General features: G+C 64.4%; 108 protein-coding genes and 1 pseudogene (2 of these 109 cut by a window edge). 57 read left to right on the top strand and 52 right to left on the bottom strand.

The annotated features are described in order from the left end of the window. From NLM27_RS29195 to NLM27_RS29170, 6 genes are all read left to right on the top strand, one after another. Positions 1-440 carry the 3' portion of a cytochrome c family protein gene (locus NLM27_RS29195; RefSeq protein ID WP_254146561.1) on the top strand. It extends 115 nt beyond the left edge of the window, so the window shows 440 of its 555 coding nt (coding positions 116-555); its start codon lies beyond the left edge, outside the window; its stop codon occupies positions 438-440. A 212-nt stretch (positions 441-652) separates the two neighbouring features. Next, positions 653-2,560, top strand: a complete 1,908-nt coding sequence (locus NLM27_RS29190; protein WP_254146560.1) for an extracellular solute-binding protein — start codon at positions 653-655, stop codon at positions 2,558-2,560. A gap of 14 nt (positions 2,561-2,574) precedes the next feature. Then, the gene (locus tag NLM27_RS29185; protein ID WP_254146559.1) at positions 2,575-4,461 is read left to right on the top strand and encodes an extracellular solute-binding protein; all 1,887 of its coding nucleotides are present in this window, start codon (positions 2,575-2,577) and stop codon (positions 4,459-4,461) included. A 2-nt stretch (positions 4,462-4,463) separates the two neighbouring features. Beyond that, entirely contained in the window at positions 4,464-5,573 is a 1,110-nt protein-coding gene (locus tag NLM27_RS29180; protein WP_254146558.1) for a microcin C ABC transporter permease YejB, read from the top strand. After that, positions 5,573-6,751, top strand: coding sequence for an ABC transporter permease (locus tag NLM27_RS29175; protein WP_254146557.1), 1,179 nt, complete (start codon positions 5,573-5,575; stop codon positions 6,749-6,751). Before NLM27_RS29180 ends, NLM27_RS29175 begins: the two co-directional genes overlap by 1 nt. Positions 6,752-6,755: 4 nt before the next feature. Further along, the gene (locus NLM27_RS29170) at positions 6,756-8,393 is read left to right on the top strand and encodes an ABC transporter ATP-binding protein (protein WP_254146556.1); all 1,638 of its coding nucleotides are present in this window, start codon (positions 6,756-6,758) and stop codon (positions 8,391-8,393) included. Positions 8,394-8,456: 63 nt separating this feature from the next. Here NLM27_RS29170 and NLM27_RS29165 read toward each other — a convergent pair whose 3' ends face one another. Further along, on the bottom strand, positions 8,457-9,485 hold the full coding sequence (locus tag NLM27_RS29165) for an AraC family transcriptional regulator (RefSeq protein WP_254146555.1): 1,029 nt from the start codon (positions 9,483-9,485) through the stop codon (positions 8,457-8,459). Positions 9,486-10,344: 859 nt separating this feature from the next. Here NLM27_RS29165 and NLM27_RS29160 point away from each other — a divergent pair. Continuing rightward, positions 10,345-11,535, top strand: coding sequence for an OpgC family protein (locus NLM27_RS29160; RefSeq protein ID WP_254146554.1), 1,191 nt, complete (start codon positions 10,345-10,347; stop codon positions 11,533-11,535). 104 nt (positions 11,536-11,639) lie between these two features. On the opposite strand, the gene NLM27_RS29155 is transcribed toward NLM27_RS29160, so the two are convergent. Next, positions 11,640-11,870, bottom strand: coding sequence for a hypothetical protein (locus tag NLM27_RS29155; protein ID WP_254146553.1), 231 nt, complete (start codon positions 11,868-11,870; stop codon positions 11,640-11,642). Positions 11,871-11,988: 118 nt separating this feature from the next. Here NLM27_RS29155 and NLM27_RS29150 point away from each other — a divergent pair, with 118 nt between their 5' ends. Beyond that, the gene (locus NLM27_RS29150; RefSeq protein ID WP_254146552.1) at positions 11,989-12,219 is read left to right on the top strand and encodes a hypothetical protein; all 231 of its coding nucleotides are present in this window, start codon (positions 11,989-11,991) and stop codon (positions 12,217-12,219) included. A 217-nt stretch (positions 12,220-12,436) separates the two neighbouring features. Here the strand turns inward: NLM27_RS29150 and NLM27_RS29145 are convergent, their stop codons facing one another. Beyond that, positions 12,437-13,291: a C40 family peptidase gene (locus NLM27_RS29145; protein WP_254146551.1), complete on the bottom strand. Its 855-nt coding sequence runs from the start codon at positions 13,289-13,291 to the stop codon at positions 12,437-12,439. Beyond that, the gene (locus NLM27_RS29140) at positions 13,284-14,657 is read right to left on the bottom strand and encodes a M17 family metallopeptidase (protein WP_254146550.1); all 1,374 of its coding nucleotides are present in this window, start codon (positions 14,655-14,657) and stop codon (positions 13,284-13,286) included. Before NLM27_RS29140 ends, NLM27_RS29145 begins: the two co-directional genes overlap by 8 nt. A 202-nt stretch (positions 14,658-14,859) precedes the next feature. On the opposite strand from NLM27_RS29140, the gene NLM27_RS29135 reads away from it, so the two are divergent. Both NLM27_RS29135 and NLM27_RS29130 read left to right on the top strand, forming a co-directional pair. Continuing rightward, the gene (locus tag NLM27_RS29135; RefSeq protein WP_254146549.1) at positions 14,860-15,063 is read left to right on the top strand and encodes a hypothetical protein; all 204 of its coding nucleotides are present in this window, start codon (positions 14,860-14,862) and stop codon (positions 15,061-15,063) included. A gap of 269 nt (positions 15,064-15,332) precedes the next feature. Then, entirely contained in the window at positions 15,333-16,145 is an 813-nt protein-coding gene (locus NLM27_RS29130) for a tetratricopeptide repeat protein (RefSeq protein ID WP_254146548.1), read from the top strand. A 53-nt stretch (positions 16,146-16,198) separates the two neighbouring features. Here the strand turns inward: NLM27_RS29130 and NLM27_RS29125 are convergent, their stop codons facing one another. The 10 genes from NLM27_RS29125 to NLM27_RS29080 form a co-directional block, all read right to left on the bottom strand. Beyond that, the gene (locus NLM27_RS29125; RefSeq protein WP_254146547.1) at positions 16,199-17,173 is read right to left on the bottom strand and encodes a type II secretion system F family protein; all 975 of its coding nucleotides are present in this window, start codon (positions 17,171-17,173) and stop codon (positions 16,199-16,201) included. Between the two features lie 9 nt (positions 17,174-17,182). Next, the gene (locus NLM27_RS29120) at positions 17,183-18,160 is read right to left on the bottom strand and encodes a type II secretion system F family protein (RefSeq protein ID WP_254146546.1); all 978 of its coding nucleotides are present in this window, start codon (positions 18,158-18,160) and stop codon (positions 17,183-17,185) included. A 10-nt stretch (positions 18,161-18,170) separates the two neighbouring features. Further along, positions 18,171-19,643, bottom strand: a complete 1,473-nt coding sequence (locus tag NLM27_RS29115; RefSeq protein ID WP_254146545.1) for a CpaF family protein — start codon at positions 19,641-19,643, stop codon at positions 18,171-18,173. A 21-nt stretch (positions 19,644-19,664) separates the two neighbouring features. Continuing rightward, complete coding sequence (locus NLM27_RS29110) at positions 19,665-20,930, bottom strand: AAA family ATPase (RefSeq protein ID WP_254146544.1); 1,266 nt, start codon at positions 20,928-20,930, stop codon at positions 19,665-19,667. Continuing rightward, positions 20,927-21,661, bottom strand: a complete 735-nt coding sequence (locus NLM27_RS29105; protein ID WP_254146543.1) for a CpaD family pilus assembly protein — start codon at positions 21,659-21,661, stop codon at positions 20,927-20,929. Before NLM27_RS29105 ends, NLM27_RS29110 begins: the two co-directional genes overlap by 4 nt. A gap of 20 nt (positions 21,662-21,681) precedes the next feature. Then, complete coding sequence (locus NLM27_RS29100; RefSeq protein ID WP_254146542.1) at positions 21,682-23,172, bottom strand: type II and III secretion system protein family protein; 1,491 nt, start codon at positions 23,170-23,172, stop codon at positions 21,682-21,684. Further along, positions 23,169-23,966 (bottom strand): Flp pilus assembly protein CpaB, encoded by a 798-nt coding sequence (gene cpaB / locus NLM27_RS29095; protein WP_254146541.1) that lies wholly within the window; start codon positions 23,964-23,966, stop codon positions 23,169-23,171. Before cpaB ends, NLM27_RS29100 begins: the two co-directional genes overlap by 4 nt. A gap of 128 nt (positions 23,967-24,094) precedes the next feature. Then, entirely contained in the window at positions 24,095-24,619 is a 525-nt protein-coding gene (locus NLM27_RS29090) for a prepilin peptidase (RefSeq protein ID WP_254146540.1), read from the bottom strand. A 119-nt stretch (positions 24,620-24,738) separates the two neighbouring features. Beyond that, positions 24,739-24,885 carry a hypothetical protein gene (locus NLM27_RS29085; protein ID WP_254146539.1) on the bottom strand — a complete coding sequence of 49 codons (147 nt, stop codon included), beginning with the start codon at positions 24,883-24,885 and terminating at the stop codon, positions 24,739-24,741. A gap of 70 nt (positions 24,886-24,955) precedes the next feature. Beyond that, the gene (locus NLM27_RS29080; RefSeq protein ID WP_166813093.1) at positions 24,956-25,120 is read right to left on the bottom strand and encodes a Flp family type IVb pilin; all 165 of its coding nucleotides are present in this window, start codon (positions 25,118-25,120) and stop codon (positions 24,956-24,958) included. Positions 25,121-25,385: 265 nt separating this feature from the next. Here NLM27_RS29080 and NLM27_RS29075 point away from each other — a divergent pair, with 265 nt between their 5' ends. The 3 genes and pseudogenes from NLM27_RS29075 to NLM27_RS44180 all read left to right on the top strand — a co-directional run. Further along, a complete protein-coding gene (locus tag NLM27_RS29075) occupies positions 25,386-26,213 on the top strand; it encodes a sterol desaturase family protein (protein ID WP_254146538.1) in 828 nt (275 codons plus the stop codon). 178 nt (positions 26,214-26,391) lie between these two features. After that, positions 26,392-26,889, top strand: a complete 498-nt coding sequence (locus NLM27_RS29070; protein WP_254146537.1) for a pilus assembly protein N-terminal domain-containing protein — start codon at positions 26,392-26,394, stop codon at positions 26,887-26,889. Positions 26,890-26,937: 48 nt separating this feature from the next. Beyond that, positions 26,938-27,024 (top strand): annotated as a pseudogene (locus NLM27_RS44180) (pilus assembly protein); the annotation flags it as partial. Positions 27,025-27,126: 102 nt separating this feature from the next. On the opposite strand, the gene NLM27_RS29065 reads toward NLM27_RS44180, so the two are convergent. The 3 genes from NLM27_RS29065 to NLM27_RS29055 form a co-directional block, all read right to left on the bottom strand. Further along, the gene (locus NLM27_RS29065; protein WP_014439634.1) at positions 27,127-27,339 is read right to left on the bottom strand and encodes a cold-shock protein; all 213 of its coding nucleotides are present in this window, start codon (positions 27,337-27,339) and stop codon (positions 27,127-27,129) included. A gap of 268 nt (positions 27,340-27,607) precedes the next feature. Further along, a complete protein-coding gene (gene infA / locus NLM27_RS29060) occupies positions 27,608-27,895 on the bottom strand; it encodes a translation initiation factor IF-1 (RefSeq protein WP_024340539.1) in 288 nt (95 codons plus the stop codon). A 23-nt stretch (positions 27,896-27,918) separates the two neighbouring features. Further along, positions 27,919-29,448 carry a DEAD/DEAH box helicase gene (locus tag NLM27_RS29055; RefSeq protein ID WP_254146536.1) on the bottom strand — a complete coding sequence of 510 codons (1,530 nt, stop codon included), beginning with the start codon at positions 29,446-29,448 and terminating at the stop codon, positions 27,919-27,921. Positions 29,449-29,968: 520 nt separating this feature from the next. On the opposite strand from NLM27_RS29055, the gene urtA reads away from it, so the two are divergent. From urtA to NLM27_RS28980, 15 genes are all read left to right on the top strand, one after another. Then, entirely contained in the window at positions 29,969-31,297 is a 1,329-nt protein-coding gene (gene urtA / locus NLM27_RS29050; RefSeq protein WP_254146535.1) for an urea ABC transporter substrate-binding protein, read from the top strand. Between the two features lie 84 nt (positions 31,298-31,381). Further along, positions 31,382-32,989, top strand: coding sequence for an urea ABC transporter permease subunit UrtB (urtB, locus tag NLM27_RS29045; protein ID WP_254146534.1), 1,608 nt, complete (start codon positions 31,382-31,384; stop codon positions 32,987-32,989). Further along, the gene (urtC, locus tag NLM27_RS29040) at positions 32,986-34,152 is read left to right on the top strand and encodes an urea ABC transporter permease subunit UrtC (protein WP_254146533.1); all 1,167 of its coding nucleotides are present in this window, start codon (positions 32,986-32,988) and stop codon (positions 34,150-34,152) included. The genes urtB and urtC overlap by 4 nt, the downstream gene beginning before the upstream one ends. A gap of 5 nt (positions 34,153-34,157) precedes the next feature. Next, positions 34,158-34,919, top strand: a complete 762-nt coding sequence (gene urtD / locus NLM27_RS29035; protein ID WP_254146532.1) for an urea ABC transporter ATP-binding protein UrtD — start codon at positions 34,158-34,160, stop codon at positions 34,917-34,919. 103 nt (positions 34,920-35,022) lie between these two features. Beyond that, positions 35,023-35,718, top strand: a complete 696-nt coding sequence (gene urtE / locus NLM27_RS29030) for an urea ABC transporter ATP-binding subunit UrtE (RefSeq protein WP_254146531.1) — start codon at positions 35,023-35,025, stop codon at positions 35,716-35,718. Positions 35,719-35,749: 31 nt separating this feature from the next. Beyond that, on the top strand, positions 35,750-36,580 hold the full coding sequence (locus tag NLM27_RS29025; protein ID WP_254146530.1) for an urease accessory protein UreD: 831 nt from the start codon (positions 35,750-35,752) through the stop codon (positions 36,578-36,580). A gap of 37 nt (positions 36,581-36,617) precedes the next feature. Beyond that, complete coding sequence (locus NLM27_RS29020) at positions 36,618-36,920, top strand: urease subunit gamma (RefSeq protein WP_007605424.1); 303 nt, start codon at positions 36,618-36,620, stop codon at positions 36,918-36,920. A 103-nt stretch (positions 36,921-37,023) separates the two neighbouring features. Next, positions 37,024-37,329: an urease subunit beta gene (locus NLM27_RS29015; RefSeq protein ID WP_254146529.1), complete on the top strand. Its 306-nt coding sequence runs from the start codon at positions 37,024-37,026 to the stop codon at positions 37,327-37,329. 53 nt (positions 37,330-37,382) lie between these two features. Further along, complete coding sequence (locus NLM27_RS29010) at positions 37,383-37,922, top strand: HD domain-containing protein (RefSeq protein WP_254146528.1); 540 nt, start codon at positions 37,383-37,385, stop codon at positions 37,920-37,922. A gap of 34 nt (positions 37,923-37,956) precedes the next feature. Then, entirely contained in the window at positions 37,957-39,672 is a 1,716-nt protein-coding gene (ureC, locus tag NLM27_RS29005; protein ID WP_254146527.1) for an urease subunit alpha, read from the top strand. 128 nt (positions 39,673-39,800) lie between these two features. Beyond that, a complete protein-coding gene (locus tag NLM27_RS29000) occupies positions 39,801-40,100 on the top strand; it encodes a putative quinol monooxygenase (protein WP_027553941.1) in 300 nt (99 codons plus the stop codon). A gap of 12 nt (positions 40,101-40,112) precedes the next feature. Continuing rightward, positions 40,113-40,760 (top strand): urease accessory protein UreE, encoded by a 648-nt coding sequence (locus NLM27_RS28995; protein ID WP_254146526.1) that lies wholly within the window; start codon positions 40,113-40,115, stop codon positions 40,758-40,760. Next, positions 40,741-41,469, top strand: a complete 729-nt coding sequence (locus NLM27_RS28990) for an urease accessory protein UreF (protein ID WP_254148958.1) — start codon at positions 40,741-40,743, stop codon at positions 41,467-41,469. Before NLM27_RS28995 ends, NLM27_RS28990 begins: the two co-directional genes overlap by 20 nt. 159 nt (positions 41,470-41,628) lie before the next feature. After that, on the top strand, positions 41,629-42,252 hold the full coding sequence (gene ureG, locus NLM27_RS28985) for an urease accessory protein UreG (RefSeq protein WP_254146525.1): 624 nt from the start codon (positions 41,629-41,631) through the stop codon (positions 42,250-42,252). 302 nt (positions 42,253-42,554) lie between these two features. Continuing rightward, positions 42,555-44,204, top strand: a complete 1,650-nt coding sequence (locus NLM27_RS28980) for an HWE histidine kinase domain-containing protein (RefSeq protein ID WP_254146524.1) — start codon at positions 42,555-42,557, stop codon at positions 44,202-44,204. A gap of 8 nt (positions 44,205-44,212) precedes the next feature. Here the strand turns inward: NLM27_RS28980 and NLM27_RS28975 are convergent, their stop codons facing one another. The 5 genes from NLM27_RS28975 to NLM27_RS28955 all read right to left on the bottom strand — a co-directional run bounded on the left by NLM27_RS28975 (position 44,213) and on the right by NLM27_RS28955 (position 48,369). Beyond that, complete coding sequence (locus NLM27_RS28975) at positions 44,213-44,821, bottom strand: TetR/AcrR family transcriptional regulator (protein WP_254148957.1); 609 nt, start codon at positions 44,819-44,821, stop codon at positions 44,213-44,215. Positions 44,822-44,910: 89 nt separating this feature from the next. Continuing rightward, positions 44,911-46,053 (bottom strand): OpgC domain-containing protein, encoded by a 1,143-nt coding sequence (locus tag NLM27_RS28970; protein ID WP_254148956.1) that lies wholly within the window; start codon positions 46,051-46,053, stop codon positions 44,911-44,913. A 202-nt stretch (positions 46,054-46,255) separates the two neighbouring features. Continuing rightward, positions 46,256-46,711: a hypothetical protein gene (locus tag NLM27_RS28965; RefSeq protein WP_254146523.1), complete on the bottom strand. Its 456-nt coding sequence runs from the start codon at positions 46,709-46,711 to the stop codon at positions 46,256-46,258. A gap of 94 nt (positions 46,712-46,805) precedes the next feature. Continuing rightward, positions 46,806-47,177, bottom strand: coding sequence for a YqjD family protein (locus NLM27_RS28960; protein ID WP_254146522.1), 372 nt, complete (start codon positions 47,175-47,177; stop codon positions 46,806-46,808). A gap of 79 nt (positions 47,178-47,256) precedes the next feature. After that, positions 47,257-48,369, bottom strand: coding sequence for an AI-2E family transporter (locus tag NLM27_RS28955; RefSeq protein WP_254146521.1), 1,113 nt, complete (start codon positions 48,367-48,369; stop codon positions 47,257-47,259). Positions 48,370-48,577: 208 nt separating this feature from the next. Here NLM27_RS28955 and NLM27_RS28950 point away from each other — a divergent pair, with 208 nt between their 5' ends. Together NLM27_RS28950 and NLM27_RS28945 are read left to right on the top strand one after the other, a co-directional pair. Continuing rightward, positions 48,578-49,384 carry a L,D-transpeptidase gene (locus NLM27_RS28950; protein ID WP_254146520.1) on the top strand — a complete coding sequence of 269 codons (807 nt, stop codon included), beginning with the start codon at positions 48,578-48,580 and terminating at the stop codon, positions 49,382-49,384. Positions 49,385-49,450: 66 nt separating this feature from the next. Continuing rightward, entirely contained in the window at positions 49,451-50,101 is a 651-nt protein-coding gene (locus tag NLM27_RS28945; protein ID WP_254146519.1) for a DUF2865 domain-containing protein, read from the top strand. 54 nt (positions 50,102-50,155) lie between these two features. Here NLM27_RS28945 and NLM27_RS28940 read toward each other — a convergent pair whose 3' ends face one another. Further along, on the bottom strand, positions 50,156-52,249 hold the full coding sequence (locus tag NLM27_RS28940) for a methyl-accepting chemotaxis protein (protein WP_254146518.1): 2,094 nt from the start codon (positions 52,247-52,249) through the stop codon (positions 50,156-50,158). A 270-nt stretch (positions 52,250-52,519) separates the two neighbouring features. On the opposite strand from NLM27_RS28940, the gene NLM27_RS28935 reads away from it, so the two are divergent. Then, complete coding sequence (locus NLM27_RS28935; RefSeq protein WP_063694217.1) at positions 52,520-52,675, top strand: Thivi_2564 family membrane protein; 156 nt, start codon at positions 52,520-52,522, stop codon at positions 52,673-52,675. Positions 52,676-52,812: 137 nt separating this feature from the next. On the opposite strand, the gene NLM27_RS28930 is transcribed toward NLM27_RS28935, so the two are convergent. The 4 genes from NLM27_RS28930 to cysD all read right to left on the bottom strand — a co-directional run bounded on the left by NLM27_RS28930 (position 52,813) and on the right by cysD (position 58,429). Next, positions 52,813-53,013: a CsbD family protein gene (locus NLM27_RS28930; protein WP_024340516.1), complete on the bottom strand. Its 201-nt coding sequence runs from the start codon at positions 53,011-53,013 to the stop codon at positions 52,813-52,815. A 130-nt stretch (positions 53,014-53,143) separates the two neighbouring features. After that, a complete protein-coding gene (locus tag NLM27_RS28925; protein WP_254146517.1) occupies positions 53,144-55,309 on the bottom strand; it encodes a malate synthase G in 2,166 nt (721 codons plus the stop codon). Between the two features lie 390 nt (positions 55,310-55,699). Beyond that, positions 55,700-57,616 carry an adenylyl-sulfate kinase gene (gene cysC / locus NLM27_RS28920; RefSeq protein WP_254146516.1) on the bottom strand — a complete coding sequence of 639 codons (1,917 nt, stop codon included), beginning with the start codon at positions 57,614-57,616 and terminating at the stop codon, positions 55,700-55,702. Positions 57,617-57,634: 18 nt separating this feature from the next. After that, positions 57,635-58,429 (bottom strand): sulfate adenylyltransferase subunit CysD, encoded by a 795-nt coding sequence (gene cysD, locus NLM27_RS28915; RefSeq protein WP_212431365.1) that lies wholly within the window; start codon positions 58,427-58,429, stop codon positions 57,635-57,637. 244 nt (positions 58,430-58,673) lie between these two features. On the opposite strand from cysD, the gene cysG reads away from it, so the two are divergent. From cysG to NLM27_RS28855, 12 genes are all read left to right on the top strand, one after another. Next, entirely contained in the window at positions 58,674-60,110 is a 1,437-nt protein-coding gene (gene cysG / locus NLM27_RS28910; RefSeq protein WP_254146515.1) for a siroheme synthase CysG, read from the top strand. After that, positions 60,107-60,424, top strand: a complete 318-nt coding sequence (locus NLM27_RS28905) for a DUF2849 domain-containing protein (RefSeq protein ID WP_148755248.1) — start codon at positions 60,107-60,109, stop codon at positions 60,422-60,424. The genes cysG and NLM27_RS28905 overlap by 4 nt, the downstream gene beginning before the upstream one ends. An 11-nt stretch (positions 60,425-60,435) precedes the next feature. Then, complete coding sequence (locus tag NLM27_RS28900; protein ID WP_254146514.1) at positions 60,436-62,091, top strand: nitrite/sulfite reductase; 1,656 nt, start codon at positions 60,436-60,438, stop codon at positions 62,089-62,091. Continuing rightward, positions 62,078-62,593 (top strand): DUF934 domain-containing protein, encoded by a 516-nt coding sequence (locus NLM27_RS28895; protein WP_254146513.1) that lies wholly within the window; start codon positions 62,078-62,080, stop codon positions 62,591-62,593. The genes NLM27_RS28900 and NLM27_RS28895 overlap by 14 nt, the downstream gene beginning before the upstream one ends. After that, positions 62,590-63,315 carry a phosphoadenylyl-sulfate reductase gene (locus NLM27_RS28890; protein ID WP_254146512.1) on the top strand — a complete coding sequence of 242 codons (726 nt, stop codon included), beginning with the start codon at positions 62,590-62,592 and terminating at the stop codon, positions 63,313-63,315. The genes NLM27_RS28895 and NLM27_RS28890 overlap by 4 nt, the downstream gene beginning before the upstream one ends. Positions 63,316-63,427: 112 nt before the next feature. After that, the gene (locus tag NLM27_RS28885) at positions 63,428-64,441 is read left to right on the top strand and encodes a sulfate ABC transporter substrate-binding protein (RefSeq protein WP_305887602.1); all 1,014 of its coding nucleotides are present in this window, start codon (positions 63,428-63,430) and stop codon (positions 64,439-64,441) included. Between the two features lie 36 nt (positions 64,442-64,477). Further along, entirely contained in the window at positions 64,478-65,314 is an 837-nt protein-coding gene (cysT, locus tag NLM27_RS28880) for a sulfate ABC transporter permease subunit CysT (RefSeq protein ID WP_309144769.1), read from the top strand. A 10-nt stretch (positions 65,315-65,324) separates the two neighbouring features. Continuing rightward, on the top strand, positions 65,325-66,236 hold the full coding sequence (gene cysW, locus NLM27_RS28875) for a sulfate ABC transporter permease subunit CysW (protein WP_254146510.1): 912 nt from the start codon (positions 65,325-65,327) through the stop codon (positions 66,234-66,236). Then, positions 66,226-67,260 carry a TOBE-like domain-containing protein gene (locus NLM27_RS28870; protein ID WP_254146509.1) on the top strand — a complete coding sequence of 345 codons (1,035 nt, stop codon included), beginning with the start codon at positions 66,226-66,228 and terminating at the stop codon, positions 67,258-67,260. Before cysW ends, NLM27_RS28870 begins: the two co-directional genes overlap by 11 nt. 123 nt (positions 67,261-67,383) lie before the next feature. Next, positions 67,384-67,887 carry a CAP domain-containing protein gene (locus NLM27_RS28865; protein WP_254146508.1) on the top strand — a complete coding sequence of 168 codons (504 nt, stop codon included), beginning with the start codon at positions 67,384-67,386 and terminating at the stop codon, positions 67,885-67,887. 81 nt (positions 67,888-67,968) lie between these two features. Further along, positions 67,969-69,144: a DUF3734 domain-containing protein gene (locus tag NLM27_RS28860; protein ID WP_254146507.1), complete on the top strand. Its 1,176-nt coding sequence runs from the start codon at positions 67,969-67,971 to the stop codon at positions 69,142-69,144. 1 nt (position 69,145) lies between these two features. Further along, complete coding sequence (locus tag NLM27_RS28855; RefSeq protein WP_254146506.1) at positions 69,146-69,934, top strand: 3-hydroxybutyrate dehydrogenase; 789 nt, start codon at positions 69,146-69,148, stop codon at positions 69,932-69,934. 127 nt (positions 69,935-70,061) lie between these two features. Here NLM27_RS28855 and NLM27_RS28850 read toward each other — a convergent pair whose 3' ends face one another. From NLM27_RS28850 to NLM27_RS28840, 3 genes are all read right to left on the bottom strand, one after another. Continuing rightward, entirely contained in the window at positions 70,062-70,886 is an 825-nt protein-coding gene (locus NLM27_RS28850; protein WP_254146505.1) for a sulfite exporter TauE/SafE family protein, read from the bottom strand. A gap of 196 nt (positions 70,887-71,082) precedes the next feature. Beyond that, the gene (locus NLM27_RS28845) at positions 71,083-72,450 is read right to left on the bottom strand and encodes a flippase (RefSeq protein WP_254148954.1); all 1,368 of its coding nucleotides are present in this window, start codon (positions 72,448-72,450) and stop codon (positions 71,083-71,085) included. A 253-nt stretch (positions 72,451-72,703) separates the two neighbouring features. Further along, positions 72,704-73,543: a protein-disulfide reductase DsbD domain-containing protein gene (locus tag NLM27_RS28840; RefSeq protein ID WP_254146504.1), complete on the bottom strand. Its 840-nt coding sequence runs from the start codon at positions 73,541-73,543 to the stop codon at positions 72,704-72,706. A gap of 141 nt (positions 73,544-73,684) precedes the next feature. Between NLM27_RS28840 and NLM27_RS28835 the strand changes: the two genes are divergently transcribed. Beyond that, entirely contained in the window at positions 73,685-74,329 is a 645-nt protein-coding gene (locus NLM27_RS28835) for a YqgE/AlgH family protein (RefSeq protein WP_254146503.1), read from the top strand. 235 nt (positions 74,330-74,564) lie between these two features. On the opposite strand, the gene NLM27_RS28830 is transcribed toward NLM27_RS28835, so the two are convergent. From NLM27_RS28830 to NLM27_RS28820, 3 genes are all read right to left on the bottom strand, one after another. Further along, the gene (locus NLM27_RS28830; RefSeq protein WP_254146502.1) at positions 74,565-75,452 is read right to left on the bottom strand and encodes a TauD/TfdA family dioxygenase; all 888 of its coding nucleotides are present in this window, start codon (positions 75,450-75,452) and stop codon (positions 74,565-74,567) included. Between the two features lie 200 nt (positions 75,453-75,652). Then, on the bottom strand, positions 75,653-77,263 hold the full coding sequence (locus NLM27_RS28825; protein ID WP_254142551.1) for an IS1182 family transposase: 1,611 nt from the start codon (positions 77,261-77,263) through the stop codon (positions 75,653-75,655). Between the two features lie 79 nt (positions 77,264-77,342). Further along, positions 77,343-78,122 carry an SDR family NAD(P)-dependent oxidoreductase gene (locus tag NLM27_RS28820; RefSeq protein ID WP_254146501.1) on the bottom strand — a complete coding sequence of 260 codons (780 nt, stop codon included), beginning with the start codon at positions 78,120-78,122 and terminating at the stop codon, positions 77,343-77,345. A 98-nt stretch (positions 78,123-78,220) separates the two neighbouring features. Here NLM27_RS28820 and NLM27_RS28815 point away from each other — a divergent pair, with 98 nt between their 5' ends. Then, complete coding sequence (locus NLM27_RS28815) at positions 78,221-78,958, top strand: SDR family NAD(P)-dependent oxidoreductase (protein WP_254146500.1); 738 nt, start codon at positions 78,221-78,223, stop codon at positions 78,956-78,958. 89 nt (positions 78,959-79,047) lie between these two features. Next, a complete protein-coding gene (locus NLM27_RS28810) occupies positions 79,048-79,416 on the top strand; it encodes a CsbD family protein (protein WP_254146499.1) in 369 nt (122 codons plus the stop codon). A gap of 136 nt (positions 79,417-79,552) precedes the next feature. Here NLM27_RS28810 and NLM27_RS28805 read toward each other — a convergent pair whose 3' ends face one another. Beyond that, positions 79,553-81,265, bottom strand: a complete 1,713-nt coding sequence (locus NLM27_RS28805; RefSeq protein WP_254146498.1) for an SGNH family hydrolase — start codon at positions 81,263-81,265, stop codon at positions 79,553-79,555. Between the two features lie 169 nt (positions 81,266-81,434). After that, positions 81,435-82,763 (bottom strand): lytic murein transglycosylase, encoded by a 1,329-nt coding sequence (locus NLM27_RS28800; protein WP_375142283.1) that lies wholly within the window; start codon positions 82,761-82,763, stop codon positions 81,435-81,437. A 256-nt stretch (positions 82,764-83,019) separates the two neighbouring features. Between NLM27_RS28800 and NLM27_RS28795 the strand changes: the two genes are divergently transcribed. Next, positions 83,020-83,895 carry a UTP--glucose-1-phosphate uridylyltransferase gene (locus NLM27_RS28795; protein ID WP_254146497.1) on the top strand — a complete coding sequence of 292 codons (876 nt, stop codon included), beginning with the start codon at positions 83,020-83,022 and terminating at the stop codon, positions 83,893-83,895. Positions 83,896-84,081: 186 nt separating this feature from the next. Here NLM27_RS28795 and NLM27_RS28790 read toward each other — a convergent pair whose 3' ends face one another. Beyond that, positions 84,082-85,578 carry a diguanylate cyclase gene (locus NLM27_RS28790; RefSeq protein ID WP_254146496.1) on the bottom strand — a complete coding sequence of 499 codons (1,497 nt, stop codon included), beginning with the start codon at positions 85,576-85,578 and terminating at the stop codon, positions 84,082-84,084. A gap of 142 nt (positions 85,579-85,720) precedes the next feature. Between NLM27_RS28790 and NLM27_RS28785 the strand changes: the two genes are divergently transcribed. Then, positions 85,721-85,981 (top strand): hypothetical protein, encoded by a 261-nt coding sequence (locus tag NLM27_RS28785; RefSeq protein WP_254146495.1) that lies wholly within the window; start codon positions 85,721-85,723, stop codon positions 85,979-85,981. A gap of 8 nt (positions 85,982-85,989) precedes the next feature. Further along, positions 85,990-86,238 (top strand): hypothetical protein, encoded by a 249-nt coding sequence (locus NLM27_RS28780; protein WP_254146494.1) that lies wholly within the window; start codon positions 85,990-85,992, stop codon positions 86,236-86,238. 67 nt (positions 86,239-86,305) lie between these two features. On the opposite strand, the gene NLM27_RS28775 is transcribed toward NLM27_RS28780, so the two are convergent. From NLM27_RS28775 to NLM27_RS28765, 3 genes are all read right to left on the bottom strand, one after another. Beyond that, a complete protein-coding gene (locus NLM27_RS28775; RefSeq protein ID WP_254146493.1) occupies positions 86,306-86,563 on the bottom strand; it encodes a hypothetical protein in 258 nt (85 codons plus the stop codon). Between the two features lie 223 nt (positions 86,564-86,786). After that, positions 86,787-89,663: an EAL domain-containing protein gene (locus NLM27_RS28770; protein WP_254146492.1), complete on the bottom strand. Its 2,877-nt coding sequence runs from the start codon at positions 89,661-89,663 to the stop codon at positions 86,787-86,789. A 153-nt stretch (positions 89,664-89,816) separates the two neighbouring features. Continuing rightward, positions 89,817-90,815 carry an NAD(P)H-quinone oxidoreductase gene (locus NLM27_RS28765; RefSeq protein WP_254146491.1) on the bottom strand — a complete coding sequence of 333 codons (999 nt, stop codon included), beginning with the start codon at positions 90,813-90,815 and terminating at the stop codon, positions 89,817-89,819. A gap of 114 nt (positions 90,816-90,929) precedes the next feature. On the opposite strand from NLM27_RS28765, the gene NLM27_RS28760 reads away from it, so the two are divergent. From NLM27_RS28760 to NLM27_RS28750, 3 genes are all read left to right on the top strand, one after another. Beyond that, positions 90,930-91,121 (top strand): DUF1192 domain-containing protein, encoded by a 192-nt coding sequence (locus tag NLM27_RS28760; protein WP_254146490.1) that lies wholly within the window; start codon positions 90,930-90,932, stop codon positions 91,119-91,121. Positions 91,122-91,644: 523 nt separating this feature from the next. Then, positions 91,645-92,154 (top strand): DUF1465 family protein, encoded by a 510-nt coding sequence (locus NLM27_RS28755; protein ID WP_254146489.1) that lies wholly within the window; start codon positions 91,645-91,647, stop codon positions 92,152-92,154. Between the two features lie 74 nt (positions 92,155-92,228). Then, positions 92,229-93,194: an integrase core domain-containing protein gene (locus tag NLM27_RS28750; RefSeq protein WP_254142329.1), complete on the top strand. Its 966-nt coding sequence runs from the start codon at positions 92,229-92,231 to the stop codon at positions 93,192-93,194. Between the two features lie 182 nt (positions 93,195-93,376). Here NLM27_RS28750 and rpmE read toward each other — a convergent pair whose 3' ends face one another. Continuing rightward, positions 93,377-93,604: a 50S ribosomal protein L31 gene (gene rpmE, locus NLM27_RS28745; RefSeq protein WP_166813198.1), complete on the bottom strand. Its 228-nt coding sequence runs from the start codon at positions 93,602-93,604 to the stop codon at positions 93,377-93,379. Between the two features lie 197 nt (positions 93,605-93,801). On the opposite strand from rpmE, the gene NLM27_RS28740 reads away from it, so the two are divergent. Continuing rightward, positions 93,802-95,652 carry an ABC transporter ATP-binding protein/permease gene (locus NLM27_RS28740; RefSeq protein WP_254146488.1) on the top strand — a complete coding sequence of 617 codons (1,851 nt, stop codon included), beginning with the start codon at positions 93,802-93,804 and terminating at the stop codon, positions 95,650-95,652. A 6-nt stretch (positions 95,653-95,658) separates the two neighbouring features. On the opposite strand, the gene NLM27_RS28735 is transcribed toward NLM27_RS28740, so the two are convergent. The 3 genes from NLM27_RS28735 to NLM27_RS28725 are packed head-to-tail and all read right to left on the bottom strand — an operon-like array spanning position 95,659 to position 98,182. Next, on the bottom strand, positions 95,659-96,105 hold the full coding sequence (locus NLM27_RS28735) for a GNAT family N-acetyltransferase (protein WP_254146487.1): 447 nt from the start codon (positions 96,103-96,105) through the stop codon (positions 95,659-95,661). Then, on the bottom strand, positions 96,105-97,133 hold the full coding sequence (locus tag NLM27_RS28730) for a peptidoglycan -binding protein (protein WP_254146486.1): 1,029 nt from the start codon (positions 97,131-97,133) through the stop codon (positions 96,105-96,107). The genes NLM27_RS28735 and NLM27_RS28730 overlap by 1 nt, the downstream gene beginning before the upstream one ends. 23 nt (positions 97,134-97,156) lie before the next feature. Then, on the bottom strand, positions 97,157-98,182 hold the full coding sequence (locus NLM27_RS28725) for a flagellar motor protein MotA (RefSeq protein ID WP_254146485.1): 1,026 nt from the start codon (positions 98,180-98,182) through the stop codon (positions 97,157-97,159). A 168-nt stretch (positions 98,183-98,350) separates the two neighbouring features. Here NLM27_RS28725 and NLM27_RS28720 point away from each other — a divergent pair, with 168 nt between their 5' ends. From NLM27_RS28720 to NLM27_RS28705, 4 genes are all read left to right on the top strand, one after another. Continuing rightward, a complete protein-coding gene (locus NLM27_RS28720; RefSeq protein ID WP_254146484.1) occupies positions 98,351-99,373 on the top strand; it encodes a cyclopropane-fatty-acyl-phospholipid synthase family protein in 1,023 nt (340 codons plus the stop codon). A gap of 233 nt (positions 99,374-99,606) precedes the next feature. Continuing rightward, positions 99,607-100,800 carry an efflux RND transporter periplasmic adaptor subunit gene (locus NLM27_RS28715; RefSeq protein ID WP_254146483.1) on the top strand — a complete coding sequence of 398 codons (1,194 nt, stop codon included), beginning with the start codon at positions 99,607-99,609 and terminating at the stop codon, positions 100,798-100,800. 6 nt (positions 100,801-100,806) lie between these two features. After that, positions 100,807-103,962 carry a multidrug efflux RND transporter permease subunit gene (locus NLM27_RS28710; protein WP_254146482.1) on the top strand — a complete coding sequence of 1,052 codons (3,156 nt, stop codon included), beginning with the start codon at positions 100,807-100,809 and terminating at the stop codon, positions 103,960-103,962. 115 nt (positions 103,963-104,077) lie between these two features. Beyond that, the gene (locus tag NLM27_RS28705; RefSeq protein ID WP_254146481.1) at positions 104,078-104,329 is read left to right on the top strand and encodes a hypothetical protein; all 252 of its coding nucleotides are present in this window, start codon (positions 104,078-104,080) and stop codon (positions 104,327-104,329) included. Positions 104,330-104,450: 121 nt separating this feature from the next. On the opposite strand, the gene NLM27_RS28700 is transcribed toward NLM27_RS28705, so the two are convergent. From NLM27_RS28700 to tkt, 9 genes are all read right to left on the bottom strand, one after another. Continuing rightward, positions 104,451-105,236, bottom strand: a complete 786-nt coding sequence (locus NLM27_RS28700) for an inositol monophosphatase family protein (protein ID WP_254146480.1) — start codon at positions 105,234-105,236, stop codon at positions 104,451-104,453. A 99-nt stretch (positions 105,237-105,335) separates the two neighbouring features. Next, entirely contained in the window at positions 105,336-106,418 is a 1,083-nt protein-coding gene (locus tag NLM27_RS28695) for a tetratricopeptide repeat protein (RefSeq protein WP_254146479.1), read from the bottom strand. An 8-nt stretch (positions 106,419-106,426) separates the two neighbouring features. After that, a complete protein-coding gene (locus tag NLM27_RS28690) occupies positions 106,427-107,116 on the bottom strand; it encodes a thiamine phosphate synthase (RefSeq protein ID WP_254146478.1) in 690 nt (229 codons plus the stop codon). A gap of 3 nt (positions 107,117-107,119) precedes the next feature. Continuing rightward, positions 107,120-108,145 (bottom strand): class I fructose-bisphosphate aldolase, encoded by a 1,026-nt coding sequence (locus tag NLM27_RS28685; RefSeq protein ID WP_254146477.1) that lies wholly within the window; start codon positions 108,143-108,145, stop codon positions 107,120-107,122. Between the two features lie 281 nt (positions 108,146-108,426). Then, positions 108,427-109,494 (bottom strand): class II fructose-bisphosphate aldolase, encoded by a 1,068-nt coding sequence (gene fba / locus NLM27_RS28680; protein ID WP_254146476.1) that lies wholly within the window; start codon positions 109,492-109,494, stop codon positions 108,427-108,429. Between the two features lie 56 nt (positions 109,495-109,550). Then, on the bottom strand, positions 109,551-110,744 hold the full coding sequence (locus NLM27_RS28675; protein WP_254146475.1) for a phosphoglycerate kinase: 1,194 nt from the start codon (positions 110,742-110,744) through the stop codon (positions 109,551-109,553). Between the two features lie 27 nt (positions 110,745-110,771). Continuing rightward, a complete protein-coding gene (locus NLM27_RS43665; RefSeq protein WP_256570035.1) occupies positions 110,772-110,900 on the bottom strand; it encodes a hypothetical protein in 129 nt (42 codons plus the stop codon). Positions 110,901-110,910: 10 nt separating this feature from the next. After that, positions 110,911-111,918: a type I glyceraldehyde-3-phosphate dehydrogenase gene (gap, locus tag NLM27_RS28670; protein WP_254146474.1), complete on the bottom strand. Its 1,008-nt coding sequence runs from the start codon at positions 111,916-111,918 to the stop codon at positions 110,911-110,913. A gap of 148 nt (positions 111,919-112,066) precedes the next feature. Continuing rightward, positions 112,067-112,798: the end of a transketolase gene (tkt, locus tag NLM27_RS28665; RefSeq protein WP_254146473.1), read on the bottom strand. The gene runs 1,254 nt beyond the window's last position; only the last 732 of its 1,986 coding nucleotides appear in the window; its start codon lies off the right edge, out of view; it ends in the stop codon at positions 112,067-112,069.

The raw sequence follows: 112,798 nt of genomic DNA, 5'->3' as shown, positions 1-112,798 counted from the left end.
CGGGCTTCGAGATCGCGGTGAAGGAAGATGCCGGTCACGGCAAGGAAGGCGCCGCTGCGGCCGCACCGTCCGAGCCGATCGAGAAGCTGCTCCAGACCGCCTCCGTCGAGAAGGGTGCGGCGGCCGCCAAGAAGTGCGGCGCCTGTCATACCTTCGAGAAGGGCGGCCCGAATCGAGTCGGCCCGAACCTCTATGGCGTCGTCGGCGAGCCGAAGGGCCAAGGCCGTGGTGGCTTCAACTTCTCGGCCGCGATGAAGGGCAAGGGTGGCGACTGGACGTTCGACGACCTCAACAAGTTCATCGCCAATCCGAAGGGCTTCGTTCCCGGCACGGCCATGGGCTTCGCCGGTATTCCCAAGGACTCCGAGCGTGCCGACGTCATCGCCTATCTGAACTCGCTGTCGGAGCATCCTCAGCCGCTACCGACGGCGTCGAAGTAAGGCCTCAATGCCTCCTCTTGGATTGTGCGGCCAGGCTGAAAAGCCTGGCCGTTTCCCTATCCGGGCCTCGCGGTGTCGTTATCGGGGCGTTTGGCCGCATCCGATGGACCACCTGGGCTTCCAAGATGAGGAAAAAGCAACGATGTTCCGCCGAAACCTCGCCTATATTGGGAACTTAAAGGAGTAGCCTCCTTCAAGACAGGGATGTTGATTTGGCCATTACCCGACGCGATCTCCTGCTCACCGGCACTGCGGCCGCAGCGCTTCCCGCCCTCGGTTCCTCCCTTGGTTCCCCAGGCGGCGTTTCCCTCATCGGCGCGGCGCGCGCGCAATCCGCGACCGAGCTGCCCTGGCGCCATGCGCTGTCGCTGTTCGGGGACATCAAGTACCCCGCCGATTTCAAGCGCTTCGACTACGTCAATCCAGAAGCGCCCAAGGGCGGCGTTGCCCGCCTGATCTCGATCGGCACCTTCGACAATTTCAATCTCGCGGTCTCCGGCATCAAGGGCTCCCTCGCTCCGGCCGCGGCGATGATCTACGAAACGCTGATGACGCGGGCGCTGGACGAGGTGGCGACCGAGTACGGCGAGCTAGCCGAGGCTGCACAGCATCCGGATGATTTTTCCTGGGTGATCTATCGCTTGCGCAAGGAAGCCCGCTGGCATGACGGCAAGCCGGTGACGCCCGAGGACGTCATCTTCTCGCTGGAGACGTTCAAACAGCAGAGTCCGATGTACGCGTCCTACTATCGCCACGTGACCAAGGCGGAGAAGGTCGGCGAGCGCGAGGTCAAGTTCAGCTTTGACGGACCGGGCAACCGCGAATTACCGACCATCGTCGGTGAACTGACCGTGCTGCCGAAACATTGGTGGGAAGGCACCGATGCGCAAGGCCGCAAGCGCGACGTCGGCGTGACCACGCTGGAGATCCCGCTCGGTTCAGGGCCGTACCGGATCAAGGAGTTCGTGGCGGGGCGTTCGGTCAAGCTCGAGCGGGTGAAGGATCACTGGGGTGCCAGTCTCCCGAGCCAGATCGGCACCAACAATTTCGACGAGCTGCGCTTCGAGTTCTTCCGCGACAACATCGTGGCGCTGGAAGCCTTCAAGGCCGACCAGGCCGACTGGATCGCGGAAAACTCCGCCAAGCAGTGGGCAACGGCCTACGACTTCCCCGCGGTCGCGGAGAAGCGGGTGATCAAGGAAGAATTTCCAATCAACGATTCAGGCCGCATGCAGGCCTTCGTGGTCAACAACAGGCGTCCCCAGTTCAAGGACGCGCGGGTGCGGCGCGCCTTCAACTATGCTTTCGACTTCGAGGAGATGAACAAGCAGCTCTTCTTCGGTCAGTACAAGCGCATCAACAGCTATTTCGAAGGCACGGAACTCGCCGCGACCGGTCTGCCCGAGGGGGAGGAATTGCAGATCCTCGAAACCGTAAAGGACAAGGTGCCGCCGGAAGTCTTCACCACGCCTTACCAGAATCCAGTCGGCGGCACTTCTGAAGCGGTCCGCGCCAATCTGCGCGAAGCGGCAAAGCTACTGAAAGAGGCTGGTTTCGAAGTGCGTGACCACAAGCTGGTGGACGCCTCGGGCAAGGTCCTGACGGTCGAAATCCTGGTGCAAGATCCCTCGTCCGAGCGCATAGCGCTGTTCTACAAGCCGTCACTGGAGCGGATCGGCGTCAATGCGTCGGTTCGCACGGTCGATGATGCCCAGTACCAAAACCGGCTACGCAGCTTCGACTTCGACATGATCATCGACCAGTGGGGCGAATCGCTGTCGCCGGGCAACGAGCAGCGTGAGTATTGGAGCTCGCAGACGGCCGACGTGCCCGGCGCGCGCAACACCATCGGCATCAAGAACCCTGCCGTGGATGCCTTGATCGAGAAGGTGATCTTCGCGAAGAATCGCGCCGGCCTCGTCGCTGCGACGCGCGCGCTCGATCGCGTGCTGCTCTGGAATTTCTACGTGGTGCCTCAGTTCACCTATTCGTTCTCGCGTTATGCCCGGTGGGACCGCTTCAGTCATGCCGAACCGATGGCGAAATACGGCCGGTCCGGGCTGCCGACGTTGTGGTGGTACGACGCGGAAAAGGCCGCGCGCATCGGAAAACGCTCTTGAGGAAGCGATTGCGCATGGCGCAGCTTTCACGCCGGCATTTGCTGGCTCTGGGTGCCGGCGGCGCGCTCAGCGCCGCCTGGCTGCGTGGCGTCGCGGCGTCCGAGACGCCCACTGAGGCCCACGGCATCTCGGCGTTCGGCGATCTCAAATATCCCGCCGACTTCCACCATTTCGACTACGTCAACCTCGATGCCCCGAAGGGGGGAACATTCTCCCTTATTCCGTCAACGAAGGGCTACAACCAGTCCTTCCAGACCTTCAACTCGCTCAATGCCTTCATCCTCAAGGGTGAGGGCGCGCAAGGCATGGATCTGACCTTCGTCGCGCTGATGGCGCATGCCGCCGACGAGCCCGATGCCATGTATGGCTTCGCCGCGAAGTCGGTGCAGATCTCGTCCGACAAGCTCAGCTATCGCTTCACGATGCGGCCTGAGGCCCGGTTTCATGACGGCTCGAAACTGACCGCGCATGACGTCGCGTTCTCGATCAACGTGCTGAAGCAGAAGGGCCATCCGCTGGTCCAGATCCAGATGCGCGACGTCAAGGGCGCCGAAGCGCTCGACGAGGCCACCGTGGTCGTGACCTTCGCCGAGAAGCGGGCTCGAGACGTGCCGCTCTATGTCGCGGGTCTGCCGATCTTCTCGAAGGCCTATTACGCCAACCGTCCGTTCGACGAAACCACGACCGAGACGCCGCTGGGCTCCGGCCCCTACAAGGTCGGTAGGTTCGAGATCAATCGCTTCATCGAGTTCGAACGGGTCAAGAACTGGTGGGCTGCGGACCTGCCGGTCTGCCGCGGCAGCAACAATTTCGATGTGATCCGCTACGAATTCTACCGCGACCGCGACGTCGCTTTCGAAGGCTTTACCGGGAAGAACTATCTGTATCGAGAGGAGTTCACCGCGCGTATCTGGGCCACGCGTTACGACTTCCCGGCGATCAAGGACGGCCGCGTCAAGCGTGAAGAGGTGCCGGATCAGACGCCGTCGGGCGGCCAGGGCTGGTTCATCAACACGCGGCGCGACAAGTTCAAAAACCCGAAGGTACGCGAGGCGCTGAACTGTGCCTTCGACTTCGAATGGACCAACAAGACCATCATGTACGGCGCCTATGCGCGCACACGATCGCCGTTCCAGAATTCGGACCTCGTCGCAGAGGGCCTGCCTTCGCCCGAGGAGTTGAAGCTGCTGGAGCCCTTCCGCGGCCAAGTGCCCGACGACGTGTTCGGCGAGCCGTTCGTGCCGCCGGTGTCGGACGGTTCCGGTCAGGATCGCGCGCTCTTGCGCAGGGCACAGCAATTGCTGCAGGAGGCGCAGCTTCCAGTCAAGGACGGCAAACGGCTGCTGCCGAGCGGCGAGGTCTTCGCTGTCGAGTTCCTGACCGACGAAGCCTCGTTCCAGCCGCACCACGCCTCGTTCCTCAAGAATTTGAACGTGCTGGGCATCGAGGCGAACCTGCGTCTCATCGACGCCGTGCAATATCGTGCGCGACTTGAGTCCTTCGATTTCGATTTTGCAATACAGCGCCTCACGATGTCGGCGACGCCCGGGGATAGCTTGCGAACCTATTTCACCTCGCATGCTGCGGCGACCAAGGGGTCTTACAATTATGCCGGTGCCGCCAGTCCTGCGCTCGACGCTCTGGTCGAGAAGGCCATGGCAGCGGAAACGCGCAATGAGCTGACGGTCGTGTGCCGCGCTCTCGACCGTGTCTTCCGCGCCGGGCGCTACTGGGTGCCGCAATGGTACAATACCAGCCACCGGCTGGCCTATTGGGACCAGTTCGCGCATCCCGCAAACCTGCCGCGTTACGCGATCTCCGACTATGCGAGCGGCGTGGGCGAACGGACCTTGTGGTGGTACGACCGTGCCAAGGCCGCCAAGCTCGAGCAGGCGAGATAATCATGAGCGCCTATATCGCCCGTCGCATCCTCTTGATGATCCCGACGCTGCTGGGGATCCTCTTCGTGTCATTCGTCGTCGTGCAGTTCGCGCCGGGCGGGCCGGTCGAGCGCGTCATCGCGCAGCTCTCGGGCGCCGACACCGGTGGCAGCTCGCGCATCTCGGGCGGTGGCGACTTTGCGCAGCGTGCGCCGGGGCAGCTTGGGGCCGGCGGCGATGCCATCAACTCGAAATATCGCGGCGCGCAGGGGCTCGATCCTGATTTCATCAAGAAGCTCGAGGTGCAGTTCGGCTTCGACAAGCCGGCGCCGGAACGCTTCGCGCTGATGGTTTGGAATTTTGCCCGCTTCGATTTCGGCAAGAGCTACTTCCGCGACGTCAGCGTCATCCAGCTGATCAAGGAGAAGCTGCCGGTCTCGATTTCGCTCGGAATCTGGCTGACGCTGATCACCTATCTGATCTCGATCCCGCTCGGCATCCGCAAGGCGGTCAAGGACGGCACGCGCTTCGACACCTGGACATCGACCGTTCTCGTGCTTGGCTACGCCATTCCCGGCTTTCTGTTCGCAATCCTCCTCATCATCCTGTTTGCCGGCGGCTCCTTCTTCAACTGGTTCCCGCTGCGCGGGCTGACCTCGGACGGCTGGTCGCAGTTTCCCTGGTACTGGAAGATCATCGATTATTTCTGGCACCTGACGCTGCCGCTGATCGCCATGGGGTTAGGGGCGTTCACCACCATGACGTTCCTGACCAAAAACTCGTTCCTGGACGAGATCCGCAAGCAATACGTCATGACCGCACGTGCCAAGGGCTGCAGCGAGGGCCGGGTGCTTTACGGCCATGTCTTCCGCAATGCGATGTTGATCGTGATCGCCGGTTTTCCCGGTACCTTCATCCACGCCTTCTTCTCGGGCTCGCTGCTGATCGAGACCATCTTCTCGCTGGACGGGCTGGGGCTGCTCAGTTTCGAGAGCGTGCTCAACCGCGACTATCCCGTGGTGTTCGGCACGCTCTACATCTTTTCGTTGGTCGGCCTCGTGATCAACCTGATCTCCGACCTGACCTATATGTGGATCGACCCCCGGATCGATTTCGAGGCGCGGGAGGTCTGATGACGGTTACGGCGCCGACGCCGATCGAGACCACGACCCAATCTCCGCTGGGTGAGGTCGTTCCGATCACGCGCAAGTCGTTCGCCCCTTCGCCGCTCAACAGGCGGCGATGGCAGAACTTCAAGGCGAATCGCCGCGGCTATTGGTCGTTCTGGATATTCATCGCGCTGTTCGTGGTCTCTCTGTTCGCCGAGCTGATCGCCAACGACCGGCCTTTCCTGATCAAATTCGACGGCCGTCTCTATTGGCCCGCCTTCGTGACCTATTCGGAAACCACCTTCGGCGGAGACTTCGAAACCGCGGCCGACTATCGCGACCCCTATTTGCAGAAGCTCATCAAGGACAAGGGCGGCAGCATCGTCTGGCCGCTGATCCGCTACTCCTACGACACCCACAATCTCGACCTGCCGACACCGGCGCCGTCGCCGCCGACGTGGATGCTGACCGAAGCGCAATGCAAGCCGGTGGTGGAGAAGAAGGGGCTGAAGAGCTGCCGCGACCTCGAATATAACTGGCTCGGTACCGACGATCAGGGGCGCGACGTGGTCGCGCGGCTGATCTACGGCTTCCGTATCTCGGTGCTGTTCGGCCTCTGCCTCACCATCGTCTCATCCGTCATCGGCATCGCGGCGGGGGCTGTGCAGGGCTATTTTGGAGGTCGGGTCGATCTCATCTTCCAGCGATTCATCGAGATATGGACAGCGATTCCCTCGCTCTACCTTCTCCTGATCCTGTCCTCGGTCCTCGTGCCCGGATTCTTCGTGCTGCTCGGCATCCTGTTGCTGTTCTCATGGGTCTCGCTGGTCGGACTGGTGCGGGCCGAGTTCCTGCGCGGGCGCAACTTCGAATACATTCAGGCGGCGCGGGCGCTCGGCGTCTCCAATCAGGTCATCATGTTCCGCCACCTGCTGCCGAACGCCATGGTCGCGACCATGACATTCCTGCCCTTCATCGTCTCAAGTTCGGTGATGACGCTGACGGCGCTCGATTTCCTGGGCTTCGGCCTTCCACCGGGATCGCCCTCGCTCGGCGAATTGCTGTCCCAGGCGAAAGCCAACGTGCAAGCGCCCTGGCTCGGTTTCTCCGGCTTCTTCTCGGTCGCGATCATGCTGTCGCTCTTGATCTTCATCGGCGAAGCCGTGCGCGACGCCTTCGATCCGCGCAAGACGTTCAGGTAAGCCGATGGACGCGATTAATCAGCCCCTGCTTGCCGTGCGCGACCTCTCGGTGGCCTTCCACCAGGGCGGCGCCACCACGCTCGCGGTCGACAAGGTCTCGTTCCAGATCAAGCGCGGCGAATGTGTCGCGCTGGTCGGCGAGTCCGGCTCCGGAAAATCGGTCAGCGCGCTCTCGATCCTGAAGCTATTGCCCTATCCGAACGCCTCGCATCCCTCGGGCAGCATCCGCTTCAAGGGGCAGGAGCTGATCGACCAGTCCGAGCAGCAGATGCGGGAGGTTCGCGGCAGCGACATCTCGATCATCTTCCAGGAGCCGATGACCTCGCTCAACCCGCTGCACACGATCGAGGCGCAGATCGGCGAGATCATCCAGCTGCACAACCCGACCAGCAATGCCGAGGCGCGAAGGCGGACGCTGGAATTGCTGTCCCAGGTCGGCATCCCCGAGCCCGAAACGCGGCTGAAGAGCTATCCGCACCAGCTCTCCGGCGGCCAGCGCCAGCGTGTGATGATCGCGATGGCGCTCGCCAACGAGCCGGACCTCTTGATCGCGGACGAGCCGACCACGGCGCTCGACGTCACCGTGCAGGCGCAGATCCTGGCGCTGCTCGCCGAGATCCGTTCGCGGCTCGGCATGAGCCTGCTTTTCATCACCCACGATCTCGGCATCGTGCGCCGCATCGCCGATACCGTCTGCGTCATGAAGGGCGGCGTGATCGTCGAGCAGGGGCCGGTCGAGCAGGTCTTCAAGTCCCCGAGACATCCCTACACGCGCGACCTGCTCGCGGCGGAGCCGAAGCCCGATCCCGCGCCGCCGCAGCCGGATGCGCCTTTGGTGATGTCGGCCAATGAACTGAAAGTCTGGTTTCCGATCAAGCGCGGCTTGATGCGCAAGACCGTCGGTCACATCAAGGCGGTCGACGGCGTCAGCGTCGCCGTGCGCAAGGGCGAGACGCTCGGCGTCGTCGGCGAGTCCGGCTCGGGCAAGACCACGCTGGGTCTCGCACTGCTGCGGCTGATCTCCTCGAACGGGCGCATCGTGTTCTTAGGGCACGACATCCAGGGTCTGCGCTTCAAGGAGATGCGGCCCTACCGGCGCGACATGCAGATCGTGTTCCAGGACCCGTTCGGCTCGCTCTCACCGCGCATGTCGGTCGCCGACATCATCGCCGAAGGCCTCTCCGTGCATCAGCCGAAGCTGTCACGCGAGGAGCGCGAGGCGCGGGTCGTCAAGGCGCTCGAGGACGTCGGGCTGAAGGCGGACACCCGTCATCGCTATCCGCATGAATTCTCCGGCGGCCAGCGCCAGCGCATCAGCATCGCGCGCGCGGTGGTGCTGGAGCCGGATTTCGTCGTGCTGGACGAGCCGACCAGCGCGCTCGACATGCTGATCCAGGCGCAGATGGTCGACCTGCTGCGTGATCTGCAACGCAGGCGCGATCTCACCTACATGTTCATCTCGCACGATTTGCGCGTCGTCGCCTCGCTGGCCAGCCACCTGATCGTCATGCGCGGTGGCAAGGTGGTCGAGGAAGGCCAGGCCGCCGAGCTGTTCAAGAACCCGAAGACGGACTACACGCGCGCGCTGTTCGCGGCCGCGTTCCGGCTGGAGACGGCCGGGAATGGATCGGTGGCGACTTAGCGTCGCTCATTGCGGACCCGCGAGGCGCACAAGTCACTCTCGGAAAAACAGCGGCCCAATCCGTCATTCGACAGCGGCATCCCGCGCGTGCCGTTCACGTTCAGAGGCACGCGGTTCACTGGAATCTCTTCCGGCGTAACGCACGCCGCGCGGCGAATCGCCGAAGCGAGCTCGGAACAAACGATTGAAATGCGAAACATCCGAGAAGCCGACTTCCAGGGCAATATCGGAAATTCGCTGCGCGTTGACGCGCGCCTCGGTCAGCAGCTTGAGCGCAAGCTGGAGGCGCAGCTCATTCACGTGCCCGGTAAACGATGAGCCTGACGACGCCATCAGGCGCTGTAGATAGCGAGGCGAGATGCCTTGGCGACGAGCGACGGCCTCGACCCGAAGTCCCGGGTCCTGAAAGTGTGTCGCGATGTAATCGAGTACGGCGCTGTGGCGCGCGGCGACGACGGCACTCGCGTCGCTATCGCCCAAGGGGGCGCACTCGCCGACCGCGAGAGCCGTGAGATCATAGATGTGAGCTACGACCGCATCACGCAGCTTGGGCGCGGCCAGAGCGCCCTCCTTGAATGCCGACTTGAGATAAGCCATGAGAAGACGGAGCGCTTCGGTCCGCTGGGGAATCAGCCGCATCGCCAGGCTTTCGATGTCCGCCACGCGCTGCGCAAGCGCGTCGCGCGGCACCGCCAGGCCGAACAGCAGTCCGTCGACGTAGGTGACAGTGGCGGGCTCCGAATGCAGAATCGCGAGTGCGTCGCCGCCGCAAAGCTCAATCTCCCGGCCACGCTGCGACAGCTGACTTCTGTTGGGTGAGCAGACGATGAGCCCGATCGAGTCATCGCCATCGGCAAGACTCGCCTTCAAGCGCTGGAAACGCATGGGCGAGCCTTTCAGCGCGAGCGTGCGCAAACCCCGGCTCGCCCGCAGGGTTGCGTCGGCGTGAAACGGAGCACTCGATAGGGGCTCGATGTCGGCGTGGACTATCCCGCGCACAAAGCTCTCGCGCCATAGCGGAAGTCGCATCCGCTCCGGAAGCTCGCGCGTCGAGAATCGATGCGATACAAAATCGGCTGCGTCCGTAGACATGAGGGACCTCCAGCCTTGATAAAACGTCGGGTTGAAACGCTGCGTCGACGCTGTCGGTACTCGCGTTTTGCAATTCGCGCACCAGCCGTCTTCGTAAGGTACGCAGAACTCCAAGAACTTACATTCCTTGTTTGCTAGTCTCATTCACCTGTGATCGATGCTGATGTGAACTGGCTCACGTGGTGCCCAAAAAATTAGCCCAATAATGATTGCGAAATTCGCGGTGAGAAAATCTCCTTTAAGAGGAGACTATCGTGATAGGTCTATTTCTAATTGCCGCCATTCGCTTCGGTTTGAACGTCCCTGGCGGAGTGAAAGCGCAATCCAGCCTTACGACGTCATTCGCCATTGGTCGAACTCAACGACCCGCGGTGCAGACTGTTCTGCAGCATTGGGTGTTCTCTGATACCGATTTCGTGTCAGGCTTCGTCGTCAGAGTTTGTCGGACACAAATGATCTCTGGCGCCGTTCGTCTTACCGCCGGTTGAAATGGCCGAGATTTATCGCGGGGGGCAGCGGTGATGATCAAGCGAGGGTTCGATCATGTTCACCATAGTAGACATACTTTACCGGGAGTACTGCCGCGCCCGTCTCGCCGAAATGCGAAAGCAGCTTTTGATACCGGCTACCGGCTGCCGGCGGCGAGATCGTGGACGCGCCATGGGAGAGCGGTGATCCCTGCGATGCCGACGATCAGAGTGGCGGCTGGACGACGAAAGAACCCCAGCCATCGGGCAGTTGGAGCGCGTAATCGCATCGTTCGGTCGAAGACTCGCTCGGCCGCCCAAGCTCCGGAGCATCCGAGCGTCTCATTGACCTATCCGATGAGGGCGTCCGCAGACGCCAGGTAGGTCAGCAGATGCATGATAGAGTTCACACCTCAAAGCGGTTGATCGGCGAAACCCCGCCGGAGTTGCGGGCCGATGGCCGCGACCTGCGCATCGATGTTTGTCGGGGGATCGCGCTGTGGTGGATCTTTCTTGACCATGTTCCAAACAACATCGGAAGCTGGCTGACACCGCGCAGCTACGGCTTCTGCGATGCTGCCGAGATATTCATGTTCATCTCGGGCGTGACCTGTGCGCTGGCCTACGGCAGGGCACAGCAGCGGGAGGGCTGGAGCGGTACGATCGGCCGTTCGCTGCGACGGGGATGGGACATCTACGCCGCGTTTCTGCTGCTCACGCTTGCCTGCGCCGTCCTCGTCTACGTCGCGGGGAGCGATGATCTTGCCGACGAGAGCAATACGCGAATCCTCCTCGAGGATCCGGGGCCGACGCTGGCGCACGCTGCAATCCTCCAATACCGCCCCGTCAATACCGACGTCTTGCCAGTTTTCGTGATGTTTCACGTGTTATTCGCGCCACTGCTGTGGCTGATGCTGCGAGCACCAAACGTAACGCTTGGAGTCTCCTTCTTGCTCTATGCACTCGTGCATGCATTCGGATGGAGTGTTCCAGCCTGGCCCAACGGCGTCTGGTTCTTCAATCCGCTGGCTTGGCAGCTTCTCTTCGTGCTGGGTGCGTGGTGCGTCATCTCGGGAGAAACAATCCGACCCTGGGTGATGTCGCGCACGGTGCTTGCTCTTGCTGCTTTCTATTTGGCTTTCAGCTTGGTTCTTGCACTGAGTTGGGGCATCAAGCCGCCGGTTCCGCAATCCTTGACGGCTCTGCTGTTTCCGCAGGACAAGTCCAACCTTAGTCCGTTGCGGTTGCTGCATTTTCTGGCCCTTGCAATCTTGGTGTTGCGACTCATTCCAAGAAATTGGCGCGGACTATCGACGCCGGTGCTGCACTGCGCGAAGTGTTGCGGTGAGAATTCGCTGCCGATCTATTGTCTCGGCGTGCTCCTGGCGCTTGCCGGCCACCTTGCGCTGCTCGACATCTCCGGGGGGCTTGCGATGCAGATCGTGCTCAGCATTGCCGGGATACTGATGATGATTCTCGTCGCGAGGCTGCTGAATACGATCAACAACAAGCTGGCGACCGCTCCCACTGGCGCTCCCGATCGAGAAGGTCGGGCCGGCATTCCCAAGATGTTGGGCGGGTGAAACCTTTTCGCCCAAGACTTCGCCCAAGACCGGCGTGCGACCATCTCGGCCGCGCCTTCCGAGAGGAAAGCCGGCGCGACGCATTCATGATCAGTCGCGTCGATTTACGCGGCGCGCTCCTTGTCTGATCGTTCCTCGACCGTGGTCGCTGTTTCTTCCAATTTCTTGTCGTAATTGCCCGCGAGCTTCTCAATGCTATCGGCCCACATCCTCAGCATTGAGGCCTGAAAGTGGATCATCGGCTTCAAGGCGTTCATGCCGATGGCTGTCGCTGCGGCGATGCGCCGTTGCGGGTCGCCCGCGAGATGGTTCGTAGTCGTGGTCTTGTCTGCCATGGTGTTCCTCCTTCGCTCCGGTGTTATGGCCTAAAGTCACCTCCTTGGGTTGCGTATTGCGTGCTTCTAAACACTCGGCCAAAACTTGATCTGCCGCAAGTCGCGCACATTGGTCGTCATGCAGTTCATCCAGCTTTTTCAAGTAGGCGACTGCGGCTATTTGCAAGAGATCGAAATCCTCTTCGCCGGTATTGCGAAGATTGGCGATGTAGCGGTAGAGGGCGGAACGCCTGTTGTCGTTCTCGCTGATGCCGCTGTGGAGCAGCAAGTGGTTTCGCCAAGCGAACGCACACGCACCTTCTCTGGCCTGAGAACTCATGGGCACCTCCCAAAGGCAAAGAAAGACTGACACCGCGTTTCGTTCCGCAGATCCCCTCAGATGTAACGTTGTTCCGTAGCTGCGCCGCGAGGTGTCTATTTGCCCGGGTGAGAGTGGCCTTTCGAGTGCGGATTGCGGCGGGACCGTGCGTAGAAAATGAGGGGTTCCGTTACGTCAGCAATCGCGTCCGAAACCTGTTCGGATACCGAGAACTGGGGCCACGTTTACGGTCCGCTCGATACACGTCCTACAGCCGCTTGGTCGCGGCGACGTCGCTCCCCGCCGCCTTGATTCGTGCGATCGCCGGCTCGATCGGCTCGATCACCGTCGCCATGTGATGGGCATTGGCGTGAACCATGGTGCTGGCGTCGCGGACGATGGCGACATGGCCCTTCCAGAAGATCAGATCGCCGCGTTGCAGTTTGCTTCGCTCATGCGACTCCAACGCGCGACCGAGGCCGGCCTGCTGCATGTCGCTGTCGCGCGGGCAGCCGATGCCTGCTGATGTCAGCGAGACCTGCACCAGGCCCGAGCAGTCGATGCCAAAACTGCTCTTGCCGCCCCAGAGATAGGGCGTGCCGACGAAGCGCTCGGCCACAGTGACGAAATCCGGCTCGTGATGATCGAGCGGAGCGAGATGGGCCCTCGGCAAGAACGTTCCTTCGCGCGTCACCGCGAAGGTGCCGTCCTCGCGCACGATTGTGAGCTTTGATCCCAATACCAGCGTATCGGACGGCGGCAGCTTGATCGAGGGGCCGGGGAATGCAAACGTCCGGAGTGCACTGACGGTGTGGGTCGGCGTCGCCGCGGGGTGCGCCAGGGCTGCGTCGGGAAGCCAGCCGACATAGCCGTCGCCATTGAGCTGGCCCCAGGCCCAGCCTTCGCCGTTGCGATCGTAGATGGTGACGCGCTCGCCGCGCAGCGCCTCCGTCATCAGCATCGCGTTTTGGGATGGCTGCTCGCGCACCGGCGCGATCGCCTCGATCACCTCGGATTCCTCGCCGGTGACGAAGCGATCCGCCTCGACCTTGCCTTCGAGATATTTCGCGGCGAGGTCGCCCCGCGCCGGCGTCAGCCTTGGATCGTATCTTGGGTCATGCATAGCGTTCGCTCAGCAATGTGTAGAGCGCGCGTGCGGCCTGGCATTCGCCGCCTTCGGGCCGTGCCGGCTTCGCCGACGGCGTCCAGCCATAGATGTCGACATGCAGCCAACTCCTGGCGTGCTCGACGAAGCGCTGCAGGAACAGCGCGCAGGTGATCGAGCCGGCGAAGCCGCCGGACGGCGCGTTGGTGATGGTGGCGGTCTTGGAGTCCAGCCAGGCATCGTAAGGCGGCCACAGCGGCATGCGCCACAACGGATCGTTCTCCTTCACCGCGCAGCGCGCGACGTCGGCGGCGAGCGTCTCATCATTGGTGTAAAAGGGCGGTAAATCCGGCCCCAGCGCGACGCGGGCCGCGCCGGTCAGCGTGCCCAGATCGATCAGCAGATCCGGTTTCTCCTCGTCGGCGAGCGCCAGCGCATCGGCAAGCACGAGGCGGCCCTCGGCGTCGGTATTGCCGATCTCGACCGTGATGCCCTTGCGTGAGGTGAAGATGTCGAGCGGGCGGAAGGCATTGCCGGCGACCGCGTTTTCTACGGCCGGAATCAGCACGCGCAGCCGCACCTTCAGCTTCGCATCCATCACCATGCGCGCGAGCGCCAGCACGTTGGCGGCGCCGCCCATGTCCTTCTTCATGATCAGCATGCCGCTCGACGGCTTGAGGTCGAGCCCGCCGGTGTCGAAGCAAACGCCCTTGCCAACCAGTGTCACCTTCGGATGCGAAGGATCGCCCCAGCCGATGTCGATCAGCCGTGGCGCGCGGTCCGAGGCCATGCCGACGGCATGGATCAGCGGAAAATTCGTCTTCAGATCCTCGCCGATGGTGCAGGCGAAACTTGCGCCGAACTCGGCGGCGAGCGCCTGCGCGGCCGCGGCAAGCTCCTCCGGTCCCATGTCGTTGGCCGGTGTGTTGATGAGATCGCGCGCCAGCATCGCCGCGTCTGCCATGCGATCGATGTCAGTCGGATCGACGCCTTCAGGCGGCACCAGCCGGACGTCGGGCCTGTCGGCCTTGCGGTAGCGGGCGAAACGGTAGCTGCCGAGCGCGAAGGCCAGCGCTGCGAGACGTGCATCGTGGGGCGCATTGGCAAAGCGATAGGTGCCCGGCGGCAGCAGCCCGGGCAAGGCGCCCGGGCGGAACAGGTCGCGCGATCTGGCGCCCTCGTCCTCGAGGCCGAACAGCACCTGCGCAATCGCGCCGTCCGGCGCGGGCAGCGCGAGGTAGCCGCCGGGCTTGGCGGCAAAGGCGCTCGCGGTGGCGAACTGGCGTTGCGTCGGCTGCAGCGTCTCGGCGACCCGATCCCAGCTCGATTTGGTAACGAAGGTGATCGGGATGGCGGTCGGCGACGTCTCGAAGACAGAAGGCATTGGCGGGTCCGGATCGTCAGATCAAGAAGGTCGTTCGAACGGACGAGACTTCGCAGAGTTTCGCCGCCGCTGCAATCGGCTTTGCCGTCACCGCTCGCTGGGCTGCTACTCGCAGCATGGGGGCCATGCTAGGTTTCGGGGACGGCCGCCAGGGTGTGGGATCGCCGGCGACCGACGACGAAGCCTGCCGGGAGGAATTGCGATGGAAGTTGTGTGGAGCGTGGTCACATTCGTCGGCCAGGCCATCGAGGTGATTTTTGGCTATGTCGAACATCATCATTGGATCTTCGCCTTCCTTGCCGGCGGCTACGTTTTCTATCTCCACGACCGCTCCGTGCACGCGCGGTTCGATGCCCTGGACAAGCGCGTCGATGAAATCCGCAAGCGGCTCGCCATCGAATATTGATCGGACGGGACGAAACGCTGCACATTTTCCAGAGCATGCATTTTAACTGCCGTTCACGAGAGCGCGGCCGCAGGACTTTACTAGCGCCGCGGTTGCTGTCGGTGAGCTGCTCGGCCTCGATCTCGGCCTCGATCTCGGCCTTGGCGGCGAAGCGCCTCCGCATCTTGCCATCATGAGGGGCAGGCAGGCTGACGTTAACCGCCCGTTAGGGTTAACAGTCTATTGCTGGCGTGTTCGGCTCGATCAATCGGCTCGAGAGTCAAGGCGTCATGCGTCAACGGTTCAGTCTTGCCCGGCTTCTTGCGTCCACCTCGCTGGTCGCGGCAGTGGCTATCGGCCTCGGCGGCTGCACGGGCATGTCGAAGCTCTCCGACGTCACGGGCTCGATCGGGCCGCGCGCGGAAGCCGCTCCCACCGATCCCGCGCGCGCCGCCGAAGTCTATGGCGAGCGCTATCGTGCCAACCCCAGGGATGCCGACGCTGCGCTCGCCTATGGCCAGGCCCTGCGCGCCAATGGTCAGCGTGCCCAGGCCGCCGCCGTGCTCGAGCAGGCGACCATCGCCAATCCCGGTAACAAGACGCTGCTCGCCCAGTACGGCCGCGCGCTCGCCGACAACGGCAACTTCCAACAGGCTTTCGACGTGCTGTCGAAGGCGCATTCGCCCGACAATCCGGACTGGCGCCTGCTCTCGGTGCAGGGCACCGCGCTCGACCAGATGGGCCGCCACGACGAGGCGCGCTCCTATTATGCGAGCGCTCTGAAGATCGCGCCCGGTGATCCCGGCGTGCTTTCCAATCTCGGCCTGTCCTACATGTTGACGAGGAACCTGCCCAAGGCCGAAGAGGCGCTGCGGCAGGCTTACGCCTCACCGCGCGCGAGCGCCCGGGTGCGGCAGAATCTCGCTCTGGTCGTCGGTCTGCAAGGCCGCTTCGCCGAGGCCGAGACCATCGTAAAGGCGGACCTGCCGCCGGACCAGGCCGCAGCCAACGTCGCCTATCTCAAGGACATGCTGAACCGCAACGACGCCCCGCGCGGCGCAGCGAAGCGGACCCCGGTGGCCTCGCTCAGCCAGTCCGACTGATCGGACTGATCTCTGCCATTTGATGTCGCCGGCGGACCGCGCGACCTCTCGCGTCAGTGCAACTCGGTGATCTTGATGCCGGTCGGTCCGAGAATGACGACGAACAGCACCGGCAGGAAGAACAGGATCATCGGCACCGTCAACTTCGGCGGCAGCGCAGCGGCCTTCTTCTCGGCCTCATTCATGCGCATGTCGCGGTTTTCCTGCGCCATGACGCGCAGGGAATGCCCGAGCGGCGTGCCGTATCGCTCCGCCTGCTGAAGCGCGAGACAGACCGATTTGACGCCCTCGAGCCCGGTGCGTCGCGCCAGGTTCTCATAGGCCATCTTCCGGTCCTGCAAGTAGGATAGTTCGGCCGTGGTCAGCGCGAATTCCTCCGACAGCGCAATCGATTGGCCGACGATCTCGGTAGCGACCTTCCGGAACGCCATTTCGACCGACATGCCGGATTCGATGCAGATCAGCAGCAGGTCGAGCGCGTCGGGAAAGGCGCGCTTGATCGAGAGCTGGCGCTTGGAGATCGCGTTCTTGAGGAACAGCATCGGCGCCTGGAGGCCGAGATAGGCCGCGCCGACGCAGATGCCGATCTTGATCGGCATCGACTGCTGCATGTGCGCGATCAGGAAGACGTAGATGGCGCTACCGATGAAGAGCCCGATGGGAGCGACCATGCGAGCAAACAGGAACGTGACGTAGGGAGCCTGGCCGCGGTAGCCCGCCATGATGAGCTTGTCGCGGGCGGCTTCCTGCGCGAGCCATTTGGTGAGGTTGAAATCTTCGACGACCTTGGAGACGAGCTGCTTCGGCGTCTGGCGCAGCGAGACCTTTTCGTTCTTGTTGAGGCGCTCGCGCTCGCGCTGCCGGAGGCGTTCACGCTCGCTCGCCACCGCCTTCATGCGCTTGGAGAGTCCCTCGCCGGCAAACAGCGGCATCACCAGCGTATAGACGGTGGCGCTGGCGGCAACGGCCGCCAGCAGCATGGTCATGAAGCGGACGTCATGTAGCTTCGAAACGAGAAACTCGACCATACGGCACCGTCAGAAATCGAAGTTGATCATCTTCTTCATCACCATGATGCCGATCGACATCCAGACGACGCAGCCGACCAGCATGAGCTGGCCGGTGGGGTGGGTCCAAAGCAGCGAGATATAGTGCGGCGTCGTGAGATAGACGAGGAACATCACGATCGGCGGCAGCGAGCCGATGATGCCGGCCGAAGCCTTTGCCTCCATCGACATCGCCTGAATCTTCTCCTTCATCTTCTTGCGGTCGCGCAGCACCTTGGAGAGGTTGCCGAGCGCTTCGGAGAGGTTGCCGCCCGACTTCTGCTGGATCGAGATCACGATGCCGAAGAAATTCGCTTCCGGCAGCGGCATGCGCTCATAGAGCCGCGTACAGGCCTCTCCGAGCGGCATGCCGATCGCCTGGGTTTCGATGATCTGGAGGAATTCGCTGCGCAGCGGCTCCGGGGAATCGGCGGCGACGACCTTGATCGACTCGAACAGCGGCAGGCCCGCCTTGATGCCGCGGACGATCACGTCGACCGCATCGGGCAGCGCCGCCAGGAACTTGGTCTCGCGACGCTTCTTGAGGAAACCCAATGCCCAGCGCGGCAGGCCGAAGCCGCCGGCAAAAGCGAGGCCTGTGGCGCCCAGCAAACCGCCTCCGACGAACATCGCAGCCGCGAACAGCACGCCCGCCACGACGGCGGACACGATCCAGAATTTCTGCGGGGTCCAGTCGAGCCCTGCCTGCGAGATGCGGACGCTGAGCGGAACGCTCCTCTCCTGCTGACGCCGCGCTTCGAGATCCTTGAGCGAAGTCTCGACCTGCTCACGGCGTGATCGTTGGCTCTTCTCGGTCTGCTTGGCCGCGGGCGCGTCGGCACGCGCGACCGAGGCGCGGCGGCTTTCGGCCTTCCGCTCTCCGGACAGGAGGGGATAGAGGAAGACCCATGCGATGCCGCCGACGGCGGCGGTGGCGAGAAAGGCGAGGGCGAGGACCTGCATGTTCATGGCGACCTGCTCAATTTGCCGGCGCCACTTCTGCGGCGTCGAGCGCGGCGGCAAGCCGCTTCTCCTCGCCGTAGTAGCGGGCGCGTTCCCAGAACTTCGGGCGGCCGATGCCGGTCGAGCGGTGCCGGCCGATGATCTTGCCGTTGGCGTCTTCGCCGATCAGGTCGTAGAGGAAGATGTCCTGGGTGATGATGGTGTCGCCTTCCATGCCCATCACTTCTGTGACGTGGGTGATGCGGCGCGAGCCGTCGCGCAGGCGCGCGGCCTGGACGATGACGTCGATCGAGGCGCAGATCATCTCGCGGATGGTGCGCGAAGGCAGCGAAAAGCCGCCCATGGTGATCATGGATTCACAGCGGGACAGCGCCTCGCGCGGATTGTTGGCGTGGAGCGTGCCCATCGAGCCGTCATGGCCGGTGTTCATGGCCTGAAGCAGGTCGAACGCCTCGGGTCCACGGACTTCGCCGACGATGATGCGTTCGGGCCGCATGCGCAGGCAGTTGCGTACCAGCTCGCGCATGGTGACCTGGCCCTCGCCCTCGATGTTGGGCGGGCGGGTTTCGAGCCGCACCACGTGAGGCTGCTGGAGTTGGAGCTCGGCGGCGTCCTCGCAGGTGATGACCCGCTCGTCGTGCTCGATGTAGTTGGTCAGACAGTTGAGCAGCGTCGTCTTGCCCGAGCCGGTACCGCCGGAGATCAGCACGTTGCAGCGGACCCGGCCGATGATCTGGAGGATCTCGGCGCCTTCCGGCGAGATCGCGCCGAACTTGACGAGCTGATCGAGCGTCAGCTTGTCCTTCTTGAATTTTCGGATGGTGAGGGCGGGACCGTCGATCGCGAGCGGCGGCACGATGGCGTTGACGCGGGATCCGTCGGCGAGGCGCGCGTCGCAGATCGGTGAGGATTCGTCGACGCGGCGTCCGACCTGGCTGACGATGCGCTGACAGATATTGAGGAGCTGCTGGTTGTCGCGAAAACGGATGCCGGTGCGCTGGATCTTGCCGCCGACTTCGATGAAGACGGTGCCGGCGCCGTTCACCATGATGTCCGCGATGTCGTCGCGCGCGAGCAGAGGCTCCAGCGGGCCGTAGCCGAGCACGTCGTTGCAGATGTCGTCGAGCAGCTCCTCCTGCTCGGCGATCGACATCACGATGTTCTTGATCGCGATGATCTCGTTGACGATGTCGCGGATTTCCTCGCGGGCGGACTCGGAATCGAGCTTGGCGAGCTGGGCGAGGTCGATGGCCTCGATCAGCGCGCCGAAGATGGTCGCCTTGACCTCGTAATAATTGTCCGAGCGCCGGCTCTCCATGGCGGGAGGCGGCGGCGCGGCCTTGGCAGGGGCAAGCGGCGGCGAGGCGATGGCCGGTGGGGGCGGGGCGCGCGACACCGTCGGCGCCGGAGCCTGGGAAGACTCGAGCGACACGGCGCCGGGCTTGGGAGCCCGAAGGTCGGTGTCTGTTCCGCTACGCTTACCGAACACTTAACAACTCCATGCGGCGGCCTATTTTCCCCGCAACTTCTCAATCAGGGGTGAAAACAAGGACGACTTTTGTTTCTTCGTCTCGCTGCGGCCGGTCAGGCGCTGGGCGATCTGAAGGAACATCTCGATCGACTTATGATTGGCCGAGATCTCCGCGATCATCTGGCCGTTGTTGGCTGCCGAGCCGAAGATCTGCGGCTCGAACGGGATCGAGGCGACCGGCTGGCTCTCGATCGCCTTGGCGAATTCCGCGGCAGCGATCTCGGGCCGTTTCGGGACGCCGACCTGGTTCAGGCAGTAGAGCGGCGGGCGGTCGTTGGGGCGCGAGGCCTTCAACAGATCGACCAGGTTCTTGGTATTGCGCAGATTGGCGAGGTCGGGCGCGGCCACGATCAGGATGTCGTCCGCTCCGATCAAGGCGCGCTTGGTCCAGCCCGACCATTGGTGCGGGATGTCGAGCACGATGCAGGGCATTGTGGAGCGTAGCGTGTCGAACACGGCATCGAAGGCGTCGGAGCCGAAGTCATAGACCCGGTCGAGCGTCGCAGGGGCCGCCAGCAGGCTGAGATGGTCGGTGCATTTCGACAGCAGGCGGTCGATGAAAGCCGTGTCGACGCGATCCGGTGAGAACACGGCGTCGGCAATGCCCTGCGGTGGGTCCTGGTTGTAGTCGAGGCCGGCGGTACCGAAGGCGAGGTCGAGATCGGCGACGACCGCATCCATCGCAAGGTCGCGGGCGATCGCCCAGGCGACGTTGTGGGAGATGGTGGAAGCGCCGACGCCGCCCTTGGCGCCGACCACGGCAATGATGCGGCCGACCGCCTTGGCTTCGGGGGCCGAGAACAGGTTGCAGATCGAGCGCACGACGTCGATCGCGCCGACCGGCGCGAGCACGTAGTCGCTGACACCGCGGCGCACCAGTTCGCGGTAGAGCATGACGTCGTTGATGCGGCCGATCACGACCACGCGGGTGCCGGCGTCGCAGACGGTGGCGAGCTGGTCGAGCCCGCCCAGGAGGTCGTTGCGGCCGTCGCTCTCGAGCACGATCACGTTCGGGGTCGGGGCCGAGCGATAGGCTTCGATCGCCGCCGCCATGCCGCCCATCTGGATCTTCAGATGGGCCTTGCCGAGACGGCGATCCTCGCCGGCCGACTGCACCGCGGCGGCGGTCTCCACGGTCTCGCAGAACGCCTGCACCGAGACACGCGGCGAGGGTGCAATATGCTCCTCGACCGGCGGGGGCGGGGTCTCCGGCTCTTCTTGAGGTTGGCGGGCGTAGCTGATCATTTGCCGGTGTCGCTGAGTTTGGCCTTGTCGGCTTCGGGATAGGTGGTCGCCGTCGTCGTTCCCTTGCGATACTTCTCCATGGCCGTGGTCCGACGCGCCATGTAGGGCGGCGTTTCAGGTCTGGGCTGCTCAAGATCGCTGGGGTTGTCGACCATCGCCGCAAGGTTGCGCTGATAGGCGCAGCCGTAATTGTAATAGTCCTTGTTCTCGAACCAGCTCCTGTTCTTCAAGGAGGGGCCGATGTCGTCAGGCCACAGGCCGCAGGGACCCGCGACCGCGGCTATCTTGGAGTAAGTGAGCCGGATCGGCGGCAGGAAGCGCTTGTCTTCCGGCTGGTAGGGGCGAGCGATGACACCGCGCGGCGGAACGCCTGCCGCCGCCAGCATCGCCTGGATCTCACGCATGGTGTCCGCAACCGGACGCGCGTTTGGCGTGCCGGATGGCACGTCGATACGGATGGCGCCGGTGCCTTCGCGCAGCCAGGCCGATGCGACGCCCATCACGTCGGCGCGCTGGGCGGGGGTCAGGCCGCCGCGCGCGTGACCGACGAAGACGACGATCGAGCGATTCTGCTCCTCGATCGCGATCGGATGGCGCTGCTTGTAGTCGTCGGGAATGGAGGCGGTGACCGCTTCGTCGTGCTGGCAGCCGCCGAGGGCGAGCGCCAGGCCGACGAGCGCGCCACCGAGGCGGATGGCGCGTTTGCGAAGCTGGGGTGGTCTTTTGATCATCGTGAAGTCCCCGTTCCGCTTCAGTCGGTGATGAAGCCGTAGGTGCCGCGGTAGTTTCTGGCCGGTTCGGTCCGGCCGGGCACGCCGTAGATGCGGTTGATGTTGCCGATCAGTTCGGCCTGCGGATCGGCAGGCGCGGCGAAGCCGTCATCCGGCCGCGACAGATCCTTTTGCGCGACCGCGCGAACGACATAGGGCGTCACGATCACGACCAGCTCGGTCGCGTTGTTGACGAAGTCGCGGCTGCGGAACAGCGTACCGAGGATCGGAAGCTGCATCAGTCCCGGCAAACCGCTGACCGCCTGCTTGGTCTGCTGCTGGATCAGGCCGGCCATCGCCATCGCGCCGCCCGAGGGAATTTCCAGCGAGGTCTCGGCGCGGCGGGTCCTGATCGAGGGCACCGTCAGCGAGTTCACCGACGTCGAGCTCACGGCCTGGGACAGCGTGATCGCATTCTCGTTCGACAGCTCCGAGACTTCCGTCATCACGCGCAGGCTGATCTTGCCTTCGCTCAGCACCACCGGCGTGAAGTTGAGCGAGATGCCGAATTTCTTGAAGCTGATCTGGGTGGTACAGACGTGCGTGACGGGATCGCACGCGTAGCCTGCCGGCACCGGGAACTCGCCGCCGGCGATGAAGGTCGCGGACTCGCCGGAGATCGCGGTCAGGTTCGGCTCGGCCAGCGTACGGATCACGCCCGCGGTCTCCATCGCCCGCAGAGTGGCCTGCACGGACGGTGTTGCGCCGAACTTCGTGGTCAGGTTGTTGCCGTCGACCAGGTTGCGGCCAAGGGCCGTGAAGGGGTTGGAGTTGGTGAAGCTCACCACGGAGGTGCCGTAGTTCAGGTTCGCGGTGAGGTCGATGCCGAGCTGCTTGACGATGTTGCGCTGGACCTCGGCCACCGTCACCTTGAGCATGACCTGGTCGCGGCCGCGAACCACGATCGAGTTCACCACCTTGTCGGCGCCGCCGGCTAGGCGCGCGGCGAGATCGTTTGCCTGCTGCGCTTCCAACGGATTTGCTGCCGTGCCGGTCAGGACGATGCCGTCGCCGAGGCCGTCGATCTGGATGTCGGAATTGGGCAGGATCTGCTTCAGCGCGGCGCGCACGCCGTTGAGGTCGCGCTTGACCGCGATGTCGTAGGCCGCAATCTGCTGGCCGGCGGAATCGAAGAACACGATGTTGGTCTGGCCGACCGTGGCGCCGATGATGTAGGCGCGTTGCGCCGAGCGGACCACCGCATTGGCGATCTTGGGGTCGGCCACCAGCACGTCCTTGATGTCGCGCGGCAGGTCGATCACGATGGACTTGCCGACCCCGAGCGACAGGAAACGCGCGTTCATCTGGCCGTCAGCCGCGGCCTGTGCCATGGGACGGTAGTCGGCAGCGACCACGGGGGTCAGCACCGGGTTGAGCGCCAGCGCGAGGGCGGCCGAAAACGACAGGGCGCGGACCATAGAGGTTCGCATCATTGCTGCATTCGCCCTGTACTTTATATCGACTGTCTTCATCGTGCTTTCGCCGTCTGACTTGGAATGCCGTAGCGAATGATCGAAACGCCGTCGCGCTTCTGCGCGGACTCGTCGAGCGTGATCTCGCTCATCTTGACGTCGGCTATGCTGCGCAGTGCCAGCGACAGCGTTCCGGCCTGGCGGGCCGATGAAAGCGCCTGAGTCTGCGCGGCATTGAGTTCCAGGGTCACGGTCTTGCCGACCACCGTGTTCTGGCCGTCCTTCTCCTTCGGCGCCTGGTCGATCGCGAGGACGCGGATGTTGGCCAGGATGATCTCGGAGGTGACGATGTCGGGAGCGCCGGTGCTCTGGTCCGGATTCTTGAGGCGGCGCGTGAGGATCACATCGACACGGTCATTGGGCAGGATGAAGCCGCCCGCGCCGGTCTCCGGCGAGATTTCGGTCGAGATCGCCCGCATGCCGGTCGGCAGGATTGCCGCCATGAAGCCTGAGCCCTCGGCCTTGACCAGCTTCTGGTCGCGGATCGGCTCGCCCTGGATGAAGGGCGCGCGCGCGATCGAGCCGGCCACCTGTGTCGCTCCCTCGGGACGCTCATTGCGGCGAATGAAGGTGGCGCTGGCGGTCGCCGCCGGCCAGGTCTGCCATTGCACGTCTTCCGGCTTGACGGTCTGGCCAAGGCCGATGTCGTTCTTGGCCACGAGGACGTCGACGGTCGGAAGCTGCGCGACCGGAGCGGGAGGCGGCGCGGAATTGTCAGAGCCGCTCGCCAGGTACGCGGCGACGCCGCCGGCGCAGATGGCGACCGCCAGGACGACAATGCGTGCCCTATTCATACGCTTCACTTTCCAACAAAACGCCGCGACGCTGACGCCGCCGTAATCGGCAGTTGACCAGCTATTCGTCAAAGCATGGTTAATGAGGCGTATCTAAATCGCCTTAACGCCGGGTTTACCCGGTGCGTTCAGCGCAGTGCGAGGTGAGCGAGGTCGATCGCCTTCACCCATTCGGTCTCCGGGTAGACCATCAGCGCGCTCAGTGCGAGCGCGATGCCGTAGGGAATGCCGCTCTCCTTGGCGTGCAGCCGTGCGAGCCAGGCCTGGCCCGCCAGCCCGTAGGGCAGCGGCCATTGCCGGAACTGGAGCAGGAGCAGCGTCAGCGCCCCGCCGAACAGCGAGGCGTAGAGCAGGAAGTTCATCAGATGTGCAAAGCCGAACCAGAGTGCGACCGAGGCCGCGACCTTGGCATCGCCGCCGCCCACCCAGCCCATCGCAAAGCAGGCGAAGGCCGCGACCAGCAGAAGTGCGCCGGCTCCGACATGGCTCAGCATCTCGTAAGGTGCCATGCCACCGGCGAGCGCGAGGGCGAAGAAGCCCGCGACCAGCGCCAGCGACACGCGGTTCGAGATCGTCATCGTGAAGAGATCGCTCGCAGCCGCGAACGCAATGAGGGCCGGGAAGAGCAGAAGGCGCGCAAGGTCGAGGATCATGGGCTGCGTCTTGAGGCCTGGTTGTTCGCGGAAGCTGGCGGCGGCGATGCTAGCCGGCAGTTGCTAAACAAACCGACAACGGCGGCCGGGCGGCGAGGCTGGACCCGCGGAAAGCCTGCTCACCAGAGGCTGGCAATGCGCACGGCGAGCACGACCGTCGCAACCAGCAGCGCAAGGCAGACCCAATAGGCCGGCGAGCCGGCATGCGCCGCCTCCGCCTCGTTCGCCGCGACCACGGCCTCGGTTCTGTACTCGCGCAACGCCACTGGAACTCGCCGTCTTCAGAAAAACAAAGGCCCCGGAGGTCCGGGGCTTTTGCGGTCGCTCGTCGGTTGCTTACTTCAGCGAAGTGCTGATCGAGCCGAACTTGGTGTTCAGCGAGCTGCCGAGATTGTTGACGACGGTGATGATGGCCAGCGCGATGCCGGCGGCGATCAGGCCGTATTCGATGGCGGTGGCGCCGGATTCATCCTTCGCGAAACGCGCAATCAGGTTCTTCATGAACAAACTCCGTCTGGTGGGATCGCCTCGTTCGGCGCTGTCTTTGACGCAATGAGCATGAGATCCGAGCTCTTTCGGTAGAGTTAATTCGATCGCGCAAACCCGCTCGAGTCACGATGCTTTTGGCCAGAGTGAATTTCGCCTTAAGGCGGCAGTCGAAATTCGGTCTGGATCCGAATGCAGCGCACGCGCGCTGCCGGCTTCACCCTCCCTTAAATTTCGCGGAGTAGGCCTAGGAGACCATCAATTCGGAAGTGAGGCGACGATGTCGAGCCTGCCCATGCAAGTCGCCCTGATGCTCGGCGAGACCATCCAAAAGATGGTCCCCGTCACCCTCGCGCTCGCGGCAGTCTTCACGGTGCTCGAGCATTTCTGGGCCTGCAATCCCGGCGCGCCGTGGTGGCGCAAGCGCGAGATCCTCACCGACATCTGCTACTGGTTCTTCGTTCCGGTGTTTGCCCGCACCATGCGGATCGGATTGCTGATCGTCGGTGCCGGCGCCGTCTTCAACATTCACGATGCCGACGAGCTCATCGCCTTCTACGACAATGGCCATGGCCCGCTGGCACAGCTGCCGTTGTGGCTGCAGGCCGTGCTGTTCCTGGTGCTGTCCGATTTCATGCTGTACTGGCTGCACCGGCTTTTCCACGACGGCGGTTTCTGGAAGTACCACGCCATCCATCATTCGTCGGAGGAAATCGGCTGGATTTCCGCGGCGCGCTTCCACCCGGTCAATCTCATGCTCGGGACGATTGGCGTTGACGTCGTGCTGCTGATGGCCGGTATCTCCCCGAACGTCATGATCTGGGTCGGGCCGTTCACCACCTTCCACTCGGCCTTCGTGCACGCCAATCTGAACTGGACCTTCGGGCCATTCAGATACGTGCTGGCGACGCCGGTGTTCCACCGCTGGCACCACACCTCGCTCGAAGAGGGCGGCGACACCAATTTTGCCGGGACGTTCCCGATCTGGGACGTGCTGTTCGGCACCTTCCGTATGCCGGAGGGCAGACTGCCGCAGGACTACGGCAAGGACGAAGCGACAATGCCGAAGGAAATCGGCGGCCAGCTCGCCTATCCGTTCCGCCGCTAGGACATTGGTTCGCAGCGTCAACGGTCTTCGAGGGCCACAAAGTGCCAGTCCCTTCAAACAATAGCCGGCGAGTTTGCGGAACGTTCACGAATTAAGGGCAGGTTAGCCGGGTCGGGCACCGGCTCCGCTGTTGATCTGGTCGTTTCTGCCGGTTTGTGACGTCCCGGGGGTAAGTGTAATGCGTAAAGAGTTGCTGCGCCGTCATGCGCGCGTCGGCCTTCTGGTTGCGGCTGCGGTGCTGGCCTCGCCTGGTGCCGGCCTTGCCGAGCCCACCGCCGATACCATCGCCGTCAATGTCGACCAGGCCAAGCTGGTCCGGCTCCCCGGCAAGGTCGCGACCATCGTGGTCGGCAATCCCCTGATCGCGGACGTCACGCTGCAGCCCGGCGGCATGCTCGTCGTGACCGGGAAGGGCTATGGTGCGACCAATTTCATCGCGCTCGATCGGGGCGGCGAGATCCTGGTCGACCGCCAGATCCAGGTCGAAGGTCCGAGCGACCGGCTCGTCACCGTCTATCGCGGGATCGAGCGCGAGTCCTACAGCTGCATGCCGATTTGCCAGCGTCGTCTGACGCTCGGCGACAGCGACAACTTCTTCAACCACACGATGAGCCAGGCAGGTTCGCTGAGCAACAATGCCAGCGGGGCTGCAGGTGGCGGCGCCAAGACAAATTAGCCAAGACAAACTAGCCAAGACATCCTAGCAGGATCGACCGGCCGCGCGATCACGCCGAGCGACGTCGCCTATACCCGTCCGCGCCAGTCCACCTGCGTCTATTACAGCCCGGCCACGGCCTGCACGACCTACTGAGCCCAGCCGCTTGCTTCGGACATGAAAAAGGCCGTGCGCTGCGCACGGCCTTTTTGACTCATTGGCTCGCTCGAGCCGGTCCGGGCGATGGGCCCGGCGGCTTCAGCCGGCGGCGCGGAGGTTGTCTGCTGCCGACTTGCCGGAGCGGCGGTCGGCCACGATCTCGTAGGAGATCTTCTGGCCTTCGCGCAGCGAGCCGAGGCCCGCGCGCTCAACGGCGCTGATGTGAACGAACACGTCCTGGCCGCCATCGTCGGGCTGGATGAAGCCGAAGCCCTTGGTCGCGTTAAACCACTTCACGGTTCCCATGCTCATGGGGTAGTCCCTTCTCAGATCACACAATGTAAGAGCCCGCTTGCGCAGGCAGGTTAGATCGAATTTTTGGAAGGGTCGTCAGCGTGTCTGAACCGGCTGTACCGGTGGATGCTAATGTCGTCCGGCCGAAAATCGATTAATTCATTTTATTGGAAATGGGCCCTCAAAACAATCCTGAGGTGCACGATTTTTTGATCCGCCGTGATGCCCACGGCGGATCAGCATGCAGATCAGAATTTTACTTCGGCGCTCGCGCGCCGAGAGCCGCCTAGCGGCGGCGGAACTGGCCGCCGCGTTGTCCGGGCCGCGGAGGTCCACCCGCCGTGCTGGGACGTTCGTCCTTGTGGCGGAAAATCAGCCGGCCCTTCTCGAGGTCATAGGGCGACATCTCCACCGTCACGCGGTCACCCGCGAGCGTCTTGATGCGGTTCTTCTTCATCTTGCCGGCAGTGTAGGCAACGATCTCGTGTCCGGCGTCGAGCTGCACGCGGTAGCGTGCGTCGGGGAGGATTTCGGTGACCAGTCCTTCGAACTGGATCAGCTCTTCCTTAGCCATGAATTTCTCCAGGTCGTGGACGGCTAGTGCGAATAGGGTTTGCGGTTCGGTTGGCCGTTCGGCCGACTCTCACGGCGCAAAAAGGCAACGCCTTGTATCCCATCAGGTCCCCCGGCGCCATGCGCGGAACGCTGGTCCGGACGGTCGGTCGGCGAAGAATGCACCTTACCACCGGAGCGGCGGCGACGAGAACCCTTCGAGGCGTTGCCGGGCCTTCCGTCCACATGCCGCGCATCGCCATGCCGGCCTTCACCGGGGCGTCCGTCGGCTTGTTTGCCATGCTTGCCGGCGCTGTGGTGACGGCCGTCCGAATGCCGTTCGTCGGCACGCCGTCCGTCACCGTGCCGGGCGCCCTGCGGACGCTGGGCCGGGCGGCCCTGTCGCTGCTGCTGCGGGGGCGGGCCCGCATCGCGGCGGCCGGCGTCGGTGCGGAGATCTTCGCGCGGCAGCGCCACCTTGATCAATCGCTCGATGTCGCGGAGATAGCTGAGTTCCTCGCCGCCTGCGACCAGCGAGATCGCGGTGCCGTCGGCGCCGGCGCGCGCGGTGCGGCCGATGCGGTGCACATAGGTCTCTGGCACGTTGGGCAGGTCGAAATTGATGACGTGGCTGATGCCGTCGACGTCGATGCCGCGGGCGGCGATGTCGGTGGCAACCAGGGTGCGGATTTCACCGGAGCGGAACTGGGCGAGCGTGCGCTCGCGATGGTTCTGCGACTTGTTGCCGTGGATGGCGCTGGCGGCGATGCCGGCCTTCTCAAGTGTCTTCACGACCTTGTCGGCACCGTGCTTGGTACGGGTGAACACCAGCGCCCGGTTGATCGGCTCGTCCTTCAGGAGCTTGGTCAGGAAGGCGGGCTTGGCCGAGAAATCGACCTGGATGATGCGCTGGTTGATCCGCTCGGCGGTCGAGGAGACCGGGGTCACCGCGACGCGGGCGGGGTCGCGCAGCATCGAATCCGCGAGCTCGGCGATGTCCTTCGGCATGGTGGCCGAGAAGAACAGCGTCTGCCGCTTGATCGGCAGCTTGGCGACGATTTTGCGGATGTCGTTGATGAAGCCCATGTCGAGCATGCGGTCGGCCTCGTCGAGCACAAGGAATTCGACGCTCGAGAGCTTCAGCCCGTTGCTCTGCACGAGGTCGAGCAGGCGGCCGGGCGTGGCGACCAGAACCTCAACGCCCTGCATCAGCGAGCGGACCTGGCGGCCCATCGGCACGCCGCCGATGGCGAGTGTCGAGGACAGGCGGATGTGGCGGCCATAGGCATTGAAGCTGTCGAGGATCTGACCGGACAGCTCGCGGGTGGGCGACAGCACCAGGACGCGGGCGGTCTTGGGCTGGGGCTTGATGCGGCTCTCGAGCAGGCGATGCAGGATCGGCAGCGCGAAGGACGCGGTCTTGCCGGTGCCGGTCTGGGCGATGCCGACGACGTCGCGGCCTGTCAGCGCCAGCGGGATGGTCTGGGCCTGGATCGGGGTGGGGGTGACGTAATTCTCTTCGCGAAGAGCGCGTGCGATGGGTTCGGCGAGGCCGAAGTCCTGAAACGAAGTCAAAAGAGGGTTCTTTCCATGTCAAAAGCGGGCGCCCGGCGCATAAGGCGCGGCGCGCGCAAAAGGGTGTCGAGAAGACACCTGCGTGCTTGGGGTGTCGGATGGCTTGGGAGATATGGGGCAAGCCAGAGGCCCGTAGGGGCTTAAGAACACGCGGCTCGCTACGACCCCTTGATTCGCAAGAGGTCTCAGCCACTCATATGGAACATTGCCGGGGCGCTTTCAAGGCAAGCGTGCCTCAAACGGCAGTTGCAGTGCAGAAATAGTTATGCCGGAAATTTAGCCAGAATCGGCGTGATGCACATAAAATAGACTGCCTGCCGCTTTCGCATCCATTTCCTTTGCTCAGGTTTTAGGCGGATGAACTGCGGCGAAACTTGGAATCGCGTCAATTTTACAAGTTAAATCAATGGCTTGATCGATGATCAGTCCATGGCATGGTTCTTGCGAATCCGTTAATCGCAGGCGGCCGTGGGGCCGTTTCGCAGCGTTTTCACGTCTGCGTCAGGGAGATGATACACTCATGCTTAGCAAATCTACTCGCGATAGAGCGGCGTCATTTAGCCGCCGCGGCGTGCTCGCCGCGACCGCCGGACTGATGTTCGGTCTGGCTTCATTGACCGGCGCCAAGGCTGCGGACGACACCATCAAGGTCGGCGTGCTTCACTCCCTGTCGGGCACCATGGCCATCAGCGAAACCACGCTGAAGGACACCATCCTCTTCCTGATCGACGAGCAGAACAAGAAGGGCGGCGTGCTCGGCAAGAAGCTCGAGGCCGTCGTCGTCGACCCCGCTTCGAACTGGCCGCTGTTCGCCGAGAAGGCGCGCGAGCTGATCACCAAGGACAAGGTCTCGGTCGTGTTCGGCTGCTGGACCTCGGTGTCGCGCAAGTCGGTGCTCCCGGTCTTCAAGGAGCTGAACAACATCCTGTTCTACCCCGTGCAGTACGAGGGCGAGGAGAGCGAGCGCAACGTGTTCTACACGGGTGCTGCGCCGAACCAGCAGGCGATCCCCGCCGTCGACTATCTGATGAAGGAAGAGAAGGTGAAGCGCTGGGTGCTCGCGGGCACCGACTACGTCTATCCGCGCACCACCAACAAGATCCTGGAAGCCTATCTGAAGTCCAAGGGTGTCGCCCAGGAAGACATCATGATCAACTACACGCCGTTCGGTCATTCCGACTGGCAGACGATCGTGGCCGACATCAAGAAGTTCGGCTCGGCCGGCAAGAAGACCGCGGTGGTCTCGACCATCAACGGCGACGCCAACGTTCCCTTCTACAAGGAGCTCGGCAACCAGGGCATCAAGGCCAAGGACATCCCGGTGGTCGCGTTCTCGGTGGGTGAGGAAGAGCTCGCCGGCATCGATACCAAGCCGCTGGTCGGTCATCTCGCCGCCTGGAACTACTTCGAGTCGATCAAGACCAAGGACGGCTCGAACGAGAAGTTCATCAAGGACTGGCAGGCCTACACCAAGAATCCGAAGCGCGTGACCAACGACCCGATGGAAGCGCATGTGATCGGCTTCAACATGTGGGTTAAGGCGGTCGAGAAGGTGAAGTCGACCGATCCGGACAAGGTGATCGATGCGCTCCCCGGCATCGAGGCGCCGAACCTGACCGGCGGCGTGTCGAAGATGCTGCCGAACCACCACATCACCAAGCCGGTGTTCATCGGCGAGATCAAGGGCAACGGCCAGTTCGACGTGGTCTGGAAGACCCCGGGCCTCGTCGCGGGCGATGCCTGGTCGAAGGAGCTCGACGGTTCCAAGGACCTGATCGGCGACTGGGTCGGCAAGAAGTGCGGCAACTTCAACACCAAGACCGACAAGTGCCTCGGTTCGGGCTCCTGACCCCGATCTGACGCTCCATTGCACGATCGGAGAGGGCGGCGATCCCGCCGCCTTCTCCACCCATTTCTGCCGGGATCAATCACAGTGCCAGCCCATTTGTCCGCCCGTCTCCGTTCGTTTGTCCTCTCGTTGTTCCTGATCGCGTTCGCGCTGCCGGCTTTCGCCGGTCCGTTCGAGGATGCGGTCGCCAAGTTCGCCAATGACGATTTTTCCGATACGGAAGAGGCGATCGGCGCGGTTGCGGGCAGCGGCAATCCCCTGGCCTTCCCGATCATCAGCGCGCTCCAGGACGGCCGTCTCATGGCTGACCTCGATAGCAAGAAGGTTTATGTCATCGGCGCTGACGGCAAGTCGATCGATGCTGCGACCGGACAGCCCGTGGCCAGCGTTCCCGACAGCGCCAGCGCGGTCCGCCTCAACAACCGCCTGCGTCGCAGCGTGGACGCCGCGCTCGGCAGCCTAACTCTCCAATCGCCCGATCTGTCGACGCGCCTCCAGGCCGCGCAGTCAGTCTTCAAGTCGCATGAGGAGACCGCGCTCGAGGCGGTCGATGCCGCGCTCACCAAGGAAAGCAACAGATCCGTCAAGTCCGCGCTCGGCGAGGCCCGCGCGGCGATCCTGCTGTTCAAGTCGGACGCAACCGAGGTCGAGAAGCTGGAGGCGGTCGCCACGCTCAAGGCGCGCGGCGATCAGGAGGCGCTGGCGCTGCTCACCGGCATGGGCGACCAGCCGGCCTCGGTGACCAAGGCGGCCGCGAGCGCGATCAGCTCGATCCAGAGCTCGCTTGCGGTCTGGTCCACCGTGCAGAATGCCTGGTACGGCCTCTCGCTCGGCTCGGTGTTGCTGCTCGCCGCGATCGGGCTCGCCATCACCTTCGGCGTGATGGGCGTCATCAACATGGCCCATGGCGAGATGGTGATGATCGGGGCCTACACCACCTTCGTGGTGCAGGAGGTGATACGCACCCGCTATCCCGGCCTGTTCGACTATTCGCTCCTGATTGCCGTGCCGCTCGCCTTCCTCGTCGCCGGCGCCATCGGCGTGCTGATCGAGCGCAGCATCATCCGCTTCCTCTACGGCCGTCCGCTGGAGACGCTGCTCGCGACCTGGGGCCTGTCGCTGGTGTTGCAACAGGCGGTGCGCACCATGTTCGGCCCGACCAACCGCGAGGTCGGCAACCCCTCCTGGATGAGCGGCGCCTTCGAGCTCGGCCAGATCACCATCACCTACAACCGGCTCTGGATTCTCTGCTTCACGCTCGCATTGTTCGCGATCCTGCTCGCAATGCTGCGCTACACCGCGCTGGGCCTCGAGATGCGTGCGGTGACGCAGAACCGCCGCATGGCAGCCTCGATGGGCATCGCCACTTCGCGCGTCGATGCGCTGACCTTCGGACTCGGTTCGGGCATTGCCGGCATCGCCGGCGTCGCGCTGTCGCAGATCGACAATGTCAGCCCCAATCTCGGCCAGAGCTACATCATCGACAGCTTCATGGTCGTGGTGTTCGGCGGTGTGGGCAACCTTTGGGGCACTCTCGTTGGCGCCTTTACGCTCGGCATCGCCAACAAGTTCCTGGAGCCGGTCGCCGGCGCCGTGCTCGGCAAGATCGCCATCCTGGTTCTCATCATCCTGTTCATTCAAAAGCGGCCGCGCGGCCTGTTCGCGCTCAAGGGCCGTGCGGTGGAAGCATGACCCCTCACATGCTGACGCGATCGCTGGACCGCGGCGCGACGATCTTCCTTGCCGTCGTCGCGGCCTGCGGCATCCTCATCCCGCTCTCCAATCTGCTGTTGCCCGCGGGTTCGTTCCTGCAAGTGCCGACCTATCTCGTCGCGCTCTGGGGCAAATATGTCTGCTACGCCATCCTGGCGCTTTCGATCGATTTGATCTGGGGCTATTGCGGCATCCTCTCGCTCGGTCACGGCGCGTTCTTCGCGCTCGGCGGCTACGCCATGGGCATGTACCTGATGCGGCAGATCGGCACCCGCGGCGTCTACGGCAATCCGATCCTGCCCGACTTCATGGTGTTCCTGAACTATTCGAAGCTGCCCTGGTACTGGTACGGCTTCGACATGTTCTGGTTCGCGGCCCTGATGGTGCTGGTCGTGCCGGGGCTGCTCGCGTTCTGCTTCGGCTGGCTCGCCTTCCGCTCCCGCGTCACCGGCGTGTACCTGTCGATCATCACGCAGGCGATGACCTATGCCCTGCTGCTCGCCTTCTTCCGTAACGATTTTGGCTTTGGCGGCAACAACGGCCTGACCGATTTCAAGGACATTTTGGGCTTCAACGTCCAGGCGGAAGGAACCCGCGCGGCGCTGTTCGCGCTAAGTTGCCTGGCGCTGATCGCGAGCTTCCTGATCTGCCGCTCCGTGGTGTCCTCCAAGCTCGGCAAGGTGCTGATCGCGATCCGCGACGCGGAATCGCGCAGCCGGTTCCTCGGTTACCGCGTCGAATCCTACAAGCTGTTCGTGTTCACGCTGTCGGCGTGCATGGCCGGCGTCGCGGGCGCGCTCTACGTGCCGCAGGTCGGCATCATCAACCCATCCGAATTCGCGCCGGGAAATTCGATCGAGGCCGTGATCTGGGTCGCGGTCGGCGGCCGCGGCACGCTGGTCGGCGCCGCGCTCGGCGCTGTCGTGGTCAACTACGCCAAGACGTTCTTCACCTCGGGCATGCTCGCGCCGTACTGGCTGTTCATGCTCGGCGCACTGTTCATCCTGGTGACGCTGCTACTGCCGAAGGGAATCGTCGGCACTTTCAATGCCTGGTGGGATCAGTCGAAGGAAAAGCGCGCCGCGACCTCAGTGAGCGCCGCGGCCGAAGACGGCATCACCGAACCGAAGATGGCGGAGTAGCGGTCATGAACGTCATGGATACCCGCGCGACGTCCGCAATGCTCTATCTCGACGGCGTGCACGTCTCGTTCGACGGCTTCCACGCCATCAACAACCTGTCGCTGACGCTCGAGCCCGGCGAGATGCGCGCCATCATCGGCCCGAACGGCGCCGGCAAGACCACGATGATGGATATCATCACCGGCAAGACCAAGCCGGACGATGGCACCGTGCTGTTCGACGGCGTCACTGATCTGACGCGACTCGACGAAACCCGCATCGCCGAGCTCGGCATCGGCCGCAAATTCCAGAAGCCGACCGTGTTCGAGAGCCAGACCGTGCAGGACAACCTCCTGCTCGCGCTCAATGTCGATCACTCGGTCCGCGGCACGCTGTTCTGGCGCGGCAGCAAGGCGGAGTCTGAGCGCATCGACAAGGTGCTGGAGACGATCCGCCTCACCGACGCTCGCAACCGTCTTGCCGGCAGCCTCAGCCACGGCCAGAAGCAGTGGCTCGAGATCGGCATGCTGCTGGCGCAGGACCCAAAACTGCTGCTTGTGGATGAGCCCGTCGCAGGGATGACCGACGTCGAGACGCATCTCACCGCCGAGCTGCTGAAAGAGATCAACAAGACCCACACCGTGATGGTGGTCGAACACGACATGACGTTCGTGCGCGAGCTCGGCGTCAAGGTCACCTGCCTGCACGAAGGCACCGTGCTTGCGGAGGGCACTATCGACCAGGTCTCGTCCAACGAGCGGGTCATTGAAGTGTATTTGGGTAGATAGCTGGGAAGCGCGAACGGCGAATAGAGAGTAGCGAATAGGGAAAGGTGACTCTGTCATCTCCATTCGCTACTCGCCACTCGCTACTCGCCAAGAGGCACCGAAGATGCTGGATGTGAAAGATATCAATCTCTACTATGGTGCTGCCCAAGCGCTGCGCGGCGTCTCGATCGCCGCCGAGCCCGGCAAGGTCACCTGCGTGCTCGGGCGCAACGGCGTCGGCAAGACCTCGCTGCTCCGCGCCATGGTCGGCCAATATCCGATCTCCTCGGGCGCGATCGTGCTCGACGGCAACGACATCACCGGCCTGAAGCCCTACGAGCGGGCGCGCAAGGGCATCGGCTTCGTGCCGCAGGGCCGCGAGATATTTCCGTTGCTGACGGTCGAGGAGAACCTCAAGACCGGCTTCGGCCCCCTCAAGCGCGAGGACAGGCATATTCCGGACGACGTGTTCTCGCTGTTTCCGGTGCTGCAATCCATGCTGGGTCGTCGCGGCGGCGACCTCTCCGGCGGCCAGCAGCAGCAGCTCGCGATCGGGCGCGCACTGGTGATGCGGCCGAAGCTGCTCCTGCTCGACGAGCCGACCGAGGGCATCCAGCCCTCGATTATCAAGGACATCGGTCGGGCCATCTCTTACCTGCGCAACCTCGGTAACATCGCCATCGTGCTGGTCGAACAATATCTCGACTTTGCCTGTGAACTCGGCGACAGTTTTGCCGTGATGGATCGCGGCGCGGTGAAGTTCACCTGCGACCGTTCCAATCTCGACCCGAGCGAAATCAGCCGCCAGATGGCGCTGTAGGCCATTCTGCCGCGACCGGCTGGGGAGGCGGATGCGCAGCGACGTTTCAGCGATATCTTCGGTGTTCGAAGCCAACCGCGCCCGCGGCGCGGTGCGCTTCGACGTCCACGCGCGCGACGGCGTGACGCGGCGCGGGGCCTTGCACGAGTCGGGCTCCTTGCGCGTACGCTTTCCCTCGCCCGAAGGCGATGGGCTCTCCGGCGTGTTCGTCAACACGGCAGGCGGCGTTGCCGGCGGAGACAATTTCGATATCGAGATCGCAGCGGGCGAGCGCTCGCGCCTGACATTGACCACGGCGGCGGCCGAGAAGGTCTATCGCGCGCCCGGGGCGGCGGCGCAGCTCGGGATTGCCCTAGAGGTCGCCGCGGGCGCGCATCTGTCCTGGCTGCCTCAGGAGACGATCCTGTTCGATCGCGCCCGGGTTCACCGCCGCTTCGACATCGCGCTCGACGAGACGGCCTCGCTCCTGCTTTGTGAGATCGTCGTGTTCGGCCGCACCGCCATGGGCGAGCGAATGAAGCAATGCGAGTTCGTCGACCGCTGGCGGCTGCGGCGTGGCGGCAGGCTGGTGTTCGCCGAGACCGTCAGGCTGGACGGCAATATCGCCGCCAAGCTCGCGCGATCCGCGGTGGCCAAGGATGGCGCTGCGATTGGCACGGCCCTGATCGTGCCCGGTGACGAGACCCTGGTCGAGCGCGTTCGCGAGGCCTCGGAATCGTTCGCCGGCGAGGTCGGGATATCAGCCTGGAATGGCTTTGCAATGGCACGGTTCTGTGCCCAAGATGCGGCGCGCTTGCGCGCCGACATGATGGCGGTGCTGGCGCGGACCGGTGCGGCCCTGCCGCGGCTCTGGTTGAATTGACCGGTTGAATTGACGTGTTGAACGGAAGAGATGTCGCATGAACCTGTCTCCCCGCGAAAAGGACAAGCTTCTGATCTCGATGGCGGCGATCGTGGCCCGCCGCCGGCTGGATCGCGGCGTCAAGCTCAACCATCCCGAGGCCATCGCGATCATCTCCGATTTCATCCTCGAGGGCGCGCGCGACGGCCGCACCGTCGCCGAGCTGATGCAATCCGGCGCGCAGGTGCTCACCCGCGACCAGGTGATGCCGGGCATTCCCGAGATGATCCACGACATCCAGGTCGAGGCAACCTTTCCTGATGGCACCAAGCTCGTCACCGTGCACGAGCCGATCAGGTAGCTCGTCATTCCGGGGCGCCCGACGGGCGAACCCGGAATCCAGAGATTTTATTTCGAGATTCCGGGTTCTCGCTGCGCGAGCCCCGGAATGACAGGAGAGCAGTATGATCCCCGGCGAACTCTTCATCCAGGACGGCGAGATCGAGCTCAATGCCGGCCGCAAGACCGTGACGCTGACGGTGGCCAACACCGGCGATCGCCCGATCCAGGTCGGCTCGCACTACCATTTCTTCGAGACCAATCCGGCCTTGAAGTTCGATCGCAGACGCGCCCGCGGCATGCGGCTCGACATCGCCGCCGGCACCGCCGTCCGCTTCGAACCCGGCCAGACCCGCGACGTCCAGCTCGTCGCCTTGGCGGGCAAGAAGACCATCTACGGTTTCCGTGGCGACGTCATGGGGAAGCTGTGAGCACAGGAACGAGCATGGCCCGGCACGGTTGAGGCGAAAACGGAGGTTTTGCCATGCCCTCACCCGTCCGTCTCATCTCCGAAGCTGCCGAACTCGCCGCGCTCCGCCATAACGGCATGGCGCGCAAGGGGCGAGGCCAGGAGCCCTATATCAATCATCTCGCCGAGGTCGCGAGCCTGCTCGCGACCGCGACCGATGGTGCCGACGCCGAGCTCATTGCGGCCGGCTGGCTGCACGATACGATCGAGGACACCGACACCACGCGCGAGGAGCTGGCGCAGAGGTTTTCCGCGCGCGTCGCTGCCCTCGTCGCCGAGTGCACCGATGACATGAGCCTGCCCAAGGCCGAGCGGCGGCGCCGGCAGGTGATGGACGCACCGAAAAAATCCGCGGGCGCGAAGCTGATCAAGATCGCCGACAAGATCAGCAATACAGCGGCGCGCATTCAAACCGATCCGACTGCCGAGGAGCGCGACGATCTCGCCGATTACATCGGATGGGCGACGCAGGTCGTTGCGGGCTGCCGCGGCGGCAATGCGTGGCTCGACGAGAAATTCGATGATGCCGTGAAAGCAGCGAAGGCCTTGCTGTGACCGACCAGAAATTCAAACGCAAACGGGGCTTGTGATGTCCGTCAAGATGAAGCGTTCCGTCTATGCCGCCATGTTCGGCCCGACCACCGGCGACAGGGTGCGGCTCGCCGACACCGACCTGATCATCGAGGTCGAGAAGGATTTCACCACCTATGGCGAGGAGGTGAAGTTCGGCGGTGGCAAGGTGATCCGCGACGGCATGGGGCAGTCGCAGGTCACCAACAAGCAGGGCGCGGCCGACACCGTCATCACCAATGCGCTGATCGTCGACCATTGGGGCATCGTGAAGGCCGACGTCGCCATCAAGGACGGGATGATTTCCGCGATCGGCAAGGCTGGCAATCCCGACATCCAGCCGGGCGTCACCATCATCATCGGCCCCGGCACCGACGTGATCGCGGGTGAAGGCAAGATCCTCACCGCCGGCGGATTCGACAGCCACATCCACTTCATCTGCCCGCAGCAGATCGAGCATGCGCTGATGAGCGGCGTCACCTCCATGTTAGGGGGCGGCACCGGTCCCTCGCACGGCACCTTCGCCACCACCTGCACGCCGGGGCCGTGGCACATGGGGCGGATGATCCAGTCGTTCGATGCCTTCCCCGTCAATCTCGGCATCTCCGGCAAGGGCAACGCATCGCGCCCGGCCGCGCTGGTCGAGATGATCAAGGGCGGCGCCTGCGCGCTGAAGCTGCACGAGGACTGGGGCACCACGCCGGCCGCGATCGACAACTGCCTGTCGGTGGCCGACGATCACGACGTCCAGGTCATGCTGCATTCCGACACGCTGAACGAGTCCGGCTTCGTCGAGGACACGATCAAGGCGTTCAAGGGCCGCACCATCCACGCCTTCCACACCGAAGGCGCCGGCGGCGGTCACGCCCCTGACATCGTCAAGGTCGCCGGCCTGAAGAACGTGCTGCCGTCCTCGACCAATCCGACGCGCCCCTTCACGCGCAACACCATCGACGAGCATCTCGACATGCTGATGGTGTGCCACCACCTCGATCCCTCGATCGCCGAAGACCTCGCGTTCGCCGAGAGCCGCATCCGCAAGGAGACCATCGCAGCCGAAGACATCCTGCACGACCTCGGCGCGCTCTCGATGATGTCCTCGGATTCCCAGGCCATGGGCCGGCTCGGCGAGGTCATCATCCGGACCTGGCAGACCGCCGACAAGATGAAGAAGCAGCGCGGGCAGCTAGCCCAGGACAAGGGCAAGGACAACGACAATTTCCGCGTCAAGCGCTATATCGCCAAATACACCATCAATCCTGCGATCGCCCATGGCGTGTCGAAGCTGATCGGCTCGGTGGAGAAGGGCAAGCTGGCCGATCTCGTGCTGTGGTCGCCGGCCTTCTTTGGCGTCAAGCCGGACTGTATCGTCAAGGGCGGCACCATCGTTGCCGCGCCCATGGGCGATCCCAACGCCTCGATCCCGACGCCGCAGCCGGTCCACTACCAGCCAATGTTCGGTGCGTTCGGCAAGGCGCGCACGGCGTCCTCCGTCGTCTTCACCTCGAAGGCCGCGGTCACCGGAGGTCTGGCGCGAAAACTCGGCATCGAGAAGAAGCTCTATGCCGTCCAGAACACCCGCGGCAAGATCTCGAAGAAGAGCATGGTCCACAACGACGCCACGCCCAATATCGAGGTCGACCCGGAGACCTATGAGGTGCGCGCCGACGGCGAGCTGCTCACCTGCGCCCCCGCCGAGGTGTTACCGATGGCGCAGCGATATTTCATGTACTGAAAATAGCGCCTCAACGCATGTCTCAGGCGCGGGTCGGGGCCGGCTTTTCCGGTTTTGCGTTCGATCCCGCCTGGTCTAATGTCCGGCCCGGTATCGTACCTTTAGAAGAAAAGCCGGGAGGATTTCTCGTGATCTACGTCGTTGCCACCTTGACCATCAAGCCCGAGACGCGCGCCGAATTCATTGCAGCCGCCACCGCCTGCATCAAGGAGACCCGAAAGGAGCCCGGCAACATCGCCTATGATCTGCATGAGAGCGTCACCGATCCCAGCAAGATGGTGTTCGTCGAGCAGTGGGAGAACGCCGAGGCGCTGGTGCCGCATCGTGCCATGGAGCATATGAAGACGTTCGGCCGCGTCGCGGTGAAGTGTTTTACGGCGCCGCCGAAGATCGAGGTGATCACGCCCGAGAAGGTCGAGACACGGTAACAGGGGAAACGCATGATCCGGGCGACGCAGGTCAAGGGGCAGCACCGCTTTACGGAAGCGCCGGTGGATACGGTCGTGCTCGATTTCGACGATCGGCACCGCCGCCGCATGGCGATGACGGGCACGCGGGGGCTCGAATTCCTGCTCGACCTGGAAAACGCCGTCGCGCTCCGCGGCGGCGATGCGCTGGTGCTGGAGGACGGCCGGCTCGTCGAGGTGGTGGCGGCGCCCGAACCGCTGCTGGAGATCCGCGGTCGCGATCCGCACCATCTCATCCGCGTCGGCTGGCATCTCGGTAACCGCCACCTACCGACGCAGATCATGGCCAAAGCCTTGCGCATCCGCCGCGACCACGTCATCGAGGCCATGGTGAAGGGCCTCGGCGCGCGCGTCATCGAGATCGAGGCGCCGTTCGATCCCGAGGGCGGCGCCTATGCCGATGCCGGCCACGCGCATGGACACGACGACCATGCGCATCACGATCACGGCCATCATCATGATCACGGCCATCACGACCACAATGATCATCACGGCCACGATCACCACCATCATGGCCATGCCGTGCATGACCATGGTCACGATCACCACCATCACCACGACGAGCATTGCGACCATCCCGACCATCACCATGGCCACAAGCATGCTCATGACCACAAATGAGCCGGTCCGTGCCGGTGATCTCGCGGAGCGCGAGGCGGCGGCGCTGTACCGGTTGATGACGTGGTTGTCGCCGGCGTTCCCTGTCGGCGGTTTCTCCTATTCCAGCGGCATCGAATGGGCGGTCGAGGCAGGCGACATCACGGATACCGCCACGCTGGCCGACTGGCTCGACGCAATGCTCGGCGACGGCTCTGGCTTTTGCGACGCGACGTTCCTGGTCCATGCCTATCGCGCCGCCGAAGCGGACCAGACCGCCGCTTTGAACGATATTGCCGAGCTCGCGGCGGCCTTCGTTGCGTCGCGCGAACGACAGCTGGAGACGACATCGCAAGGCCGCGCCTTCATCGACATCGCCCGCGCCGCATGGGATGCCGACGGGCTGGATGCCATGGTTGCCGCATGCCGCACGCCACTGGTCTATCCGGTCGCCGTCGGCGTGGTCGCCGCGATGCATGGTGTGCCGCTGGCGCCCACACTACACGCTTTCCTGCATGCGCTGGTCTCGAACTGGATTTCCGCGGCCAGCCGTCTCATTCCGCTCGGCCAGACCGACGGCCAGCGCGTGCTGGTGAGGCTGGAAGCCGCCGTCGCCGCAACCGCCAATCGTGCGCTGAATGCGACATTGGACGATCTCGGCAGCGCGACGTTCCGCGCCGATCTCGCCAGCCTGCGGCACGAGACGCAATATACGCGGTTGTTTCGGTCGTGAGCGTGCTGCACCACACTCAGCCGTCGTCCTGGCGAAAGCCAGGACCCATAACCACAACTGCCTGTGGTCATGCGCGGCTGTGGCCCCGGCTTTCCGCGACAACGAACATTGATGGTTATGGGTCCTCGCTTCCGCCAGGACGACGATAGGAAAGAAGCTATGGCTACGTCTCACGGCCCCTTGCGTGTCGGTGTCGGCGGTCCGGTCGGATCGGGCAAGACCGCGCTGATGGACCTGCTCTGCAAGACCATGCGCGAGCGTTACGACATCGCCGCGATCACCAATGACATCTACACCAAATGGGATGCGGAATTCCTGGTGCGGTCGGGCTCGCTGACGTCGGATCGCATTGCCGGCGTCGAGACCGGCGGCTGCCCGCACACCGCGATCCGCGAGGATGCCTCGATGAACCTCGCTGCGGTCGCGGATATGCGTGCGAAATTTCCCGGCCTCGACCTCGTGCTGATCGAGTCCGGTGGCGACAATCTGGCCGCCACTTTTTCCCCGGAGCTGGCCGATCTCACCATCTATGTGATCGACGTCGCCGCCGGCGACAAGATCCCGTCCAAGGGCGGCCCGGGCATCACCCGGTCAGACCTTCTTGTCATCAACAAGATCGACCTGGCCCCCCATGTCGGCGCTTCCCTGGAAAAGATGGAGACGGATGCCAAGCGCATGCGCGGCGAGCGGCCCTTCGTCATGACCAACCTGAAGAAGAGCCAGGGGCTGGACCGCATCGTTGGCTTCATCGAGGCCAAAGGCGGGCTGAAACGGGCGGGTTAACCGTCGGACGCGACGACTTAGCGCAGGTGCTTTTCGCCGTTAACACTTGGGGCAGGGCTCGACCTGCGGAACAAATTTCAGACACGGCGATTAACTACCTCCGGTGCCCGGGGCAAATCCATCCCGGCCGGACCATCGGCCGAACGGATTAAGCTTTCCAGGCGACCCAAGTTGCGTACTGATGCCTCCTCCTCCATTATCTCCGCCACCGGGGTTCACCCTGTTTCGGCACATGGCCGTTCGAGCGGCGTTCATATGCTCCTTGTTTATTGCCGACCTCCCGCTATCGCCTGAGTAGTCGCGTGGTCCGGCTGGGTTTCATCATCGGCTTCATCGCTCTGCTCGGAGCCTTGCTCTCGGGGCTGGCGGCCTATCGCGTCCACGATCAGGAGCTGGCGCTGGACCGGATTGCGCTGGCGCGTGCGATCGACGTTCACGCAAGCCTGGTTCAGGACCGGCTCACCGAGCGGGAGTTGCTGGCGCGGGTTGCCTCCGGCCTGTTCCGCACGCCGTCTGTGATCAAGCCGAACATGCTGGAGCCGCTGCGCTCGGCCATCTACGCCTTCAAGACCGATTTCGTGGTGGCCGGGTGGGTCGCCCGGTTGAAACCGAACGAGCTCGCGGCGGCGCAGGCCGCCATTGCCGGCGCAGGCTTCCCGAACTCTCAGATTCGCGGCTTTGACGACAAGCCGATCAATCCCGCCGACGTCACCCAGCCGATCGACGTGCTGATGGATCTCGAGCCGCGCAGCAACGAGACCAAGGCACTGCCAGGCCGCAGCTACGACCGGGATCCCGTTCGCAGCGCCATGCTGACGCGTGCCCGGGTCGAGAAGCGGTCGATCGCCTCAGACCCGATTCCGCTGATCAGCGGCAACGGACCGATCGGCGTCATCGTGGCCGCGCCCGTCATTCCCGAGGGGGCAACGGAGCCGGCCGGGTTCGTCACGTTCTCCTACGAGCTTGCCTCGCTGATGCTGACCAATGACGACATGTCGTTGTTCTCGGTCGCGCTCAGGGATCCGCGCAAGGATGGTGGCGAACTCGTCGCCAACGACCAGGGCGTGGTCTCGACGCGGATGGCGGTGACGGACGGACCGGCTCCGTCGGCGACGCGCACGGTGAGCTTCGGTGGCCGTGATTGGCAGCTCAGCTATTACGCGAAAACCAACTCGGCGCGTCGTGCCGAGCAGACTGCCATCATCGTCGCGGCGATCGGCTTTGCGATTACAGCAATGGTGTGCGGCCTGTTCGGCTATGTCGCCTACAACAATCTGCGGCTCAGCCGGGAAATCCAGGTGAGAATCGGCTTCGAGCGCCGGCTGACCGCCGTCATCGATGAGCTCAACCACCGGGTCAAGAACATCCTGGCGGTGATCCAGTCGATCGTAACTCGCACGCTGCGCCATGGCTCGGACATGGACGTCGCGCGCGAGCTCCTGATCGGCCGCATCCACGCCATGTCCAACGTGGTCTCGCTGCTCAGCGAGAGCCAGTGGCAGGGGGTCAAGCTGAAGGGCCTGTTCGAGGCGCGCGCGATTCCGCATGCCGATCGCATCGCCGTCGCCGGTCCCGACATCGCGGTCAGCGCGCGGGCGGCGCAGAGCCTGTCGTTGCTGTTCTTCGAGCTCGCCTCGCATTCCGACGAAGGCCTGTCGCTGGTCGGCAAGCATCCGCACATCACCGCCAACTGGTCGGTAACGGGCGAGGAGGGTGACGAGGTCTTCCATTTCCGCTGGGAGGAGTTCAATACCAGCGAGGCGACGCGCCGTCCCGATTCCGATTTCGGCCTGATCCTGCTCGACCGCGTCGCGCCCGAGGCGCTCGGCGGCACCGCCAAGCGCTACTTCACCGACGTTTCCTATGTCTACGAGCTGACTGCGCCGATGGAGACGGTGGTCGACATGACCGAGCGCGATCGTACCGAGAAGTTTTCGAAGCCGGTGCGGTAGGCGGGACCTCAGCCCCGCGGCCGCAACACCAGGTCGACCAGATTGCGCGCATAGGCCGGCGTGATCGGCGCGATGCCGAAGACGTAGCGATAGAACAGGCCGCCGTAGATCGCGTCGTAGAGATCCTCGGGGAGCCCCTCGGCCAGGATGCTGCCGTCGTTCTGGCCCGCGGCAATCATCTCCACCAGCGCGTCGCGGCGGAACTGCAGATAGCGGGCGTAGAACAGCTCGGCGGAGCCGGTCTTCGAAATGCATTCGGAGATCACTGCGAGCTGCACCTTGCCGAACTCGCCCTGGAGCGCCTCGGCATAGGCCGCGGCATGGCGGCGTGCGCGCGCCGCGGGCGTGCCGGAGCTCTCCGGGGGCAGCGGCAGCATCTGCGCGGCGTGGTGGAGAAAGGCGTCGATCAAGAGCGCCTCGCGGGATGGCCACCATTTGTAGATCGTCATCTTGGAGACGTCGGAGTGGCGCGCGACGGCGTCGATGGTGGTGGAGGCAAGGCCGGTGGCAGCCATCAGCGCATAGGCGCTTTCCAGGATGGCGTTGGTGGTCTCGATCGACCGCGGCCGGCCGCGCCGGGGCGCGCTGTGGACCTCATCACCCCTGCCTTTCGCCATCGCCACGCCTGGTCTCCTCGCGCAACCCGCTCCGCTTCGCATAGCGCAGCCGCGGCAGCGGGCCTAGGGGAATCGGAAGGTGCGCCCTGCTAGGCCTGTTGCCGCAGGGCGGCGGGCAGGTCCTGCCATTTCGACCAGGCGATGTAATAGGCGACGGCGGTCATCGCGGCGAAGCCGGCGAGGCTCACTGCGATCTGCATCGCCACCAGATTGGGCCCGGTGATCAGGATGAGATGGCCGGCAAAGGACAGGAACACGCCGACGCAGAACACGGCGAGCCATTCCTCTCCGCATCTGATGACCGCCTGAAGCGGTTTCAATCGCAGGCCGGGATGATCGGCCGGAATGAGATGGGTCGCGAGGAAGGCCAGCGCGAGGAAGTGAAGCACGCGATAAGGCGCGAGGTTTTCCTTGTCGGTCGGTGAGATGCCGTCGAGGATCAGGTTCGGCAGATAGGCGGACAGCGCCGGCGAATGGCGCATCAAGGTGACGGCCATTGCGAAGACGAGATAGGTCCCTGCGAGGATCCGCAGCCAGGGCATACCGCGCAGCGCCCGCCCGGGGGCGCCTGTCACGGCGAACCAGCCGCCCAACACCATCAGCATCTGCCAGCACAGCGGATTGAAGGTCCACTCCTGGTCCGGATAGACGCGGAAATTCCAGTCGAACCAACGGGCGGCAAGATACAGCGCGACCGACGCCGCAAGCGTCACGTTCGGCCACCGCAACAGGCCCCACAGCGCAAGCGGAAAGAACGCCATCAGCGGGATCATCAGTTGCAGCAGGTCGAGGTTCAGCGGCTCCTCCTGGAGCACCAGGCCGCGGACCAGGATCCGCAGCGGGTGATCGAGAATCCCCGAGATGTTGTATTCGTGGATGATCTCCGGCGCCATCGATTGCGAGGCGACGTAGGCGATGGTGTCGATATAGATCACGAACAGCACGACATAGGCAGCGTAGAGCCGCCAGACGCGACGAAAGATGCGCGTTGCCGCGACGAGGTAGCCGCGCTCCAGCGCCATCCGGCCGTGGATGATGGCGACGCCATAGCCCACCACGAACACGAACAGGTCGGCGGCGCCGCTGAAGCCGAAATTTCGTAGCGTCAGCAGGTTGACGACATTGTTCGGGATGTGGTCGACGAAAACCGACCAGTTGGCGATGCCGAGCGTCAAATACAGCCTGGCGTCGGGTTGGAATGCGGAGAGGTTCGCCTTGACGGACGGTTTCATCACGGAAAAGACTTTTGGAATCAGGGGCGACGCTTTTAGCGGTAACCGCCTGCCCGTCCGAGTAGCGTTTGCGTGATGGCGGGGGACATCCGCGCCGTGTGGCGCAAAGTTGCGTCTTGCCGCCCTGTCGAATTCCGACAGATGCGTATGTGGGAGTTACGACGAAATATTCTGACTCGCTCTCTTTAACCAGCTCTCGTGGTCACTCGGCCGGCTCGGCCGAAGTCTCGTCGGGAACGCCGGCGCGGCTCGCCATGATTCCGAGTGCGACGCCGCCGATCGCCAGGATCGGCAACAGCCGCTTGATACCGATGGCGCGGACAATCTGGAGGCCCGTGGCGAGCAACATGGGGTCCGCGAGCATGCTTTGCGCCGCCGACTTCGCGGCACGCTCGGCTGCGATCTGGGCGCGCTTCTGCACCTGGCGCTTGTAGCCCCAATAGGCGCCGGCGGCAGTGAGCGTCAGCAGGAAGAAGATGCCGGCGCCGGCAAGGCACGCCTGAACCGGACCATATTTCTCCAGCACCGAGATGAAGGCGGCCGCACAGAGGAAGCATGTCGTCACGAACAGCGCGAATGCGGCGCTTGCGGCCAGCGAGGTCAGCCGGACCGTCGTGCCGGTGGACGCACTGATCCCGTCGATGATGCGCTGAAACATGGCCTTGCTCCTCAAGTCCCCAACAAGCCCGGTCGTCACACGCCGGCTTCGGCGGCGCGACGGCGCCGCCGTCTCAAACATCAGTTCCTTGACCTTACCGGCGCCAGGCGACGCCGATCAGGAAGCCGATCCCGAGCGCCAGCCCGACCGTCGCGAGGGGCCGCTGAGTGATCGCGTCTTCCAGCGTCTCCTCGATCGAGCCGTAGGCGTCTTGCGCGGCACCCATCATCGCGTTGCCGCGCTCGGACATGTCGTCGATCGCGGTATCCATGTTCTCGCGCGCCTGGCGATAGCCGCGCCGAGCCTGCTTGCTGGTGGAATTGGCGAAGGTATTGAGCGCATCGGTGATCTGGTCGGTGAGGGCGGCGATATCGCTTTTCACGGCTGCTACATCCTTCTCGAGGCGTTCTCTCGTGGCTTTGTCGGTCGAATCTCTCATCCCGGCTTCGGCATTGGGCGTGGACATCAGGAGCTCCGAATTGTTGACCGTTGAGATAGCCGGAGAACGTTTCGTCGTCGGGGAAGTTCCGTTTGTGGAAACCGCTTCACTCCTGCGGCAGCTGCGGCGAATTCACCGGCAGCAGATGCTCCTTCAGGATCAGCGCGACGATCAGGAGCGGCGACGACAGGAACGCGCCCATCGGGCCCCACATCCAGGTCCAGAATGCGAGGGCCAACAACACGGCGAGTGCATTCAGCGCCAGGCGGCGGCCGATGATGGTCGGCGTGACGAAGTGACCCTCCAGGAAAGTGATGCCGCCGAACGCGAGCGCGGCGGCCAGGCCCCCGCCGATGGTCGGGAAGGCGACGAGCCCCACCACGACCAGGACGGCAAACATCGCGACCGGCCCGATGATCGGGATGAAGTTGAGGGTTGCCGCAAGCGCCCCCAGGCCGGCCGGATTGGGCATGCCGGTGATCGCACAAATGACGCCGGTGGCAACGCCGACGCCGACATTGATGAGGGTGACAGTCAGGAGGTAATTGCCGAGATGAACCTCGATCTCGTTGAGAATTCGAAGCGTGCGCAGACGCGCGTCACGATCGCTGAATGTCATGATCATGGCCCGCCGCAGGTCGCGCCAGCTTGCGATGAACAGGATGAGGGTGACGAAGAACAGCAGGAATTCGGTGAAGGTCGGTGACAGGAATTCCAGCGTCGGCTGCACCCATTCGACCTTCGGCATCTGAATGCTGGGGAATCCTTCCGAGCCGCCGAGCATGGTTTGCAGCTCGCGCCACAGCGCCAGCGGCCGGTCGAAGACGTGCAACTTGTCTTTCAACTGCGCACCGAGCTCCGGCAGGCGCGTGCCCCACTCCATCGCCGGCGAGGCGATCAGCGCCACGACGAAGGCGACCACCGCGGTCCCGGCGATCACGATCAGGACGGCACCGAGCCCGCGCGGCACCTTGCATCGCTCGAGGAAGCTCGCCGCCGGCGACAGCATGGTGCCGGTGACGAAGGCCATCACCACGGGCAGGAAGAACGCCTTCCCGACGTAGAGCACGGTGACGATCGCAATCAGCAGCAGGCCCGCGAGTGCGAAGGCGACAAACTCGGTGCGGCGGATGACCGGCGGCAGCTCGCTATGGCTGTCGGGAAGCGGTTCACCTTCGCTGTTGCCGGGAATCAGACGTTCGCTGGGAAGAACGCGCACAATATCTCTCCCGCACGGAAGCTGCGATCCGCGTGCCCCATTGACGCTTCTACAACACGGGAGCGGAAGGAGGGTTCCATCGCGGCTTCGTGAAGAGGTGCTCGCTTGACTGTGACGTCGCTGCCGCAGGCTGCGGTGGAACTTGGCTAGGTCCGGTGGCGTTTGTTGAAGGCAGCATCACCCAGATGCACATCCAATGGGGCAGCACATGACAAGGTTCTCTCTCGTCCGCCGCTTCTCGCCGCGCGCCGTCACCGCGCTTGCCTGTGCGACCGTTCTGCTCGCGGTACCCTGTGGTGGCGCGAGCGCGCAAACGTTCGGTTTCGCGCCGATGCAGCCGCAGGCCTATCCGCAAGACCAGGGTTATGCCCAAGGCTACCCACAAAGCTACCCACGACCCTACTCACAAGGCGACGTCAACGAGGCGCCGCAAACTGCCGACGAGGACGCCCAGCTGCCCGACCGTCTGCGCAAGCAGATCGTCAGTTTCGACCGGAGCGAGCCGGCCGGTACCATCGTGATCGATACCAACAACACCTATCTCTACTACGTGCTCGGCCAGGGGCGCGCCATCCGCTACGGCGTCGGCGTCGGTCGCGAGGGCTTCACCTGGTCGGGCGTGCAGAACGTCAGCCGCAAGGCGGAGTGGCCGGATTGGCATCCGCCGGCCGAGATGATCGCGCGCCAGCCCTATCTGCCGCGCTTCGTCGCCGGCGGTCCCGGCAATCCGCTCGGCGCGCGTGCGATGTATCTCGGCTCGAGCGAGTACCGCATCCACGGCACCAACGATCCCAGCACCATCGGCAAGTTCGTCTCGTCCGGCTGCATCCGCATGACCAACGAGGACGTCATCGACCTGTTCGGCCGCGTCAATGTCGGCGCCAAGGTCGTGGTGCTGCCGAAGAACGCGCCTCTGATGGCCAAGGGCGGTGATCCCGCGCGCAAGCGGCCGGCCGTGACGACGCTGCCCTCGGGCCGGCAGGCGCTGAACATAGCGGCGTCGTCGGTGAACTAGCGCATGATCCCGGAAGGTCTCTCCGAAAGATCATGCAACGCGCTTTTAAGAGTTGAATGAGGTCACATGAGTAAACGCTTGATCGGCAAGCTGGCTGGCAGTGCGGCGGCCTTGGCTACCGTCACCTCTCTCGGCCTCGCGCTGACGCCGTCGGCGCATGCGCAGGACTTCTTCTCGGCGCTGTTCGGCGCGTTCGGAGCGCGGCCTCCGCAGATCCGGACGCCGTTCCCGAACGATGACATGCGGCGCTACGACGTGCCGCGCCAGCGCGCCGCCTATGGCGGCGGCACCGCCTATTGCGTGCGCGGATGCGACGGCCGCTATTTCCCGGCGCAGGGAAGCGATGCCGAAAGCAAGGCGCAATCGTGCAAGAGCTTCTGCCCGGCGTCCGAAACCTCGCTGGTCTATGGCAGCAATATCGACGACGCCACGACTGAGCACGGAAAGTCCTATTCCGACCTGCCGAACGCCTTCCGTTATCGCAACGAGATCGTCGCGGGCTGTACCTGCAACGGCAAGGATCCGGCCGGGCTCGCCCAGGTCAAGGTCGAGGACGACCCCACCTTGCGCAAGGGCGACATCGTCGCGGGTGCTGACGGCCTCGTGGTCGCCAACCGCAATGCCAACGACCGCCGCGGCATCGCGATGAATTTTTCGCCGCTGCCGGAATCCGTCCGCGCCAAATTCCGCCGCGTGCCGGTGGTGGCAAAGGAGTAGAGGCTCGGGCGTTGGCTGAGTTGCCGCGCTTGGCTTTCTATCCAGTCCGCCGGCTTACGCCGCGCGGATCTTCCCCAGGAAGTCGCTGACCTGCTGACCGAGCTGGCGGCTCTGCGTCTCGAGCGTCTCCGAAGCCTGCTTGACGTTCTCCGCGGCGCCGGCGGCGGTGTCGGCATCGGCCTTCACGCCAGTGATGTTATCCGAGACGTTCTTGGTGCCCTGCGCCGCATATTGGGTGCTGCGGGTGATCTCCTGGGTCGCCGCACCCTGCTCCTGCACGGCGGCGGCAATCGCGGTCGCGACCTCGTTCACCTCGCCGATGATGCCGCCGATGGCCTGGATGGCGTTGATGGCATCGCCCGCGACCTTCTGGATATCGGCGATCTGCTCGGAGATTTCCTCGGTCGCCTTCGCGGTCTGGCTCGCCAGCGACTTCACCTCGGATGCGACGACGGCAAAGCCGCGGCCGGCTTCGCCGGCGCGCGCCGCCTCGATCGTGGCATTGAGCGCGAGCAGGTTGGTCTGCGCCGCGATGGTGTTGATCAGGCCGACGACCTCGCCGATGCGGCCCGCGGATTGCGCCAGCCCCTGCACGGTGCTGTCGGTTTCGCGCGCCTGGTTGACGGCGCGGCTGGCGATGCCAGCGGCATGCGCGGCCTGCTGGCTGATGTCGTTGATCGAGGCGGAGAGCTCCTCGGCGGCAGCGGCCACGCTGTCGACGCTCATGGAGGCGTCATTGGAGGCCTTGCCGGCCAGCTGGACGCGGTCGTTGGTCTGGCGCGACACAGCGGAGAGGTCGCCCGAGGTCTTGCGCATCTCGCCGGACGCCTCGCTCAGTTCGCCGAGCGTCTTGCGCACCGCGCCTTCGAACTCGCCGACATGGGCCTCCACCGCCCGCTGACGCGCGGCTGCGCCGACATTGCGTTCGCGCTCGTGCGCCTCGATGTTGAGCTTCTCGGTGGCCTGCTGCTTGAAGGTTTCCAGCGCGCCGGCAAGCGCGCCGATCTCGTCCTGACGGTCGAGATAGCCGCTGTCGACGGCAAGGTCGCCGCCGGCGACCTTGAGCATCGCGTCGCGGATGGTGTTGAGCGGATGGATGACACGCCGGTTGACCAGCACGACAGCGCCGACGGTAAGACCGATCGCGAGCGCCAGGAGGGCGAGCTGCACGATCAGCGCGCGCTGCGCGGCGCCGCGTTGCTCCAGCGTATGGGCCTTGGCGGCCTCGAGCGCGGCTTCCGCCACCGCGACGGCGCTTGCCAGGCGTCCGACCGTGACCGGGGTCCACTGATTGGCGGTCATCTCGGCCTTTTCGCCCTTGGCCAGCGTGCCCGCGAGGCGGTCGCGCAGGGCGAGATATTGCGGATCGAAATAGGCGGTCTTGACCGTTGCCATGGCCGAGACGAGCGCGGGCGGCAATTGCATGCCCGAGGTCGACAATTCCAGCGCCTTCCACATCGCGGCCGTGCCGCCGACATACTGGATATAAGACTGGTGGGCCTCGGGCGTGATCTTGCCGGCGGCTAGACCGGTCGAGACGACCAGCGACGCTTCGCCGGCGGTGTTGCGCAATAGCCAGGCGTTCTGCTTGATCGACAGCAGCTGGTCGATCACGGCGTCCTGATGGTTGACGGTGGCGGCCAGGACGTTCGAGAGCTTGTCGAGCGTTTCGAGCAGACCCTGGGTCGTTTCCATGTACTCCTTCGGCAAGCCGGCGCGGCGCTGCTCCTTGGGCTTGGCCACGTCCTCCCAGAACTGCTTCTGCTCCTCGCTCAGCAATTTGTGGAGCCGCGCGAGCTCCGGCACCAGCGTGCCGGACTGCGGAAAGTCCATGGTTGGCAACAGCTCCAGCGCCCGCGCCATCGCGGGCATCTCGGCGTCCCGGATAGCACGCAGATATTTCTCGATCTCGGCGTCCATCGGCGCGGTCGCGTTCAGCAGCCGGTTGGTGGTGGAGCGATCGGTGCGCAGATTGTGCATCGCTTTGAACAGATCGGCAGATGCGTCCGCGATCCGCGAGATCCGGCTCGCGGTCCTCAGGCGATCCCAGGATTCGTAGGCGGTGAGCGAGAGTGCGATCACCACGCAGACCGACGTGATCGCGATCACCGCCTTCAGGAGCGCGGATACGGTCAGACGATTCAGCATCGAAGTCCCCCAGGTCCAATTTCAAGGTCGCAAAAAAACGCCCCGGTAACGTCGAAAACAGAGGGGCGGTCGCATCCGGCAATCGCAGTCCTGTGCCGTTCGCGGCACGGGCGGTTTCGGCATCTGAAAGGAAAAGGGTAAAATTTTAGGCAGTCGGGCCGATCGTAGAAGTACGTAAGTATCAGAAGTTGTATTGGGTTTCCCGAGTGGAACCGGCGCGGACGACGGGCGTTAGGATACCGTTAGCAATTGCCTGAAGGGGGCCTCGCGATGCTGGTCGGCGTACTCGTCACCTTTCTCGTCATCATTCTCGTGCTTTATCTCATCAACATGCTTCCGATGGACGGCCGCGCCAAGCAGATCGCGCGCGTGATCGTCATCATCATCGGTATCGTGTCGCTGTTGAAATATCTCGCGGTATTCTAGCGAAGGTATCGTGGCCCGGATGAGCGCAGCGAAATCCGGGGTGCCGCAACAAAGGTCCCGGATATCGTCGCGCTCATCCGGGCTACAGATTTCCATACAAAAAAGCCCCGGGCTGAGCCGGGGCTTTTGCTGCTGCCTCAGTGCAGCCCCTTGAGCCAGTCGTCGACGTCCTGACGCACCTGGTCCTTGGCCTTGCCGTAGCGTTCCTGGAGCCGCCCCTCGAGCTGCTCGCGACGACCCTCGATCAATTGGAGGTCATCGTCGGTGAGCTTGCCCCATTTCTCCTTGGCCGATCCCTTGAACTGCTTCCAGTTTCCTTCGATCCGATTCCAGTCCATGACCATCTCCCATTGGTTGATGGCCCGACAACGCGAGCCGTGCGCTGCCGTTCCTCAGCACGCCGCGACGTTTCGCCCAACAAAAAAGCCCCGGCGCTGGCCGGGGCTTTTGACATTCCCGTGACTTCGCTTAGCCGGCCGCTTTCGCCTCGCGGCGGCGCGCGGTGAGGATGTATTCGGTGTAACCGTTCGGCTGCTCGCGTCCCTTGAAGATCAGGTCGCAGGCCGCCTTGAAGGCGACGCCGTCGAAGGCGGGCGCCATCGGCTTGTAGATGGGATCGCCCGCATTCTGCTTGTCGACGACCACGGCCATGCGCTTGAGCGATTCCATCACCTGCGCCTCGGTGATCACGCCCTGATGCAGCCAGTTGGCGAGATGCTGGCTGGAGATGCGCAAGGTCGCGCGGTCCTCCATCAGGCCGACATCGTGGATATCTGGCACCTTGGAGCAGCCGACGCCCTGGTCGATCCAGCGCACGACATAGCCGAGGATGCCCTGGCAGTTGTTATCGATCTCCTGCTTGACGTCATCAGGGGCCCAGTTCGACTTCGACACCGGAATGGTGAGGATGTCGGAAAGCTTTGCGCGCGGACCGCCCTTGGTGAGTTCCTCCTGGCGCGCGATAACGTTGACCTGGTGGTAGTGCAGCGCGTGCAGGGTCGCGGCCGTCGGCGAGGGCACCCAGGCAGTGGTGGCGCCGGCCTGCGGATGCGCGAGCTTCTGCGCCAGCATGTCCGCCATCTTGTCGGGCGCGGCCCACATGCCCTTGCCGATCTGGGCGTGGCCGGGCAGGCCGTCGATCAGGCCCATGTCGACGTTCCAGTCCTCATAGGCCTTGATCCAGGCCTGCGCCTTCATCTCGTTCTTGCGGATCATCGGGCCCGCTTCCATCGAGGTGTGGATCTCGTCGCCGGTGCGGTCGAGGAAGCCGGTGTTGATGAACATGATGCGCTTGGAGGCGCGCTGGATGCAGGCCTTGAGGTTGACGGTCGTACGCCGTTCCTCGTCCATGATGCCGACCTTCAGCGTGTTCTCGGGCAGGCCCAGCATCTTCTCGACGCGATCGAAAATCTCGCAGGTCAGCGACACCTCGTCCGGGCCGTGCATCTTCGGCTTGACGATATAGGCCGATCCCGTGCGGCTGTTCTTGACCTTGGAGTTGCCTTTGAGATCGTGAATGGCGAGCAGGCCCGAGACGGCGGCATCCAGCAGGCCCTCCGGAATTTCCTCGCCCTTCTCGTCCAGCACGGCGTCGGTGAACATGTGGTGACCGCAATTGCGCATCAGGAGCAGGCTGCGGCCGTGCAGCTTGACCTCGCCCTTGCCATCAGGCGTCTTGTAGCTGCGGTCGGCATTGAGCGAGCGCGTCAGCGTCTTGCCGCCCTTCTCGAAATCGGCCGACAGCGTGCCGTTCATCAGGCCGAGCGTGTTGCGATAGACCAGCACCTTGTCCTCGGCATCGACGGCGGCGACCGAGTCCTCCATGTCGAGGATGGTGGAGACCGCGGACTCCATGATCATGTCGGCGACGCCGGCCGGATCGTCCTTGCCGATCGCACTGCTGCGGTCGATCTTGACTTCGACATGCAGGCCGTTGTTGACGAGCAGCACCGCGCTCGGCGCGGCCGCATCGCCCTGGAAACCCGCGAACTGCGCGGCGTTCTTGAGCGCGGTGGCGTTGCCGCTCTTGAGTTTCACCGCGAGCTGGCCCGCGACGACGCTGTAGGCGGTGACGTCGGTGTGGCTGCCGGTTGCCAGCGGCGCGGCGGCATCGAGGAACGCCTTTGCTTTCGCGATCACCTTGTCGCCACGCGCCTTGTTGTAGCCCTTGCCGGTCTCGGCAGCGTCGTGCGGGATCGCGTCGGTGCCATAGAAGGCATCGTAGAGCGAGCCCCAGCGCGCGTTCGCCGCATTCAGCGCATAGCGTGCGTTGGTGAGGGGCACGACGAGCTGCGGGCCGCAGATCTTGCCGATTTCCTGGTCGACATTGGCGGTCTCGACCTTCTGCGTCGCCGGCTCAGGAACGAGATAGCCGATCTCCTTCAGGAAGGCGGTATAGGCATTGAGGTCGAACGCCTTGCCCTTGCCCGCACGGTGCCAGTCGTCGATCTTGCCCTGCAGCGTGTCGCGAAACGCGAGCAGCGCGCGGTTCTTTGGCCCCAACTCCCGGACGATGGCGGCAAGCCCGGCCCAGAACGCATCCGGCGCGATGCCCGTTTTCGGGGCCGCTTCCTTGGCGATGAAATCGAACAAGACGGGAGCGATCTTCAATCCGTGGGCGTCGACGCGTTTCATGATGGGCTTTCTTGTTGGAAATGGCTGTTTTTGGCTGCTTTTGACCCGACAGCAGCAAAATGCGCCCATAGGGGGCGGCTTTCGGGGCCCTATTAGCCCCAAAATCGGGGCGGTGAGAAGACCCCCAAAGGTCTGTCAAAATGTCAAGACGAGGTGAAAGAGTAGGTATTCGGAATACGCCCTGCAAAGGCAATGGGCACGACCTCTCCCCGACGTCGTCCTGGCGAAAGCCAGGATCCATTATCCCAGGGAGGAGTTTGGCGACGACTTGTAGTCAGTCCGGTACTTCGACCGAGCCTAAAGCATAGATCGCGCGGTATGGGTCCTGGCTTTCGCCAGGACGGCACCGTTGATGTGGTGCGGAGCGTGCCACCTAAGTGGGGGCGCGCCCTAAATATTCGCGGCGAGATCCACGACTTCGTCGAACAGCACGCCTGATGTCTTCAGCATCTGCTCGATCTCGTCGGCTGCTTCGGCGACCGTCCGTGTCGAGGTGTCGATCACGAGCTCGGCGGCCTGCGGCGCTTCGTAGTCGTTGCCGATGCCGGTGAACGAGGCGAGCGTGCCGGCTCTGGCCTTCTTGTAGTGGCCCTTGGGGTCGCGCTCCTCGCACACGTCTGCAGGTGTCGCGACATGAATCTCGCGGAATGCGGTGTCGGCGATGCGGCGCGCGGCGGCGCGGTCATCGCGTGCGGGCGAGACAGCCGCGACGATGGCGATGTGGCCATTGCGGGCGAGATGCGTCGCGACTTCGGCAAGGCGGCGGATATTCTCGCTGCGGTCAGTGGTGGAGAAGCCGAGATCGCCGTTGAGCCCAGCGCGCAGCGTGTCGCCGTCGAGCAGGATTGGCGAGCTACCATTGGTGAACAGCCGCCGCTCCAGCGCCTTGGCCAGCGTCGACTTGCCGGAGGCGGGCAGGCCGGTGAGCCAGACCACAGCACCGTTGTGGCGGTAGCGGGCGGAGCGCTCATCCGGCCGCAGCGCCGATTCCACCGGCACGATGTCGACCGGCACGGCGCGCTGGCCGGCGTCGACCGACAGCACCAGGCCGCCGCCGGCGATGCGTCCGGACACCTCGATCACGAGGCGGCCAGTGCGCGGATTTTCCGTGTAGGGATCGGCAGCTATCGGGTTCGACAGAGAAATGTCGATCTCGCCGACATGGTTGCGGCCAATCGCCTTGTTCTCGGTGCTCGACAATTCGCCGGGATCGACCGCCTTCTCGATCGCGACCACAGTGGCGCGGCTTTCTTTCGGCCCGCAGCGCACCAGGAGCTGGTCGCCCTTGGCGAGCGGCTTGTCGTGCAGCCAGAAAATCCGCGCGCGCAGCCGCCGCGTCTCGCGCGGTGCGCTGCCGGCATGCGCGATGATGTCGCCGCGCTCGATGAACAATTCGCGGTCGAGCGTGATGCCGACCGAGCGGCCGGCGCCCTGCCGTCCCGCGACCGGCGTCATCGGCCAGCTTTCGACCGTCTTGATCTTCGCGATCTTGCCGGCTGGCATGATCACGACCTCGTCGCCGGCAATGAGACTACCGGATTCGATGCGGCCCGCCACGATGCGGCGGTCGTCGAACTTGTAGATCGCCTGCACCGGCAGCCGCAGCGCCAGGGCTTCGAGCGGCCGCGCCGGTTCGAGCCGGTCGAGCGCCTCGACCACCGTCGGTCCCTTGTACCAGGAGATGCGGTCGGTGCGTGCGGCGACGCCATCGCCGTCACGCGCGGAAATCGGGATCACCGCCGTCGGCGTCACGCCGAGGCCGCTCAGATGCGCCGTGATCTCGTCGCTGATCTCCTTGAATCGCTCGGCGCCGAAATCGACGCGATCCATCTTGTTGACGACAACAGCGACCTGCTTCACGCCGAGCAGGTGCAGCAGATAGCCGTGCCGCCTGGTCTGGTCGCGCACGCCCTCGAGCGCATCGATGATCAGCACCGCGCCGTCGGCCTGCGAGGCTCCGGTGATCATGTTGCGCAGGAATTCGGCGTGGCCGGGCGCGTCGATCAGCACGATGTCGCGCGAATTGGTGCGGAAGCGGATCTGCGTGGTGTCGATGGTGATGCCCTGGTCGCGCTCGGTCTGGAGCGCGTCGAGCAGGAACGACCATTCGAACGGCATGCCGCGCCGCGCGCTGACGGCTTTCAGCATTTCGAGCTTGCCATCGGGCAGGCTGCCGGTCTCGTGCAGGAGGCGGCCGACCAGCGTCGACTTGCCGTGATCGACGTGGCCGACGATGACGATGCGCACCTGAGGACGCGTGGTGCCGTTCGGGGTGGCGGGCGAGGCAGGCGTGACGATCATGTTCATGGCCGCATTGCGTCCTTGTCAGAGATAGCCGGCGACGCGGAGGCGCTCGAAAGCGTCCTCGGTCTCGTGGTCGAGCGCGCGTCCGGCGCGCTCCGGCACCTTGGTCTGTTCGAGCTCGATCAGGATCTCGTCGATGCTCGATGCGGTCGAAGCGACCGGATTGGTGATGTCCTGATCACCCAGCGAGCGATAGCGCTTGCCGTTCTGCGACAGATAAAGCGGGATGATCGGGATGTTCTCGCGCTTGGTGTAGGCCCAGATGTCGGCCTCGGTCCAATGCAGGATCGGATGGATGCGCAGATGCGCGCCTTGCGGCGGCGAGGCGTTGAAATGATCCCAGAACTCCGGCGGTTGGTCGCGCACGTCCCAATTGCCTTCGAGGCCGCGCGGCGAGAACACGCGCTCCTTGGCGCGCGTCGCTTCCTCGTCGCGGCGGATGCCGGCGATCAGGCCGTCAAAGCCGTATTTGGCGAGCGCCATCTTGAGACCTTCGGTCTTGCGCGCGGCGGAACGCGCGGCCGGCGGCAGCGTCGGGTCGACGGCATCGATCGGCGGGCAGGGCTCGACGCGCAGGTCGAGATCCCATTCTTTTCCGTAGTGATCGCGGAAGCGATACATCTCCGGAAACTTCTTGCCGGTGTCGACATGAAGGGCGGGGAACGGCATCTTGCCGAAGAAGGCTTTCCGCGCCAGCCAGATCATGACGTTGGAGTCCTTGCCGAGCGACCACAGCAGGGCAATCTTCTTCAGCCGGGCGAACGCCTCGCGGAAGATGTAGATGCTCTGTGCCTCGAGCTGGTCGAGATGGTCCATGCTTGGGGCAAGCTCGGCAGAAAATTCTTGCGCGCGCACGCGATCGGCCAGCGCCGGGCTGCTCAGTCCGTCAGCAGCGGAATCGTCCTTGAGAAGATGCATCTCTGCCACTTTGCGTTTGGAGGCGAAAATTCTATAGTTGCGGTGCAGAAGAGAAGAAAAAATTTTCTCTTTGCGCGCTCGAAACGACACATATATAGAAAATAATTCCAGTCAACCCCGATTGTGGGGAAGCGAGTATCACATGCGGTTCTTGCCGGTGTTTCTCGATCTGAAGGCCGGTCCGGTGGTCCTCATCGGCGCGGGCGAGCTGTTGCGCGCCAAGCTGCGCGTGCTCGCGGCGGCCGGCGCGCGCGTCCGCGTGCATGCGATCGACGGCAATCAGGATCTGAGCCTCGGCTCCGAGGACGCAGCGCGTATCGAAATCGCGACCGGCGATCCGCTCATTGCCGATCTCTCGGGCGTCATCGCTGTGGTCTGCGCGGGCGCGGGTGATGTCGGTGTGGCGATGTCGGTGCGCGCCAAGGCGCTCGGCCTGCCCGTCAACGTCATGGACGATCTCGAACATTCCAGCTTCATCTTCCCGGCGATCGTCGATCGCGGCGACGTGGTGGTCGCGGTCGGCACCGGCGGCTCCTCGCCGGTGGTGGCGCGGCGCGTGCGCGAGAAGATCGAGGCGCTGCTGCCGGCCCGCATCGGCGAGCTCGCCGAATTCATCGGCGGCTTCCGCAAATCCATCAACGCGCGCATCGCCGAGTTTCCGCTGCGCCGCCGCTTCTGGGAGCGTGTCATCGACGGCCCGATCGGCGCGTCCGTGCTCGCTGGCCGCAAAAGCGAGGCGGTCGCTGCGCTCGAGGCGATTTCCGATCCATCCGGATTCGCGCGCGCGGACAAGCCGGAGGGCTCGGTCGCGCTGGTCGGTGCCGGCCCCGGCGATCCCGATCTCCTCACCATCAAGGCGCTGCGCGCCTTACAGGATGCCGACATCGTCTTCCATGACGAGCTGGTCTCGCCCGAAATTCTCGACCGCATCCGCCGCGACACCACGCGCGTTGCCGTCGGCCGCCGCGTCGGCAAGCCCGGCATCGGGCAGGACGCCATCAACAAGCGCATGATCGAGGCCGCGCAATCGGGCCAGCGCGTGGTGCGGCTGAAGGGCGGCGACCCCTTCGTGTTCGGCCGCGGCGGTGAAGAGGTTGAAGCGCTCCGCGCGGCGGGCATCGCCTATTCGATCATTCCCGGCATCACCGCCGGCCTCGGCGGCGCCGCCGATTTCGAGGTCCCGCTCACCTATCGTCATGAAGCGACCCGCATCACCTTCCTCACCGCGCACAAGGCGCGCGATGCGGAGGTCGTGGACTGGTCGACGCTGACCGACACCAGGATGACCGTCGTGGTCTACATGGGCATGACCGCCGCGCCCGCTATCCGCGCCGGCCTGTTCGCTGTCGGCCGTTCGCCGGAAACGCCGGTCGGCGTGTTCGCCCGCGTCACGCGTCCCGATGCGCAAGGCGCGATCGGCACGCTGCGCGATCTGCCCGAGCTGGTGCGGCGGACCCAAGGCGGTCCCGCCATCCTCATCATCGGCGAGGTGGTCCGGCATGCCGGTTCGCTTCGCCGCGAAACGACCAAGAAAAACCCAGCTCAAATCATCTCTGACCTCCTGGATGCAGCCGAATGACCTCCCCGCTCGAACAGAAGAAGATCAAAATCGCCGGCCCCTCGGTCGTGACCGCCAACCGCACCTGGGATGGCATTGTGGTTTACCGCACCGCCGCCAAGAGCTGGTCCGCGGACCTCTCGGAAGCCGCGATCGTGCGCAACTCGGACGAGGCCAAAGCGTTGCTTGCAGAGTCCGTCGCCGATGACGTCGGCGCGATCGGTCCCTATATCGCCCCGGTGCAGGTCGGCGCCGACGGCAAGATCGAACCCGGCAATCTGCGCGAACAGATCCGCCGCACCGGTGTGACCATCGGACAGCCGGCCCAGGTTTAAGGCGCTTTCTTATGTATGCTTACGACGAAATCGACCGCACGCTCGTCAACGAGCGCGTCTCGGAGTTCCGCGACCAGGTGAAGCGCCGCCTCTCCGGTGAGCTCACCGAGGACGAGTTCAAGATCCTGCGGCTGCAGAACGGCGTCTACCTGCAACTGCATGCCTACATGTTCCGCGTCGCGATCCCCTATGGCACGCTGGCGACGAACCAGCTGCGGGCGTTCGCCCATGTCGCGCGCAAATATGACCGCGGCTATGGCCATTTCACCACGCGGCAGAACATCCAGTTCAACTGGATCAAGCTTGCCGAGCTGCCGGATGCGCTGGCTGATCTTGCCGAGGTCGGCATCCATGCGATGCAGACCTCCGGCAACAACATGCGCAACGTCACTTCGGACCAGTGGGCCGGTGTCGCGCCCGGCGAAATCGAGGATCCCCGCATCTGGTCCGAGCTGATCCGCCAGCACACCACGCTGCATCCGGAGTTCTCGTTCCTGCCGCGCAAGTTCAAGATTGCGATCACCGCATCGGACCACGACCGGGCCGCGATCAAGATCCACGACATCGGCCTGAAGCTGATCAAGAACGAAAGGGACGAGACCGGCTTCGAAGTGCTGGTCGGCGGCGGTCTCGGCCGCACCCCGTTCATCGCCAAGACCATCAAGCACTTCGTGCATGGCCGCGATATCCTGAGCTACATCGAGGCGATCCTGCGCGTCTACAACCAGTACGGCCGCCGCGACAACATCTACAAGGCGCGCATCAAGATCCTGGTGCACGAGCTCGGCATCGAGAAGTTCTCCCGCGAGGTCGAGGAGGAGTGGCAGCACATCCGCAACTCCTCGCTCCAGATCGACGACGAGGTGATCGAGGACATCCGCTCGCGCTTCACTTATCCCGCCTACGAGAAGCTGCCGCACATGCCGGACGAGCTGCGGCAGGCCGCGGCCGATCCTGACTTCGAGACGTGGCGCAAGAACTCGGTGGCCCCGCACAAGGTGCAGGGCTACTCCATCGTCACGATCTCGCTGAAGCCGACCGGCGGGCCTCCGGGCGATGCCACGGCCGAGCAGATGGACGCGCTGGCCGATCTCGCCGACAAATATTCCTTCGGCGAGATTCGTGTCGGCCACGAACAGAACCTGGCGCTCCCGCACGTCGCCAAGCGCGATCTGCCGGCGCTGTGGAAGGCGCTCGACAAGCTTGGCCTCGCCACGCCGAACGTCAATCTGATTACCGACATCATCGCCTGCCCGGGGCTCGACTATTGCTCGCTGGCGAATGCGCGCTCGATCCCGATTGCGCAGGAGCTGACGCGGCGCTTTGCCAATCACGAGCTCGCCAACCTGATTGGCCGTCTCCACATCAACATCTCCGGCTGCATCAACGCCTGCGGCCATCACCATGTCGGCCATATCGGCATTCTCGGCGTCGAGAAGAACGGCGAGGAGGTCTACCAGATCACCATCGGCGGCCGAGCCGACGAGAACGCCGCGCTCGGCAATCTGATCGGCCCCGGCGTGAAGTTCGACGAGGTCGCCGACGTCGTCGAGGACATCGTTGAAGCCTATCTGGCGCTACGTGAGCGGCCCGAAGAGCTGTTCATGGACACTGTGAAGCGTCTCGGCGTCGAACCCTTCAAGGAGCGCGTCTATGCCACTCGTTAACGGCGGAAAGATCGCCGACGACAGCTTCGTCAAGCTGGCCGTCGACACGCCGCTGCCCGAGGGCGGCGACATCCTGGTGCCGGCCGAACGTTTCCTCGGTGACGCCCAAGGCTTGCTCAAACGCGCCGGCAAGATCGGTGTGATCTGGCCGAACAACCGCGACATCGCCGAGCTGGTGCCGTATCTCGGCAAGCTCGCGACGGTCGCACTGGTGTTCCCGACCTTCCGCGACGGCCGCGCCTACAGCCAGGCCCGCCTTCTGCGCGAGCGCTACAATTATCGTGGCGATTTGCGTGCCACCGGCCAGGTGCTGCGCGACCAGTTCGTGTTCATGCTGCGCGCCGGCTTCGATGCCTTCGAGGTCAAGAAGCAGGCGGACGCGGAAGCCTTCATGCAGACCGCCAAGCGCTATTCGGTGTTCTACCAGCCGACCGGCGACGGCCGGATCACGGCGCTGCACCGGCGCATGCAGTTGCGCCATTCCGAAGGTGTCGGCACGTGAACGCGATCGCGCCTCAGGTTTCGCCTGTTTCTGCGTTGCCCCCGGCGGACGAGCTCGATCGCGCCTTGCGCGATGCCTCGCCCGCGGAGATCATCGCCGCGGCGCTGAAGACGGTCGGGCGCGACAAGCTCGCGCTGGTGTCGTCCTTCGGCACGGAATCGGCGACGCTGCTCAAGGTGATGGCGGACGTCGATCCGGCGATCCCGGTGGTCTTCCTCGACACCGGCTGGTTGTTCGAGGAGACGCTCGCCTATCGCGATACCTTGATCGCGACGCTGGGCCTCAAGGACGTCCGTTCGATCAAGCCCGCGGAAGAGACGCTGTCGCGCGACGATCCCGACCGCGACCTCTGGTTCTCCGATCCCGACGCCTGCTGCCGCATCCGCAAGGTGGAACCGCTGGCGCGTGCGCTCAAGCCGTTCTCGGCCTGGCTCAACGGTCGCAAGCGTTTCCAGGGCAATGCGCGCACCGATATTCCCGTTGTCGAGGCCGACGGTGCGCGGTTGAAGTTCAATCCCTTCGCTAACGTCTCGCGCGAGGAGCTCGAGGCGATTTTCGTCCGCGCCAAATTGCCGCGTCATCCTCTCGTCGCCTCCGGTTTCCTGTCGGTTGGGTGTATGCCTTGCACCAGCAGAACGACCGAGGATGAGGATTCTCGCGCCGGTCGTTGGCGTGGCCGCGCCAAGACAGAATGCGGCATTCACACGATGAAGGTTTCGTAGCACGCTTGCGCTGCCACGCTGCGAACAAGAAAATCCGGTTCCGTTGACTTAAGAGCGTTTCGACCCGAGTTATGCCTGCACGCCTTCGATGACATCGACGTCAGCGAAGTGAATGGAGATGGACATGATCCGCCGTATCGTTCCGCTCGCTGCAGGACTTTTCGCAACGGGAATCTTAGCAAGCTCAGCGCTTGCCGCTGACATCAATCTCTTGAACGTGTCGTACGATCCGACCCGTGAGCTCTATGTCGAGTTCAACAAGGCGTTTGCGAACGCCTATCAGAAGGAGACCGGCAAGAGCGTCGAGATCAAGCAGTCGCATGGCGGCAGCGGTTCGCAGGCGCGCGCGGTGATCGACGGATTGCAGGCCGATGTGGTGACGCTCGCGCTCGCCTATGACATCGACGCCATCGCCGGCAAGGGCCTCACCACAGTCGATTGGCAGAAGCGCCTGCCGCAGAATTCGTCGCCCTATACCTCGACCATCGTGTTTCTCGTCCGCAAGGGCAACCCCAAGTCCATCAAGGACTGGGACGATTTGATCAAGCCGGGCGTTGCCGTGATCACGCCGAATCCGAAGACATCGGGCGGCGCGCGCTGGAATTATCTGGCGGCCTGGGGTTTTGCGCAGAAGAAGTACGGCTCCGCCGACAAGGCCAAGGAATTCATCGGAAAGCTCTTCCAGCAGGTGCCGGTGCTCGACACCGGTGCGCGCGGCGCCACCGTGACCTTCGTGGAGCGCGGCGTCGGCGACGTGCTGCTCGCCTGGGAGAACGAGGCCTCTCTCGCCCTGAAGGAGTTCGGCCCGGAGAAATTCCAAATCGTCGCGCCGCCGTTGTCGATCCTCGCCGAGCCGCCGGTCACGATCGTCGACAAGGTTGCCGACAAAAAGGGCACCCGCAACGCCGCTGATGCCTACCTCCAGTATTGGTATACCAAAGAAGGTCAGGAAATCGCCGCGCGCAATTTCTACCGTCCGCGCGACGCCGAGATTGCCAAGAAGTACGAAAATTCCTTCGCCAAGGTCGAGCTGTTCACGATCGACGACGTTTTCGGCGGCTGGACCAAGGCGCAGAAGGAACATTTTGCCGACGGCGGCGTCTTTGATCAGATCTACAAGAACTGATCGGGCGCTGTCGGAGGGGCGTTAGCAGGGGGCCTGGTGAGCGCATTCGCAGCACGACGCCGGACATTGCCGGGCTTCGGTCTCACGATGGGACTGACGCTGACCTGGCTGTCCGTCATCATCCTGATTCCGCTCGCCGGCCTGTTCCTGAAATCGCTCGAGCTCAGTCCCGAGCAGTTCTGGAACATCCTGTCCAGTCGCCGCACCCTGAATGCCCTGCGGGTGTCCTTTGGCCTCGCCTTTGCGGCGGCCTGCGTCAATCTGGTGATGGGAAGCATCATTGTCTGGGCGCTGGTGCGCTATCGCTTTCCCGGCCGGCGGTTGTTCGATGCCATCGTCGACGTGCCCTTCGCGCTACCCACCGCGGTCGCCGGCGTCGCGCTGACCGCGTTGTTCGCGGAGAAGGGCTGGCTGGGCGCGCCGCTTGCGGCGCTCGGCATCAAGGTGGCGTTTACGCCGGTCGGCATTTTCGTCGCCATGATCTTCATCGGCATCCCCTTCGTGGTGCGCACCGTGCAGCCGGTGCTCCAGGATCTCGACCCCGAGATCGAGGAGGCCGCGGGAAGCCTGGGTGCCAGCCGCTGGCAGACCATCATCCGCGTGATCCTGCCCTCGCTGGCGCCCGCGCTCCTCACCGGGCTCGCGCTCGCCTTCGCGCGTGCGGTCGGCGAGTACGGCTCGGTGATCTTCATCGCCGGCAATCTGCCCAACGTCTCCGAGATCGCGCCGCTTCTGATCGTGATCCGGCTGTCCGAATTCCGCTACGCCGACGCGACCGCCATCGCGGTGGTCATGCTCGTCGTCTCCTTCGTCATCATCTTCGCCGTCAACCGGCTCCAGCGCTGGGCGCGGAGCCGGATTCCGGAGCGCTGAGGGGCGGGCCATGACGATGCAGATCGCAGACTCCGTTTCCCTGGCATCACCCGATGCGCGCGCTCGCGCGCATGCGGCCGCCGCGCGCGACACTCTTCGCACCGAGCCAAGGGCGGTGCGCATCACCATCATCGCGCTAGCGATGATCTTCCTCACCGTCTTCGTCGTGCTGCCGCTGGTGGTGGTGTTCGCCCAGGCGTTCTCGAAGGGAATCCCCGCCTATCTCGCCGCGCTGGCCGAGCCGGAGGCGCTGGCTGCGATCAAGCTGACGCTGCTGGTCGCCGCGATTTCAGTGAGCCTCAATCTCGTCTTTGGGCTCGTCGCCGCCTGGGCGATTGCAAAATTCGACTTCAAGGGCAAGACCTTCCTGATTACGCTGATCGACCTGCCGTTCTCGGTCAGCCCCGTGATCTCGGGCCTCGTGTTCGTGCTGCTGTTCGGCGCGCAGGGCTTTTTCGGGAGCTGGCTGCGCGATCACGACATCCAGATCCTGTTCGCAGTGCCCGGTATCGCGCTCGCCACCACCTTCGTGACCTTCCCCTTCGTGGCGCGCGCGCTGATCTCCCTGATGCAGGAGCAGGGCACGCAGGAGGAGGAAGCCGCGGTCTCGCTCGGCGCCTCGGGTCTGCAAACCTTCTTCCGCGTCACGCTGCCCAACATCAAATGGGGCGTGCTCTACGGCGTCCTGCTCTGCAACGCCCGCGCGATGGGCGAGTTCGGCGCGGTCTCCGTCGTCTCCGGCCACATCCGCGGCGAGACCAACACCATGCCGCTCCTGGTCGAGATCCTCTACAACGAATACCAGTTCGTCGCCGCCTTCGCGATCGCCTCGCTGCTGGCGATGCTGGCGCTGATCACGCTGATCGCAAAGACCGTTCTCGAACGCCACCTCGACGAAGGACAAGAGCCCCGTGACCATTGAAGTCAGGAATCTCGTCAAGAAGTTCGGCAGTTTCGCAGCCCTCGACGGCGTCGACCTCAAGGTCAATGACGGCGAGCTGCTGGCGTTGCTTGGCCCCTCCGGCTCCGGCAAGACCACCTTGCTGCGCATCATCGCCGGCCTCGACTGGCCCGACTCGGGCGACGTCTCCTTCAATGGTGAGGATGCGCTGGCGCAGGGCGCGCGCGAACGGAACGTCGGCTTCGTGTTCCAGCACTACGCGCTGTTCCGCCACATGACCGTATTCGAGAACGTCGCCTTCGGCCTGCGCGTGCAGCCGCGCGCGGTTCGCAAGGACGAAGCGACCATTCGTGCGCGGGTGAAAGAGCTGCTCGATCTCGTGCAGCTCGACTGGCTCGCCGACCGCTATCCGAGCCAGCTCTCCGGCGGCCAGCGCCAGCGCATCGCGCTCGCCCGCGCGCTCGCGATCGAGCCGCGCATCCTCCTGCTCGACGAGCCCTTCGGCGCGCTCGACGCCAAGGTGCGCAAGGAGTTGCGGAAGTGGCTGCGCTCGCTGCATCACGAGATCAACGTCACCTCGATCTTCGTCACCCACGACCAGGAGGAGGCGCTCGAAGTCGCCAACCGCGTCGTGGTGATGGACAAGGGCCGGATCGAGCAGATCGGCTCGCCCGATGACGTCTATGAAAGCCCGGCCACCGCCTTCGTCCACGGCTTCATCGGCGAGTCCATCGAGTTACCGGTCCAGATCGCTGATGGTGTGGTCCGCCTCGGCGACCAGGCGCTCCGGCTCGCGGCGGACGGGCTTGCGCCTGGCGCGTCAAAACTGTTCGTGCGACGGCACGACATGCTGGTCGGCCCGCCCGGCAGCGGCGCCTTCGAGGGCGCCGTGCAGCATGTCCGCAATTTCGGTCCCGTGCAGCGCGCCGAGGTTGCGCTGTCAGGCGGCGAGACCATCGAGATCGACGCCCCCCGCGACCGGGAACTGCGCGCCGGCGACACGATCGGGCTCGAACCCCGCCGCTACCGGATCTTTGCGGGCTAGAGGCCCGTCATTCCGGGACGCGCGTTAGCGCGAACCCCGGAACGACGGCTCAGATTTTCCTCAAAATTCACCTTTCAGCCACGGTTGGTATGCAACAACGGCCCCTCATTGGGGGCTCGATTCATGCGCGCTGCGGCCGCGATATCCATCACTTTGCTTCTGGCCGGCTGCGCGGGTGGTGAAGCGCCGGTCCAGCAGCCGTCGATGTACGTCGACATGGCGGTCCCCGGCGCCAAGCTCGATGCGCAGGCGGCTGCCGTGATGATCTCGCAATACCGCCAGAACAACGCCCTCGGCACCGTCGTGATCGATCCCGACCTGATGCGGCTCGCCGAATCCCAGTCCCAGGCCATGGCGGCCGCCAACAAGATGGACCATGACGTCCGCGCGCCGCTCGCCAAGCGTCTCGCCGCCGGCGGCTATCCCGCGACGGTGGCGGTCGAGAACGTCTCGGCCGGCTATCATACGCTGGCGGAAGCGTTTTCCGGCTGGCGCGACTCGCCTCCGCACCGCGCCAACATGCTCAAGGGCGGTGTCACAAAACTGGGCATCGCGGCGGGTTATGCTCCCGGCACCAAATACAAGGTGTTCTGGACCATGATCCTGGCCTCGACGGACCCTCGATAAGCCAGACTTGATCCCGGGATGCATTGACGCCGTGGCAGACTGTCGCCACGGGGCTCGCCTTTTGCTATTCATTGTTCCCTCATGACAGATCATCGTCCGGACACCGCCAGCATCCCCGCGAATGCGCAACGCGTCCTGGTCCTGCAGGGCGGTGGCGCGCTTGGATCGTACCAGGCCGGTGCCTTCCAGGCGCTGTGCGGCTACGGCTTCGAGCCGGAGTGGGTCGCCGGCATCTCGATCGGCGCCATCAACGCCGCCATCATCGCCGGCAATGAGGGCCATACCCGCGTCAAGCGGCTGAAGGAATTCTGGGAGATGGTCTCGGCGCCGGTGCCGTGGAAGCCGGTCGGCAAGAGCGATCGCAGCCGCGAGCTTTTCAACTCGACGAGCGCGGCGTTGATCGCGACCTTCGGCGTGCCGGGCTTCTTCGTGCCGCGCGTGCCGCCCGCGCCGCTGTGGCCGCCGGGTCACCCCGAGGCGGAAAGCTATTACGATACTGCGCCGCTGAAGAAGACGCTGGAGCGTCTCGTCGATTTCGACCGCATCAACGATGTGAAGACGCGCCTGTCGATCGGCGCGGTCGGCGTCACCTCCGGCAACTTCAAATATTTCGACAATTACGAGTTCAAGAGGCTCGGCAAGAAGATAGGCCCCGAGCACATCATGGCCTCCGGCGCGTTGCCACCGGGCTTTCCGTCCGTCGTGATCGACGGCGAGCATTATTGGGACGGCGGCATCGCCTCCAACACGCCGCTCGACTTCGTGCTCGATGCCGAGCTCGCCCGTGACATGCTGATCTTCCAGGTCGACCTGTTTTCCGCCCGCGGCGATCTGCCGACTTCGCTGCTCGAGGCCGCTGAGCGCGAGAAGGACATCCGCTATTCCAGCCGCACGCGGATGAACACCGACAAGAACAAGCAGATCCACAATGCTCGCCGGGCGGTGCGCGACCTGATCTCGAAATTGCCGGATTATCTGAAGAACGATCCGTCCGTCGAATTCCTTTCCAAGGCGGCGCGCGAAAGCACCGTCACCGTGGTTCACCTGATCTATCGCAGCAAGAACTACGAATCCTCGTCCAAGGACTACGACTTCTCGCATGTTGCGATGGTCGAGCATTGGGAAGCCGGCGTGCGCGACGTGCATCTGTCGATGCGCCACAAGGACTGGCTCGAGCAGCCGCAGTCCGGCGAGACCATGGTGACCTACGATCTCACGGGGGACGTCACCGCGCCCCCGCCAAAAAGGAGCGAATAACATGGGTAGTCTGTCAGGCAAGAACGCCGTCGTGACCGGTTCGACCAGCGGCATCGGCCTCGCTTATGCGCGCGCCTTCGCAGCAGCCGGCGCCAATGTGGTCATCAATGGCTTCGGCTCGCCCGAGGACATCGAGAAGGAACGCGCCAAGATCGAGTCCGACTTCAAGGTCAAGGCAATCTACTCGCCCGCCGATATGACCAAGCCCGCCGAGATCGCCGGGATGATAGCGCTCGGCGAGAAGACGTTCGGCTCGGTCGACGTCCTCGTCAACAATGCCGGCATCCAGTTCGTCTCGCCGATCGAGGAGTTCCCGGTCGAGAAGTGGGACCAGATCATCGCGATCAATCTGTCTTCGGCCTTCCATGCCATCCGTGCTGCCGTCCCCGGCATGAAGAAGAAGGGCTGGGGCCGCATCATCAACACGGCATCGGCACACTCGCTGGTCGCCTCACCGTTCAAGTCGGCTTACGTCTCGGCCAAGCACGGCATCGCCGGCCTGACCAAGACCGTGGCGCTGGAAGTTGCGACCCACAAGATCACCTGCAACTGCATCAGCCCCGGCTATGTCTGGACGCCGCTGGTGGAGAAGCAGATCCCCGACACGATGAAGGCGCGCAACCTGACGCGCGAGCAGGTCATCAACGACGTGCTGCTCGATGCGCAGCCGACCAAGGAGTTCGTCACCTCCGAGCAGGTCGCCGCGCTCGCCCTGTTCCTATGCAGCGACGATGCCGCGCAGATCACCGGCACCAATCTCTCGATCGACGGCGGCTGGACCGCGGAGTAGGCACGGCGATGCCGTAGGGTGGGCAAAGGCGCTCCAGCGCCGTGCCCACCATACTTCGGCTATTGAAGAGAAATGGTGGGCACGCTGTCGCTTTGCCCACCCTACGATTCCGTCGTCCGGTCGGGCCTCAATGGCCCCAGGCCAGCGCCGTCACGAACGCGGACGACAGGTGCAATTCCGCGAACATGATCTTGCCGGCGACCACGAACAGCACGCAGGCCAGCGTCAGGCGCAGCACCGTCTCCGGCACGCGCGTCGCGCTGAAGCTGCCGACGATGATGCCGGGCAGTGAGCCCAGCAGCAGCACGCCCATCAGCGCCCAGTCGACGTCACCGAGCGCCCAGTGTCCGATGCCGGCAACCAGCGTCAGCGGCACCGCATGGGCGATGTCGGAGCCGACGATGGTCACCATCGGCAGGCGCGGATAGAGCAGCAGCAGCACGGTGACGCCGACCGCGCCGGCGCCGACGGACGAGATCGAGACCAGCACGCCGAGCACCGCACCGGTGATCACGGTCGCAATCGCGGTGGTGCGATCGTCGACATCTTCCAGCCTGCTGCGGTAGCGCTCCATGATCGACTTGCGGAAGATCAGCGACGTCGCGGTCAGCAGCAGCGCGAAGCACAACACCAGATTGACCAGGCTGCGTTCGGAATCGCTCTTGAGATCGAGCTTCCACAGCACCAGCAGTGTCACCGCGCTCGCAGGAATGCTGCCGCAGGCGAGCCGCAGCACCGCCGGCCAGTGCACGCTGCGTGACCAGCCATGCACCACGCTGCCGCCGGTCTTGGTGGCGGCGGCATAGAGCAGGTCGGTGCCGACCGCTGTGGAGGGATGTACGCCGAACAGCAGGATCAAGAGCGGCGTCATCAGCGAACCGCCGCCCACGCCGGTCATCCCGACAAGCAGGCCGACGCCGAATCCAGAGGCGACGTAAAGTGGATCGAACATGTGCGGGGAATCTTAGGTTGATCTCGTCGGTTACGCAATATGACGTAGAATAAGGTTCCCCTAGGGCGCAACAGTTTGGGTGCAATAAGAAAAATCTTGCTTCAGGTTGAGAAGAGGGAGGCGTTTTGCCTCGTACCTGTCCGTGCTCCGACAGAGCCGTTCCCCGAGAAGCCGCAGGCTCGGCAGGGCGTAGCGCCTATTTGCCAAACGCCAGCACGTGCAGGCCAAGCCGCTGCCGCACGATCCAGAACAAGAGCACCGTCTCGAAGCTGAGCGAGATCGAGGTCGCGGCGGCGGCGCCGTGGCCGCCGAAGCGCGGGACCAGCGCGATGCAGAGCACGACGTTCATTACAAAGGCCAGCGCATAGGCCAGCGCGCAGATCTTCTGCTGGCCGAGCATGTTGAGCAGCCGCTCGACCGGGCCGATCGCAGAGCGCACCACGAGGCCAATCGCTGCGACGAACATGATGTCGTAGCCGACCACAAATTGCGGCCCGAACAGCCAGAGCAGCGGCTTGCCGAGCGCCAGCAGCACGATGGTCGCCGCCAGCGACGGCCAGAACGTCCAGCTGATGGCGTGCGCGACATAGGCCGACAGCCGCGCCTTGTCGCCGCTTGCGTTGTATTCGGCGAAGCGATGCGCCGTCGTCGCCGACATCGCGTAGTGGATGAAGGAGACCAGCGCCAGCGTCTTCACCACCGCAAAATAGACTCCGACCTCGTCGGAGGGACGGAACTGCTGCAGCACCAACACGTCGGTGTAGGACAGCAGCAGGTAGAAGCTCTCGACCAGCAGGATCGGCAGCGAGACGGCGAGCCACCCGCCGACATCATAGGCCTTGGGGCCCGGTTCGATGTGGTCGGCGAGCTTGCGGTTCAGCACCACCATCTGCCCGGTCATCGCGATCCATACCGCACCTAGGCTCGCGATCATCGCAGCGACCGCGCCGAGATGATAGCCGAGCAGGAACGCGCAGGCCGTGATGCCGATGATCAGCGCCTGGCGGATGATGAATTGCGGCATCAGGCCGAGCCGCATCCAGTCATGCGAGCGCGCGATGCCGTCCTGGGTGTTGGCGACGACGAAGGCCGGCAGCGTCATGCAACCGATATAGAGCGGCAGCACCTCGGCCGGATCGATCCAGGGCGAGAGCAGCTTGACGATGCCGGCAAGGCCGAGCGACACCAGCGCGGAAACAGCAAAGGTCAGCCAGCGGCTGCCGGAGAGAAAGCCGCGCAGCAGCGCATGCTCGCCGCCGGCGCGATACTCCGGAATGATCTTTTGCGCGGACGCTGAGATGCCGAAATCCATCATGCTGCCGAGCAGTAGCACCCAGGTCCAGACATAGACATAGATGCCGTAGTCGGACGTGCCCATCCAGCGCGCGAGCAGCACCTGCGAGACATAGGCGAGCCCGGCACTGATGACGCGGATGATGAAGATGGTGCCGGCCAGCCGCCGCGTCAGCGACTCCTCGCTCGAGCCGCCTGTCAGCTTAGCCCGCAGCCGCGCGATCAGCCCGGCCGGTCCGGGCGTTGCGGGTTGTGCATCCATCACGGCCAATTCGAGATCCCCGGGCATCCCGCACGCTGCGGCAGCCTCCGGCCTAGCAACCATTCGTTAAGATTCGGTTGGGTGGGTGTGCGGCTGCAACCAACGTCGTCCTGGCGAAAGCCAGGACCCATTACCCGAGGGAGCCGTCGTCGCGCGTGCTGGCAACCACGAGCCTTCGCCAAACCACGCCCTGGGGTCATGAGTCCTGGATGAGCGCTCGCAATGCTCGATTGTCCGGGACGACGGCTGGGTTGGGAAGAAGCTACTCCAAATTCGTGTTGAACTCGTACGACTTCTCCGGTCCCACCAGCGTGAACTTCAGCGCCGCGCCGCCAGGCTTGGCGCCCGGCGGCAATCCGTCAAGCTCGAAGGAAAATCGTTTCACCCCAGGCGGGCCATGCTGGACCGGCGCCGGAATCGGCAGCGCCCAATCGGGCGTCGGACCTTCCACGAACAAATTGACGTTGCGGCTATCCGGCGTCACCACATCGACCACCACATTCTTGGGCCCCTCGCGCCTGACGTCGCGGATGGTCAGCGGATTGGGATCGCCGATATTGGCCGGCTTCGGCACCGTGTCGAGTGCAGCGCGCAAGTTCGCGTCCTCGGTCGAGGCGACGCTGTTGAGGCCGAGCTCGGCGCTCGCCTCGACGGGTATGCAGAGCTTCTCGCACACGGCGTAGTTGATCTCGGCGCGCAAGGTCACCGGCTTGTCGGCGGCCTTGGCGACGATGCGCAAGGGCAGCACGATCTGGTCGCGATAGCCGATCGAATGGCCACCCGCGCCGTCGTCGAACTTCAGCGGCGCCGGCCACATGATGGTCACAGCCTCGACGTTGTCGGACTTCGAGAAGTCGAACCGCGGCGGAACGCCGGAGTCGCCCGGCGAACGCCAGTAGGTCTTCCAGCCGGGCTGGAGCTGGAAGGCGATACCGCCGAGCAGGACAGCGCCGCTGCGCGACCCCGCGACCAGCCGCACCGCGGAATGTCCGTCACGCTGCCACGGCGAAGCGTCGTCGGCACGGGCTGCGATCGTCAGCGACGACGCGAGCAGGATTGTCGCGACGCCAATCGCCGCACGCAGGGGAACTATGCTGGACATGGCACGTCTTTACAGGGTCGACCCGGGGCAAACCATTGAATTGCTTGTGATGGATGCGCCTGAATCAAGTCTCTGCAAGCCTTGATTTGACAGCGGCCGGGCCCGACATCAGGATAGGAATTGAAACCGGAGTGCTTCACCATGGCTCCTGCAGGCAAAAGGACGGGCGACAGCACCCGCAGCGCAAGCCCCGCGCTCCCCAATTCGGCCGGTTATCTCGACGGCCGGCTCTTGATTGCAATGCCCGTGATGGGCGATCCCCGTTTCGAGCGCTCGGTGATCTATCTCTGCGCCCATTCGGCCGAAGGCGCCATGGGCATCATCGTCAACCATCCGGCCGGCAGCATCGACTTCCCCGAGCTGTTGCAGCAGCTCGGCATCATCAAGAAGGGCGAGCACATCAAGCTGCCCGGGAACGCCGAGAGCATGAAGGTGCTGCAAGGCGGTCCCGTCGACACCGGCCGCGGCTTCGTGCTGCATTCCAGCGACTTCTACATCGAGAAGGCGACACTGCGGATCGATGACGGGGTCTGCCTCACCGCGACCGTCGACATCCTGCGCGCGATCGCCAACGGCTCCGGCCCCAAGCACGCCATCCTCGCACTCGGCTATGCCGGCTGGGCGCCGGGCCAGCTCGAGACCGAGATCCAGAGCAACGGCTGGCTGCATTGTGACGCGGATGCTGACCTGATCTTCGGTGATGACGTCGACGACAAATACAACCGCGCTTTGCAGAAGATCGGCATCGATCCCGGCATGCTCTCCAACGAGGCCGGACACGCGTAGCCATATCCTCCGCTGTCGCAAAACTCCCGCTGTCGTTCCGCCCTCGGCCGTCGTCCTGGCGAAAGCCAGGACCCATTACCCCAAGGGGTGGTTTGAGGCAGGCTGGTAACAGCAAATCCTCGTCAAATTGCGCTCAGTGGTAACGGGTCCTGGATCGGCGCTCGCTTTGCTCGCTTGTTCAGGACGACGAGGAGGATTGAGTCCACCTTGCCCGGGACGATAGCGGTGAACGACCCTACTCGGCCGCCTGCTGCTGCACCGTCGGTTCGGTCCCCGCCACCGTTGCGCGACGCATGTCGCGGGGCTGGGACTGGTCGTAGCGGCGGACGCGGTGCATGGTCTGGCGGTTGTCCCACATCACGAGATCATGCAGCTTCCATTTGTGGACGTAGACAAACTCTCCTTGCGTCGCGTGCTCGTTGAGATCGCGCAGCAGCAAGCGCCCCTCTGGCACGCTCATGCCCACGATCTTGCCGGCATGCGATGAGAGATACAGCGACTTGCGGCGATGCACGGGGTGCGTCCGCACCAGCCGTTGCAGCACCGGCTTGAACATCTCCTTCTCCTCGTCGGTGTATTCGATGAAGCCGAGCGATCCCCGCGAATACATCAGCGAGTGCTCGCAGACGAAATCCTCGATCTCCGCCTTGGTTTCGTTGTCGAGCGCGTCATAGGCGGCGCGCATGTCGGCGAATTCGGTGTTGCCGCCCTTCGGATTGACCACGCGAGCGGACAGCAGCGAGAATTTCGCCGGGATGGGGCGGAACGAACTGTCGGAGTGCCACAGGCAATTGCCGAGGTTGAACAGATTGGCGCGGCTGTCCCTGGCGAGCGGCTTGCCGTCCTTGCCGAGGTTTGAGACGTCGTTCAGGCCCGAGGTGAGGCGGTATTCATCGGCCTTGGTGATGTTGCCGCCGCGCGCTTCCTCGCGTTGGCCGAAACTCAGCGCGAACGCCATCTGCTGCTCGTCGGTGATGTCCTGGTCGTGGAAGACCAGCACCGCGTATTTGTCCATAGCGGCTTCGACCTCGCGCGCCTCATCTGCCGTGAGGGGCTTGCGCAAATCGAGGCCGGACACCTCACCGACAAAATGCTTCTGAAGCTGCCGGATAGCGATCGTCATGGCGTTTCTCCCGCGGGTCGCGAGCGGTTGGTCCCGCTCTGTCAGCGAAAAAGCTACTCCCGCGCCGGCCGATGTCAACGCTCGGCGCGCATGGCAGCCCGTAGCCCGGATGGAGCGAAGCGTAATCCGGGAATCGCGCCGCGGGTGGAATAGTCCCGGATTGCGCTGCGAGGCTGGGCAAGTATTTGTTTGGGCGCGGCTTACGCGGCATATCGGAAAATTGGACGGATTTGGGCTCGGATTGGCGCTGGAGCGGGCCGTATCCGGGTGATGATGTCGGTGATGTCGGTGATGGCGTTGAGCAGCAAGAGTGCCAAATGCGGAAGCCGGCTTGCCAGATAGGCCATGAAGGCGTCGAGGCCGAGAATGCTGAGGACTCGGGAGAAATTGTAGCAAAGCGCCATCAGGCTCCATTCGCCACAGACTTTGTCGAAGCCGCGGACGAGGAAGTGGCGGTAGCCGGCCCGGCATTTGATGGTGCCGAAGGGGTGTTCGGCGAGTTCGGCGCGGCGGCGCATCTGGGCCTCGGCGCCCTGCATCCGCGCGCGATGCCGATCCAGCACCGCTTCATGCTCCCAGCGCTGGACGGTGCGCGTCGGGATCTTGACGGTGACACAGCGCGCGCGCAGCGGGCAGGCGTCGCAATCTGACTTGCGGCTGACATACCTGATCTCGATCCGGTTGCCGTTGGTCTTGCGACCGTCCGTGGGACGCAGCTGCTTGCCGGCGGGACAGCGATAGACATCCGCTTCGGCGTCGTAGGCGAACGCCTCATGGCTGATGCGATCCTGCGCTTCGAGCCGCGTGGTTCGCTTGGCCAGCGGAACGTAGGCGGCAATGCCGTTCTCCTCGCAGTCCTTGAGCGTATGGCCGTTGTAGTAGCCGGTATCGGCGAGAACCGTCAGCGTCTCGACGCCAAGCTCGTCCTTTGCGGCCTTGGCCATGTCGTAAAGCTGGCCGCTATCGTTGCCGTCGTTGACGACCTCGCTCGCCGCGATCAGAGCGTGCTTGTCGTCGACGCCGATCTGAACGTTATAGCCTGCCACCACCTGGCCGTTCTTCGACAACAGGCGGGCATCCGGATCGGTTCGCGACAGCTGCGTCTGCCCGCTCTCCTCCAGTCGTGCCAGATCGGCCTGCAAGCTGGCGCGCTTGGCCATCAACGCCGCCACCTCTTGTGCGAGGTCTCCGCCGCGACTGCCATCGCCTCCGCCATCCCGCCCCGCGGGTGGACGTTCCACCTCGGCGCTGTCGTTGGCCTCGAGCGTGGCACCATAGGCTTCAATATCCTGCTCGATCTCCGCCAGCCGCTTGGCGAGCTTGCGCTGCGTTTTGATGCTCGCCTTGCTGGCGTTGCCATCAAAAAACGCACCGTCGATCGCCACAACCTCTCCGCCAATCAGACCGAGTTCGCGCAGCATCAGCACAAACTCCCGGTTCACCGCCTTGAGCGTCTTCCAGTTCTCCTGGCGGAACTTGGCGATGGTGCGATAGCCCGGCACCAGGCGCTTCATCAGCCAGATCAGTTCCAGATTGCGCCGGGCTTCGCGCTCCAGGTTGCGCGACGACCGGATCCGGTTCAGGTAGCCATAAAGATAAAGCTTCAGCAGGTCGGCCGGGTCATAAGGTGGCTGTCCAGCCCCGCCGCTCGATCCGGCATGGCGGAAGCCAAGCTTCCCGAGGTCAAGCGCTGCAACAAAAGCCTCGATCACCCGAACCGGATTGTCGCCGGCCACATAATCTTCCACCCGCGCCGGCAGAAGGCTCGGCTGATCCCGCCTGACGCCGGTTTTGAAGGTACGATTCGTCATGCCGAATCCTACCTTCACTCGATGTTAGAATCTTGCCCAGTCTCTGCGCTCCATCCGGGCTACGTCCCTTTGATGGCTCTCACGCGTTCCGCGCCATCAGGCCGCCGTCGACCGGGATCACCGCGCCGGTGAGGAAAGAGGCGGCCGGCAGGCACAGGCTCAGCGTCATATGCGCGACCTCCTCCGGATCGCCGTAGCGGCCGAGCGCGGTGCGGCGCTTGGCGTAGATGGTCTTGTGCTCTTCGGGAATGCGATCGGTGATCGCCGTGCGGATCGGCCCCGGACAGATGCAGTTGACGGTGATGCCCTCGCGGCCGAGCTCCACCGCCAGCGAGCGGGTGAGGCTGGCAACGCCGCCCTTCGCTGCCGAATAGGGACTGTGCAACGCGGTGGCGCCGAGCGCTTCGGTCGAGGCGATGTTGACGATGCGCGGGCTCTTCGATTGGCGCAAGTGAGGAAGCGCGGCGCGGATGATGCGGGGGTGCGCCGTCAGCATCACCGCGAGACCCCTGGCCCATGCGTCCTCATAAGCCTCATCGTCGATCGCGACACGCACGGAGATGCCGGCATTGTTGACGACGATGTCGAGCCCGCCGAAATGCGCGGCGACCTCGCCGACGACGCGCTTGATCGCGCCGGCATCGGCGACGTCGAGCTTCCATGCTTTCGCTGATCCGCCGCTCGCCGCAACCTCCTTGGCAACCGCATGCGCATCGTGCTCGTCGAAATCCGTGACGGCAACGTTCGCGCCTTCGGTGGCGAACACGCGCGCAGTGGCACGTCCCATGCCGCTGGCGGCGCCGGTGACGAGGACGGTCAGGCCCTTCACCGACCGGCTGAGCCCCTTGAATTCGGACATGCTGTTTCCTCGCGCCCTGCTTGTTGTTGTTATGATTGACAAGGCTGGCATCGATCCGCAGACAGGTCAAACAAGCAGAACAAAAAGGGGAGGCCGCGATGGCAAACGAGCTCGATTTCTCAGGCAAGGAGGTGCTGGTGGTCGGCGGTTCCAGCGGTATCGGCAACGGCATCGCGCAGGCCTTTCGCGCGAGGGGCGCGCACGTCGCGGTGTGCGGCACACGCGCTCGGCCCGCGGACTATTCGATCGAGGAAGGCTCCGACCTCACGGGTCTCGCCTATGCGCAGCTCGACGTCAGCAATGCCGGCGCGATCGAGGCGTTCAAGCCGTCCTTTGCGCGGCTCGACATCCTGGTGCTGGCGCAGGGCGCGGTGATCTATCGCCGCGGCGAATTCGAGATGGCGGGTTTCCGCAAGGTCGTGGAGGTCAATTTGATGAGCCTGATGGCCTGCGCCGCGCGGTTTCATTCCATGTTGCGGGATGCGAAGGGCTCGCTGATCATGGTGTCCTCGACCGCCGCCTATCATTCCACCATGGGCAATCCTGCCTACAACGCCTCGAAGACCGGCGCGGTCGGGTTGACCCGTACGCTGGGCGAGGCCTGGGCCGAGGACGGCATCCGCGTCAACGGCATCGCACCCGGGCTCGTCGACACCAAGATGACGAAGGTGACGACCGACAATCCCAAGCGGCTCGAAGGCGCGCTTGCGCGCATCCCGCTGCGGCGATTGGGCACGCCGGCCGACATGGCGGGCGCGGCGCTGTTCCTGGCTTCGCCGCTGTCGTCCTACATCGTCGGCCAGACGCTGGTCGTCGATGGCGGTCTCATTCTGTAGCCCGGATCTCGCTGGCGACACTTTCGCAGAGACTTGGAACTGCGCCGCGCCTGATCGGTTACTTGGGCTGACCCCCGAGGAGGAGCATCATGGATACGGATCGGATTGTTGGATCGGCCAAGGAATATGCCGGACGCGCGGAAGGCGCGATCGGAGACATGGCAGGTGATGCGAAGACGCAGGCATCGGGCAAGGCGCGGGAAGCCGCGGGCACGGTGCAGAATCTCTACGGCCAGGCCAAGGATGCCGTGCGCGACGCCACGGACACCGCGACCGGCTACGCCAAGGACGCCTATGAGAACAGCGGCGAGACTTTCCGCGATGGGACGCAGGCGCTGTCGAAGAAAGTGCAGGACAATCCGCTCGGCTCATTGCTGATCGCTGGCGGCATCGGGTTTGCGCTCGCGCTTCTGATGTCGCGTCCCGCCCGCCGTCCGCCGCCGCGCTGGCGCTATTGAAGCTGAGTAACTTGCCGCGTCATTCCGGGGCGCCGCGTCTACGCGGCGAACCCGGAATGCAGATGGTACGGCGCGAGATTCCGGGGCCGCGCGAAGCGCGCCCCCGGAATGACATTCTCAAATCAATAGAGATCAATTACCGGATCACTTCCGCCGATCGCCCGACGTTACCTGGCGGACGCGGGATCGCGGGGTTCTGCGCTGGGTTGCGCGGCCCTGGCGCCGGCGCCAGTTGGCGTGGCGGCGGTGGCTGCGGCGAGCCGAAGCCGAAGAAATCCCGGAACGACGGCTGGGCCTGTGCCGGCTGCTGCTGTTGCATCGGCGGCTGCGTCGGCGGCTTCTTGGGCGCGAGCTTTGGCGGAGCGATCGCGGCGGCCGCACCCGGTGAGCCCTGAGCCGCGTTGCCGTCAGGCGTCGTTGCCGCCATCGGCGCATCGCCCTTGGCCTGTTCGCGGCCGACCTCGCGGCGCGGCCAGGCATAGTCGTCGGCACGGCCGGCGGGGGCCGCCAGCGGCTCGCCTTTCACCATCGTCTTCGCAGCGAGCGCATCGACGACGGCGGGACGCGATCCCGGCCCGCCCAGCAATTGATCGGTCGCGATCGAGGCTGCAACCAGCGGCACGATCGGGCCGGCCAGCGGCCGCGGCGCCGGCTTGCCGGGCTCGGCGCTGGTGTCGGGCGTCGCCGGTTCGCTCGGCAAGGCGATCGGGCCGGAGCGTCCCGCAAGCAGGCGCGTGATCTCGCGCTCGACATAATGGGCGAGCTTGCGCGCGCCGGGCTTTGTGAAATAGACGCCGTCAGAGCTGCGGAGCTGGCGGATCTGGCCTTCGAAGTCCGGGCCCTTCTGGAGGAAGCGGCCTGCTTCGTCGACAAAACCATCCCAGACGTCGACATAGGTGATGCCGGCCTTGGCCGCGCCTTCGCGATAGAGCGAATCCAGGAACAGCATGTCCGCCGTGCCCTTCTGCCCGCGGATGGCGGGAAGACCGACCCAGACCACCGGCACGCCCTTGGCCTTGAGGATGTTGGCCAGCTCCTCGAACTTCTTGCCGTAGAGCTCGATCCAGCGCTCGTCGCGGAATTCGTAGAGGCCGTTCGGATTGCGCGCGGTCTTTTCCGGCGCGGCCGCCGGCGTGTCGGCGTTGTCGGCATCATCCTGCGGCAGGTCGGCATCCGCCGGCTTGTCGTCCGGCTTGGCGGCGCTGTCGGTGCCGGGTTTCGTCTCGCCGGGCTTTGCCGGTGGTTTGGCGCGCGCGCCCTTGTCGTTCTTCTTGTCCTTGTCCTTATCCGTGGCCTTGTCCGCGACAGGCTCGCGGATCGCGGCGCGGTCGTTGAGGCCGAGCATGACGACGATGACGTCAGGCTTCTCGGTTTCGAGGATTCCCTTGGCCGCGGCCGCCCAATCCGAGGGCTCACCCTTCGGCTGGTACCTGATCAGGCCGGACGCGGTCCGGTGCTTGCGGATCACGCCCATGTCGGGCTGCTCGCTGTAGGCGTCCTCCAGGCCGTAGGCGAGCCAGTCGGCCATGGCGTCGCCGATCACCAGCACGTTCTTCTCAGCAATCGTGTCGCGTTTCGCCGGCGCCGGCGCGCGCGAAAAATCCTGGCGCGGCGCCTGCGGCTGTTGCTGCTGGAATGGTGCGAAGAAGTCGCCGCCGAACCAGCCGCCACCACCTCCGCCTCGTTGTGGCGGTGGGGCCGAGCGCTGCGGCGGGCCGCCGAAGCCCGGGAAGTTGAAGAACTGCGCCGAGGCGGGGCCCGCGACCGACACCAGTAAAGCAAGCGCCGTCCCCAGCGCGATCAGCGGGCCGGTCTCGGTCAGCGCCTTGAACAGGGACTTCTTCGACATGCGATCTCGGGCACGCGCAATTGGGATCGGAGTAGTTCAACATAATAACGGAATCAGGCGCCAAACGGGCAAGTTCCGTTGCAGATTCTTGTCCCATACACCGGGGAACAGCCGCCCCCGTCAAGGCTGCCTGCGAAAATCCCCGTTCAGGGTTACTTTCGGCGCGATTTTACCGCCCGCGCAGCCGATCCAGCACGTCGGAGGAGGCAAATCCGTCGGCGGGCACCCCGATCGAGGCCTGGAAGTTGCGCAGGGCCTCCCGGGTCTGGCCGCCGAACTGGCCGTCCGGGGTGCCCTTGTAGAAGCCGCGTTGGGCCAGCAGTTGCTGGAGCTCCAGCCGCTCGGTGCGCGCCAGCTCGCGCTCCTGCCGCGGCCAGGGCTGCACGAAGGGCGCCCCGCCGCGCAGGCGGTCGGCGAAATGACCGATCGCCAGCGCATAGGCCTCGGCCGGGTTGTACTTCATGATGACGCGGTAGTTCTGGAGCATCAGGAAGCCCGGCCCCTGCGCGCCGGCCGGCGCAAGCAGATAGGCCTTCTCCGCCGGGTGAGGGAAGGGCTGGCCCGCCGCCCGCTTCAGCCCGAGTTTCTCCCATTGCGCGATTGTCATCGCCTTGGCGCGGTCGGCCATCATGTAGTTGAAGCCCTGCGGCACCACCACCTCATAGCCCCAGCTCTGCCCGGCCTGCCAGCCATCCTTCTTCAGATTGTTGGCCGTCGACGCGATCAGATCGGTCGGATTGTCGACGACGTCGCGCCGTCCGTCGCCGTCGCCGTCGACGGCAAAGCGCTTGAACGCGGTCGGCATGAACTGGGTCGGGCCGAAGGCGCCGGCCCAGGAGCCGCGCATCTGTTCGGGCCGGAGATCGCCGCGGTTGAGGATCTCCAGCGCGGACAGGAATTCATCCTTGAAATAGGCCTGGCGGCGGCCGATGCAGGCGAGTGTCGCGGTCGATTGCAGCACGCTGCGGTCGCCCATCTGCGTCGAGTAGTTGGACTCGATGCCCCAGATCGAGGCGATGATGTAGCGGTCGACGCCGGTGGCCCTTTCGGTGGCGTCGAACTGCGCCTTGTATCTGGCGAGGACCTCGCGGCCCTTGGCGAGACGGTTGTCGTTCACGAGGATGTCGAGATAGTCCCATATCGACTTGGTGAACTCCGGCTGCGAATCCATGAGGTCCATGATGCGCAGGTCGGGTGAGAGCCCGGCGGTGAAGCGCTCGAAATTCTCCTGGGTGATGTTGCGACGTGCGGCATCGGGCCACATCGCGGCGACGCAATTGCCAAAATTGCCTGCGGACTCCCGGATCGCCGCGGCGGTCATCAGCGGATGGCCGGAGGCGCCGTCCTCACCGCTCCAAGGCTGCGCGCCGCCGGGGCCGGGCGCGGCTTGCGAGGGCGCGGGACTGGGGCCGGAGAAGATGCCGCCGAACAGGTTGGAGAGCCCGTTCTGCGCCTGCGCGTGCGCGCTGACAGGCAGCAGCAAGACGGCGGCAATCATCGCTCCGCCGGCCACGGATCCAGCCCGTTTTGTCAGCCTTGCCACTGATTGCATCATATCACCCGTCGGCTTCAAAAATCCGCCATCAGGAGGCCTAGTAGGCGTTGCCATTAGCTTAACAAAGGTGAAATTTTGGTGACGGCCTTTTTCTTAACTCTGTCGGGGCGAGGCCCCACATCCGCCTTTGTTGGCGGCTGCAAACAGGTTAGCAAGTCACCATTGCTCCGTTCACGTCCTCAGGTATTCGATCGATCCCATGAAAATTCGCAAAGCCGTATTCCCCGTCGCTGGCCTCGGCACCCGCGTCCTGCCTGCCACCAAGGCGATGCCGAAGGAAATGCTGACCATCGTCGACAAGCCACTGATCCAGTACGTCTATGACGAGGCACGGGAAGCCGGCATCGAGCACTTCATCTTCGTCACCGGCCGTAACAAGAACGTCATCGAGGATCATTTCGACCGGATGTTCGAGCTCGACTCGACGCTGGCGACGCGCGGCAAGAAGGCCGAGCAGGAGATCCTGGCGCAGAACCAGCCCGAAGCCGGCGCCGTCAGCTTCACCCGCCAGCAGGCGCCGCTCGGCCTCGGTCACGCGGTCTGGTGCGCGCGCGACATCGTCGGCAACGAGCCGTTCGCAGTCGTGCTGCCCGACGAGCTCGTGCTCAACACGCCGGGCTGCCTGAAGCAGATGATTGAGATGGCATCGTCGCTCGGCGACAAATCCAATCTGGTCGCGGTCGAGGCGGTGCCCGACCATCTCACCCATCAATACGGCATCTGCGGCGTCGGCAAGCGCACCGGCAAGATGTTCGAGGTCGACGGCATGGTCGAGAAGCCGGCCAAGGGCACCGCGCCCTCCAACCTCTCGATCACCGGCCGCTACATCCTGCAGCCGGAGATCTTCAAGATCCTCGAGACGCAGGAGCGCGGCGCCGGCGGCGAGATCCAGCTCACCGACGCCATGATCGGCCTCGCCAGGTCGCAGAAATTCTATGGCGTCGAGTTCGAGGGCGAGCGCCACGATTGCGGCTCCAAGCCCGGCTTCCTGCGCGCCAACATCGCCTACGGCCTGAAGCGTCCCGAGCTGCGCGACGGGCTGATCGCGGAGATGAAGAAGTATCTGGGACAGTAGTTATCTTACGTCGTCCTGGACAAGCGAAGCACCGATCCAGGACCCATTGCCCCAGGGAGGAGTGGGGGTCCGAGCCGACAACTGCGAGTCTTCGCCAAACGACCTCTGGGGTAATGGATCCGGGCTTTCGCCAGGACGACACTGAGTTTGAGGCTTGCTGCTCGCCTCCAACGACGACAGTGTTCCTCACGCCACCAGCGACAGCTGCGGCAGGCTCGCGATCACCGACTGGTTGCGGCCGCCGGCTTTGGCGGCGTAGAGCGCCTTGTCGGCGGCGGCGACCAGCACGGCCCAGTCCATGCCCGCGGCGGGAACGAGGCTGGCGACGCCGCAGGAGACCGTCGATGCCGACCCGTCGTCGGACCAGCCCTGCACCTTGACGCGGATCGTCTCGGCGACCTTGAAGGCGTCGCTTGCCGAAATGTTCGGCAGCAGCACCGCGAACTCCTCGCCGCCGTAGCGGGCAACGCAGTCGCCGGCCCGGGTCACCGAATCCGAAATGCAGATGGCGATGCCGACCAGCAGCTGGTCGCCGGCCTGATGGCCGAACGTGTCGTTGTAGGCCTTGAAGTGATCGGCATCGATCATCAGGAGCGCGACCGGCGCTTTCAGCCGCATCGCGCGCCGCCATTCGACGTCGATGACGGAATCGAACTTGCGGCGGTTCCTCAAGCCGGTGAGCGCGTCCGTCGTCGCCATCTCCTCGAGCTTGCGCTCGGCTTCGGCGCGCCGGCCGATCTCGCGCGCGAGCACCAGCGTCGAGGCCAGCATGAACAGGATGAGTGCGAGCACTACGGCGCCGATGCGATAGGCTTCTCTCTGCCACAGCTCGAATACGGCGTTCAGCGGCTTGCCTGCCACCACGAACATCGGGCCGGTGCCTGTGCTGCGCACGTAGAGGCGCGGGGTCGGGTCCACCGGACCCTGGCCGGCGTAGGATCCGCCGACCTGGAGATTGTCGGCCTTCCAGCTCCGGCGGTCGGCCAGGTTCTTGCCGATGACGTCGAGATCGAACGGCCGCCGCATCATGATGGTGCGGTCGCGCTTGAGCACGGTGATGGTGTCGTCGGGATCGAGGTTCAGCCGCTCGAACAATTCGTGGAAATAGCTGAAGCGGATCGAGCCGGTGACGACGCCCATGAAGCCACCGTCCGCGTCGCTGATGCGCCGGCTCAGCACGATGGAATAGGCGCCGCGAAACAGCATGGGACGGCTGATGAAGAGTCCGACCCCGGGATTGTCGCGGTGAACCCTGAAGTAATCCTCATCGCTCCGGTCCTCCGGCAGGGGATCGAGCGTGGAGGCGTCGATGGTCAGCCGGCCCTCGGCGTCGAACACCTGGATGGCGCCGAAATGCCTGGCGGTCGTCGCATGATCGAACAGGATCAGGTGGCGGATCGGTTTGGAAACCGTCCCGAGCTCGGGCAGCAGCATGTTGCTGGCGACCGCCTTCAGCGCCAGATCGTAGATCTCGATGTTGCGGCTGATGTCGGACTCGATGGACGTCGCCAGATTCTCCAGCGTCTGGCGGGCGAGCGCCTCCTCGCCGCGGCGCATGTCGAGCATCACGTTGACGCAAATGGCGGAGAAGCCGATCACCGTCACCACGGACGAGATGATCAGCAGCCTCGCCGAAATCCGCCACGGCCGGCGGGCCGTGACTTCGCGCCATCCAGACAGCATCGCTCGCTCCTGATCTTACTGGATGCGCCCGAAAGCTTGCGTAGTGTTTAAGGCGGGACGGCGCTGCCGCAATGAGTTAAGAAACGGTTTATGTGGTGCACGGTTTTGGGCAGCCTCATGTGAGCGGGACGAGAGGACGATTGTGAACGACTACCACGCGTTGCGCGACTATCTGATGCGGCATAAGCAGGACGAGTTCGTGCTGAGCTTCGAGCAGATCGAGGAGATCATCGGCGCGGCCCTGCCGCGCGCGGCGCATCGTGCCTCCTGGTGGGACAGCCTGCGCAGCCCCGACATCCAGATGCCGCAACGCGAAGCCTGCCTTGCCGCCGGCTTCGTGGCGACGCGGATGCCGGATGGCCAGAGCGTGCGGTTCAGGAAGAAGAAATCCCAGCGCAGGTGAGATAGCGGATGCCTCTGCGCTGGTTGAGGGCCATTTTGGGCGCGGCCCTGATCGGATCAGGCGTGCTGTTCGCGCTCGCCTTCGAGGCCCGCTACTGGCGCTGGCGCGACTGCTTCAACGAACTCGGCCGCTGCTACGATCCGGTCTCGCAGGACGTCTATCTCGAGCAGGCCGGAATGGTCTGGGGCGGTCTCGCCGCGATCTCGCTGCTGGCGGGGTTTTGTTTGGTTGCCGGGCTGCGACGGAAGCCAGATTAGGTCAACTGGGCGCGGTGCGCCGCAAGCGCGAGAAGGGGGCCGTCAGCCACGCGTAGAACCACGGCCTTCATTGGCGATTATGGGGCCAGCGATCGTCAGCGGCATGTGCTCGTATCAGGCATCTGGTCGTCTGCCGGTCGCAGGCGCGAACACATGTGTTCTGGCGCCCCCGAACGTCACCGGCCCCGCCGGTGTAGTCGGCACATGTGCCGATGCAATTTGCTCCTCGATCCTCGCATCGTGCGAGCGTCACTGCTTCGGCCGATGAAGCGAGGAACACGCCGGTGCCGATGAGGGTAATCGCGTAGAACAGGTGCCGGGTCATTCGTTTCTCCCGAGAAAGACGCGCGTGGTCCGCTCATTCCGAGAACGACAGCGGCGAGCCTGGTGAGCTCGATGACGACGCCGTTCCGGATCAAATGCCGCTTGCCATCTTTGGGAGCGGTCGAGAAGGGCCCATTGATCTGGATCAAGCCCGGCATCAGCGGCCGGTGTGGCACTCCGCTCGCTTCGCGCACGGACCTTCAAAAGGTGGAGGGGGAAAGTGCCTAACTCGCCGCTTCCAGCCGTACTTCCGTCAGCAGGCGCATCGCGGCATCGGCGTCCATCGGCTCGCCGAAGGCAAAGCCTTGCGCGTATTCGCAGCCCATCTGGTAGAGCTCGACCGCATCGGAATCGGTCTCGGCGCCTTCGGCCACGACGTCCATGCCGAGGTCGTGCGCGAGCGCGATGATCGACTTCAGGATCACCGGGCGGGTGCCGCGGTTGGTGGTGCGCACGAACGACTGGTCGATCTTGATGGTATCGAACGGGAAGCGCTGCAGATAGGCGAGCGAGGAATGGCCGGTGCCGAAATCGTCGAGCGAGAGCCCGGTGCCGAGCTCGCGGATCCGCGTCAGCATCTGCGCCGCGTGCTCCGGATTCTCCATCACCAGCGATTCCGTCAATTCCAGCTTCAGCGTGCCGCGGGCGACCGAGGAGCGCGACAGCACGGTGCGGATGTCGTGGATCAGGTCGTGGCGCAGCAATTGCCGTGACGACACGTTGACGGAGGCGAAGATCGGATCGCGCGAGCGCATCGCACGCTGCCACACCGAGAGCTGCTTTGCGGTCTGGTCGAGCACGAACATGCCGAGGTCGATGATCAGGCCGGTCTCTTCCGCAATGGTGATGAACTCCGACGGCGCCATGCGTCCGAGCTTCGGATGATCCCAGCGAGCCAGGGCCTCGAAGCCGGCGATCGAGCGATCCTCCAGCCGCACGATCGGCTGATACAGGATCGTGATCTCCTGCCGCTCGATGGCGCGGCGCAATTCGCTCTCCAGCGTCAGGCGGTCGGTCTTCCGCGCGCGCATCGCCGGCTTGTAGACGTCGATGCGGTCGCCGCCGATGCGCTTGGAGTGATACATCGCAAGCTCGGCGTCCTTGATGATCTCGTCCGTGAGCTGAACTTGCGGATCGGAAAGCGCGAGGCCGATCGAGGCGGTCAGGAAGATTTCGCGGTCGTTGAAGGCGATCGGCGCGCGGATGGTCTTGCGGATGGTCTCGGCGAAGGCGGTGATGCGGGCCGGGTCCTGCTCCGACAGCAGGATCAGGCCGAACTGGTCGCCGGCGAGCCGCGCCAGCGTGTCCTGCGGCTTGAGGATGCGGGTGAGGCGGCGGGCGAGCGTCAGCAGGATGGAATCGCCGACCGCGATGCCGACGGAATCGTTGACCTGCTTGAAGCGGTCGAGGTCGATCACCATCAGCGTGGGCCGCAGCGTCGGCATGCTCTTGGCGAAATGCGCGACCGCGCCCAGCCGGTCCATGAACAGTTTGCGGTTGGGCAGGCCGGTGAGATTGTCATGCACGGAATCGTGCAGCAGGCGTTCTTCCGCGTTGCGCAGCTCGGTGACGTCGGTGAGGGTGCCGACCACGCGCGAGACCTCGCCGTCGGAGCCGACCACCGGGCGCGCCTTGAGTGCGAACCACATGAAGTGACCGTCCGGCGTGCGCAGGCGGAAATCCTGCACCAGGCGGCCGCGGCGCTGGTCGAGCACGCTGTCGAGCGCGGCGCGGAAACGGTCCTGGTCGAGCGGATGCAGCACCTCGAGCCAGGAGGCGGCCGGGCCTTCCAGCGTGCCGCGCTTGAGGCCGAGCAGGGCCTCGGTCTCCGGGCTGGTGAAGACCTTGTCGGCGGACACGTCCCAGTCCCAGATCAGATCGCCCGAGCCGGCCAGCGCCAGCGCGCGCCGCTCGATGTCGGAGACGACGCCGGTGCTGGCGCTACCGCCGGCAAAGGCGTGCTGCATCACCGTGAAACCGATCAGCATCACGATCAGCACGAGGCCGCCGAGCAGCGCAGGGCCGACGATGTCGTTGGTGACGGAGCCCGCGACCGTCATGCCGGCCGCGACCACCCAGACCACCAGCAGGAACCAGGTCGGGATCAGCAGCACCGCGCGGTCGAAGCCGTGGGTGGAGAGATAGACGATCAGCGCAAAGCCGGCAAAGGCGATCAGCACCAGCGACATGCGGGCGATGCCGGAGGCGACGGCCGGATCGAACAGCGCCAGAGCAACCAGGGCCCCGAGGAAGAGCAGCCAGAGCACCGTGATGTGCGAATAGCGCACATGCCATCGACTGAGGTTGAGATAGGCGAACAGGAACACCAACAACGTCGCCGCCAGGATCGCTTCACCCGCCGCGCGCCAGATGCGCTCGGCGTTGTTCGACATGTCGAGCACCTTGCCCCAGAAGCCGAAATCGACGCCGATATAGACCAGCACCGCCCAGGCCAGCGCCGCGGCGGCCGGGAACATGATGCTTCCCTTCACCACGAACAGGATGGTCAGCACCAGCGCGAGCAAGCCGGAGATGCCGATCACGATGCCCTGATAGAGCGTGAACGAGTTGACCTTGTCCTTGTAGGCTTCCGGCTCCCACAGATAGAGCTGCGGCAGCTTGTCGGTGCGCAGCTCCGCGACGAAGGTGACGACGGCGCCGGGATCGAGCGTGATGCGGAACACGTCGGCCGTTGCGCTCTCCTGGCGCTCCGGACGGTCGCCGATCGACGGGGTGATGGTCGCGATGCGCGACAGGCCGAGGTCGGGCCAGAGCAGGCCCGACGAGACGATGCGGTAATGCGGGGCGACGATCAGGCGGTCGAGCTGATCGTCGGTATTGTTGGCGAGCGCGAACACCACCCAGTTCTGGCCGCCTTCACGGGCGCGCACCTCGATGCGGCGGACGATGCCGTCGGTGCCGGGCGCGGTGGAGACCTGGATGCGGTCGGCGTCGCTGCGCTGATGCTCGAGCACACCGGTGAGGTCGATCGCGGGCGCGTCACTGCGAACGCTGACAGCGTCGAGCGCGCGTGCAGGGGACGCGGCAACGAGCATCATGAGGCCCAGCGCGATGGGCGCGAGGCACCTGAGCAGACGCAAGGTCAGTTCTCCGCGTTCGACGCAAACTTCGAGTGCAAGACGATTCTAGGAGGCGATTTCACAACCGAACGGAATTGGTTCGGTGCGCCGCGATAGATGCCACGAAAGCGAGGAAAATCAAAGGGTTTCCGCCTTGGTGGCTGGGCCAGCGGCCTATACCTCCAACACAATTTTGCCAATATGTGCGCTCGTCTCCATGCGCCGGTGCGCGTCGGATGCCTTTTCCAGCGGGAAACTGCTGTCCATCAGCGGCTTGACGCGGCCTTCGCGCAGAAGCGGCATCACTTTCGCCTCGATCGCGGCCACCATCGCCGCCTTGTCCGCATTACTACGGGGGCGCAGCGTCGAGCCGGTATGGGTCAAGCGCTTCACCATCACCTTGGCGATGTTGACGTTGACCTTGGGGCCGTTGAGGGTCGCGATCTGCACGATGCGGCCGTCCACAGCGGCGGCGTCATAGTTGCGGTCGACATAGTCGCCGGCGACCATGTCGAGGATCAGATTGGCGCCGACCTTGTCGGTCTCTTCCTTGACCACGGCGACGAAGTCTTCGCTCTTGTAGTTGATGGCGCGGTCGGCGCCCAATTTGAGGCAGGCATCGATCTTGTCCTGCGATCCCACGGTGACGATCACCTTTGCGCCGAACGCTTTCGCAAGCTGGATCGCCATGGTGCCGATGCCGGAGGAGCCGCCATGGATCAGCAGCGTCTCGCCGGCCTTGAGACCGCCGCGCTCGAACACGTTGTGCCAGACCGTCATCAGGGTTTCCGGCAGCGCGCCGGCTTCCTTGATCGACAGCGACGGCGGCACGTTCATGGCCTGGGCGTCCTGGGCGATGCAGTATTGCGCATAGCCGCCGCCGGCGACGAGCGACATCACCTTGTCACCGATCTTGTGCCGCTTGGCATTGCTGCCGACGGCGACCACTTCGCCCGCAATCTCAAGGCCGGGCAAGTCGCTGGCGCCGGGCGGCGGCGGATAGGCGCCGGAGCGCTGCGCGACGTCGGGTCGGTTGACGCCCGCGGCCTCGACCTTGACCAGGATCTCGTCGGGACCGGGCTGCGGCACGGTGCGTTGTTCCGGCACCAGCACCTCCGGTCCGCCAGGCTTGGAGATGGCGACCACGGTCATTTGCGCGGGCAGCTTGTCCATGATGTGTCCTTGAGCAAAGGTGCGGGAGAAACGAGGCCATTGCTTAGCCAGCGCGGTCCACGCTGGCAACCGCTCAAGCCCGTTTGGTCTACACGAACGCAGGAGGTAACGACGATGCCGACGGAAGACGACGACCGCCCGCGCAAGAAGATCAGCCATGACATCGGACAGGATCTCTCACTCTTGTCGGTGGAGGAGCTGACCGAGCGCGTCACCCTGCTCAAGACCGAGATCGCAAGGCTGGAAGAAGCCGCCACCAAGAAGCGCGCCTCGCGCGATGCGGCGAACAGCTTTTTCAAGTCGTAGTCGATGACGCTGGATTGAAGCCGGGCGCATGTACGGTCCTCATCCTGAGGCGACCGCGCAGCGGTCGTCTCGAAGGATGGCCGCGGGCGAGAGCGGGGCCTGCATGGTTCGAGACGCGCGCAAGGAGCGCGCTCCTCACCATGAGGAGTAAGTCTTTTGCCCCCCAGCACCGAGTTTGTTCCACGCCCCACTCGGCCACTGACCGACATAGCTAACGAACTCTCAAAAAATTAGCTCGTTTACGGTCGGTTAAGCTTTCGGGTTTATGACTGGAACTGTCCTCGTTTGGACACCGAGTGGCTCCTGTCCACTCTGTTTGACGCCTCCCTGTTATCAACTTTCAAAGCCGCCGGTCTCCGGCGGCTCTTTTTTGCGTCTCGTTGCGGTTGAATTCCGAGGAATGACCCGCGGAAACCATATCCGCGCTTGTCACTGGACTCCGCGCTCCCAGCGCGCAATGATTTGTTCATCATAAGCCGGCGCCAAGCCGGACAGTTAAACAGTTGCGTAAGGGGCGTTAACCATGGAACGTTTGCAGGTCGAAGGCGCTCTCGTTCAGCTCAGCGAGCGATTCACCAATTCTGCGGCGTTCGGCGTCCTGTTCCGTGAGGGCATGGACCTCGTCGAAGAGACCGCGGCCTATCTCGACGGCGCCGGCCGCACCGAAGCCAAGGCGCTCGACCGCGCCGTCAGCCTGACTTATGCGACCGAGAGCATGCGTCTCACCACGCGCCTGATGCAGCTCGCTTCGTGGCTGCTGCTGCACCGCGCGGTGAAGGAAGGCGAGATGACGCTGAGCCAGGCCAACCGCGAGAAGACCAAGGTCAAGCTCACCGCCGCCGATCCCGGCCCCGCCGACACCGTCGAGAAGCTGCCGTCGCAGTTGCAGGACCTGATCCACCGCTCGATGAGCCTTCAGACCCGCGTGCGCCGCCTCGACACCACGATCCACACCCCGCCCGCCGAGCACGTCGCAATCGGCAATCCGCTGGTGCCGCACCTCAACGCGCTGAAAGCGGCGTTCGAGCGGTAAGGTCGATCCTCCCGTCATTGCTGTGCAAGTTCACTAATTCGCTGATCGAATCCGTTCCCAGCGTGGAGGATCCGATGCGCGACAACAGCTTCGACCGGACGATTGAGCGGAATTATCTTCAGAAGTGGCGGTTCCTGATCGCCGAGTATGAGGAGGTGAAGGCCGGGCGGTCGGCGACGTTCCGCCGGGTGGGAGACTTCTACAAGCACCACGGCACCTGCTCGCAGACCTTCCGGAAGTACTACAACCGCTACCTGCGGAGCGGCGCGGAGGCTGACCTGTTGCCGCAACGCCGCGGACCGAAGTGGCGCGAGCGCCGCGAGCCGCAAGGCATCGAGGCGGAGATCGTTGCTTGCCGAACGCGCGGCATGAACCGGTACGAGGTCCACGCTGCCTTGCGCGAACGGCGAGATACGGTACCGTCGCTCTCGACCATCTACCGGGTCTTCAAACGCAATCAGCTCAACCGCCGCACCCCGACGATGCGCGAGGAGAAACGTCGTATTATCAAGGACAAGATCGGCGAGCTCGGCCATGTCGACCTGCACCAGCTGTCCCGCGACATGTTCCTGGCGCCCCCCTCAAGCCCCGCCTTTATCGTCAGCCTGGTCGACAGTTGCTCGCGCCTGGCCTGGGCCGAGGTGCTGACTTCAAAAAAGGCCCTGCCGGTCATGTTTAAGACCTTGAAGATGATCAACACGCTCAACGTCACCTATGGGATCCAGTTTGCCGAGATCCTGTCCGACAACGGCGCGGAGTTCGCATCCCGCAACACGCCTGAAGAGCATCCCTTCGAGGCCATGCTGATCGAGCTCGGCATCAAGCATCGCTACACCAGACCCTACCGGCCGCAGACCAACGGCAAGGTCGAACGCTTCTGGCGAACCCTGGACGACGACGTCATCGAAGGCGCAACCTTCGATAACCTAGACCACTTCGCCAACGAGCTGTTCGAGTACGTGATCTACTACAATAACTTCAGGCCCCATCAGGCCCTCGGCGGCAAGACACCGAAGGAATTTGCCGAGGCCCAGACCTAAACCATTCGATCAGCGAATTAGTGAACTTGCACAATTGCGAGCGAAGCGAAGCAATCCAGAAGGTCTCCGCAGAGGCAGTCTGGATTGCTTCGTCGCAAGTGCTCCTCGCAATGACGAGAGCCCAAAAACAAAAACGCCCCTGGTCTCCCAGGGGCGTTTTTCGTCACAGCCTTGCGGCCGGATCAATCCTTTTTGAGAAAGCCCGAAAACTTCTTCTGGAAGCGCGAAACGCGGCCGCCGCGGTCCATGATCTGGGCGTTGCCGCCGGTCCAGGCCGGATGCGACTTCGGGTCGATGTCGAGGTTCAGCTTGTCGCCTTCCTTGCCCCAGGTGGAGCGGGTCTGATACTCGGTTCCATCAGTCATGACGACGGTAATTGTATGATAGTTCGGGTGAATTTCGGCTTTCATGGCAATTCCTCGGCGCCCCGGCGCCTTCTGGGTGGCTAGCGAATGACGGATTTGGCCGGCTCTATACCTCACGAAACCTCGCAAAACAAGCCATTCCGGCTGGGTGAACCGGGCTTGCCCCCTCAGGGACATCCCGGATTTGCCACTGCCGTTGCGCCGGCCTATTGGGAGCGAACGAATGCAATGGGTCGGATCTCATGAGCGCAGTGGAACGGGTTGATGACCGGTATGTCGATCCGCCTGAAATGAACTCCGCGGACACCCCGTCGATCGAGGCCGAGCTGATCGAGCAGCCGGCCAAGGGCCGCGCCAAGCTGCGGCCGCTGCTTGCGCTCCTCCCCTATGTCAGCCGCTATCGTGGCCGGGCGGCGCTGGCCTTCGTCGCGCTCACGATCGCGGCACTGACCACGCTGCTGGTGCCGGTCGCGGTGCGCAGGATGATCGATTTCGGCCTGACGCCCGAGGGCATCCAGCTGATCAACAGCTACTTCTCGGTGATGCTCGCGGTCGTGGCCGTGCTCGCGCTGGCGAGCGCCGCGCGCTACTACCTCGTGATGACGATCGGCGAGCGCATCGTCGCCGATCTCAGGCGTGACGTCTTCGGGCATCTGTTGTCGCTCTCGCCGGCCTTCTTCGATTCCGCGCGCAGCGGCGAGCTGATCTCGCGGCTCACCGCCGACACCACCCAGATCAAATCCGCCGTCGGCGCCTCGGTCTCGATCGCGCTGCGCAATCTCATGATGTTCCTCGGCGCCGCCGCGATGATGGTGATCACCAGCCCGAAATTGTCGGGCTTCGTGCTGCTGGCCATCCCCCTGATCGTGCTGCCGCTGGTCGCGTTCGGACGCTGGGTGCGGCGTCTGTCGCGCAACGCGCAGGACACGCTCGCCGACGCCTCTGCCTATGCAGGCGAGCTGGTCGGCGCGATCCGCACCGTGCAGGCCTATACCAGCGAGCAGTTCGCCGAGAAGCGCTTCGGCAGCGATGTCGAGCAGGCCTATGAGGCGGCGCGCACTTCGACGCAGGCCCGTGCGGTGCTCACGGCCATCATCATCTTCATCGTGTTCGCAAGCGTGGTCGCGATCCTCTGGATCGGCTCGCATGACGTGCTCATCGGCGCGATCACGCCGGGCCGGCTCGGCCAGTTCGTGCTTTACGCGGTGTTCGCCGCCGCGGGCCTCGGTCAGCTCAGCGAGGTCTGGGGCGAGGTTTCGGCGGCTTCCGGCGCGGCCGAGCGCCTGTTCGAGATCCTGCATGTGACGTCCGAGATCGCCGCGCCCGCGTCACCGCGCGCGCTGCCGGCGCCGGCGCGCGGCGAGGTCGGCTTCGATCGGGTCAGCTTCGCCTATCCGGCGCGGCGCGACGTCAACGTGCTCGATGCCGTCTCCTTCACGGTGCGCCCCGGCGAGAAGGTCGCGATCGTCGGCCCCTCCGGCGCCGGCAAGAGCACGATCTTTCATCTGCTGCTGCGCTTCTACGATCCGCGCAGCGGGACGGTCGCGCTCGATGGCGTGCCGGTCAGATCCGCTGACCCGCGCGATGTCCGCTCCCGCATTGCGCTGGTGTCGCAGGAGTCGAACGTGTTCGCGGCGAGCGCCCGCGAGAACATCCGCTTCGGCCGGCCGGATGCGACCGATGCCGAGGTCGAGCGCGCGGCCGAGCTCGCGCATGCCGCCGAATTCATCCGCCGCCTGCCCGAGGGCTTCGAGACGGCGCTCGGCGAGCGCGGCGTGACGCTCTCCGGCGGCCAGCGCCAGCGCATCGCCATCGCCCGCGCCATCCTGCGCGATGCGCCGCTGCTGTTGCTCGATGAAGCCACCTCTGCGCTCGATGCCGAAAGCGAGACGCTGGTGCAGACCGCGCTGGAAGAGCTGATGCGCCATCGCACCACGCTGGTGATCGCACATCGCCTCGCCACCGTGCTGTCCTGCGACCGCATCCTGGTGATGGATCAGGGCAGGATCGTCGAGCAGGGCACGCATGCCGAGCTCGTGGCGGTGAACGGGCTGTATGCGAGGCTGGCGCGGCTGCAGTTCGAGGGGGCGTGAGGGGCCTCACGCCCGCCACATCATCTTCAGCACCGGCCGCCCCGAGGTCGGGTTCACATCGTCGCCGGCATGGGCAAAGCCGTTGCGCTCGTAGAAGCGGATGGCGCGGGCGTTGTCCTTGTTGACGAGCAGCGTGACGCCTGATGGCGACAGCCGCTTGGCCTCGTTCACCAGCAGCCTTGCGGCGTCCGAGCCCCAATGGGCGGGATCGACCACGAGCTGGTCGAGATAACCGTCACCGTCGATGGTGACGAAGCCGGTGAGGGCGCCATCCTGTTCGGCGACGATGATGGACGCCTTCGGCACCAGATCCCTCAGCCAGCGCTCGCGCCACCATTCCAGCCGCGCGGCAAAGTCGATCTGCGGGTAGGCCTGCTGCCAGGTGCGATGCCAGAGGTCGATCGCGGCAGCCTCGTCCTCGGCGCGGTAGGGGCGGAGGTGGAGGGCGCTCACTACCGCTCCGTCAGCTTCAGCTCGATGCGGCGGTTGCGCTTGTAGGCTTCCTCGGTGTTGCCGGGATCGAGCGGCTGGAATTCGCCGAAGCCGGCGGCGACCAGCCGCTGGGCCGGCACGCCCAGCGAGATCAGGTACTGCACCACCGAGATGGAGCGGGCGGCGGACAGGTCCCAGTTCGACTTGAAGTTCGGGCCATTGACCGGGCGCAAATCGGTGTGACCGTCGACGCGCAGCACCCAGGGAATTTCGTTCGGGATCTTCTTGTCGAGCTCGATCAGCGCGGTCGCCAAAGTGTCGAGCTCGGCGCGACCCTCGGGCAGCAAGGTCGCCTGTCCGGTGTCGAAGAACACTTCGGACTGGAACACGAAGCGGTCGCCGACGATGCGGATGTCGGGGCGGTTGCCGAGGATGGCGCGCAGGCGGCCGAAGAACTCCGAGCGGTAGCGCGACAATTCCTGCACCCGCTGCGCCAATGCGACGTTCAGGCGAGACCCCAGATCGGCGATGCGGTTCTGCGATTCCTTGTCGCGCTTCTCGGAGGCATCGAGCGCCTCTTCCAGCGCGGCGAGTTGCCGGCGCAGCGCGCTGATCTGCTGGTTCAGCACCTCGATCTGCGCCAGCGCCCGTGCCGAGACCGCTTTCTCCGAATCCAGCGCCTTGCCGAGCTCGGAGGTCTTGCCTTGCGCGTCGTTGCCTGCGGCGGCAAGCCCGTCATAGAGGCCCTTGATGCGGTCGCGCTCGGTCTCGGCCGAAGCGAGGCCCGCTTTCAATTGCGAGACCTGGTCGTCGAGCGTCAGCTTGCCGAGCTTCTCCAGCGACAAGAGCTCGTTGAGCTGCGCGATCTTGGCGTTGAGCTGCTCCAGCGCCTTGTCCTTGCCGGTGACCTCCTGCGACAGGAAGAACTGAACGACCAGGAACACGGACAGCAGGAACACGATCGACAGCACAAGCGTCGACAGCGCGTCGACGAAGCCGGGCCAGTAGTTGAAGGCGCCGTCGCTGCGGCGGGCGCGGGCAAGAGCCATGATCGCCTCTCCGTATTAGCTGCTCAACTCTTCTCGGGCTGGCGCGCAATCCGCTCCAGCAGGCGCCGGATCTCGCGGTTCTGCTCGCCCTGGCCGTCGGCCCATTCGCGGATCATCTGCTGCTCGGTCCGCATGTGCGAGACCAGCGCCTGAATGGCTTCGGCAAGACTCGCCATCGCCGCGGTGGTGCCGCGGCTGCCGCTGCCTTCCTCGAGCACGGAGCGCAGCCGCTCGACCGCCGCCTGAAGCTCGCCGCTGGCAACGCCGCCGCCACCACCACCGGCCGCGACCGCAACCTCGCCGCTGCCATATTCGCGCACGGTGGTGGCGAGCCAGTCCTCCAGGTCGGTGTAGAAGCGGTTCTGCGCCTGGCTCGATTGCAGGTCGAGGAAGCCGAGGATCAGCGAGCCGGCGAGGCCGAACAGCGAGCTGGAGAACGAGATGCCCATGCCGCCGAGCGGGGCGGCGAGGCCCTCCTTGAGCGTGTCGAACAGCGCGCCGGAATCGCCGCCGACCTTGAGCCCGTCGATCACCTTGCCGACCGAGCCGACCGTCTCGATCAGGCCCCAGAAGGTGCCGAGCAGGCCGAGGAAGACCAACAGGCCGGTCATGTAGCGCGAGATGTCGCGGGCCTCGTCCAGGCGGGTTGCGATCGAATCGAGCAGGTGCCGCATCGTGGTCTGGGTGATCGTCATCCGCCCGGAGCGCTCGCCGCCGAGGATCGCCGCCATCGGTGCCAACAGCTTCGGGTGCCGCGCCGGCGCCAGGCCGGGATCGGCAATGCGGAAATTATTGACCCAGGAGACCTCGGGATAGAGCCGGATCACCTGGCGGAAGGCCAGCACGATGCCGATGAACAGGACCGCCCCGATCAGGGCGTTGAGCCCGGGATTGGCGAAGAAGGCCTGGATGATCTGCTTGTAGAGCACCACGCCCACCAGCGCGCACAGCACCAGGAATACCAGCATCCGCACCAGGAAGACGCTGGGCGAGGACAGTTTGGTATACTCGATATCCATGGGGGAGCGGGGCGAAGTGCCTGGCTTCATGGCCGGAATCATCCATTACGAAAGCTTGCTTGCGGGCGCACTATGGCACAGCGCCAGCCCAAAAAAAGCGCCGGATGCGCCGATTTCGGCAAGTGCCTGGGGAACCCGGACCGGAATCAGCGCTTTGATAGGCAAGGTGTCTGCAAAAGCTCGCCATTCGGGGGCCGCATGAGCGTTGTTTCCGCGATCATCGGGACTGCCGAACGCGTGCCGTTGCCGGACGTGGTGATCCGGGCCGCGATCCAGCGCCTGTGCTCGCGCTCGGTAACGCGCCTGTCCACGCTGGGGGCGGCCGACGATGCCGCCTTCGCCGGGCGGATGATGCTGCGGCCGATCGCCGAGGACGCTGCCGGCACCAGGCATGACGAGGTGCCCGCTTCGTTCTTCGCGCAGGTGCTCGGTCCCAACCTCAGATATTCGTGCTGTTTCTACAAGACCGATGCGACCACCTTGCAGGAGGCGGAGGAGGAGGCGCTGCGCCAGACCGTCGAGCATGCCGGTCTCGCCGACGGGCAGACCATCCTCGAGCTCGGCTGCGGCTGGGGCTCGCTGTCGCTGTGGATGGCGCGGCAGTTTCCGCACGCGAAGGTGACGGCGGTATCGGCCTCGCAGGCGCAGCGCGCTCATATCGAGGAAGAGGCGCGGCGGCGCGGGCTCTTGAACCTGCGTGTCGTCACCGCCGACATGAACGTGTTCGCGCCCGAGGGCCAGTTCGACCGCATCGTCTCGGTGGAAACGTTCGAGCACATGATGAACTGGCGCAAGCTGATGACGCGCCTGCGCGCCTGGCTCGCACCCGAGGGGCGCTTCTTCATGCATGTGGTCTCGCATCGCTCCGGCTCCCATCTGTTCGACCGGGCCAATCGCGACGACTGGATCGCGCAGCACGTTTTCACGGGCGGATTGATGCCGAGCCATCATCTCGTCAGGCAATTCGACGACATCTTCGCAATCGAGAAGGAATGGTGCTGGAGCGGCACGCACTACCAACACACCGCGAACGACTGGCTTGCGAACTTCGATGCGCATCGCGACGCCATCGAGGCGTCCTTGCGCAAGGTCCATGGCGAGGAGACCGCGCTTTGGATGCGGCGCTGGCGCTGGTTCCTCCTCGCGACCTCGGGCCTGTTCGGCTATGCCGATGGAACCGAATGGGGCGTCAGCCACTACAGGATGAAGGCTGCCGAGTAATTGCGATCTTCTGTCGCAGCACGCCGCGATGGAACCCGACTCACAATCGAGTGAGTCCACAAAAACCCTCAATATTCAACGCGATAAGTCGTGTGACATTGAGCCGCCCGCGCCATGTGTTGCATAGCAGCAGGTGCATTCTATTTTGACGACGTGACTCGCGTGCAAAACGGCCCAGAACGGGCCACGCGCGGAGCGTGATCAGTTTCAACAACCTCGGGGCACCCCACTTCATGTCAGGACTTCGTGCGCGATCGGCATGCGTTGCAATGATGCTCGCGGCCTTAGCGCCGCTGTTGGCCGGCTGCGACGAGTCCAGCTCCGCCGTATCCACCGCTCCGCCGACCGCCCCCGACGTCAGCATCGTGATCGTCAAGCCGCAATCGCGCGCCGTGGTGCGGGAACTGCCGGGCCGCATCGCGCCGACGCGCGTCTCCGACGTGCGGCCGCGTGTCTCCGGCATCGTGGTCGAGCGCTTGTTCCGCCAGGGTAGCGAGGTGAAGGCGGGCGATCCGCTCTACCGCATCGATCCGCGTCCGTTCGAGGTCGAGGTGTTGGCCAACGAGGCCGCGGTCGCCAAGGCCGAGGCCGCCCTCATGCAGGCCAAGCAGCAGGCGCACCGCATTGCCACCCTCACCAAGGATCGGGTAGCTCCGGAAGCCGAGAACGAAAAAGCGATCGCGGCCGAGCGGCAGGCGCATGCCGAGGTCGAAGGCCGCAAGGCGGAACTCGCGCGTGCAAAGCTCAATCTCGACTATGCGACCGTGCGGGCGCCGATCGACGGCGTCGTCGGTGCGGCTCTCGTCAGCGAGGGCGCGCTCGTGGTGCAGAACGAGACCAATCTGGCCAGCATCCAGCAGCTCGATCCGATCTATGCCGATTTCACCCAGTCGGTGACCGAACTCAACCAACTCCGCCGCGCTTTCGAAACCGGCGATCTCGAGCGGATCGCGGCCGACGCCGCCAAGGTGCGCCTCGTGCTCGACGACAACACCACCTATGCACTCGACGGCAAGCTGCTGTTCTCCGATGCCAAGGTCGATGCCTACACCGGACAGGTGACGCTGCGCGGCGAGTTCCCCAATCCCAAGCGTGAGCTCCTGCCGGGCATGTATGTCCGCGTCCGCATCGACCAGGGGCTCGATTCCGACGCGATCGCGCTGCCGCAGCAGGCGATCCAGCGCAATGGCGGCGGCGGCAGCGAAGTGTTCGTCGTCAAGGACGACAACCACATCGCCGTGCAGGCGGTGCGCACCGGCTCGGTGCAGGACGGGCTCTGGTTCATCACCGAAGGCCTGAAGGCCGGTGACAAGGTCGTGGTCGAAGGCTTCCAGAGGTTCGCCGCCGGCGACAAGGTCAAACCGCAATCCTGGTCGGAAGCGGATGCGACCGCGGATAACCGGCACGCCCAGAAGCTCACGCGGTAACGCGCCATGCCGAGTTTCTTCATCGACAGGCCGATCTTCGCCTGGGTGGTCGCGCTATTCATCTGCTTGATCGGTGCGATTTCGGTACCTCTGCTGCCGATCGCGCAATATCCGATCATCGCGCCGCCCTCGATCTCGGTCTCGACCAGCTATCCCGGCGCCTCGCCGGAAAACCTCTACAACAGCGTCACGCGGCTGATCGAGGAGGAGCTCAACGGCGCCTCCGGTATCCTCAATTTCGAATCGACCAGCGATTCGCTCGGCCAGGTCGAGATCATCGCCAATTTCCAGCCGGGCACTGATACCAGCGCCGCCTCAGTCGAGGTGCAGAACCGCATCAAGCGCGTCGAGGCGCGCCTGCCGCGCGCGGTGATGCAGCAGGGCATCCTGATCGAGGAAGCCTCCAGTGCGGTGCTTCAGATCATCACGCTGAACTCGACCGATGGCAGCCTCGACGAGGTCGGCCTCGGCGACTTCATGATCCGCAACGTGCTGGGCGAGATTCGCCGCATTCCCGGCGTCGGCCGCGCCACGCTCTATTCGACCGAGCGCAGCTTGCGCGTCTGGGTCGATCCGGCCAAGCTGGTCGGCTATGGGCTGACTGCCGACGACGTCAACAAGGCCATCTCCGCGCAGAATGCGCAGGTCGCCTCCGGCAGCATCGGCGCCGAGCCGTCGACGTCGAGCCAGCGCACCTCGGCGCTGGTGCTGGTCAAGGGCCAGCTCTCGTCCCCGGACGAGTTCGGTGCCATCATCCTGCGCGCCAACGCCGACGGTTCGACCGTGCGCCTGCGCGACGTCGCGCGCATCGAGGTCGGCGGCCTCAGCTACCAGTTCAACACCCGCCTCGACGGCAAGCCGACCGCCGGCCTTTCGGTGCTGATGTCGCCGACCGGCAATGCGCTGGCGACCGCGAGCGCGGTCGAGGAGAAGATGAAGGAGCTGTCGCGCTTCTTCCCGGCCAACATCAGCTATGAGATTCCCTACAACATCACGCCCGTGGTCGAGGCCTCGATCAAGAAGGTGCTGTCGACCCTCGTCGAGGCCGTGGTGCTGGTGTTCGTGGTGATGTTCCTGTTCCTCCAGAACATCCGCTACACCATCATTCCGACCATCGTGGTGCCGGTGGCGCTGCTCGGAGCCTGTTCCGCGCTGCTGCTCGCCGGCTACTCCATCAACATGCTCTCGATGTTCGCCATGGTGCTCGCGGTCGGCATCCTCGTCGACGACGCCATCGTCGTGGTCGAGAACGTCGAGCGCATCATGGCCGAGGAAGGCCTGCCGCCGAAGGAAGCGACGCGCAAGGCGATGTCGCAGATCACCGGCGCCATCATCGGCATCACCCTGGTGTTGATGGCGGTGTTCGTGCCGATGGCGTTCTTCCCCGGCTCGGTCGGCATCATTTACCGCCAGTTCTCGGTGACCATGGTCGCCGCGATCGGCTTCTCGGCCTTCCTCGCGCTATCGCTGACGCCGGCGCTGTGTGCGACCCTGCTCAAGCCCGTCGCGGCCGGTCACGGTCACGCGAAGCGGGGCGTGTTCGGCTGGTTCAACCGCATGCTCGAAGGCGGCAAGGAAGGCTATTCGCGCACCGTCGGCTTCTCGCTGAAGCGCACCGGCCGCCTGATGCTGGTCTATGTCGCATTGCTGGTCGGTCTGTCCTGGGCGTTCGTCAACCTGCCCGGCGGCTTCCTGCCCGTCGACGACCAGGGCTTCGTCACCACCGACGTGCAGACGCCGTCGGACTCGTCCTATGCCCGCACCGAGGCGGTGATCGAGAAGGTGGAGAAATATCTGGCCCAACGGCCGGGCGTCGACAACGTCACCTTCCTCACCGGCTTCAGCTTCTCCGGCCAGGGCATGAACACCGCGCAGGCCTTCATCACGCTGAAGGACTGGTCGGAGCGCGGGCCGAAGGATTCCGCCGCGGCGATCGTCAACGACATCAACCGCGATTTGTCGTCTTCCATTCGCGATGCAAAGATCTCGGCGCTCCAGCCGCCGCCGATCGACAATCTCGGCAATTCCTCGGGCTTCTCGTTCCGCCTCCAGGACCGCGGCCAGAAGGGCTATGCGGCGCTGATGAGCGCCGCCGACCAGTTGATCGCGGAGGCCAATGCCAGCGCCGTGCTCCAGAAGGTCTATATCGAAGGCCTGCCCGAGGCCGGCGTGGTCAATCTCGTGATCGACCGCGAGAAGGCCGGCGCCTTCGGCGTCACCTTCGAGGACATCAACAACACGATCTCGACCAATCTCGGCTCGAATTACATCAACGACTTCCCGAACCGCGGCCGCATGCAGCGCGTCGTGGTGCAGGCCGATGCCCGCGACCGCATGCGGACCGAGGACATTCTCAACTACAACGTCAAGAACAGTCGCGGCCAGCTGGTGCCGTTCTCGTCCTTTGCGACCGTAGAATGGGCGCGCGGGCCGACGCAGATCGCCGGCTTCAACTATTATCCGGCGGTGCGCATCTCCGGTGAAGCGAAGCCTGGCTTCACCTCGGGCGATGCGATCGCCGAGATGGAGCGGCTTGCCGGCCGGTTGCCGCGCGGCTTCGGCTATGAATGGACCGGGCAGTCGCTCCAGGAGAAGCTCTCGGGCTCGCAGGCGCCGTTCCTGCTGGCACTGTCGGTGTTCGTGGTGTTCCTGTGCCTCGCCGCACTCTATGAAAGCTGGACCATTCCGCTCGCGGTGCTGCTCACCGTGCCGCTTGGCATCGTCGGCGCGGTTGTCGCAGCGACGCTGCGGAGCCTGCCCAACGACGTCTACTTCACCGTCGGCCTGATCACCATCATCGGCCTCGCGGCAAAGGACGCGATCCTGATCATCGAGTTCGCGAAAGATCTGCGCAAGGAGGGCAAGCCGCTGGTGGAAGCCACCATCGAGGCCTGCCGCCTGCGCTTCCGCCCGATCCTGATGACCGGCCTCGCCTTCATCTGCGGCGTGCTGCCGATGGCCATCGCCCACGGCGCCGGCGGCGCCAGCCAGCAAGCGCTTGGCTCGATCGTGATGGGCGGCATGATCGCGGTGGTGATCCTCGCGCTCTTGATGGTGCCGGTGTTCTTCGTCTCGGTGCAACGCGTGCTGGGCGGGGATCGGGAGCCAGCGGCGGCGAAGGAGAGCGAGCCGTACGGGCCGCCGGCGCAGGTGAAGCCCTAACCGTCCCTCGCGAAGCTTACGACAGCTTCACAAAACTCATCGCTCTCCGATGGAACCAGATCCCGGCGAGGCTGTTTGCACGCCGGGTTAGGGGTTCCACGGAGAAATCGTAGAAATGCTGAAGAATATCCTTTCCGCTGCCGTTGTCGGCACCGGAGTGCTGATGATGTCGACCTTCACCGCATCGGCGGCGATTGTGTGTCAGGGCCACACCTGCTGGCACACGCATGAGGCCTACGACTTTCCTCACGAAGCGGGGGTCGTCGTTCACGAAGACAATTGGCACTGGGGCCCGCGCGAGAAGTTTGCGTTCCGCGAGCACGAAGGCCGCGGCTACTGGCGCGGCCGCAAATGGGTGGCTTGGTAGGCCCCGTAGAACGGCATGATATCGGAGGCCGCGGTCAAGCGGCCTCCATTCGTCGATTTGAGAAGTGGTCAGGTGGCGGCAGCGGCGACGATTCGCGAGGAGCGAAGCGAGAGAGGCTCGTCTACTTCCGCAAAATCTTCGCCAGTTCTCCGTGCACGAACTCGTTGCCGCACAGCACATGCCCCGTCGCCAGCGCGTCGCCCGGGGTGGCGATGTCGCTCACGGTACCGCCTGCTTCCTTCACCATGATCATTCCGGCGGCGATATCCCAGGATTGCAGATCGCGCTCCCAATAACCGTCGAGGCGGCCGGCGGCGACGAAGGCGAGGTCGAGCGAGGCGGCGCCGAAGCGGCGCAGGCCCGCGACGCGGTCCTGGATCGCCGTCATCTCGCGGCGGAATTCCTCGTGATCGCCGCGGCCGATATGGGGCAGGCCGCAGGCCACCACGCACTCGTTGAGCTGGCGGCGGCCGGCCACGCGCAGGCGCTGGTCGTTGAGAAAGGCGCCCTTGCCGCGCTCGGCGATGTAGAGCTCGTCATTGGCGGGGTTGTAGATCACGCCGGCGATCACCGTGCCCTCGCGGACGAGGCCGATCGAGATCGCGAATTGCGGGATGCCGTGCAGGAAATTGGTGGTGCCGTCGAGCGGGTCGACGATCCAGGTGTGGCTCTTGTCGGTGCCTTCGCGGGTACCGCCTTCCTCGCCGATGAAGCCGTAGCCGGGCCGGGCCTTGGCGAGGTCCTGGTAGAGGATCTCCTCGGCGCGCTTGTCGGCGAGCGAGACGAAATTCGCCGGCCCCTTCAGCGAGACTTGGAGATGCTCGATCTCTCCGAGATCGCGCTTGAGGCTGCGGCCGGCGCGGCGCGCCGCCTTGACCATGACGTTGATAGTGGCGGAATACAGCATGAGCTTTCGGTCTTGATATCGGGGGAATGGCGCGAAATGCCGCCTGTTTGAAGGATGGGGTGCCCTGCGAGGGCGCTTACGTCAAGTCATTGGGTCAAGTCATTTGGTCCCGAGCCACTTCTTGGCCGCGGCCTCTGCCTTGGCCCGGTCCTCGGCCGGCAGATCGGACAATTGCTTGTCGAGGTCCGGATCGCCCTTGCCGGCGGTCTTGGCCACCAAGTGCCATTTGAAGCCCTCGACCTTGTCCACTGATGTGCCCATGCCGTTGATCAGCACCCAGGCCAGGCGGTTCTGCGCGATCGCGCTGCCCTGGCGGGAGGCCTTGCGGAGCAATGCGACAGCCGCCGGCTGGTTCTTCGGCGTCCCGGTGCCGTTGAACAGGGCGATGGCGTATTCGACCTCGGCGTCGACATTGTCGGTCAGCGAAGCGGCCTGAAGCAGACGCACCGCCCTTTCGGGGTCCTTCGGCACACCGGTGCCTTCCTTGTAGAAGGTCGCGAGCGCGTATTGCGCTTCGGGCAGGCCGGCGTCGGCGGCCTGGCGCAACAGCTCGGCGGAACGCTTGACGTCCTGTGGCAGGGTATGGCCGTCGAGATAGAGCAGGGCGAGGTTATAGGCCGCCTTGGGCTCGCCGAGCTTGGCGGCGGACGCCATCAGCTTGACCGCCTCGCCCTTGTCGACCGGACCGCCGCGGCCGGCGATGCGCATCATGGCGAGCGCGAACATCGCCGCGCGGTCGCCGGCGTCCGCAGCGCGCTTGTACCATTCGGCGGCCTTGGGGTAGTCGCGGCGGATGCCCATGGCGTTGGAATAGAGCTCGCCGAGCATGGTCATCGCCTTGGGATCGCCGGCTTGTGCGCGGGCGGTGGCGAGCTCGAACGCCGTCTTGTACTGGCCGCGCTGATAGGCGCCGAACACCAGATCGACGTTGGAATTGTCGGTCGGCGGTGCCGGGATCACGGTTGCCGCCGGGGCCGGCTTGGAGGAGGGGGCCGGCTTCGGCGAGGCCGAAGGCTTCGGCGCCGGTGCGGCCTCCTTCTTCTTGGTGAGCGCGTGCGGCTTGGGCTTCGGTTTCTCAGGCGCCGCGCTCGGCGTTGCCGCCGGCGGGGTGATCTGGAGCTGCGCGACCGCGGGCACTGTGAGCAGTAGCGTGGCCAGAATGGTGATGCACGGGAGCTTCATGTCGGGCGCTAGCCGTGCTCCTGACTCGCAGGATCCTGGCTCGCCGTCGCCGTCGCATGGGCCTTCTTGATTGCAGCATCTATCTCGATCAAGGCGGCCCTGGGCCCGCGCGGATCGGTCCAGATGAACTCGCCGACCAGCACGAAGTCGGCGCCGCTGGCGGCGAAATCGTGGGCCTCTTCGAGCGAAATGGCAAAGCCGACGCAGGGCGGTTCGAACAGCTCGGCCCACCAGTCCAGCCGCTCGGCGATCGCCTGCGACGACGGACGTTGACCGTTGGCGACCGGCTCGCCGAACAGTACATAGTCGGCGCCGATCTCGCCAGCATCCATGGAATGGTGTCGCGTCGTCAGCCCGCCGACGCCGGCGATGCGATCGGGCTTGAGCGATGGCAGCGCCTCTTTCAGCGCGGCGATGCCGGGGAGGTGCGCGCCGTCGGCGCCGCCACGTGCGACGAGCTCGGGATGGCCGTCGACGAGCAGCGCGGCACCCGCCTTCTGCACCGGCGGCGCCAGGGCCTTGATGCGCGAGATCATCGTGCGCTGATCGGTCTCCTTCAGCCGCAGCAGCACCGCCGCGACATCAGCAGAGGCAAGCAGGGCCGGCAGCTCGGCGACGAGCGAACCGGGATCATCGACGACAGGCGTCGCAAGATAAAGGCGCGGCGCCGGGCGCGGCGGAGGCGGTTTGTTCGACAAGATCTAGGCTGCCTTCTTTTCCAGGCTGGTTTGCCATTCGCCCTTGGACGCCAGTCCGTTCATCTGCGCGCGATGGCTGAAGGCGCGCTGTCCGGCCGCGACGTTCTCGGCCTTGCCGGACCAGGCCTTCTGCGGCGCGGCCTGGAGCGCGCGGCCATAGGAGAAGGTCAGGCCCCAGGGTAGCGGGCCGAGCTTGTGCATGGCGTTGAGATGCGCGGTCGCCTCCTCGTCGGACTGGCCGCCGGAGAGGAAGGCGATGCCGGGCACGGCCGCGGGCACGCAGGCCTTCAGCAGCCGGATCGTCTTCTCCGCGACTTCCTCGACGGGCGCCTGCCTTGCGCACTTCTTGCCAGAGATCGCCATGTTCGGCTTCAGCACCATGCCTTCGAGAGCGACGCGCTGCACGCGCAGCTCCTGAAATGTCTTGTTGAGCACGCGGCTCGTCACCTCATAGCAGCGGTCGATGTCGTGGTCGCCGTCCATCAGCACTTCCGGCTCGACGATCGGCACGATCTGTGCTGCCTGGCACAGCGCGGCATAGCGCGCCAGCGCATGGGCGTTGACGCTGATCGCCGTCATCGAGGGAATGCCGCTGCCGATGTCGATCACCGCGCGCCATTTGGCGAAGCGCGCACCGCGCTCGTAATATTTCTTCAGCCGCTCGGCGAGCTTGTCGAGCCCGGCGGTGACGAGTTCGCCCGGGCACATCGGCAAGGCTTGGGTACCCTCGTCGACCTTGATGCCGGGAATGGCGCCGCTCTGTTCGATCAGCTTCACCAGCGGCGTGCCGTCCTTGGCATCCTGCCAGATCGTCTCGTCATAGAGGATCACGCCGGAGATGTACTGGCTCATGGCTTCCTGGGAGCGGAACAGCATCTCGCGATAGTCGCGGCGGTTCGCTTCGGTCGATTCCACGCCGATCGCGTCGAAGCGCTTCTTGATGGTGCCGGAGGATTCGTCGGCGGCAAGGATGCCCTTGCCTGATACGACCATGGCGGTCGCGATCCTGTTGAGCTCAGTCAGATTCATCGAGGGGTCCTCCCAAAACGATGCTGCCCTTGCCCGTGAAAATAGACCGTTCTCGGGCAATTGCCGAGTTAACGTTCGTCGCAGGGTAAAGGGGGGAGGTCAGTTGGGACGAAAAGGAGCGGGCTGGGCGACCCTCCACCTCGCCCCGCTTGCGGGGAGAGGTCGGTCGCGAAGCGACCGGGTGAGGGGGTACAGGTCTATCAGCGGGGCGCAACTCGCGGAGAGAGCCCCTCACCCCGCCCTCTCCCCGCAAGAGCGGGGCGAGAGAGCGTTCGCGCGGCTTACGCGACCTTCGGATCGAGCTCGCCCTTGGCGTAGCGCTTGGCCATCTCGGCGGTGGTCAGCACCTTCTTGACCTTCGAGGCCTGGCCGGCGGTGTTGAACTCCTGGAGCCGCTGCTTGCACAGCTTGGTCATCGCTTCCATCGCCGGCTTCAAATATTTGCGCGGATCGAACTCTTCCGGATTGTCCTTGAGCACTTTCCGGATCTGGCCGGTCATCGCCATGCGGTTGTCGGTGTCGATGTTGATCTTGCGCACGCCGTTCTTGATGCCGCGCTGGATCTCGGCCACCGGCACGCCCCAGGTCGGCTTCATCTTGCCACCATAGGCGTTGATGATGTCCTGGAGGTCCTGCGGCACCGACGAGGAGCCGTGCATGACGAGATGCGTATTCGGGAGCTTGCGGTGGATCTCCTCGATCACCTTCATGGCGAGGATGTCGCCGTCGGGCTTGCGGGTAAATTTGTAAGCACCGTGAGAAGTCCCCATCGCGATCGCGAGCGCGTCGACCTTGGTCTCCTGGACGAACTTCACGGCCTCGTCCGGATTGGTCAGGAGTTGGTCGTGGCTAAGCTTGCCTTCGGCGCCGTGGCCGTCTTCCTTGTCGCCCATGCCCGTCTCGAGCGAGCCGAGCACGCCGAGCTCGCCCTCGACCGAGATGCCGCCGAGATGAGCCATGTCGGTCACGGTCTTGGTGACGCCGACATTGTAGCCCCAGTCGCCAGGAGTTTTGCCGTCGGCCTTGAGCGAGCCGTCCATCATCACCGAGGTGAAGCCGGCCTGGATCGCGGTCATGCAGGTCGCCGGTTCGTTGCCGTGATCGAGATGCACGCAGACCGGGATATGCGGATAGATTTCCGTCACCGCATCCATCATGTGCTTGAGCATGACGTCGTTGGCGTAGGAGCGCGCGCCGCGCGAGGCCTGGATGATGACGGGCGCGTCGACCTGGTTGGCCGCGTCCATGATCGCCAGCGCCTGCTCCATATTGTTGATGTTGAAGGCCGGTACGCCGTAATCGTTCTCAGCCGCATGGTCGAGCAATTGACGCAACGTGATCCGAGCCATGTGTCTTGTTCTCCAATTTGGGCCTGCAAGGCCGCTAAATGTTGGCCGACTTGAGCTTACTTGACGCGCAGCACATCGACGCCGGGCAGGGGCTTGCCTTCCATCCATTCAAGGAACGCGCCACCGGCAGTCGAGACATAGGTGAAACTGCCGGCGACGCCGGCCTGGTTGAGCGCCGCGACGGTGTCGCCGCCGCCGGCGATCGAGATCAGCTTCTTCGCCTTGGTGCGCTCCGCGGCGTGCCTGGCGGCCGCGACCGTGCCGCGGTCGAACGGCTGCATCTCGAAGGCCCCGAGCGGTCCGTTCCAGACCAGCGTTGCCGCATCGTCGATCGCGGCGTGGACGCGTGCGATCGATTGCGGGCCGACGTCGAGGATCATGCCGTCGGCCGGGATCGCATCGAGCCCATAGGCATGCGACGGCGCGTTGGCGGCGAAATGATAGGCGACGGTGGCGTCCACGGGGAGGATGATCGCGCAGTTGGCGGCTTCCGCCTTTTCCATGATGCGCAGCGCGGTGGCAGCGAGATCCTTCTCCGCCAGCGACTTGCCGACCGCGACGCCTTGCGCGTGCAGGAAGGTGTTGGCCATGCCGCCACCGATCACGAGCGCGTCGACCTTGCTCACGAGGTTTTCGAGCAGGTCGATCTTGGTCGAGACTTTTGCGCCGCCGATGATCGCAATGACCGGCTTGGTCGGCGAGCCCAGCGCCTTCTCCAGCGCGTCGAGCTCGGCCTGCATGGTGCGGCCGGCATAGGCCGGCAGCTTGTGACCGAGGCCTTCGGTCGAGGCATGGGCGCGATGTGCGGCCGAGAACGCGTCGTTGACCCAGATGTCGCCGAGTTTTGCGAGCTCGGCGACGAAGGCTGGATCGTTCTTCTCTTCCTCTTTGTGAAAGCGGGTGTTTTCCAGGCAGAGGATGTCGCCATCCTTCAAGCCGGCGACGGCCTTGGCCGCGGGCTCGCCGATGCAATCGTCGGCGAAGGCGACGGCCTTCTTCACGACCTTCGACAACGCTTCCGCGACGGGCTTGAGCGATTCCTTGGCATCGCGTCCCTTCGGCCGGCCGAAATGCGCGAGCAGGATGACCTTGCCGCCCTTGTCGGAGATTTCGCTGATGGTCGGTGCGACGCGCTCGAGCCGGGTGGCGTCCGTGACGCGCCCGTTGTCCATGGGGACGTTGAGGTCGACGCGCAGCAGTACGCGCTTGCCCTTCACGTCGACGTCGTCGAGGGTGCGGAACTTAGCCATGTCCTGATCACTCGTTAGCTGGCGACGCTACGGCGCGTCGCGCTCGGGTGGATTGCCCTCCTGCCTGGTCGTCAGCTTGCTGCCCTGGCGAAATCCGTACGCGATCAACGCGATCAACAAGATGACGCCAGGGATGCCGATCCAGGCAGGAAGCATGACGCTCCCCTTAGATCACCTTCGCGATCGCGACGGCGGTGTCCGCCATGCGGTTCGAGAAGCCCCACTCGTTGTCGTACCAGGACATCACGCGCACCAGCGTGCCGTTCTGCACCTTGGTCTGGTCCTCGTGGAAGGTCGAGGAGTGCGGGTCGTGGTTGAAGTCGATCGAGACGTTCGGTGCCGTGGTGTAGCCGAGGATGCCCTTGAGCTGCTGCTCGGAGGCGCGCTTCATCGCGGCGTTGACCTCCTTAACATCGGTGGCGCGCTTGGCGACGATCTTGAGGTCGACCACCGAGACGTTCGGCGTCGGCACGCGGATCGCGACGCCGTCGAGCTTGCCCTTCAGCTCCGGCAGCACGAGGCCGATCGCCTTGGCGGCGCCGGTCGAGGTCGGGATCATCGACATCGCAGCCGCACGGCCGCGGTAGAGATCCTTGTGCAGCGTGTCCAGCGTCGGCTGGTCGCCAGTATAGGCGTGGATCGTGGTCATGAAGCCGGTCTCGATGCCGACGAGATCGTTCAGCACCTTGGCGACCGGCGCGAGGCAGTTCGTTGTGCAGGACCCGTTGGAGATGACCAGGTGATCCTTGGTCAGCGTGTCGTGGTTGACGCCGTAGACGATGGTGGCATCGGCGCCGTCGGCGGGCGCGGAGACCAGCACGCGCTTGGCGCCGGCGGTCAGATGCGCTGAGGCCTTGTCCTTCGAGGTGAAGATGCCGGTGCACTCCAGCGCGACATCGACGCCGAGATCCTTCCAGGGCAGCTTCGCGGGATCGCGCTCGGCCGTCACCTTGATCTTGTTGGCGCCGAGGCTGATCGAGTCGCCATCGACGGTGACAGTGCCGGGGAAGCGGCCATGAACCGAGTCGAAGCGGAGCAGATGGGCGTTGGTCTCGACCGGACCGAGATCGTTGATGCCGACGACCTCGATGTCCTTGCGGCCTGACTCGGCGATCGCCCGCAGGACGTTGCGGCCAATGCGACCAAAACCGTTAATTCCGACGCGGACTGCCATGTTTCGTCTCCTTCAATGACCGTTGTCATCCCGCACAACGCGCTGTACGCGCCTGCGAGGGTTTTTTAGGGGCGGGCGCCCGGTTCGGCCGGGCGGTGCTTGATCATATGAGAGATTAGGTAGTCCTTTTTTCGGGCAAGCTCAACTCTCAGGAAACGCGCTTCAGCACAGCGTTAACCGCGGCCTCGGCGGTAATGCCGAAATGCTTGTAAAGCTCCTTGGCAGGTCCGCTTTCGCCGAAGGAATGCATGCCGACAAATTCGCCATCCCGGCCGATCACGGCATCCCAGCCCCAGCGCACGGCGGCCTCGATCGCAATCTTGACCGGCGCGTTGCCGATGATTGCGGCGCGTTTCGCCTCTGGTTGCGCTAACAACAGCTCGAGCGAGGGAACAGAGACGACCCGTGACGGGATGCCGCGCTCGGCGAGCTGCTTCTGGGCGGCGACCGCGATCTCAACCTCGGAGCCTGACGCGAACAACGTTGCCTTGGCTTCGCCTTGAGCTGCGACCAGCTCGTAGGCGCCGGCCGCGCAGGGATTGTCGTTCGGCGCGTTGGTCCGCAGCTGCGGCAGGTTCTGGCGCGTCAGCGCCAGCACCGTCGGACCGTCGATGCGATTGAGCGCGAGCTCCCAGCACTCGGCGACCTCGATGGAATCGCAGGGGCGGAACACGCGCATGTTGGGAATGGCGCGAAGCGCGGCGAGATGCTCGACCGGCTGATGGGTCGGACCGTCTTCGCCAAGGCCGATGGAATCATGGGTCATCACATAGACGACGCCGGCGCCCATCAAAGCGGCAAGGCGCATCGCCGGACGTGCGTAGTCGGTGAACACCAGGAAGGTCGCACCGTTCGGTGCGAAGCCGCCGTGCAGGAAGAT

Source organism: Bradyrhizobium sp. CCGB12, from assembly GCF_024199845.1.
GTDB lineage: Bacteria > Pseudomonadota > Alphaproteobacteria > Rhizobiales > Xanthobacteraceae > Bradyrhizobium.
The sequence above is the reverse complement of the archived record's forward strand: the minus strand, read 5'-3'. Positions and strand labels throughout refer to the sequence as shown.

Excerpts from the sequence above, each read along its gene's own strand:
- urtD (WP_254146532.1), top strand. The coding sequence starts at position 34,158 with ATGAACGTCATGGATACCCGCGCGACGTCCGCAATGCTCTATCTCGAC.
- cpaB (WP_254146541.1), bottom strand. The coding sequence starts at position 23,966 with ATGAATAGGGCACGCATTGTCGTCCTGGCGGTCGCCATCTGCGCCGGC.
- NLM27_RS29140 (WP_254146550.1), bottom strand. The coding sequence starts at position 14,657 with ATGCCTTCTGTCTTCGAGACGTCGCCGACCGCCATCCCGATCACCTTC.
- NLM27_RS28855 (WP_254146506.1), top strand. The coding sequence starts at position 69,146 with ATGGGTAGTCTGTCAGGCAAGAACGCCGTCGTGACCGGTTCGACCAGC.
- fba (WP_254146476.1), bottom strand. The coding sequence starts at position 109,494 with ATGGCTCGGATCACGTTGCGTCAATTGCTCGACCATGCGGCTGAGAAC.
- NLM27_RS28930 (WP_024340516.1), bottom strand. The coding sequence starts at position 53,013 with ATGGACTGGAATCGGATCGAAGGAAACTGGAAGCAGTTCAAGGGATCG.
- NLM27_RS28830 (WP_254146502.1), bottom strand. The coding sequence starts at position 75,452 with ATGACGATCGCTATCCGGCAGCTTCAGAAGCATTTTGTCGGTGAGGTG.
- infA (WP_024340539.1), bottom strand. The coding sequence starts at position 27,895 with ATGGCTAAGGAAGAGCTGATCCAGTTCGAAGGACTGGTCACCGAAATC.
- NLM27_RS29185 (WP_254146559.1), top strand. The coding sequence starts at position 2,575 with ATGGCGCAGCTTTCACGCCGGCATTTGCTGGCTCTGGGTGCCGGCGGC.
- NLM27_RS29090 (WP_254146540.1), bottom strand. The coding sequence starts at position 24,619 with ATGATCCTCGACCTTGCGCGCCTTCTGCTCTTCCCGGCCCTCATTGCG.
- NLM27_RS29120 (WP_254146546.1), bottom strand. The coding sequence starts at position 18,160 with ATGAACATGCAGGTCCTCGCCCTCGCCTTTCTCGCCACCGCCGCCGTC.
- cysG (WP_254146515.1), top strand. The coding sequence starts at position 58,674 with ATGCGGTTCTTGCCGGTGTTTCTCGATCTGAAGGCCGGTCCGGTGGTC.
- cysD (WP_212431365.1), bottom strand. The coding sequence starts at position 58,429 with ATGGACCATCTCGACCAGCTCGAGGCACAGAGCATCTACATCTTCCGC.
- NLM27_RS28775 (WP_254146493.1), bottom strand. The coding sequence starts at position 86,563 with ATGACCCGGCACCTGTTCTACGCGATTACCCTCATCGGCACCGGCGTG.
- NLM27_RS29170 (WP_254146556.1), top strand. The coding sequence starts at position 6,756 with ATGGACGCGATTAATCAGCCCCTGCTTGCCGTGCGCGACCTCTCGGTG.
- NLM27_RS28685 (WP_254146477.1), bottom strand. The coding sequence starts at position 108,145 with ATGAATCTGACTGAGCTCAACAGGATCGCGACCGCCATGGTCGTATCA.
- NLM27_RS28900 (WP_254146514.1), top strand. The coding sequence starts at position 60,436 with ATGTATGCTTACGACGAAATCGACCGCACGCTCGTCAACGAGCGCGTC.
- NLM27_RS29025 (WP_254146530.1), top strand. The coding sequence starts at position 35,750 with ATGCGCAGCGACGTTTCAGCGATATCTTCGGTGTTCGAAGCCAACCGC.
- NLM27_RS28885 (WP_305887602.1), top strand. The coding sequence starts at position 63,428 with ATGGAGATGGACATGATCCGCCGTATCGTTCCGCTCGCTGCAGGACTT.
- NLM27_RS29105 (WP_254146543.1), bottom strand. The coding sequence starts at position 21,661 with ATGATCAAAAGACCACCCCAGCTTCGCAAACGCGCCATCCGCCTCGGT.
- cysW (WP_254146510.1), top strand. The coding sequence starts at position 65,325 with ATGACGATGCAGATCGCAGACTCCGTTTCCCTGGCATCACCCGATGCG.
- NLM27_RS28820 (WP_254146501.1), bottom strand. The coding sequence starts at position 78,122 with ATGTCCGAATTCAAGGGGCTCAGCCGGTCGGTGAAGGGCCTGACCGTC.
- ureC (WP_254146527.1), top strand. The coding sequence starts at position 37,957 with ATGTCCGTCAAGATGAAGCGTTCCGTCTATGCCGCCATGTTCGGCCCG.
- NLM27_RS28840 (WP_254146504.1), bottom strand. The coding sequence starts at position 73,543 with ATGTCCAGCATAGTTCCCCTGCGTGCGGCGATTGGCGTCGCGACAATC.
- NLM27_RS28815 (WP_254146500.1), top strand. The coding sequence starts at position 78,221 with ATGGCAAACGAGCTCGATTTCTCAGGCAAGGAGGTGCTGGTGGTCGGC.
- NLM27_RS29010 (WP_254146528.1), top strand. The coding sequence starts at position 37,383 with ATGCCCTCACCCGTCCGTCTCATCTCCGAAGCTGCCGAACTCGCCGCG.
- cysC (WP_254146516.1), bottom strand. The coding sequence starts at position 57,616 with ATGAACATGATCGTCACGCCTGCCTCGCCCGCCACCCCGAACGGCACC.
- NLM27_RS29180 (WP_254146558.1), top strand. The coding sequence starts at position 4,464 with ATGAGCGCCTATATCGCCCGTCGCATCCTCTTGATGATCCCGACGCTG.
- NLM27_RS28715 (WP_254146483.1), top strand. The coding sequence starts at position 99,607 with ATGTCAGGACTTCGTGCGCGATCGGCATGCGTTGCAATGATGCTCGCG.
- NLM27_RS28790 (WP_254146496.1), bottom strand. The coding sequence starts at position 85,578 with ATGCTGTCTGGATGGCGCGAAGTCACGGCCCGCCGGCCGTGGCGGATT.
- NLM27_RS28940 (WP_254146518.1), bottom strand. The coding sequence starts at position 52,249 with ATGCTGAATCGTCTGACCGTATCCGCGCTCCTGAAGGCGGTGATCGCG.
- NLM27_RS43665 (WP_256570035.1), bottom strand. The coding sequence starts at position 110,900 with ATGCTTCCTGCCTGGATCGGCATCCCTGGCGTCATCTTGTTGATCGCG.
- NLM27_RS29110 (WP_254146544.1), bottom strand. The coding sequence starts at position 20,930 with ATGATCAGCTACGCCCGCCAACCTCAAGAAGAGCCGGAGACCCCGCCC.
- NLM27_RS29130 (WP_254146548.1), top strand. The coding sequence starts at position 15,333 with ATGCGTCAACGGTTCAGTCTTGCCCGGCTTCTTGCGTCCACCTCGCTG.
- NLM27_RS28755 (WP_254146489.1), top strand. The coding sequence starts at position 91,645 with ATGGAACGTTTGCAGGTCGAAGGCGCTCTCGTTCAGCTCAGCGAGCGA.
- NLM27_RS28895 (WP_254146513.1), top strand. The coding sequence starts at position 62,078 with ATGCCACTCGTTAACGGCGGAAAGATCGCCGACGACAGCTTCGTCAAG.
- NLM27_RS29020 (WP_007605424.1), top strand. The coding sequence starts at position 36,618 with ATGAACCTGTCTCCCCGCGAAAAGGACAAGCTTCTGATCTCGATGGCG.
- gap (WP_254146474.1), bottom strand. The coding sequence starts at position 111,918 with ATGGCAGTCCGCGTCGGAATTAACGGTTTTGGTCGCATTGGCCGCAAC.
- NLM27_RS28780 (WP_254146494.1), top strand. The coding sequence starts at position 85,990 with ATGCCTCTGCGCTGGTTGAGGGCCATTTTGGGCGCGGCCCTGATCGGA.
- NLM27_RS28700 (WP_254146480.1), bottom strand. The coding sequence starts at position 105,236 with ATGCTGTATTCCGCCACTATCAACGTCATGGTCAAGGCGGCGCGCCGC.
- NLM27_RS28935 (WP_063694217.1), top strand. The coding sequence starts at position 52,520 with ATGCTGGTCGGCGTACTCGTCACCTTTCTCGTCATCATTCTCGTGCTT.
- NLM27_RS28960 (WP_254146522.1), bottom strand. The coding sequence starts at position 47,177 with ATGTCCACGCCCAATGCCGAAGCCGGGATGAGAGATTCGACCGACAAA.
- NLM27_RS29075 (WP_254146538.1), top strand. The coding sequence starts at position 25,386 with ATGTCGAGCCTGCCCATGCAAGTCGCCCTGATGCTCGGCGAGACCATC.
- NLM27_RS28945 (WP_254146519.1), top strand. The coding sequence starts at position 49,451 with ATGAGTAAACGCTTGATCGGCAAGCTGGCTGGCAGTGCGGCGGCCTTG.
- urtC (WP_254146533.1), top strand. The coding sequence starts at position 32,986 with ATGACCCCTCACATGCTGACGCGATCGCTGGACCGCGGCGCGACGATC.
- NLM27_RS28750 (WP_254142329.1), top strand. The coding sequence starts at position 92,229 with ATGCGCGACAACAGCTTCGACCGGACGATTGAGCGGAATTATCTTCAG.
- NLM27_RS28995 (WP_254146526.1), top strand. The coding sequence starts at position 40,113 with ATGATCCGGGCGACGCAGGTCAAGGGGCAGCACCGCTTTACGGAAGCG.
- NLM27_RS29145 (WP_254146551.1), bottom strand. The coding sequence starts at position 13,291 with ATGCATGACCCAAGATACGATCCAAGGCTGACGCCGGCGCGGGGCGAC.
- NLM27_RS28705 (WP_254146481.1), top strand. The coding sequence starts at position 104,078 with ATGCTGAAGAATATCCTTTCCGCTGCCGTTGTCGGCACCGGAGTGCTG.
- NLM27_RS29065 (WP_014439634.1), bottom strand. The coding sequence starts at position 27,339 with ATGAGCATGGGAACCGTGAAGTGGTTTAACGCGACCAAGGGCTTCGGC.
- NLM27_RS28725 (WP_254146485.1), bottom strand. The coding sequence starts at position 98,182 with ATGAAGCCAGGCACTTCGCCCCGCTCCCCCATGGATATCGAGTATACC.
- NLM27_RS28675 (WP_254146475.1), bottom strand. The coding sequence starts at position 110,744 with ATGGCTAAGTTCCGCACCCTCGACGACGTCGACGTGAAGGGCAAGCGC.
- urtA (WP_254146535.1), top strand. The coding sequence starts at position 29,969 with ATGCTTAGCAAATCTACTCGCGATAGAGCGGCGTCATTTAGCCGCCGC.
- NLM27_RS28860 (WP_254146507.1), top strand. The coding sequence starts at position 67,969 with ATGACAGATCATCGTCCGGACACCGCCAGCATCCCCGCGAATGCGCAA.
- NLM27_RS29125 (WP_254146547.1), bottom strand. The coding sequence starts at position 17,173 with ATGGTCGAGTTTCTCGTTTCGAAGCTACATGACGTCCGCTTCATGACC.
- NLM27_RS28800 (WP_375142283.1), bottom strand. The coding sequence starts at position 82,763 with ATGATTGCCGCCGTCTTGCTGCTGCCTGTCAGCGCGCACGCGCAGGCG.
- ureG (WP_254146525.1), top strand. The coding sequence starts at position 41,629 with ATGGCTACGTCTCACGGCCCCTTGCGTGTCGGTGTCGGCGGTCCGGTC.
- NLM27_RS28720 (WP_254146484.1), top strand. The coding sequence starts at position 98,351 with ATGAGCGTTGTTTCCGCGATCATCGGGACTGCCGAACGCGTGCCGTTG.
- NLM27_RS28905 (WP_148755248.1), top strand. The coding sequence starts at position 60,107 with ATGACCTCCCCGCTCGAACAGAAGAAGATCAAAATCGCCGGCCCCTCG.
- NLM27_RS28795 (WP_254146497.1), top strand. The coding sequence starts at position 83,020 with ATGAAAATTCGCAAAGCCGTATTCCCCGTCGCTGGCCTCGGCACCCGC.
- NLM27_RS28825 (WP_254142551.1), bottom strand. The coding sequence starts at position 77,263 with ATGACGAATCGTACCTTCAAAACCGGCGTCAGGCGGGATCAGCCGAGC.
- NLM27_RS29175 (WP_254146557.1), top strand. The coding sequence starts at position 5,573 with ATGACGGTTACGGCGCCGACGCCGATCGAGACCACGACCCAATCTCCG.
- NLM27_RS28925 (WP_254146517.1), bottom strand. The coding sequence starts at position 55,309 with ATGAAACGCGTCGACGCCCACGGATTGAAGATCGCTCCCGTCTTGTTC.
- NLM27_RS29015 (WP_254146529.1), top strand. The coding sequence starts at position 37,024 with ATGATCCCCGGCGAACTCTTCATCCAGGACGGCGAGATCGAGCTCAAT.
- NLM27_RS28805 (WP_254146498.1), bottom strand. The coding sequence starts at position 81,265 with ATGTCGAAGAAGTCCCTGTTCAAGGCGCTGACCGAGACCGGCCCGCTG.
- NLM27_RS28835 (WP_254146503.1), top strand. The coding sequence starts at position 73,685 with ATGGCTCCTGCAGGCAAAAGGACGGGCGACAGCACCCGCAGCGCAAGC.
- NLM27_RS29100 (WP_254146542.1), bottom strand. The coding sequence starts at position 23,172 with ATGAAGACAGTCGATATAAAGTACAGGGCGAATGCAGCAATGATGCGA.
- NLM27_RS28865 (WP_254146508.1), top strand. The coding sequence starts at position 67,384 with ATGCGCGCTGCGGCCGCGATATCCATCACTTTGCTTCTGGCCGGCTGC.
- NLM27_RS28990 (WP_254148958.1), top strand. The coding sequence starts at position 40,741 with ATGCTCATGACCACAAATGAGCCGGTCCGTGCCGGTGATCTCGCGGAG.
- NLM27_RS29070 (WP_254146537.1), top strand. The coding sequence starts at position 26,392 with ATGCGTAAAGAGTTGCTGCGCCGTCATGCGCGCGTCGGCCTTCTGGTT.
- NLM27_RS28710 (WP_254146482.1), top strand. The coding sequence starts at position 100,807 with ATGCCGAGTTTCTTCATCGACAGGCCGATCTTCGCCTGGGTGGTCGCG.
- NLM27_RS29160 (WP_254146554.1), top strand. The coding sequence starts at position 10,345 with ATGCATGATAGAGTTCACACCTCAAAGCGGTTGATCGGCGAAACCCCG.
- NLM27_RS28760 (WP_254146490.1), top strand. The coding sequence starts at position 90,930 with ATGCCGACGGAAGACGACGACCGCCCGCGCAAGAAGATCAGCCATGAC.
- NLM27_RS29150 (WP_254146552.1), top strand. The coding sequence starts at position 11,989 with ATGCAGTTCATCCAGCTTTTTCAAGTAGGCGACTGCGGCTATTTGCAA.
- NLM27_RS28975 (WP_254148957.1), bottom strand. The coding sequence starts at position 44,821 with ATGGCGAAAGGCAGGGGTGATGAGGTCCACAGCGCGCCCCGGCGCGGC.
- NLM27_RS28810 (WP_254146499.1), top strand. The coding sequence starts at position 79,048 with ATGGATACGGATCGGATTGTTGGATCGGCCAAGGAATATGCCGGACGC.
- NLM27_RS29165 (WP_254146555.1), bottom strand. The coding sequence starts at position 9,485 with ATGTCTACGGACGCAGCCGATTTTGTATCGCATCGATTCTCGACGCGC.
- NLM27_RS28695 (WP_254146479.1), bottom strand. The coding sequence starts at position 106,418 with ATGAAGCTCCCGTGCATCACCATTCTGGCCACGCTACTGCTCACAGTG.
- NLM27_RS29155 (WP_254146553.1), bottom strand. The coding sequence starts at position 11,870 with ATGGCAGACAAGACCACGACTACGAACCATCTCGCGGGCGACCCGCAA.
- NLM27_RS28965 (WP_254146523.1), bottom strand. The coding sequence starts at position 46,711 with ATGTTTCAGCGCATCATCGACGGGATCAGTGCGTCCACCGGCACGACG.
- NLM27_RS28765 (WP_254146491.1), bottom strand. The coding sequence starts at position 90,815 with ATGGACAAGCTGCCCGCGCAAATGACCGTGGTCGCCATCTCCAAGCCT.
- NLM27_RS28970 (WP_254148956.1), bottom strand. The coding sequence starts at position 46,053 with ATGAAACCGTCCGTCAAGGCGAACCTCTCCGCATTCCAACCCGACGCC.
- rpmE (WP_166813198.1), bottom strand. The coding sequence starts at position 93,604 with ATGAAAGCCGAAATTCACCCGAACTATCATACAATTACCGTCGTCATG.
- urtE (WP_254146531.1), top strand. The coding sequence starts at position 35,023 with ATGCTGGATGTGAAAGATATCAATCTCTACTATGGTGCTGCCCAAGCG.
- NLM27_RS28950 (WP_254146520.1), top strand. The coding sequence starts at position 48,578 with ATGACAAGGTTCTCTCTCGTCCGCCGCTTCTCGCCGCGCGCCGTCACC.
- NLM27_RS28740 (WP_254146488.1), top strand. The coding sequence starts at position 93,802 with ATGAGCGCAGTGGAACGGGTTGATGACCGGTATGTCGATCCGCCTGAA.
- NLM27_RS29135 (WP_254146549.1), top strand. The coding sequence starts at position 14,860 with ATGGAAGTTGTGTGGAGCGTGGTCACATTCGTCGGCCAGGCCATCGAG.
- NLM27_RS29080 (WP_166813093.1), bottom strand. The coding sequence starts at position 25,120 with ATGAAGAACCTGATTGCGCGTTTCGCGAAGGATGAATCCGGCGCCACC.
- NLM27_RS28730 (WP_254146486.1), bottom strand. The coding sequence starts at position 97,133 with ATGGCTCTTGCCCGCGCCCGCCGCAGCGACGGCGCCTTCAACTACTGG.
- NLM27_RS28850 (WP_254146505.1), bottom strand. The coding sequence starts at position 70,886 with ATGTTCGATCCACTTTACGTCGCCTCTGGATTCGGCGTCGGCCTGCTT.